This is a genomic window from Streptomyces sp. SD15 (genome assembly GCF_054462255.1).
In genome coordinates this window covers 1-105,143 of sequence record NZ_JBTLMO010000032.1, presented here as the reverse complement: position 1 = coordinate 105,143, position 105,143 = coordinate 1, and the positions used below count along the sequence as shown (strand labels likewise).

The 105,143-nt window shown below is 69.3% G+C and carries 72 protein-coding genes and 14 pseudogenes; 38 read left to right on the top strand and 48 right to left on the bottom strand.

Features of this window, described 5'->3' with window-relative positions:
* Positions 1–110: 110 nt before the first annotated feature.
* A complete protein-coding gene (locus ACX28W_RS28225) occupies positions 111–965 on the bottom strand; it encodes a GNAT family N-acetyltransferase (protein WP_459002438.1) in 855 nt (284 codons plus the stop codon).
* Positions 966–1,187: 222 nt separating this feature from the next.
* Between ACX28W_RS28225 and ACX28W_RS28220 the strand changes: the two genes are divergently transcribed.
* The gene (locus tag ACX28W_RS28220) at positions 1,188–1,727 is read left to right on the top strand and encodes a GNAT family N-acetyltransferase (protein WP_459002436.1); all 540 of its coding nucleotides are present in this window, start codon (positions 1,188–1,190) and stop codon (positions 1,725–1,727) included.
* Positions 1,728–1,815: 88 nt separating this feature from the next.
* Here ACX28W_RS28220 and ACX28W_RS28215 read toward each other — a convergent pair whose 3' ends face one another.
* On the bottom strand, positions 1,816–2,490 hold the full coding sequence (locus ACX28W_RS28215) for a chaplin (protein WP_459002434.1): 675 nt from the start codon (positions 2,488–2,490) through the stop codon (positions 1,816–1,818).
* A gap of 300 nt (positions 2,491–2,790) precedes the next feature.
* On the opposite strand from ACX28W_RS28215, the gene ACX28W_RS28210 reads away from it, so the two are divergent.
* Positions 2,791–4,356 carry an alpha/beta hydrolase gene (locus ACX28W_RS28210; RefSeq protein ID WP_459002432.1) on the top strand — a complete coding sequence of 522 codons (1,566 nt, stop codon included), beginning with the start codon at positions 2,791–2,793 and terminating at the stop codon, positions 4,354–4,356.
* A gap of 153 nt (positions 4,357–4,509) precedes the next feature.
* Entirely contained in the window at positions 4,510–5,016 is a 507-nt protein-coding gene (locus ACX28W_RS28205; protein ID WP_459002431.1) for a DUF4232 domain-containing protein, read from the top strand.
* Positions 5,017–5,022: 6 nt separating this feature from the next.
* Here the strand turns inward: ACX28W_RS28205 and ACX28W_RS28200 are convergent, their stop codons facing one another.
* Entirely contained in the window at positions 5,023–6,285 is a 1,263-nt protein-coding gene (locus ACX28W_RS28200) for an arginine deiminase (protein ID WP_459002429.1), read from the bottom strand.
* A 28-nt stretch (positions 6,286–6,313) separates the two neighbouring features.
* Positions 6,314–7,750, bottom strand: a complete 1,437-nt coding sequence (locus tag ACX28W_RS28195; protein WP_459002427.1) for a basic amino acid/polyamine antiporter — start codon at positions 7,748–7,750, stop codon at positions 6,314–6,316.
* A 103-nt stretch (positions 7,751–7,853) separates the two neighbouring features.
* Between ACX28W_RS28195 and ACX28W_RS28190 the strand changes: the two genes are divergently transcribed.
* From ACX28W_RS28190 to ACX28W_RS28175, 4 genes are all read left to right on the top strand, one after another.
* Positions 7,854–8,951: a baeRF3 domain-containing protein gene (locus tag ACX28W_RS28190; protein ID WP_459002425.1), complete on the top strand. Its 1,098-nt coding sequence runs from the start codon at positions 7,854–7,856 to the stop codon at positions 8,949–8,951.
* An 85-nt stretch (positions 8,952–9,036) separates the two neighbouring features.
* On the top strand, positions 9,037–10,062 hold the full coding sequence (locus ACX28W_RS28185; RefSeq protein ID WP_459002423.1) for a Gfo/Idh/MocA family protein: 1,026 nt from the start codon (positions 9,037–9,039) through the stop codon (positions 10,060–10,062).
* Positions 10,063–10,175: 113 nt separating this feature from the next.
* Positions 10,176–10,856: a TetR/AcrR family transcriptional regulator gene (locus ACX28W_RS28180; protein ID WP_459002422.1), complete on the top strand. Its 681-nt coding sequence runs from the start codon at positions 10,176–10,178 to the stop codon at positions 10,854–10,856.
* 299 nt (positions 10,857–11,155) lie between these two features.
* Positions 11,156–12,658 carry a PP2C family protein-serine/threonine phosphatase gene (locus ACX28W_RS28175; RefSeq protein WP_459002420.1) on the top strand — a complete coding sequence of 501 codons (1,503 nt, stop codon included), beginning with the start codon at positions 11,156–11,158 and terminating at the stop codon, positions 12,656–12,658.
* Positions 12,659–12,733: 75 nt separating this feature from the next.
* On the opposite strand, the gene ACX28W_RS28170 is transcribed toward ACX28W_RS28175, so the two are convergent.
* Positions 12,734–14,233 carry a DNA-binding protein NsdB gene (locus ACX28W_RS28170; RefSeq protein WP_459002418.1) on the bottom strand — a complete coding sequence of 500 codons (1,500 nt, stop codon included), beginning with the start codon at positions 14,231–14,233 and terminating at the stop codon, positions 12,734–12,736.
* A gap of 233 nt (positions 14,234–14,466) precedes the next feature.
* Here ACX28W_RS28170 and ACX28W_RS28165 point away from each other — a divergent pair, with 233 nt between their 5' ends.
* Both ACX28W_RS28165 and ACX28W_RS28160 read left to right on the top strand, forming a co-directional pair.
* Positions 14,467–15,609: an aminoglycoside phosphotransferase family protein gene (locus tag ACX28W_RS28165; protein ID WP_459002417.1), complete on the top strand. Its 1,143-nt coding sequence runs from the start codon at positions 14,467–14,469 to the stop codon at positions 15,607–15,609.
* A gap of 318 nt (positions 15,610–15,927) precedes the next feature.
* Entirely contained in the window at positions 15,928–17,907 is a 1,980-nt protein-coding gene (locus ACX28W_RS28160; RefSeq protein ID WP_459002415.1) for an N-acetylmuramoyl-L-alanine amidase, read from the top strand.
* Between the two features lie 84 nt (positions 17,908–17,991).
* On the opposite strand, the gene ACX28W_RS28155 is transcribed toward ACX28W_RS28160, so the two are convergent.
* Positions 17,992–18,207: a hypothetical protein gene (locus ACX28W_RS28155; protein WP_459002413.1), complete on the bottom strand. Its 216-nt coding sequence runs from the start codon at positions 18,205–18,207 to the stop codon at positions 17,992–17,994.
* A gap of 130 nt (positions 18,208–18,337) precedes the next feature.
* Here ACX28W_RS28155 and ACX28W_RS28150 point away from each other — a divergent pair, with 130 nt between their 5' ends.
* On the top strand, positions 18,338–19,357 hold the full coding sequence (locus tag ACX28W_RS28150) for an LLM class flavin-dependent oxidoreductase (RefSeq protein ID WP_459002411.1): 1,020 nt from the start codon (positions 18,338–18,340) through the stop codon (positions 19,355–19,357).
* Between the two features lie 13 nt (positions 19,358–19,370).
* Here ACX28W_RS28150 and ACX28W_RS28145 read toward each other — a convergent pair whose 3' ends face one another.
* The 8 genes from ACX28W_RS28145 to ACX28W_RS28110 all read right to left on the bottom strand — a co-directional run bounded on the left by ACX28W_RS28145 (position 19,371) and on the right by ACX28W_RS28110 (position 28,030).
* On the bottom strand, positions 19,371–19,868 hold the full coding sequence (locus ACX28W_RS28145) for a hypothetical protein (RefSeq protein ID WP_362075528.1): 498 nt from the start codon (positions 19,866–19,868) through the stop codon (positions 19,371–19,373).
* 59 nt (positions 19,869–19,927) lie between these two features.
* Positions 19,928–22,819 carry an ATP-binding protein gene (locus ACX28W_RS28140; protein ID WP_459002410.1) on the bottom strand — a complete coding sequence of 964 codons (2,892 nt, stop codon included), beginning with the start codon at positions 22,817–22,819 and terminating at the stop codon, positions 19,928–19,930.
* A 135-nt stretch (positions 22,820–22,954) separates the two neighbouring features.
* Complete coding sequence (locus ACX28W_RS28135) at positions 22,955–23,554, bottom strand: CGNR zinc finger domain-containing protein (RefSeq protein WP_459002408.1); 600 nt, start codon at positions 23,552–23,554, stop codon at positions 22,955–22,957.
* A 95-nt stretch (positions 23,555–23,649) separates the two neighbouring features.
* The gene (locus ACX28W_RS28130; RefSeq protein WP_351122882.1) at positions 23,650–23,892 is read right to left on the bottom strand and encodes a DUF397 domain-containing protein; all 243 of its coding nucleotides are present in this window, start codon (positions 23,890–23,892) and stop codon (positions 23,650–23,652) included.
* Positions 23,893–23,974: 82 nt separating this feature from the next.
* Entirely contained in the window at positions 23,975–25,141 is a 1,167-nt protein-coding gene (locus ACX28W_RS28125; RefSeq protein ID WP_459002406.1) for a thiolase domain-containing protein, read from the bottom strand.
* On the bottom strand, positions 25,138–26,187 hold the full coding sequence (locus ACX28W_RS28120) for a thiolase domain-containing protein (RefSeq protein WP_459002445.1): 1,050 nt from the start codon (positions 26,185–26,187) through the stop codon (positions 25,138–25,140). Before ACX28W_RS28120 ends, ACX28W_RS28125 begins: the two co-directional genes overlap by 4 nt.
* Before the next feature lie 78 nt (positions 26,188–26,265).
* Positions 26,266–27,207, bottom strand: a complete 942-nt coding sequence (locus ACX28W_RS28115; RefSeq protein ID WP_459002404.1) for a Zn-ribbon domain-containing OB-fold protein — start codon at positions 27,205–27,207, stop codon at positions 26,266–26,268.
* A 22-nt stretch (positions 27,208–27,229) separates the two neighbouring features.
* The gene (locus ACX28W_RS28110; RefSeq protein ID WP_459002403.1) at positions 27,230–28,030 is read right to left on the bottom strand and encodes a crotonase/enoyl-CoA hydratase family protein; all 801 of its coding nucleotides are present in this window, start codon (positions 28,028–28,030) and stop codon (positions 27,230–27,232) included.
* Between the two features lie 236 nt (positions 28,031–28,266).
* Here ACX28W_RS28110 and ACX28W_RS28105 point away from each other — a divergent pair, with 236 nt between their 5' ends.
* Entirely contained in the window at positions 28,267–29,889 is a 1,623-nt protein-coding gene (locus ACX28W_RS28105; RefSeq protein WP_459002401.1) for an acyl-CoA synthetase, read from the top strand.
* A 34-nt stretch (positions 29,890–29,923) separates the two neighbouring features.
* Here the strand turns inward: ACX28W_RS28105 and ACX28W_RS28100 are convergent, their stop codons facing one another.
* From ACX28W_RS28100 to ACX28W_RS28080, 5 genes are all read right to left on the bottom strand, one after another.
* Complete coding sequence (locus ACX28W_RS28100) at positions 29,924–32,818, bottom strand: TIR-like protein FxsC (RefSeq protein ID WP_459002399.1); 2,895 nt, start codon at positions 32,816–32,818, stop codon at positions 29,924–29,926.
* Entirely contained in the window at positions 32,811–33,758 is a 948-nt protein-coding gene (locus tag ACX28W_RS28095) for an AAA family ATPase (protein WP_459002398.1), read from the bottom strand. Before ACX28W_RS28095 ends, ACX28W_RS28100 begins: the two co-directional genes overlap by 8 nt.
* Positions 33,755–35,833, bottom strand: a complete 2,079-nt coding sequence (locus ACX28W_RS28090; RefSeq protein WP_459002396.1) for a vWA-MoxR associated conflict system protein — start codon at positions 35,831–35,833, stop codon at positions 33,755–33,757. Before ACX28W_RS28090 ends, ACX28W_RS28095 begins: the two co-directional genes overlap by 4 nt.
* Positions 35,830–36,783, bottom strand: a complete 954-nt coding sequence (locus ACX28W_RS28085) for an alpha/beta hydrolase (protein ID WP_459002394.1) — start codon at positions 36,781–36,783, stop codon at positions 35,830–35,832. The genes ACX28W_RS28090 and ACX28W_RS28085 overlap by 4 nt, the downstream gene beginning before the upstream one ends.
* Positions 36,784–36,889: 106 nt before the next feature.
* Entirely contained in the window at positions 36,890–38,389 is a 1,500-nt protein-coding gene (locus ACX28W_RS28080) for an acyl-CoA synthetase (protein WP_459002392.1), read from the bottom strand.
* 185 nt (positions 38,390–38,574) lie between these two features.
* Between ACX28W_RS28080 and ACX28W_RS28075 the strand changes: the two are divergent.
* From ACX28W_RS28075 to ACX28W_RS28065, 3 genes and pseudogenes are all read left to right on the top strand, one after another.
* Positions 38,575–40,089: pseudogene (locus tag ACX28W_RS28075) on the top strand (penicillin acylase family protein); the annotation flags it as partial.
* Positions 40,090–40,268: 179 nt separating this feature from the next.
* The gene (locus ACX28W_RS28070) at positions 40,269–40,709 is read left to right on the top strand and encodes a VOC family protein (protein WP_459002390.1); all 441 of its coding nucleotides are present in this window, start codon (positions 40,269–40,271) and stop codon (positions 40,707–40,709) included.
* A gap of 262 nt (positions 40,710–40,971) precedes the next feature.
* Positions 40,972–41,397: a hypothetical protein gene (locus ACX28W_RS28065; protein ID WP_459002388.1), complete on the top strand. Its 426-nt coding sequence runs from the start codon at positions 40,972–40,974 to the stop codon at positions 41,395–41,397.
* Positions 41,398–41,504: 107 nt separating this feature from the next.
* Here ACX28W_RS28065 and ACX28W_RS28060 read toward each other — a convergent pair whose 3' ends face one another.
* The 4 genes from ACX28W_RS28060 to ACX28W_RS28045 all read right to left on the bottom strand — a co-directional run bounded on the left by ACX28W_RS28060 (position 41,505) and on the right by ACX28W_RS28045 (position 46,153).
* The gene (locus ACX28W_RS28060) at positions 41,505–42,581 is read right to left on the bottom strand and encodes a transposase (protein WP_459002386.1); all 1,077 of its coding nucleotides are present in this window, start codon (positions 42,579–42,581) and stop codon (positions 41,505–41,507) included.
* Entirely contained in the window at positions 42,481–43,041 is a 561-nt protein-coding gene (locus ACX28W_RS28055; protein WP_459002384.1) for a transposase domain-containing protein, read from the bottom strand. The genes ACX28W_RS28060 and ACX28W_RS28055 overlap by 101 nt, the downstream gene beginning before the upstream one ends.
* A gap of 213 nt (positions 43,042–43,254) precedes the next feature.
* Complete coding sequence (locus tag ACX28W_RS28050; RefSeq protein ID WP_459002443.1) at positions 43,255–43,557, bottom strand: transposase family protein; 303 nt, start codon at positions 43,555–43,557, stop codon at positions 43,255–43,257.
* Between the two features lie 211 nt (positions 43,558–43,768).
* Positions 43,769–46,153 carry a GDSL-type esterase/lipase family protein gene (locus ACX28W_RS28045; protein ID WP_459002383.1) on the bottom strand — a complete coding sequence of 795 codons (2,385 nt, stop codon included), beginning with the start codon at positions 46,151–46,153 and terminating at the stop codon, positions 43,769–43,771.
* Positions 46,154–46,296: 143 nt separating this feature from the next.
* On the opposite strand from ACX28W_RS28045, the pseudogene ACX28W_RS28040 reads away from it, so the two are divergent.
* A pseudogene (locus tag ACX28W_RS28040) lies at positions 46,297–46,671 on the top strand (helix-turn-helix domain-containing protein); the annotation flags it as partial.
* A gap of 106 nt (positions 46,672–46,777) precedes the next feature.
* Positions 46,778–47,269 (top strand): annotated as a pseudogene (locus ACX28W_RS28035) (IS630 family transposase); the annotation flags it as partial.
* 293 nt (positions 47,270–47,562) lie between these two features.
* On the opposite strand, the gene ACX28W_RS28030 reads toward ACX28W_RS28035, so the two are convergent.
* Positions 47,563–48,081 (bottom strand): ricin-type beta-trefoil lectin domain protein, encoded by a 519-nt coding sequence (locus ACX28W_RS28030; RefSeq protein ID WP_459002381.1) that lies wholly within the window; start codon positions 48,079–48,081, stop codon positions 47,563–47,565.
* A 517-nt stretch (positions 48,082–48,598) separates the two neighbouring features.
* Between ACX28W_RS28030 and ACX28W_RS28025 the strand changes: the two are divergent.
* Positions 48,599–49,423 (top strand): annotated as a pseudogene (locus ACX28W_RS28025) (transposase family protein).
* Positions 49,424–49,593: 170 nt separating this feature from the next.
* Here ACX28W_RS28025 and ACX28W_RS28020 read toward each other — a convergent pair.
* Positions 49,594–50,472, bottom strand: coding sequence for an alpha/beta fold hydrolase (locus tag ACX28W_RS28020; RefSeq protein ID WP_459002380.1), 879 nt, complete (start codon positions 50,470–50,472; stop codon positions 49,594–49,596).
* A 114-nt stretch (positions 50,473–50,586) separates the two neighbouring features.
* On the opposite strand from ACX28W_RS28020, the pseudogene ACX28W_RS28015 reads away from it, so the two are divergent.
* Positions 50,587–51,108: pseudogene (locus ACX28W_RS28015) on the top strand (AfsR/SARP family transcriptional regulator); the annotation flags it as partial.
* 48 nt (positions 51,109–51,156) lie between these two features.
* Here ACX28W_RS28015 and ACX28W_RS28010 read toward each other — a convergent pair.
* Positions 51,157–51,925 (bottom strand): annotated as a pseudogene (locus ACX28W_RS28010) (transposase).
* Between the two features lie 43 nt (positions 51,926–51,968).
* Here ACX28W_RS28010 and ACX28W_RS28005 point away from each other — a divergent pair.
* A pseudogene (locus ACX28W_RS28005) lies at positions 51,969–53,441 on the top strand (BTAD domain-containing putative transcriptional regulator); the annotation flags it as partial.
* Between the two features lie 56 nt (positions 53,442–53,497).
* Complete coding sequence (locus tag ACX28W_RS28000) at positions 53,498–55,012, top strand: FAD-dependent oxidoreductase (protein ID WP_459002441.1); 1,515 nt, start codon at positions 53,498–53,500, stop codon at positions 55,010–55,012.
* A 96-nt stretch (positions 55,013–55,108) separates the two neighbouring features.
* Here the strand turns inward: ACX28W_RS28000 and ACX28W_RS27995 are convergent, their stop codons facing one another.
* Entirely contained in the window at positions 55,109–55,645 is a 537-nt protein-coding gene (locus tag ACX28W_RS27995; protein WP_459002378.1) for a MarR family winged helix-turn-helix transcriptional regulator, read from the bottom strand.
* A 146-nt stretch (positions 55,646–55,791) separates the two neighbouring features.
* Here ACX28W_RS27995 and ACX28W_RS27990 point away from each other — a divergent pair, with 146 nt between their 5' ends.
* From ACX28W_RS27990 to ACX28W_RS27970, 5 genes and pseudogenes are all read left to right on the top strand, one after another.
* Complete coding sequence (locus ACX28W_RS27990) at positions 55,792–56,721, top strand: NADP-dependent oxidoreductase (RefSeq protein WP_459002377.1); 930 nt, start codon at positions 55,792–55,794, stop codon at positions 56,719–56,721.
* A gap of 86 nt (positions 56,722–56,807) precedes the next feature.
* Positions 56,808–57,770, top strand: coding sequence for an alpha/beta hydrolase (locus ACX28W_RS27985; protein WP_459002375.1), 963 nt, complete (start codon positions 56,808–56,810; stop codon positions 57,768–57,770).
* Positions 57,771–58,001: 231 nt separating this feature from the next.
* Positions 58,002–58,148, top strand: a pseudogene (locus ACX28W_RS27980) (isochorismatase family protein); the annotation flags it as partial.
* A gap of 165 nt (positions 58,149–58,313) precedes the next feature.
* Positions 58,314–58,544, top strand: coding sequence for a hypothetical protein (locus ACX28W_RS27975; protein WP_459002373.1), 231 nt, complete (start codon positions 58,314–58,316; stop codon positions 58,542–58,544).
* A gap of 948 nt (positions 58,545–59,492) precedes the next feature.
* Positions 59,493–61,538, top strand: coding sequence for an ATP-binding protein (locus ACX28W_RS27970; protein ID WP_459002371.1), 2,046 nt, complete (start codon positions 59,493–59,495; stop codon positions 61,536–61,538).
* A 41-nt stretch (positions 61,539–61,579) separates the two neighbouring features.
* On the opposite strand, the gene ACX28W_RS27965 is transcribed toward ACX28W_RS27970, so the two are convergent.
* The 6 genes from ACX28W_RS27965 to ACX28W_RS27940 all read right to left on the bottom strand — a co-directional run bounded on the left by ACX28W_RS27965 (position 61,580) and on the right by ACX28W_RS27940 (position 69,025).
* Positions 61,580–62,158 (bottom strand): sigma-70 family RNA polymerase sigma factor, encoded by a 579-nt coding sequence (locus tag ACX28W_RS27965; RefSeq protein ID WP_459002369.1) that lies wholly within the window; start codon positions 62,156–62,158, stop codon positions 61,580–61,582.
* Between the two features lie 127 nt (positions 62,159–62,285).
* Entirely contained in the window at positions 62,286–63,440 is a 1,155-nt protein-coding gene (locus tag ACX28W_RS27960; RefSeq protein WP_459002367.1) for a hypothetical protein, read from the bottom strand.
* A 330-nt stretch (positions 63,441–63,770) separates the two neighbouring features.
* Positions 63,771–65,825, bottom strand: a complete 2,055-nt coding sequence (locus ACX28W_RS27955; protein ID WP_459002365.1) for an ATP-binding protein — start codon at positions 65,823–65,825, stop codon at positions 63,771–63,773.
* A gap of 406 nt (positions 65,826–66,231) precedes the next feature.
* Complete coding sequence (locus tag ACX28W_RS27950) at positions 66,232–67,776, bottom strand: FtsX-like permease family protein (RefSeq protein WP_459002364.1); 1,545 nt, start codon at positions 67,774–67,776, stop codon at positions 66,232–66,234.
* On the bottom strand, positions 67,773–68,492 hold the full coding sequence (locus ACX28W_RS27945; protein ID WP_459002362.1) for an ABC transporter ATP-binding protein: 720 nt from the start codon (positions 68,490–68,492) through the stop codon (positions 67,773–67,775). The genes ACX28W_RS27950 and ACX28W_RS27945 overlap by 4 nt, the downstream gene beginning before the upstream one ends.
* The gene (locus ACX28W_RS27940) at positions 68,489–69,025 is read right to left on the bottom strand and encodes a PadR family transcriptional regulator (protein ID WP_459002361.1); all 537 of its coding nucleotides are present in this window, start codon (positions 69,023–69,025) and stop codon (positions 68,489–68,491) included. Before ACX28W_RS27940 ends, ACX28W_RS27945 begins: the two co-directional genes overlap by 4 nt.
* 952 nt (positions 69,026–69,977) lie before the next feature.
* Between ACX28W_RS27940 and ACX28W_RS27935 the strand changes: the two genes are divergently transcribed.
* The 3 genes and pseudogenes from ACX28W_RS27935 to ACX28W_RS27925 all read left to right on the top strand — a co-directional run.
* Positions 69,978–70,730, top strand: coding sequence for an alpha/beta fold hydrolase (locus ACX28W_RS27935; RefSeq protein WP_459002359.1), 753 nt, complete (start codon positions 69,978–69,980; stop codon positions 70,728–70,730).
* A gap of 449 nt (positions 70,731–71,179) precedes the next feature.
* Positions 71,180–71,283, top strand: a pseudogene (locus ACX28W_RS27930) (HipA family kinase); the annotation flags it as partial.
* 157 nt (positions 71,284–71,440) lie between these two features.
* Positions 71,441–72,355, top strand: a pseudogene (locus ACX28W_RS27925) (penicillin acylase family protein); the annotation flags it as partial.
* A gap of 185 nt (positions 72,356–72,540) precedes the next feature.
* Here the strand turns inward: ACX28W_RS27925 and ACX28W_RS27920 are convergent.
* The 5 genes and pseudogenes from ACX28W_RS27920 to ACX28W_RS27900 all read right to left on the bottom strand — a co-directional run bounded on the left by ACX28W_RS27920 (position 72,541) and on the right by ACX28W_RS27900 (position 80,110).
* Positions 72,541–74,091 carry an acyl-CoA synthetase gene (locus ACX28W_RS27920; protein ID WP_459002358.1) on the bottom strand — a complete coding sequence of 517 codons (1,551 nt, stop codon included), beginning with the start codon at positions 74,089–74,091 and terminating at the stop codon, positions 72,541–72,543.
* A complete protein-coding gene (locus tag ACX28W_RS27915) occupies positions 74,088–75,200 on the bottom strand; it encodes an NAD(P)H-dependent flavin oxidoreductase (RefSeq protein ID WP_459002357.1) in 1,113 nt (370 codons plus the stop codon). The genes ACX28W_RS27920 and ACX28W_RS27915 overlap by 4 nt, the downstream gene beginning before the upstream one ends.
* 82 nt (positions 75,201–75,282) lie before the next feature.
* A complete protein-coding gene (locus ACX28W_RS27910; RefSeq protein WP_459002355.1) occupies positions 75,283–76,848 on the bottom strand; it encodes a phytoene desaturase family protein in 1,566 nt (521 codons plus the stop codon).
* 94 nt (positions 76,849–76,942) lie between these two features.
* Complete coding sequence (locus tag ACX28W_RS27905) at positions 76,943–79,249, bottom strand: serine/threonine-protein kinase (RefSeq protein WP_459002353.1); 2,307 nt, start codon at positions 79,247–79,249, stop codon at positions 76,943–76,945.
* 62 nt (positions 79,250–79,311) lie between these two features.
* Positions 79,312–80,110 (bottom strand): annotated as a pseudogene (locus tag ACX28W_RS27900) (oxygenase MpaB family protein).
* 149 nt (positions 80,111–80,259) lie between these two features.
* Here ACX28W_RS27900 and ACX28W_RS27895 point away from each other — a divergent pair.
* A pseudogene (locus ACX28W_RS27895) lies at positions 80,260–81,058 on the top strand (IS5 family transposase); the annotation flags it as partial.
* A 724-nt stretch (positions 81,059–81,782) separates the two neighbouring features.
* Here ACX28W_RS27895 and ACX28W_RS27890 read toward each other — a convergent pair.
* From ACX28W_RS27890 to ACX28W_RS27875, 4 genes are all read right to left on the bottom strand, one after another.
* Positions 81,783–85,295: a family 78 glycoside hydrolase catalytic domain gene (locus ACX28W_RS27890; RefSeq protein WP_459002351.1), complete on the bottom strand. Its 3,513-nt coding sequence runs from the start codon at positions 85,293–85,295 to the stop codon at positions 81,783–81,785.
* Positions 85,296–85,410: 115 nt separating this feature from the next.
* On the bottom strand, positions 85,411–86,049 hold the full coding sequence (locus tag ACX28W_RS27885) for an integrase core domain-containing protein (RefSeq protein WP_459002350.1): 639 nt from the start codon (positions 86,047–86,049) through the stop codon (positions 85,411–85,413).
* A 169-nt stretch (positions 86,050–86,218) separates the two neighbouring features.
* A complete protein-coding gene (locus ACX28W_RS27880; protein ID WP_459002348.1) occupies positions 86,219–86,890 on the bottom strand; it encodes a DUF6308 family protein in 672 nt (223 codons plus the stop codon).
* Positions 86,887–88,113: a VWA domain-containing protein gene (locus ACX28W_RS27875; protein WP_459002346.1), complete on the bottom strand. Its 1,227-nt coding sequence runs from the start codon at positions 88,111–88,113 to the stop codon at positions 86,887–86,889. Before ACX28W_RS27875 ends, ACX28W_RS27880 begins: the two co-directional genes overlap by 4 nt.
* Before the next feature lie 495 nt (positions 88,114–88,608).
* On the opposite strand from ACX28W_RS27875, the gene ACX28W_RS27870 reads away from it, so the two are divergent.
* From ACX28W_RS27870 to ACX28W_RS27845, 6 genes and pseudogenes are all read left to right on the top strand, one after another.
* Complete coding sequence (locus ACX28W_RS27870) at positions 88,609–90,129, top strand: TerD family protein (protein ID WP_459002344.1); 1,521 nt, start codon at positions 88,609–88,611, stop codon at positions 90,127–90,129.
* Between the two features lie 204 nt (positions 90,130–90,333).
* Entirely contained in the window at positions 90,334–92,250 is a 1,917-nt protein-coding gene (locus ACX28W_RS27865) for a transposase family protein (RefSeq protein ID WP_459002342.1), read from the top strand.
* Positions 92,247–93,497 (top strand): AAA family ATPase, encoded by a 1,251-nt coding sequence (locus ACX28W_RS27860; RefSeq protein ID WP_459002340.1) that lies wholly within the window; start codon positions 92,247–92,249, stop codon positions 93,495–93,497. The genes ACX28W_RS27865 and ACX28W_RS27860 overlap by 4 nt, the downstream gene beginning before the upstream one ends.
* Before the next feature lie 317 nt (positions 93,498–93,814).
* Positions 93,815–94,435: pseudogene (locus ACX28W_RS27855) on the top strand (TniQ family protein); the annotation flags it as partial.
* A gap of 484 nt (positions 94,436–94,919) precedes the next feature.
* Positions 94,920–96,251 (top strand): long-chain-fatty-acid--CoA ligase, encoded by a 1,332-nt coding sequence (locus ACX28W_RS27850; protein ID WP_459002338.1) that lies wholly within the window; start codon positions 94,920–94,922, stop codon positions 96,249–96,251.
* 128 nt (positions 96,252–96,379) lie between these two features.
* Positions 96,380–97,210: an enoyl-CoA hydratase/isomerase family protein gene (locus ACX28W_RS27845; protein ID WP_459002439.1), complete on the top strand. Its 831-nt coding sequence runs from the start codon at positions 96,380–96,382 to the stop codon at positions 97,208–97,210.
* An 82-nt stretch (positions 97,211–97,292) separates the two neighbouring features.
* Here the strand turns inward: ACX28W_RS27845 and ACX28W_RS27840 are convergent, their stop codons facing one another.
* The gene (locus tag ACX28W_RS27840; protein ID WP_459002336.1) at positions 97,293–97,430 is read right to left on the bottom strand and encodes a hypothetical protein; all 138 of its coding nucleotides are present in this window, start codon (positions 97,428–97,430) and stop codon (positions 97,293–97,295) included.
* A gap of 236 nt (positions 97,431–97,666) precedes the next feature.
* Between ACX28W_RS27840 and ACX28W_RS27835 the strand changes: the two genes are divergently transcribed.
* On the top strand, positions 97,667–98,353 hold the full coding sequence (locus tag ACX28W_RS27835) for an SDR family oxidoreductase (protein WP_266451060.1): 687 nt from the start codon (positions 97,667–97,669) through the stop codon (positions 98,351–98,353).
* 273 nt (positions 98,354–98,626) lie between these two features.
* Here ACX28W_RS27835 and ACX28W_RS27830 read toward each other — a convergent pair.
* The 5 genes and pseudogenes from ACX28W_RS27830 to ACX28W_RS27810 form a co-directional block, all read right to left on the bottom strand.
* Positions 98,627–98,803, bottom strand: a pseudogene (locus ACX28W_RS27830) (IS6 family transposase); the annotation flags it as partial.
* 23 nt (positions 98,804–98,826) lie between these two features.
* Entirely contained in the window at positions 98,827–100,035 is a 1,209-nt protein-coding gene (locus ACX28W_RS27825; protein ID WP_459002334.1) for an XdhC family protein, read from the bottom strand.
* Positions 100,036–100,133: 98 nt separating this feature from the next.
* Complete coding sequence (locus ACX28W_RS27820; protein WP_459002333.1) at positions 100,134–102,380, bottom strand: xanthine dehydrogenase family protein molybdopterin-binding subunit; 2,247 nt, start codon at positions 102,378–102,380, stop codon at positions 100,134–100,136.
* Positions 102,377–103,372 (bottom strand): FAD binding domain-containing protein, encoded by a 996-nt coding sequence (locus ACX28W_RS27815; protein ID WP_459002331.1) that lies wholly within the window; start codon positions 103,370–103,372, stop codon positions 102,377–102,379. The genes ACX28W_RS27820 and ACX28W_RS27815 overlap by 4 nt, the downstream gene beginning before the upstream one ends.
* Positions 103,369–103,893, bottom strand: a complete 525-nt coding sequence (locus ACX28W_RS27810) for a (2Fe-2S)-binding protein (RefSeq protein WP_266451056.1) — start codon at positions 103,891–103,893, stop codon at positions 103,369–103,371. Before ACX28W_RS27810 ends, ACX28W_RS27815 begins: the two co-directional genes overlap by 4 nt.
* A gap of 255 nt (positions 103,894–104,148) precedes the next feature.
* Here ACX28W_RS27810 and ACX28W_RS27805 point away from each other — a divergent pair, with 255 nt between their 5' ends.
* Both ACX28W_RS27805 and ACX28W_RS27800 read left to right on the top strand, forming a co-directional pair.
* On the top strand, positions 104,149–104,733 hold the full coding sequence (locus tag ACX28W_RS27805; protein ID WP_459002329.1) for a TetR/AcrR family transcriptional regulator: 585 nt from the start codon (positions 104,149–104,151) through the stop codon (positions 104,731–104,733).
* Positions 104,734–104,795: 62 nt separating this feature from the next.
* Positions 104,796–105,062 carry a PAS domain-containing protein gene (locus ACX28W_RS27800; protein ID WP_459002327.1) on the top strand — a complete coding sequence of 89 codons (267 nt, stop codon included), beginning with the start codon at positions 104,796–104,798 and terminating at the stop codon, positions 105,060–105,062.
* Positions 105,063–105,143: the final 81 nt, after the last annotated feature.

Below are 105,143 nucleotides of genomic sequence, written 5' to 3'. Positions count from 1 at the left end.
CCCATCGCGTCGACGCCCTCCTCCGCCTTGCAGCTCGACGCACCAGACCCCGCTCACCTGCGCCGACAAGGCACCGCTGCTTCCCTCCGACCTGATCCGCCGGACAGGCCCTAGCCGAGTTCGAGCGTGGTGACTCCGTAGACGCGCTCTCCGGCGAACGGCCTGACCGGTCCGGTGTACATGCGGGCCGTCTCGAAGGAGGGCGCGAGGCCGAACTCCTCGGCCAGGGCGATGCCCGCCGCGTTCGTCTCGGGGATGTCGACGGCGACCTCACTCCCGGGGGCACCCACGGCCAGCCCCACGAGGAGGGCGCGGGCGTCCTCGGCGGTGTCGGCGAACAGCGGTCCGATGCGCGGGCAGTCGAGGGCGGGCCGGATCACGGCGTAGCCGGTGAGCCGTCCGTCGGTGACGCGGACGAAGGCCCGATGGCCCGGCCCGGTGAGCCACCGCTCCAGGAAGCGGGGGCGGTCGGCCGGGTAGCAGGCGCTGTCGTACGCCGCGATGGACGCGAAGTCGGCCGCTTCGGCGGGCCGGACTCCCCCGGGCATCCGCGTCGCCGGTACGGTTCCGGTGAACCGGACGGTGCGGTGGGCGAGTTCGAAGCCGGAACGGCGGTAGTTGTCCTGTTGCGCGACCACTCCGTCAAGGCCGACGGTCCGGCCGCCGGCGTGGGCGAGGCCCGTCTTCCACGTGGTGAGGCCGTAGCCGCGGCCGCGCAGATCCGGTCGTACGAGATAGAAGCCCAGGAAGGCGTAGTCCGCACCGTAGTTGACGACCGAGACGGCCGAGACCGGCTCCGCGTCCATCCTGCCGATGAAGAAACCCTCGGGATCTTGGGCGAAGAAGCTCTGGGCGTCGGCCTGCCCCGGATTCCACCCCTCGGCCGCCGCCCATCCGCCGACCACCGACCAGTCGTCGAGCGAGGCCTGGGTGACGACGAGGGCCTCGGGACCTGGAGAGGTCATCTGAGTGCTCCATTCGCTGGGTGTGGGGGTGCGCGGTTCGCTCGCTGTGCGGGTGCACGGTGATCGGCCGCGCCCGCAGCATTTTTGCCGATCTCCGCCGGGATTTCAGCGGCCGTCACTCGACCGGGTGGTGGAGTCGGCAGGGCTGATCCGCGCTCGGCCGACCATCAACTGGCCCGTGTCACCGCACTGTTGTCCGTATCCGTCCTAGGCTTGCCCTCCATGAGCGTCGATCAAGTGACTCTGCGCCCGGTGGCCGAGGACGACCTGTCGGTCCTGGAGCTGTTTCTGACGGATCCCGAGGCCGCCGCGTCCTTCCAGTGGTTCGGCTGGTGGGACACCGGGCGCTGGCGGCGCCAGTGGGCACAGAACCGCATGCTCGGGGACGACGCGGGCCAGCTGATGGTGGTACGCGGTGACGAGCGGCTGGGTTTCGTGGCCTGGCGGAAGATCGCGTCCACCCGGACCACGTACTACTGGAACATGGGCATCACCCTGCTGCCGGAGGCACGCGGCAAGGGTGTGGGCACGGAAGCCCAGCGGCAATTGGTCCACTACCTGTTCGCGCACACACTCGTGATGCGGATCGAGGCGGACACCGAGGTGGAGAACATCGCCGAGCAACGCGCCCTGGAGAAGGCCGGGTTCACGCGCGAGGGCGTGCTCCGCCGTGTGGCGTTCCGAAATGGTCGGTGGCGCGACTGCGTGCGCTACAGCATTCTGCGCGACGATGTCTTCCCGACCGCCGACATGCATCGTTGACGCAGGCCGGTCAGTCTCACCGACGCGACGACGAGGCCCCACCGGTGACCGACCCGGTGGGGCCTTCCGTCTTCGGTGGACCGTCCGGTCAGCGGACCACGGCGGGCCGGAACCGCCGGTACAGGACGGCCCCGCCCAGGAGCAGCGCCGCGCTCGCGGCGATCGCGGGCACCGTCTGGTCCGTACCCGTGTGGGCGAGGGACGCGGCGGGCGCGGGCGACGGGGTGTGCTGGGGCGTCCTGGGAAGCGCGGCCGCGCCGGGCGGCGTGGGCGGCTTCGGGGTGGGCTCGGCCGGGTGGTCGGGGCGGTCGCCGGAGGTGTTCGTGGACTCGTTGCCGACGGCCGCGTTGCCGAGGCCGACCACGGTCACGGCGTTGCCGCTGACGTTCACCGGGACGTGGACCGGGAGTTGCAGGCCGTTGCCGGAGAGCACACCGGGAGAATCCTTTCCGCCGCTGTTCGCGACGGCACCGCCGTCCGTCCCGCTCCGGCCTCGGCCACCGCTGCGCGGGCTTTCGCCGTCGCTCTCGTTGGCACAGCTGTTGCCCACCGCGGGGTTGAGGAGCCCCACCACGTTCGCGGTGTTCCCGCACACGTTCACGGGAACGTGCACCGGGAGCTGGATGGTGTTGCCGGAGATCATCCCGGGCGAACCCGCCGTGCCGCCGTCCGCCGTGGAGTCGGCGTGCGCCGGCATCGTCACGGCCAGCGCGCCCGAGGCGGCGGCCGCGGCGATCAAACCATTTCGGGCAACCCGTTTCATAGGTTCCCTGCCTTCCAGACATGGTCGCGAGCACTCGCCCGCACCGGGTAAAACGCCGAGAGAGCCATTCGAGTTATGGCTTATCGGGCTTTCACCCCATCGAGCGTCACGCTTATCGAACTACCGGAAGGATCGATGTCGTACTACCGAGAGAGCCTTTGTGTGGCACCCAGAGTAAAGGGCACGCAGAGTAAGGCTCGACGGCCCGGACCACTCACCGAGAGGCGTGCCCCCGGACATCCGATTATCGTGATTGAGGGGGTATTCCCGGCCCGCCGCCGGGCGTCCCGGGAGGCATGCATGGTGTCCGTGCACCAACGCTTCGCGTTCGTCGGAGCCTCCGTCGCGACATTGGCCCTGCTCGCGGCGGGAGTGCCATCGATGGCGACCGCCGCCGCCGACCCGGACCTGTCCCGCTTCTACCGCCAGGAGATCAAGTGGGCCGCCTGCGAGGGCGAGGGAATGCCCAAGGATCTGCGGTGCGGGAAGGTGACCGTCCCGCTGGACTACGCGAACCCGGGTGGCGGGACGCTCGACATCGCGCTGGCCCGCTACCGCGCGACGGGCAGCTCGCAGGGTTCCGTCCTGCTGAACTTCGGCGGCCCCGGCGGCCCGGGTATCTCTACACTCGCCGCCGCCGGCGCCCACTTCATGGGTCTCACCAAGGGCTACGACGTGGTGACCTTCGACCCCCGTGGCGTCGGCCGGTCCTCACCCGTCAGCTGCGGCCAGGGCACCGACGAGGCGTCCGACACGACGGACCCCACCGTCGACGTCGGCGACCCCCAGGCTGTCCTCAAGGCGTTGGGGAAGGAGGCCGCCGAGTGCGCCAAGCACTCCGGCCCCGTCCTGCCCCACATAGGCACGGTCAACACCTCGCGGGACATGGACGTCATACGCCACGCCCTCGGCGACAAGAAGCTCAACTATCTCGGCTTCTCGTACGGGGCGCGCCTGGGCGCGGTGTACGCCTCCCAGTTCCCGAAGAAGACGGGCCGGATGGTGCTCGACGGCGTGGACACGCTCACCGAGCCGCTGTCCGAGCGGGCCCTGGTGGGCGCCGAGGGGCAGCAGGCCGCCCTGGAGAACTTCCTCAACTGGTGCACCGAGGACATGGCCTGCCCGTTCGGGCAGGATCCGCGCCGCGCCAGGCAGGAGGTCGTCCAGCTCGTCGATTCGGTGGAGCAGTACCCGGTGCCGATGGACACCGGTCAGAAGTTCACGGGCCTGGACCTCGTCGCCGCCATCAGCCAGGCGCTGTACACCGAGGAGCTGTGGCCCACCCTCGAACGGGCCCTCGCCTCACTCCTCCAGGACGGCGACGCCCGCGGGCTCCTTCAGCTGACGGGCACGGGCGCACTGCCCGACCTACGGCGGACGGAGACCGTGGGGGACGGTGGGCTCGTGGACCCGGCGGACATCCCGATCGACAACCTTCCCGCCGCGCTGATGGCGATCAACTGCGCCGACGACCCGGACCGGCCCACCGCCGCCCAGGTCACCAAGGAGATGGACGAGCTGAGCGCCGTCTACGAGAAGGCGTCGCCGATCTTCGGCCCGTACCGGCTCACCCAGGTGCTGATGTGCTACGGCCGCCCCAAGGGCACCGACTACATCCGTGACAAGGTGCGCGACCTCAGCGCCCCCAAGATGCTCCTCGTCGGCACCCGCGGCGACCCCGCGACCCCGTACCGCTGGACCGTGGAGACCGCCGAGCGGCTCGGCTCGTCGGCGGTCGTGCTCGACAACAAGGGCGAGGGACACACCGGGTACGCGACCTCCAAGTGCGTGCACCAGAAGGTCGACGACTTCCTGCTGTACGGCTCCCTGCCGGACAATGGCAGCTCCTGCGGCCCGGAGGACTGAGCGGATTCGCCCGGACGCACGTCACAGAACAGACGCGGGGCGGTAACACCGACAAGTCGGATACAACCCCATGTGCGCCTCGACCGTCACACTGGGTAGGCGCCGCCCTATGCACGTCGACCCGTTCGTGACCGAAACAGGGGGAACCCACCGATGCGCTTCCGATCCGTCCTCGCCCTCTCGACCGCCGCCACCGCGCTGCTCCTCGCCGTGCCCCAGAGCGGCTCGGCCGCGGCGCGGCCCGCCAAGTGCGCGGAGAGGTCCGTCATCGTGCGGGCTCAGCAGTCGCACGACCCCACGGTGGTGCACATCAGCGTCACCAACGAATCCACCCGGACGTGCACCGTCGACCGCATCCCCACCGTCACCTTCGGTGACCTCGACGGCGCGGCCCTGCCGGTGCCGACCGGTGACAGCGGGCCGTACCGGATGGGTGCGGGCAGGACGGCGTACGCGGCCGTGCGCACGATCGCCGATCCGGCCGACCCCGAGGCCCGTCGGGTGGGGTCGATCACCGTCTCCGCGGACCCGTCGCGCTTCGGTCGCTCGTTCACCGCGCGCGAGCTGGGTGCCGGTGACGCCGTTCTCGTGTGGGAGCCGGTCACGACGTGGTGGAAGCCCTCGCAGGCCGCCGCCGACAGGGCCCTCGGCGGCCGGTAGACAACGTCAGAACTCCACGGGGTCGCGCACGATCGGGCACGTCATGCAGTGCCCGCCACCCCGTCCCCGCCCGAGTTCGGCGCCGACGATGGTGATGACCTCGACGCCGGCCTTCCGCAGCAGCGTGTTGGTCTGGGTGTTGCGGTCGTAGGTGAACACGACGCCCGGTTCCAGGGCGACCGCGTTGTTGCCGCTGTCCCATTGCTGCCGCTCCGAGGCGTACACGTCGCCGCCGGTCTCAACGACGCGCAGCTCGGACAGCCCGAGGGCTTTGGCGACGACCTCGGTGAAGGGGCGCGCGCCCTCGTCGGTGAGTTCGATGCCGGGGGCCTTGTCGCTCGGCCGGAGGGAGAAGGTGTGGACCGCGTCCATGATGGTCGGGTACAGCGTGACCATGTCGCGGTCGGCGAAGGTGAACACCGTGTCGAGGTGCATCGCGGAACGCAGCTTCGGCATACCGGCGACGATGACGTGCTCGGCCGCGCCGCTCGCGAAGAGCGCGGCCGCGACCTGGGTGATGGCCTGCCGCGAGGTGCGCTCGCTCATGCCCATGAGTACGACGCCGGCTCCGACCGGCATGATGTCGCCGCCCTCGAACGTGGCTTGCCCCCAGTCGAGTTCGGGGTCGCCCCACCACACGGTCGAGCCCGTGAAGTCCGGGTGGAAGGTGTAGATCGCCTTCATCAGCAGCGTCTCGTCGTGCCGGGCGGGCCAGTACAGCGGGTTGAGGGTGACACCGCCGTACAGCCAGCAGGTCGTGTCACGGGTGTAGAGGGTGTTGGGCAGCGGCGGCATCAGATATTCGCGTACGCCGGTCGACTCACGGGCCAGCGCGAGGTAGTCGGGGCGGAAGTCGTCCGGGAGATCGGCGGTGGCCAGACCGCCGATCAGATACTGGGCGAGCCTGGTCGGTTCAAGTGACTCCAGGAAGGCCCGGGTGTCGTCGACAAGCCCGAGTCCGACCTCGTTCGGGGTGATCTTCCGGTCCAGGAGCCAGTCCCTGGCCACGGGCAGCGCCATGGTCCGGGCGAGCAGGTCGTGCAACTCCATGACGTCGACGCCGCGTTCGCGCAGCTTGTTCACGAAGTCGGCGTGGTCGCGCTGGGCGTTCTCCACCCACATCACGTCGTCGAAGAGCAGGTCGTCGGAGTTGGTGGGGGTGAGCCGGCGGTGCGCCAGGCCGGGCGCGCAGACCAGCACCTTGCGCAGCCTGCCGACCTCGGAGTGGACGCCGTACGCCGGGCGGTTCGTGGTGTCTTGACTGGTCACGGTGTGCCTTTCTCCAAAGCCGAACAGGTCAGAGGCTGATCCAACCCAGCGCCAGGGCGACGATCCCCACGGCCGCGCCGGCGACCGAAACGGCGAGCACGACGAGTTCACGGGGTGAGAACAGCCGTCTGCCCTGCTCCCGACGGGCCATCACGAACAGGACCGTGGCGGGCGCGTAGATGATGAAGGAGACGAGGAGGTACTTCAGTCCGGCCGCGTAGAGGAGGAACGCGGTGTAGACGGTGGCGAGCAGAGCGATGACGAGGTCTCTGCCACGGTCCACTCCGGCGATCTTCACGGCGAACGCCGCCGCCAGCAGGAACGGGATCAGGGTCAGCGCGCTGGTCAGGTCGAGCGCGAAGTTGAAGGCGTCGTCGGAGAACAGCGTGACGACCAGCACGACCTGGGTCAGCAGCGTGGTCATCAGCAGGGCGGCCACAGGCACATCGGCGGGGGTGGAGCGGCCCAGGAAGCGGGGCATGTCCTCGTCCTTGGCGGCGACGAAGAGCACCTCGGCGGCCATCAGGGTCCAGGCGAGATAGGCGCCGAGCACCGAGACGATCAGGCCGACGCTGACGAAGACCTGACCCCAGTTGCCGACCGCGTGCTCCAGGACTCCGGCCATCGAGGGCTGCCGCAGCTCGGCGATCTCGCCCATCGGCATGATCCCGTACGAGACGATGGTGACCGAGGCGAAGACGGCGAAGACGCTCAGAAAGCCGAGGACGGTCGCGCGGCCGACGTCCTCGCGGCGCTTGGCGTGCCGCGAGTACACGCTCGCGCCCTCCACCCCGAGGAACACGAAGACCGTGGCCAGCATGGTGCCCTTGACCTGCTGGAAGAGCGAACCGGCGTAGTCGGCGCCGCCGAAGTTCTCGGCGAAGACCTGGGGATCCAGGTAGAAGAGCGCCAGGACGACGAAGACGAGGATCGGCACGACCTTGGCCACGGTGACGATCCGGTTGATGGCCGCGGCCTCCTTCACCCCGCGGCGGATGACGAAGAAGAACGCCCACAGGCCGACCGAGGAGAGCACCAGCGCGAGCACGGTGTCGCCCTCGCCCAGCGCCGGTGCGACAGCTCCGACGGTCGACATGATGAGCACCCAGTACGTCACGTTGCCGACGCAGGCGCTGGCCCAGTAGCCGAACGCCGCGAAGAAGCCCAGGTACTCACCGAAGCCTGCCTTGGCGTACGCGTACACGCCCGCGTCGAGGTCGGGCCGGCGGATCGCCAGCCGCTGGAAGACGAAGGCGAGCATCAGCATGCCGGTGCCGGCCACGGCCCAGGCGATCAGCGCCCCTGCCACGCCCGTCTCCTGGGCGAAGCGGCTGGGCAGAGAGAAGACACCTGCCCCGACCATCGAACCGACGACCATCGTCGTGAGCGTCAGCAGGGTCAGTTTGGCGGCGGGTACCCGGGGGCCGGTGTCCGCTTGCGGCAGAGGCTTCTCGGACTGCGTCATGGGCGTCCTACGGCGGGGTCGGGAGCATGCCTGGCGATCCCAGCGACACTAGCAATCAATTGCCCCAAATGCCCGAAATGCAAATCAGTCCTATGGTGCAGTTATGGAGCACGCTCTCAGTCCCGCAACCCTTTCCGAGCTGCGTCGGCCGCGGCCCTATCCCGCAGTTTCCGTGCTGACGCCGACGCACCGCCGCGAGCCCGACAACGCCCAGGATCCGGTCCGGCTGCGCAATGTCGTGGCCGAGGCCAAGAAGCAGATCGAAACCGATCCTGCGGTCACCCGCGAGCGGCGCACCGACCTCGTCCGGCAGCTCGATCTGGCGCTGGCGGAGGTCGACCTGTCGCACGCCGAGGACGGCCTGGCGATCTTCGCCGCGCCCGGTGAGCACCAGGTGTGGTCGCTGGCCCGCGCCGTGCCCGAACGCGTGGTGCTGTCGGACACCTTCCTGACCCGTAATCTCGTCGCCGCGCAGGTCTCGGAGCGGCCCTTCTGGGTGCTCTCGGTGTCGGCCGACCGGGTGACGCTGTGGAACGGCGGCGCCGGCCATGTCGTCGAGGACCACTCGGGCGGCTTTCCGCTGACCCGAGGCGTCGAGAACTTCGACGCCGAGCGCCAGGAGCGCATCGGCGATCTGCCGAGCACCTTCCGCGACGAGGGCACCCGCCGCTTCCTGCGCGACGCCGACACCGCCATGAGCGCCGTCCTGCGCGAGAGCCCTCGGCCGCTGTACATCACCGGTGAGACCGCCGCGCTCTCCTGCCTGGACGAGATCGGCACGGTCGCCAAGGACGCGACGCACATCCCGCACGGCGGCCTCGCGAACGGCACTCCCGACGCCGTATGGCAGGCGGTACGTCCCGTCGTCACCACCGAGGAGACGAAGAACACCGACGCGGTCGCCCGCGAGCTCGAAACGGCCCGTGGACGCAAATCGTTCGCCGCCGGAGTCGACGAGGTGTGGCAGAACGCCTCCCAGGGCCGGATCCGGCTGCTGGCAGTGGAGGAGAACTACCGCGAGACGGTACGCGACGACGGCGGCGACCATCTCGTCCCGGCCGAGAGCGGTGACCTGGACGCCCGCGAGGACATCGTCGACGAGATCGTCGAACAGTGTCTGGAGACCGGTGCCGAGGTCCGCTTCGTCCCCGACGGAAGTCTCGGCGACGCGAAAGGCATCGCCGGGGTGCTGCGCTACTGATCTCGCCGCCCCTCCCCCGGCATTCTCCGCCCGACCCTCACCTGGGTAGCTTTCGGCCGAGAGCTTTCGGTCGAGAGGTGGGCGCATGAGTGAGCTGTTGGGTGTGGCGGTCCTGGGCGCGGGCCACATGGGGGCCGACCACATACGGCGGATCGATCGGGCGGTGAGCGGCGCTCGGGTCGCGGCGGTGGCCGATCCCGACATCGGCCGCGCCAAGGAGGCCGTGGCCGGGATCGACGGCGTCACGGTGCACACGGAGATGACGGCCGCGCTCGACGCACCCGGCGTGCGGGCCGTGCTGATCGCCTCCCCCGGGCCCGCGCACGAGGAGGCGCTGCTCGCGGCCTTCGAGCGCGGCCTGCCGGTCCTGTGCGAGAAGCCGATGGTTCCGGAATCCGCCGGGGCACTGCGGGTGGTGGAAGCCGAGGCGCGGCTCGGGCGGCGACTGGTGCAGGTCGGCTTCATGCGCCGTTACGACGCCGAGTACCAGCGGCTCAAGTCCCTGCTGGACAGCGGCCGGTTGGGCCGTCCGCTGATGCTCCACTGCACGCACCGCAATGTCTCCTCCCCGCCCGACTTCACCACGGCGATGCTGGTCAACAGCTCCGTCTCGCACGAGATCGACGCGGCGCGCTGGCTGCTGAACCAGGAGCTCACGGCGGTCACCGTGCTGCGCCCGCAATCGTCCTCGCACGCCCCGCAGGGCCTCGTCGATCCCCAATTCGTGCTGTTCGAGACCGCGGACGGCGCCCTGGTCGACGTCGAGGTCTTCGTCAACTCCGGCTTCGGCTACCAGGTGCGGTGCGAGGCGGTCTGTGAGTCGGGGAGCGCCCGGATCGGGGACGAGCACACGATGGTCGTGACGGCGGCGGGCAGTGCGTCCGAGGTGGTGGCGCAGGACTACCTCGTACGATTCGCCGACGCCTACGACCGCGAGGTGCAGGCATGGGTGGACGCCACCCGGGAGGGCCGGGTCACCGGGCCCAGCGCCTGGGACGGATACGCGGCGTCCGCCGTCGCCGAGGCGGGGGTCCGGGCGCAGCGGACGGACGGCCGGGTGGCCGTCGAACTCGCCCCGCGTCCGGAGTTGTACCGGGACATCAGCCGCTGACGCTCGACGCGTACGCGAACCCGCGGGGTGTCCGCCGCCGTCCCTTCACTAGGCATTCTCGCGTTCGTGATAGGCTCTAACTGAGCTTGCCCAGCGGACGAAGAGGCGATGACATGACCCCAAAGAGCCGAACGGGACCGGGCCCGCGCGATCGGTTCCGAGCGCAGGTACGGCAGGAGGTCAAGGCCGCCGCCCTCCGGCAGCTGGCCGAGGGCGGCCCGGAGGCCCTGTCCCTCAACGCCATCGCCAAGCAGCTGGGCATGACCGGCCCCGCGCTCTACCGCTACTTCGCCAACCGGGACAGCCTGCTGACCGAGCTGGTCATCGACGCCTACGGGGACCTCGCGGCCGCCCTCGCCCGCGCGGCCGGCGACACCAAGGGGCACGCGGCGGCACGCCTGGCCGCGGTCGTGCGGGCCTACCGCGACTGGGCACGGACCGAGCCGCACCGCTACCGACTGCTGTTCCGGGCACCGCTGGCGGGCTACGACGCACAGTCCACGAGCCTGGTCGACGCCTCCCAGCCGGCCATGAACGTCGTACTGACCGTGGCGAGCGCCCTCGCGGCGTCGGACACGGCGCTCCCGGAGGGCCCTCGACCCCAGTTCGGGGAGTGGATGAAGCGGCACGCCATCGAAGGCGTGTCGGCGGCGGTCGCGGCACGGACGACCATGCTGTGGGCCCATCTGCACGGTCTGGTAAGCCTGGAGATCGAGGGCAACTTCACCTCCATGGGCATCGATCCCACCCTCTTCTATGAAGAGGAGGTACGAGATTTTGTCCAGTCGTTCTGACACCGGGCGGGCGATCCACAGGCGCCCCGCACATACGCCCGTCGAACACACGAGTCAACGCGGGGTGCGGCTACCTCCACAGCCCGACAAGTCGCGTATGTTTTCTACGACTTGACCACTTCACCCATGTACCGAATCGATCCCGGTCGGCCCGGCCGAGTGGACTCAGGCATATGCCAGAAGCACCACCGGATCGTGTGTTGCCAAATCCCTTACAGGGCGTCGCAGGCTGTGCAACAGTCGTAACGGTCCTTCCGCCAGCCTGCCTTGGTCGTACCGTCCCCGCATCGGAGTGCGTCATGCCGTCCCATCTCTCTGCGGATCGCCCAGCCGCCCAGCCGCCCCCGCGCGGCACGGTCGACGCGCTCATTTCGCAGACGCGGCAGCTCCGCGGCGAGGTGGACGCCGTACGACGCGACGCGCCCCTCGACGGCACGGATCCCCAGGGGCGCTGGCAGCGCGCTCTGTGCGACCTGGCGATGCATCAACTCGACGACCTCGACGAGCACTTGGGCCAGCTGCGGGACGGACCGCCGGCGGTGCCCGGCAAACCAGCCGGCGTACCCGCCGCCCGAGCCGTGCCGGCCGCGCCCCGGCGCGCTTCACTGCTCAGCCGGGTCGGCAGTGCCGAGTGGAACCTGCTGACGGACGAGGCCAGTTGGTCCGGTGAGCTGTACCAGATCCTGGGCCGCGACCCCGCCGCTCCCCCACTCACCCTCGACGAACTGCCCTCGCTGGTACTCGACGAGGACCGGCCGACGCTGACGGCGATGGTCACGGACTGCCTCATCGACGCGAAGCCCATCGACGGAGAGTTCCGCATAGTGTGCCCCGACGGCGGTGTGCGGACCGTGCACATGATGGGCGAGCCGGTGCTCGACGCCGACGGCAGCACCGCCTCGATGTGGGCCGTGCTGCGCGACGTCAGCGAACTGCGGCGCAGCCAGCGGACGGTGAGTGAGAGCCATGACTCGCTGCAACACCACCGCCATCTCGCGCAGACCGAGCGCCGACTCGCGGTCGAGTTGCAGGAGGCCGTGCTCCCACCCTGGCGCGGTTCCCTGCGATTCCCGCAGCGGGGCCCCGACACCCTGGACATCGCCACCCACTATCTGCCCTCGTCGACCACCTCACTGATCGGCGGGGACTGGTACGACGCGATGGAACTGCCCAATGGGGAAACCCTGTTGAGCGTCGGCGACCTCACCGGACACGGCGTCACCGTGGCCTCGGGCATGGCGATGCTGCTCGGCGCCCTGCGCGGCATGGCCGTCGCGGGCACCCAGCCGGGCCAACTCATGTCTTGGCTGAACCAGTTGCTCGACGCTGCCGTACAACCGGCCCTGGGCAGCGCCGTCTGCTGCCGCTACCGGCCGGGGACCCGCACCCTCACCTGGGCGCAGGCAGGGCACCCCGCCCCGCTGCTGTTCCGCAACGGGACGGGGCGCATGCTGGCGGCGCCGGACGGCGTGCTGCTCGGAGCGACCTCGGGTGCCGCCTATGGGCAGGCCGAAGAAACCCTTGAAGACGGCGACCTGTTGCTCCTGCACACGGACGGACTGATCCCGCGGCGATGGGGGTCCCCCCGCTCATGGGGGTCCCCCCGCTCGAGCGAAGCCGAGAGTGGGGGAGAAGCCGAGAGTGGGGGAGAAGCGGCGGCCGTCCAGAGGCTGCTCGACCTGGCCCCGCGCTTTCGCGGAGCCCGCACGGCCCAGGACTGCGTACGGACGGTTGTTGAGGAATTCGGCGAGACCGAGCGCGAGGACGACGCCTGCGTGCTCATCGCCAGGGTCGACACCTGACCCCTGGAGTTGCTGTCACATGCCGCCCGCAGATGCTGTCACGGGTGGCCCCTGAAGATTGCTGTCACGGGCCGCTCACGCCCGCGCGCTGCTCCCACCCCTCGGCCTCAACGAGACCTTGGGAAGGGCGAGTTCGATCTCCTCACGCAATTCGTGGATCCTCGGATAGCTGGAGTAATGAGCGGTGAGCCGGTACATCTCGCGCAGCCGGTCCCAGGTGCGGTGGGAGGAGTTCGCTCCCATCGACACCAGGGCCAGTCGCGCATAGCGGTCCGCCTGCTCGGGGTCGTCCGCGATGAAGCACGCCGAGGCCAGGGACAGCCAGTCGAAGATCTGCGACCGCTGCCGCCCGTTCGCCCGCAGCTCCAGCGCCTCCTTGGCGTGGCGTTGCGCCGTGGTCGCCGCGGCCGGGTCGTGCTCCGCGAGCGTCCGGTAGGCCAGGGCCTGCATGCCGTGCATGTCCGCCTCGTCGAACATCTGCATCCAGCTCGGCGGTGGCACATCACCCTTGTCGGAGACGAAGAGATCCTCCGCCTCGCCCAGGGTGCGCCGCATGGCCTGGCCCTTGCCCATCGACGCCTGTGCCCAGGCCTCGATCGTGTAGAGCATGGCGCGGGTGCGCGGCAGGGTCTCGGAACCCGAGCCCGACTTGGCGAGCTTCATCAGGTCCAGGGCGTCGTCGGGCCGGCCCAGGTGCACCATCTGACGGGCGGCGCGGGAGAGCGCCTCCCCGGCGCGGGGCCGGTCACCGCCTTCTCGTGCCGCGTGGGCGGCGATGACGAAGTACTTCTGAGCCGTGGGCTCCAGGCCGATGTCGTGCGACATCCAGCCCGCCAGCACGGCGAGATTGGCGGCGACGCCCCACAGGCGCCGCTGCAGATGGTCGGGGTGTCGGTAGGAGAGCATTCCTCCCACTTCGTTGAGCTGGCCCACCACGGCCTTGCGTTGCAGCCCGCCGCCGCGGGCCGCGTCCCAGGCCCGGAACACCTCGACCGAGCGCTCCAGTTCCTCGATCTCCTGCGACCCGATGGGGGCGGCCTCATAGCGGTCGAACCCAGCGGGGTCGGCGTGCAGGGGATGGTCGAGATCAGGGGCGTCGGCCGCGAAGGCCGGATCGGTGTGCAGCCAATCGTGCATGGCACTGCTGAGTGCGGATCCCGCGGCGAGCGCGGCGCCCGCGCCCACCAAGCCGCGTCGGTTGAGCATGAGGTCCATTCCCGTGAATTCGGTGAGGACCGCAGCGGTTCGCTCGGGCGCCCACGGCACTCCGTCGGGATGCTCCACACTCCCGCCGCCCGGCCGTTTACCCACACGCCCGTGCCGCACCAGACCGAGGTCCTCGATGGTCACGACACGGCCGAGACGCTCGGTGAACAGCGCTGCCAGCACTCGCGGAACCGGATCGCGCGGGATCTCTCCCATGTCGATCCAACGCCGCACCCGAGAGGTGTCGGTCGCCAGCTGGGGGTGACCCATGGCCGCCGCCTGCTTGTTGACCAGCCTCGCGAGTTCGCCCTTGGACCAGCCGACCAGGCCGAACAGGTCCGACAGACGAGTGTTGGGTTGTCCGTTCACGTCAAGCCCCCAGGTTCTCGGCTGAGTTGACAGTAACCCTCTGTCAGTTGCTGAGCGACTATTCGCCAGGGTTCGCCAGGGTGCGCCAGATGGTGTGCCACGGAGCGTCGGGTGTCAGGTAGGAACGCGCCACCCCGACCCGGTTGCCACAGGAACACTCCCCAGGGTGCACCAGGGGGACCGGGCCGGGTAGCGCAGCAACTTGCAGGCACACGAAGGGATCTGTATCGCCCATGTACACAGCATCGTCCTCCGTGTCCGCTCCGCCCCGGTCGCTGCACCCCCGCCCGGCGGCGGGCAGCGGCCCCTACCTCGACCCCGCGCGGCCCGCGGCCCCCGTGCTCGGCGCCGGCAGGGCGCGGCGCGTTCCGGGGCTCGGCACTCAACCGCTCAGCGGGAGACTCGACTTGTCCGGCCCCCAGGGCGCGCAGCTGCGCACGGCGATCGCGTCGGTGCACCGGATCTGTCCGGAGTTCGCTCCGGTCCAGGTGCTGCGCCGCAGCGGGCGCTCCGTGCTCCTTGTCGGCACGACAGGGCGCAGCACGGCCGTCGCCAAGTGTTTACTGGACCAATCCCCGATCTGGGCCGAGCGGATCCGGCACGAAATAGCTGCATATCGCTCGTTCGTGCGGCATCGGCCGCCGGTCCGGGTGCCCCGACTGATCGCGGCGGACCCGGACAACTGCACCCTCGTGATCGAGCGGATGCCAGGACGGGTGGCCGCGCTCCAGCGGCATCCGACCGAGGCCCCGCCCCGCGCGGACATCCGGGCGGCACTGGGTGCGATCTGTCGGCTGAACGCGTGGCGGCCGCCGGCGGGGACGTTCGACGCCCCGCTGGACTACGCGGAGCGGATCTCCCGTTTCCATGAGCTGGGTCTGCTCACGGACCGGGACATGGGCGATCTGCAGAAGCTGGTGCACGGCATCGCGCACTCCGCGGGCCGTCAGGGCATGGGCCAGTTCTGTCACGGGGACGCGTTGCTGTCGAACATCCTGCTCTCACCGGCCGGTCCAGTGCTGGTGGACTGGGAGCACGCGGGCTGGTATCTGCCGGGGTACGACCTGGCGACCCTGTGGGCCGTCCTCGGTGACGCTCCCGTGGCGCGCCGTCAGATCAGTCAGCTCGCGCAGTCGGCGGGGCTTGCGGCGCGCGACGCTTTCCTGGTGAACCTGATGCTCGTACTGACCCGTGAGATCCGTTCGTACGAGACGGCCGTACAGCGTTCGATGCACGACGCGACCCCGGCTGCACCGGGACCGGCCCACCCGGGTGCCGCGCCGTCCGGCGAGGAACAGCGGTTGCTGCTGCGGCGGCTTCACGACGACTGCCAGATGGCCCGCAGGGCCGTTCGAGCGGCGGTCGGCACTCGCTGACGGGGGATGAAGGTCCGCGGTGCGCCCAGGACAGCGGCGCACCGCGGACCTTCGTCATGCCCGGCCGACCCGGTCCACGTCCACGTCCACGTCCATGCCCACCAGAAACGATCTTCACTCGATCGAGCCCACTGGTCCACTCCACTGACGCCTCGCAGGCCGCGCCACCGCCGCCACGAAAACCCTTCGCCCCTTCACTGACATGGGAAATCACCTGCAGCTGGGCATGATTGACGGATCATCGGAGAGCCGATACCACTGACCCACGTCCGGCTCTCCCGCACGCCCCACCGCGCTCGATCGTCCCAGGAGGCTGCATTGCGAGGATCCTTCACCGACCCCCGGGCCACCGCCGGGCACAGACGCGCACGCAGGGCCGCGGGCGCCGTCGCCTCGGCGGCACTGTTGCTGCCACTGCTCGGCGCGGCACCGTCGGGCAGCGGCACGCCGGCCTCCTCCGCACAGCTGCAGCGGGCCTTCGCCGGCGCGGCCGCCGAGTACCACGTCCCGCTGAGCGTCCTCCTCGGCGTCTCCTATCTGCAGTCCCGCTGGGACGCGCACGCCGGCGCGCCGAGCGTCAGCGGCGGATACGGCCCCATGCACCTCACCGACGCACGCACCGCGATCGCCGAGGCACCGCACCACAGCGAGGGCCTGGAGGATGCCCGCGGCGACAGCTCGCGTCCGGCCCTGCTCCCCGACACGAAGGTGCCGGAGAATTCCCAACTCCCGCCCCGGCTCAAGACGTTGCCGAAGGCGGCCGGGCTCACCGGCCTCCCGGCCGAGCGGCTGCGTACGGACGCGGCCGCGAACATCGCGGGCGGCGCCGCGCTCCTCGCCGCCGTGCAGCAGGACCTCGGCGAGCCGCTGAGCGATGACGCGGCCGACTGGTACGGGGCGGTGGCGCGGTTCTCGGGCGCGGACGACAGCGCGACCGCGGCGACGTACGCCGATGACGTCTACGAGGTGATCCGCGACGGCGCGGAGCGCACCACGGACGCCGGTCAGCAGGTCGCGCTCACCGCCCAGCCCGGGATCGGCCCGGACACGGCACAACTGGGGCGGGCGGGGCTGCGTACGGTCTCCGCCAAGGACACGGAGTGCCCGACCACCGTGGCCTGCGAGTGGATCCCCGCCCCGTACGAGGAGTTCGGCGACGGCGACTACGGAAACCACGACCTCGGCGACCGGCCCGTCGCACAGAGCATCAAGTACATCGTCATCCATGACACGGAGGGCAAATGGGACGGTGTTCTGAACCTGGTCCAGGACCCGACCTATGTGTCGTGGAACTACACCCTGCGCTCGACCGACGGTCACATCGCTCAGCATGTGAAGGCGAAGGACGTGGCCTGGCACGCGGGCAACTGGTACGTCAACGCCAAGTCGATCGGGCTTGAGCACGAGGGCTTCCTCGCCTCGCCGGACGCCTGGTACACGGAGGCGATGTACCGGGCTTCGGCGCGACTGGTGAAGTACCTGTCCAAGGAGTACGGCGTTCCGCTGGACCGGCAGCACATCCTCGGGCACGACACCGTGCCCGGCCCGACGACGTCGACGATCCCCGGCATGCACACGGACCCGGGCCCGTACTGGGACTGGCAGCACTACTTCACACTGCTGGACCAGCCCTTCAAGCCCACGGGAAAGGCGGCCGACGGGCTGGTCACCGTGCTGCCGAACTTCACGGACAACCGGCCTGCATTCACCGGCTGCGTCACCAACGGCGAGCCCTGTGCGGTCCACGGCTCCAGCGCGGTGCGCCTCCACAGCCTGCCGAACGCGAGCTCGCCCCTGATCAAGGACATCGGGCTACGGCCGGCGGGGAACGACTCGACGATCGATGTGAACGACATCGGTTCGCGCGTCTCCACCGGCCAGCAGTACGCGGTCGCCGGAAGTGACGGCGACTGGACGGCGATCTGGTACCTGGGCCAGAAGGCGTGGTTCAAGAACCCGAAGAAGCAGCCGACCGCGGTGAGCGCGTCCGGGCTGGTCGTCACGCCCAGGGCTGGTCTCACGCAGATCCCCGTGTACGGACGTGCCTACCCGGAGAAGGAGGCGTACCCGACGGGCGTACCGGTCCAGTCGGTCTCGCCCCTGCCGTACAAGCTGCTCGCAGGCCAGAAGTACGCGGCCGGTGACAAGGTGCCGGGCGAGTACTACTACGCGCCGACCTTCGACACGGCACCGCACAAGGTCGTGATCGGCACGGACATGTACTACGAGATCCAGTTCGGGCACCGGGTGGCGTTCGTGCGGGCGGCGGACGTGGCGGTGAAGCACTCGGGCACATAGGTCGCCGAAGCCGGGTCCGCGGAAAAGCGGACCCGGCCCCGCCAGGAACACCACGAACGTCTCGTCGGCGGACCGCATGTCCACCTACCAGCCGGGCTGGTCCAACGCGTGCGAGATGGCCTCGGCGACCTCCGCCGCGCGCTCCGCCGCCACGCCGAACTCGACAACCGTCCAGATGCCCGGCTGCCCCGCCCCGACGTTCGGCGGGCGGAACCGATGGATCTCCCGGGCCTCGATCCGCAGGTCCTCGAGATGGGTGCCGACCTTCAGACTCTCCACGATCAGCGAACCGCCGGTCATCGGGACTCCTTGTCACCGGTGGTGTGCGGCGGAATGCCGCGTCAGGGCTGCGGTGTTGATCGGGTGACGGTCGCCACACCTGTATAGCACTGGCATTCGACAGAGAACGCCTGAACGATGGAGGAGCCCTGTGCCACTGCCTTCGACACCCTTGCGGAAACTGGGCTTCCTGACCATCGGGCTGTTCGACGAGTCCGATCCCCGCCGGGGTCACGAGTCGACGCTCGAGATCATCGAACTGGGTGAGCGGCTGGGCTTCGACAGTGCGTGGGTGCGGCACCGGCATCTGCAGTACGGCATCTCCTCCCCCGTCGCCGTCCTGGCCGCGGCCTCGCAGCGCACCAGCCGCATCGAACTGGGTACGGCGGTCATCCCGGTGGGGTGGGAGAACCCGCTCCGGCTGGCCGAGGACCTGGCGACGGTCGACATCCTGTCCGGGGGCCGTCTCCATCCGGGGGTCAGTGTCGGCCCGCCGATGCACTACGACCAGGTCAAGCACGCGCTCTACCCCGACACCGCCGACATCGAGGACTTCGGCTACGCCCGGGTGGAGCGGCTGTTGGACTTCGTGCGCGGCAAACCGGCCACCGACTTCAGCGGCGTCGAGGGCTTCGAGGTGTTCGCCGACCGGGTCCAGCCGCACGCCGCCGGTCTGGGCCGCCGCATGTGGTACGGCGGCGGCAGTCTGCGGTCGGCGCGGTGGGCCGGCGAGCACGGAATGAACCTGCTGACCAGCAGCGTCGTCAAGGCCGAGGAGTCGGAGGACTTCGCCGAGGTCCAGCTCTCGCACATCCGGACCTTCCGCGCCCATCACCCCGACGGCGACCGCGCCCGCGTCTCCCAGGGACTCGTCGTCATCCCCACCGACAGCGCCTCGCCGAAGCAGCGCGAGAAGTACGAGGAGTACGCCCGCAAGCGCACGCCCCGTACCGCCGCTCCGCAAGGTCCGGCGCGCATGATGTTCGCGCCCGACCTCGTCGGCACCTCGGAGCAGATCGCCGAACGGCTCTACGCCCACGCCGCGTTCCGGGAGGTCGACGAGGTCGCGTTCGCGCTACCGTTCACCTTCGACCACGACGACTACGTGCAGATCCTCACCGACATCGCCACCAAGCTCGGACCGGCGCTCGGCCGGCGGCCCGCGGCCTGAACCCGGCGGGGACTCAGCCCTGCTGGAAGAGCTCCGGGGGCAGGGGCTTGAGCAGGGCGTACAGGTCGTCGGTGATGGGGCGGTCCCAGGCGGCGATGGTCACCAGCACCTTGTCGCTGCGGTCGAACTGCACGCACGAGATGCGGGTCTCGGAGAGCTTGAGGCGGCGCACGATCAGGAGGTTGTCACCCTGCATCACCGGCATGTCCTCGATCCCGGTGACCGTGACCTCCTCCTCGTTCTCCAGCGCGAGCAGCAGCTGGGCCACCTCGAAGGGGACCTCTCCCTCGGCGACCTCACGGGCCGGGGAGCCCTCCGGCAGATTGCCGATGATCATCGCGGGGCCGCGGCCGCCGAACAGGTCGTACCGCAGGAAGACACCCTGGCAGCTGCCGTCGGGAGCGGGCAGCAGACCCGCGCCGAGATTGCCCGGCCAGTCGCCCGGATCCATGGCCAGAACGTCGAAATCGGGACCGGCGGGCGTGGCGCTGCGGCGACGGAGGAAGGACATGCCGCAATGGTACGTGCCCGGCCGCGAACCGGGCCCTGGGGGCGCCCCCCTGCGAGGGGCTATGGAGACGCCTGTTCGCCCAGCGCCGCCGCCAGCCCCGTACGGTCCGTGCCCACCTTCCGGTAGACCGCTGACAGCAGGCGGACGACGGTCTGCTCGTCGGTGTGCAGTTCCGCGGCGACCTGGCCGGTGCCGCGGCCCCGGGCGGTGAGTGCGGCGGCCGTGCGTTCGCGGGCGGTGAGGGTGTCGGTCTCGGTGCTGTGCAGGCGGCGTGGGCGCAGGCCGGCGGCTGCCAGCTCGTCACGGGCCGCTTCGACGAGCCCGTCGGCCCCGCACTGCACGGCCGCGTCCAGCCCCCGGTAGAGCTGCTCGGCCGCCTCCTTGGCGCGGCCCGAGCGGCGCAGTTCGGTGCCCAGGGCGACCAGGGCGCAGGCCAGTTCGTAGGCGGCAGGGGAGCGCTCCAGGTGGCCGACGGACTCTTCGAGCAGCTTGACGCGGGTGGCGCCCGAGGAGACTTCGGCGGCGGCCCGTAGCGCCTGTCCGACGGCTGAGGGGGCACCGAACTGGCGGGCGCGGTTCACCGCTTCGAGTGCCGTGACGACCGCGCGTTCCGGTGCGTCGTAGCTCTCGGCGCGGGCGAGGTGCAGCTGCCAGGGGCACCAGGACGGGTTGCGGATGCCGCGCGGCTCGAGGCGGCGCCCGGCCGCCGCCAGCTCGGCGGCGGCGTCCTTGGTGAGGCCGCGGGCGAGCAGCAGTTCACCGTGCACGGTCTGGGCGTCGGGGAAGGTCACGGCGGCCGGGAACGGCGCCCCGAACGCGTAGTCCTCGGCGATCTGCGCGGCCTCGGTGATCCGGCCGCGGGCGAGCAGGATCTGGATGAGGGTACCGACGGCGTACCAGTGGACAGGGGTGCCGGGCCCGACCCGCTCGGCGAGCCTGAGGCCCGCGCGGACGAAGTCCTCGGCCTCGGCGAGCCGGCCGCGGCGGTAGCGGACGTACCCGAGGATGGTGTAGCCGAAGGAGAGGTGGGCGCCGTGCCAGCCCTGGGCCTCGAAGTCGGCGATTCCGGCGGCGAAAAGTTCCTCGGTACGCCCCGGGCGGTCGGCGTACATGAAGGTGAGGGCGACCAGGACGGGCACCTCGAAGCCGCGGTCGGCCTCGGCCCAGCCGAGGCCGCCGGCGAGGGCGCGTTCGGCGTGGTGGAGGGCGATGTGGGCGGGTTCCCCGCGCAGGGTCGCGTCCCAGGCGCGCAGGCCGATGACGTAGCGCTCGGTGAGGTCGCGGCCGGTGAGCCGGTCGGCGAGGCGGGTCAGGCGGCGGGACCGGGCGGGCGAGTCGGGCTCGTCGGCGCGGAAGGCGTCCCACATGAACTGTTCGGACTGCATGCGCAGCCGCACCCGGGCGTCGCCGGTCACGCGGATCTCGCGGGCGAGTGTCTCCGAGGCCTCGGCGAGCCGGTCGCTGTGGGCGAGGACCTGGGAGAGGCGGTAGACGATGTGGTGGCGCAGCTCGGGGGCGGCGATGGGTTCTTCGAGGGCGGCACGGAGGTGGTTGACGGTGGTCGCCGGTTCGGTGAGCAGGGAGGCGCAGCCCAGTTCGTAGAGGACCGCGGCCCGTTGTTCGAAGGGCGGCGGTTCGCGCAGGGCGCGGGCGAGGTAGCTGCGGGCGGCGTCGGGGGCGCCGGCCCGCTGGGTCTCACGGGCGGCGGCGCGCAGTTGCTGGACGACCCAGGTGTCGCTGTCGGGGTGGGTCTCCATGAGGTGGCGGGCGGCGGCGGAGGGGCCGAGCCCTTCGTCGATGACGCACCAGGCGGCCTGGCCGTGCAGGGCCACCCGGACTCCGCCGGGGATGGCGCGGTAGACGGCGGTGGCGATGAGCGGGTGGACGAATTCCAGGGTGTCGGCGCCGGTGAGGATACGGGCGCCGCGCAAGGCGTCCGCCGCGTCGGCGGCCTCCTCGGACCCGAGGCCCGCGACGGCGGCGGCCAGGGTCGGCTGGATCTCCGTGCCGAGCACGGCGCACGCCCAGGCGAAGCGGACGGTCGAGGTGCCGAGGCGTTCGAGGCGGGCGATCAGGCCACTGCCCTTGACGGCGGCGGCCAGGTCGCGCAGCAGGTGTGCTCCGGCTTCGGTCGGGATCAGTCCGCGGTCGCGCACCTTCGCGGTCAGCTCGACCGCCTCGAACGGGTTGCCCGCGGTGACCGCCCAGCACTCGCGACAGAACGCGTCGTCGGCCTGGGTGCCGAGATCCTCGCGCACGAGTCGGGCGACGGCGACGGCGCTGAGCGGTTCGAGGTCGAGGGGACGCTGCCCTGCGCGTCCGGGCAGTCCCCTGAACGACTCGGCGTGGTCGGGGAGTTCATCGGGCCGGTAGGCGACGACGAGCAGCAGCGGCAGTTCCTCGGCGCGCGGCGCGAACGCGGCGAGCCAGCTCAGCGACTCGGGGTCGGCCCAGTGCGCGTCGTCGAGGACGAGCACCATCGGGGCGCGCTGCACGGCGAGGTGGGTGAGCACCCAGTCGAGGCCGTCGCGCAGGCCCTGTTGGTCGGGCGGGGCGCCTTCCGGGGCCGCGCACAGGCCGAGTGCGGGGCCGACGATCGCGTACCAACTCCCCAGTGAGGCGCGGAGTTCGGCCTCAGGAACGCCGGCGAGCTGGGGCTGCAGGAGCTGGCGGGCGACATGGAAGGAGACGCGCTGCTCCTGCTCGCCGCCGCGCGCGGACAGTACGGCGCAGCCCTGGGCGGCGGCGCGACGTCGTACCTCGGCGAGAAGCGTCGTCTTGCCGATGCCGGCGCGTCCTGCGAAGGCGAGGAGCGCTCCGCGGGGCCGCCGGGGCGCTTCGGTGCCGTCCCTGCGCAGGCCGGTGAGCTCGCTCAACGCCTCTTCGACGGCGGCGAGTTCACTCTCCCGTTCGAAGAGTGTCCTTCTGCTCCGTGCGCCGCGCTGCCCCATGCTCCACCCCCTGGCCACGGTGGTGCGGCCCGCGCGGGGAGCGGGCGCGTACCGTGACCTCCAGGCACCTCAGCGTACGCCCGTGGCATCGACCGGGGAGCCGTTCCGGCCTGAACCTTCCACAGTGTCCGAGGCCTACGCGGACTTCTTGTGCCGCTCGTGATGGCGGGCGACCCTGGCCCGGTTTCCGCACGAGGGTGTGCACCACTCCTGCCGCGGGTGTTCCTTGATGAAGTAGCGCACACAGCGCGGCGCGTGGCAGGCGCGCAGCCGCTCCCGGTCGGCGCTCGCCAGGAAGGCGACTGCGGCGCGGGCGAGTGCCCCGGTGAGCTCGCGGCCGCCGCGCACCGGCTGCTGCCGTACGACGGGATCGGCGCCCTCGGCCCAGGCGAGGAAGGGGACGGTCGGGGCGAGGGCGGCGGCGGTGTTCAGCCGCTCCACGGCCTGCGGTACGGGCAGCAGCCGGGCGGCGTCGGCCGGGCTCGGCTCGTCGGGGCGAACGGCGCGGGCGAACAGGGCCCGGACGGCGGCGCGCAGGTCGCGGACGGCGGCGAGGGTCGCCGCGTCGGCGACGAAGCCGTCGGCTCCCGGCAGCAGGTCGCCGTGCCCCTGAACCCAGGCGGTGAGCCCGCCGGGTGCGGTGAGATCGTCGGCCACCCCGCCGTTTCCGTCGTGCCGGATGGTGAGTGCGAGGTCGAGGGCGAGCCGGGTGTCCGCGCTGATCGAGTCCTCCATGGTGTTAATGATAGAGGGACTCGCACCCATTAGCCTGCGGGGCCGGCCCCAGGTCGGGCGCCGGCCCCGGACTCACTTCCGTCACAGGCATCACCTCAGGTGAGGTCGAACTCTCCTTCGCGCGCCCCCGACACGAAGGCGCCCCACTCGGCGGGTGTGAAGATCAAGGAAGGGCTCTGGGGGCTGCCACTGTTGCGCATCGCGATGAAGCCCTCGACAAAAGCGATCTGGACGTCTCCGCGCCCTCGGCTGCTGGACTGCCATTCGGCGTTGCTGAGGTCCAGCTCCGGCTTGTCCCAGCCCGCGAGCGGGTGCTGCTCGATGGTGCTCTCGGCCACGTCCTGCTCCTCCCGGTTCGTCGTCCGCCGCCAGCCTAGCGATCGGTTCCGGCGGCGGACAGGCCACGTGAGGGGGACGGTTTCAGGAGGTGGGCGGCGCGGCCCCGACCAGCCACATCGAGAAGAACTGGGATCCGCCCCCATAGGCGTGTCCCAGCACCCTGCGGGCCCCGTCGACCTGGTGCTCTCCGGCCTGGCCGCGCACCTGAAGCGCAGCTTCCGCGAAACGGATCATGCCGGAGGCGCCGATCGGATTGGTGGAGAGGACCCCGCCGGACATGTTGACGGGCAGGTCACCGTCCAGCTCGGTCACGCCGGACTCGGTGAGCTTCCAGCCCTCGCCCTCGTCGGCGAAGCCGAGGTTCTCCAGCCACATGGGCTCGTACCAGGAGAAGGGCACGTACATTTCCACGGCGTCGATGTCTCGGCGCGGGTCCGCGATGCCCGCCTGGCGGTACACATCGGCCGCGCAGTCCTTGCCCGCCCGCGGCGACACACAGTCCTTGCCCGCGAAGAGGGTCGGCTCGCTGCGCATCGCGCCGCCGTGCAGCCAGGCGGGCGGTCGCGGCGAGCGGGCCGCGCCCGCGCGGTCGGTGAGGATCATGGCGCAGGCGCCGTCCGAGGACGGGCAGGTCTCCGAGTAGCGGATCGGGTCCCACAGCATGGGCGAGGCCTGGACCTTCGCCAGCGTGATGTCGTGCTCGTGGAGATGCGCGTACGGGTTCTTGAGGGCGTTGCGCCGGTCCTTGTACGCGACCAGCGAGCCGACCGTGTCGGGCGCGCCGGTGCGCCGCATGTACGCGCGAACGTGCGGCGCGAAGAAGCCGCCCGCCCCGGCGAGCAGCGGCTGCTGGAAGGGGATCGGCAGCGACAGGCCCCACATGGCGTTCGACTCGGACTGCTTCTCGTAGGCCAGGGTCAGAACGGTGCCGTGGACACGGCCCGCGACGAGGTTCGTGGCGACGAGCGCGGTCGATCCGCCGACGGAGCCCGCCGTGTGCACCCGCAGCATCGGCTTGCCGACGGCGCCGAGCGCGTCGGCGAGGTACAGCTCCGGCATCATGACGCCCTCGAAGAAGTCGGGCGCCTTGCCGATGACGACGGCGTCGATGTCGGCCCAGGTCAACTCGGCGTCCGCCAGGGCCCGCATCGCCGCCTCGCGCACGAGTCCCGCGATGGACACGTCCCGTCGGGCCGCCACGTGCTTGGTCTGGCCGATGCCTACGACGGCCACGGGCTCCTTGCTCATCGGGAATCCCCTTCGAGTACGGCGACCAGGTTCTGTTGGAGGCAGGGCCCCGACGTGGCGTGGGCGAGCGCCCGGTCGGACTCGCCTCTGTGGATGCGGGCGGCGGCCTCGCCGATGCGGATGAGTCCGGCGGCCATGACCGGGTTGGCGGCGAGCGCTCCCCCGGAGGGGTTGACGCGCACCCCGTCGTCGAGCCGCAGCGCCTTGCGCAGGACCACCTCCTGCGAGGTGAAAGGTGCGTGCAACTCGGCGGTGTCGACGGGCCGTTCGAAGGCTCCGGCCTTTTCGGCGGCGAGGCGGGTCGACGGCGAGTCGGTCAGGTCGCGTACGCCGAGGCCGTGTGCCTCGATGCGGTGGTCGAGCCCCCGTATCCACGCGGGCCGTTCGCACAGTTCCCGGGCCCGCTCCCCCGCCGCGAGGATCACGGCGGCGGCACCGTCGCCGATGGGCGGGCAGTCGCCGGTCCGCAGCGGGCGTACGACGTAGTCGCCCTGCGCCACCGAACCCCTCAGCTGGGCATGCGGGTTGGCGACGGCGGAGGCGCGACTGCGGGACGCCACGCCGGCGAGGGCGGGCTCGTCGGTCTCCCCCGCGTCGATGAGCGCCTGCGCCTGAAGTGCGGCGATCGCGACCGAGTCCGGCCACAGGGGCGCCACGTAGTACGGGTCGAGCTGCCGGGTCAGCACGTCCCGCACGGAGCCGGGCGACGACTTCCCGTACGCGTACACGAGCGCGGTGTCGGCGTCACCGGTCAGCAGCTTCGTCCACGCCTCGTACAGCGCCCACGCCCCGTCCATCTCGACGTGCGACTCGGAGATCGGCGGCCAGGCGCCCACCCCGTCGAGCGCCATGGTGAAGGAGAAGGCGCGGCCCGCGAGATAGTCCGTCGAGCCGGAGCAGGTGAATCCGATGTCGCCGGTCTTCAGGCCGGTCCGGTCCAGGACGTCATGCAGCACCGGCATGAGCATCTCCACTTCGGAGAGCTCGTCGGTGGTGCGCAGGTGGTCGGTCTGCGCGAAGGCGACGACGGCGACATCCCTGACCACGGCGCCGTCCCTGACCACGGCGCCGTCCCTGACGGCGGCGGCATCCCTGACGGCGGCGGCATCCCTGATGGGCAGCATCTACAACAGCTCCTTGTACGTCTCGTAGTCCGCGTCCGGCTCGCCGGTCGGCCGGTAGTGGTCCGGGTAGCGACCACCGTCCGTCCATACCGGCTCCACCCGCAGGCCCATCCGCACCTGGTCGTAGGGGATGCCGCCGATCCGGCCGTGCAGTGCGAGGTCGGCGCCGTCGAGGGCGATGTGCGCGTAGACGTACGGCACTTCGATGTCGAGGTTCTTCGCCTTGATGTTGACGATGCAGTACGTCGTCACCGTGCCGCGTGGCCCCACTTCCACCTGTTCGGATGTGGCGACACCGCAGGTGGGGCAGGCGCCCCTGGGCGGGACGTACACCTTGCGGCAGGACGGGCAGCGTTCGCCGACGGTCCGGCGGCCGGAGAGGGCGTTGATGTAGCCGGACTGGGCGCGGCCGGGCGAGTAGACGTAGTCGAGGCGGGCGGGGGCGACGATGCCGGTCACCATGTCCTCGAACCGGCCGTCGTGACCGGCGGTTTCGAGTGGGTCCCCCTCGTACGGTTCGAAGCAGGCGATGTCCGTGATCGCGCCGACGCGCTGCTCGGCCCAGCGGACGCGGACCCGCATGCCCGTGCGTACGGCGTCGGGTCCGGGGGCTTCGAGAGCGTGCAGCAGGGCGGTGTCGGCGCCGTCGAGCTTGACCAGGACCCAGGCGAAGGAGGTGTCGAGGGGCTGGCCGCGGCGAGGTTGATGGTTCCAGGCCCAGGTGGTGACGGTGCCGGTGGGGGCGACCTCGACGAGGTCGCGGATGTCCTCGGCGGTGACGGGATCGTACTCGACGGGTGGGACGAGGGTGCGGCCGTCCCTCGTCCGCACCCCGAGCACCACGCGTTCACGCAGGCCGGTGAGGAAGGCGCTCTGGACGGGGCCGAGCGAGCGGGTGAAGGGGAACTCGACGACGAGGGGGGCTTTGAGGACTTCGGGCACGGGGGCTCCTCGTGGGGACGGCTCAGGCGCGCCGGTAGACGGGCGGGCGCTTCTCGGCGAAGGCTCGGGAGCCCTCCTTGGCGTCGGCGGTGTCGAAGATCGGCCAGCCGCGCCCCAGTTCGGCGGCGAGACCGTCGGTCTCGGTCATCTCGGCGGTCTCGTACACGGACGCCTTGACCGCCTCGACGGCCAGCGGGCCGCAGGCGTTGATCCGCTCGGCGATCGCGAGGGCCTCGTCGAGTGCCGTCCCGTCGGGCACGACATGTCCGATCAGGCCGATTGCGGCGGCCTCCGATGCCGGGTACGGGCGTCCGGTGAGCAGCATTTCGAGCGCGTGCGTGCGCGGGATCTGGCGCTGGAGCCGGACCGTGGAGCCGCCGATCGGGAACAGCCCCCGCTTCACCTCGAAGAGCCCGAAGGTCGCCGACTCGCCGGCGACGCGGATGTCGGTGCCCTGGAGGATCTCGGTGCCACCGGCGACGCAGTGCCCCTCGACGGCGGCGATGACCGGCTTGCGGGGGCGGTGGTGGCGGAGCATCGCCTTCCAGTGCAGATCGGGGTCGGCGGTCAGCCGCTCCCGGTACTGCCGGCCCTCCATCCCCCGTCCGGCCAGTGCCTTGAGGTCCATCCCGGCGCAGAAGACACCTCCCGCGCCGGTGAGCACGATCGAGCGGATCGCGTCGTCCTCGTCGGCCTCGACCCAGCCGTCGTACAGGCCGACCAGCATCGGCAGTGAGAGCGCGTTCTTGGCCTCGGGCCTGTTGAGCGTGAGCACCAGTGTGGCGCCTGCGCGCTGCACGGTGAGGTGTTCGGTCCCACCCATCGCCGTCCTCCCGTCTTGGACCGTCTTGGACGACCCGGACCGTCTCGGACCGTCCGGGACCGTCTCGGACCGTCTCGGATGCGAGAACAGGTTGCAGGAGGCGAGGGGCCAGTACAAGGGTTTTCTGACAGACAGTCAGATTTCCTCCGCGCGGACCCTTCACAGTTGTGGCGGGCTTTGCTCTGATGACCGTCGGGCCGATGGGCCGCCACGCACGTTCGACGCCAGGAGGAGCGGTGGAGTACAACCTTGCCGACCTGTTCGAGTCGGTCGTCGACGTGGTCCCTGACCGCGAGGCGCTCGTCTACATCGACCACCCCGGCACGGGCGCGGAGCGCCGCCTGACGTACGCGCAGCTGGACTCGGCGGCGAACCGCATCGCCCATCACCTGGTCGACAGCGGCATCCGCCCCGGTGAACACCTCGGGCTACATCTCTACAACGGTGTCGAGTATCTGCAGACCGTGTTGGGCTGCCTCAAGGCGCGGATCGTGCCGGTCAACGTCAACTACCGCTATGTGGAAGAGGAGTTGGTCTACCTCTACCGGGACGCGGATCTGGTGGCCCTCGTCTTCGACGCGGAGTTCACGGACCGGGTGGCGGCGGCACTGCCCCGGGCCTCGGCCCTGCGGCATCTGATACGGGTGGGGACTCCTGGATCCGGCTCCGTGTCACCGCCCTCCGTGGTGGACTTCGCCGCTGCCGAGGCCGCCGGTTCCCCCGCGCGAGGCTTTCCGGCACGCTCGGCGGACGACCAGTTCATCATCTACACCGGCGGCACCACCGGGATGCCCAAGGGCGTGATGTGGCGGCAGGAGGACCTGTTCTTCTCCGGGTTGGGCGGCGGCGCTCCGACGGGCGAACCGGTCAAGAAGCCGGAGGAGCTCGCCGAGCGGGTGGCGGCCGGAGGCGAGGGCATCACCTTCTTCCCCACGCCCCCGCTGATGCACGGCACCTCGACGCTGACGGCGTTCATCGGGTTCAACTTCGGCCAACGGGTCGTGATCCACCGCAAGTTCGTGGCCGAGGAGGTGCTGCGGACGATCGCGAAGGAGAAGGTCACCAGCATGTCGCTGGTCGGCGACGCGATGCTGCGGCCGCTGATCGACGCGCTCAGCGGCCCCATGAAGGGCACGGACTGCTCCTCGATGTTCAGCGTGTCCTCGTCCGGCGCGATCATGTCGGAGACGGTGCGCGAGCAGTTCCAGGCGCTGGTCCCGGGCGTGATGCTGCTCAACAACTTCGGTTCGTCGGAGTCCGGCTTCAACGGCACGGCGACCACCGACTCGGGCCCGGACCGGGGTTTCAGGATCCGCGTCAACTCCCGTACACAGGTGGTGGATCCGGCCACGTACGAGCCGGTCGCCGTCGGCGAGCCGGGGCGGGTGGCACAGCGCGGCCATGTGCCCCTCGGCTACTACAACGACCCCGGGAAAACCGCCGAGACCTTCTTCCAGAAGGACGGCGAGCGGTGGGTACTGCTCGGCGACATGGCCACCGTCGACGAGGACGGCATCGTCACCGTCCTCGGCCGCGGCTCCCAGTGCATCAACACCGGCGGCGAGAAGGTCTATCCGGAGGAGGTCGAGCAGGCCCTCAAGTCCCATCCGGACGTGTACGACGCCCTGGTCGCCGGGGTGCCGGACGCGAAGTGGGGCCATCACGTGGCTGCGGTCGTCCAGCTTCGCGCGGGTGCGGACCGGCCGTCCCTCCAGGACATCCAGGCTCACTGCCGAAGCCACCTCGCCGGCTACAAGATCCCCCGTCGGCTCGTCATCACCGACACCATCCAGCGGTCGCCGAGTGGCAAGGCGGACTACCGGTGGGCACGGTCGGTGGCGGTGGAGGCCTCTCGCTGACCCACCGTGCGGATCAGCCCCGCGGCGCCCGCCGTCAGGTTCCTTCCCCGCGGTCGGATCCGCCTTCTGGGTACGTCGGGTGGGCGGGGTCCAAGAGGCGAGGGGTGGGAGTGGGCTCAGCAGGCGGCGGATACGCGTCGGCGTACCTGAAGTACTGCCGGGTCGCGTGGGCGACGACGGCCGGGAGTACGTCGATGAAGGCCTTCAGCCTGGGTACGCCGTTGACGGCCATCCGGAAGTCGGTGCGTCGGCCCCGTTCCAGAATCAGCGGCAGGGTCCGCTCCATCTCCTCCGCGACATGCCGGCCCGCCGCGTCCTGGCACTGACTGTCGGCGCCGCTCCACGGGACGATCGCACTGACCCAGGGTCGGGCATGCGCGTCGAACGCCTTGAGCCTGCGGCGCAGCTCCTGGTCGGTGAGGGCCCAGCGGTCGATCAGCAGGATCCGGGGGGCCACTTCCCCGCCCTTCCTCTCGCCCCCCTGTTCCTGCTCGAGCGAGTCGACCTCTTCCTCGTTGAACGAGGAGACGGTCACCCGGTAGTCCAGGGACCGGATCAGTTCCTCGGCCAAGGAGACCAGCGGGCGGGGCGACTCCGACGGGTAGGGGTTCCAGTCCCGGGCGTCGGCACCGTACGGCCGCGCGTCGCGGTGTTCGGGGATGCTGTGCCGGGTGGGGGCCACCACGGTCAGATGGATGCGCCTGGGGCCCTCGCCGCGTGGTGCGAAGGCGCTGGGCGTGGTCTCGTACGAGACGGGGCGACCGGGTGGCAGCGGTGATTCCTGGCCCACCCGCACGATACGCCGCGCCAGTCCCAGCACGGTCTCCTCGTACTCGTCCCGCCACCGGTTGAGTTTGATCAGCCCGTAGATTCCGTCGGCCTCGTACCGGTCACCCAGGTTCTCCGCCCCCATATGTATGTTCCTCACGGAGTGAGGGAGTTGGTCGTGGTCGACGGGCGTCCACAGGGCGGGGACGATCGCGGGTGCGGCATCGGAACCGGTCGCCCGCGCCTGCACCATGCGCTCGGCGAACGCGTACCACTCCCGCCCGCAGCTCTCGCTCGTGAAGTACCGCGGCGACAGGAGCGGCACGAACACCTGACAGGACGCGAGATTCTCGCTGAGCTGCTGGGGCCAGCCGAACCCCGGCCGCATCTCCCGGTCCATGAACCCCGCGGGAACACCCGCCGGAAGATCCGTGAGCGCCATGACGTGGTCGCACAGATCCCGGAAGAACACCCGCACCCAGTGATCGGGATCCCCACTGGCCAGATCCCATCCAGGGGTGTGCGCGTAACTCAGGAAGAAATAGGGGCGGCCGTCCGATGTCGGTTCCCGTTCCGGTGGAGACGGCGGGGCGGGCACCGGAACGGCAGCGGGCTTGCGCCGGTCCGCACCGTCGCGTACGGATTCCTCGGTCAGCAGGCCCATCATCTCCAGCGTCCTTCGCGACGCTTGCCCGAACGACCGTATTTCGGCGGGAAGTTCGACCGGACTGTTCGGGTCGTGCGCCACCGCGGGAAGCTGTCCGCCCCAGTTCGCCTGGGCCGACACGGAGCGGCTCAGCGCCCTGCCGATGCGCCACACCTCGTGTTCCGCGAGATCCTCTCGCAGGTGTAGCTGCACGGCCTCCGGCAGGCTCAGTTCGACCGTGCCGCCGGTATCCGTGGCGAGCGAGAAGAGTCCGCTGGTGAGCAGTTCGGCGACATCGGCCACCGTCGACTCGGGTACCAGCTCCTGACGGATGAGATGCAGCAGACGCATGCTCAGCCGGTCGAAGGCGGAGCACAGGACGGCCAACCGCGCGGCGGGAGGCGACGCCGTGTTCAGGAAACCCTTCGCGGTCACGGACTGGGAGCCCCGTTCGGCCCGCCCCTCGGGCCGCCCTCGCTGCGGGACCAGTACGGCGCCGCACCCATGGGGCGCCGCCCGCATCAAGGTGCTCGACCAGCGGTTCAGGGAATTCGGGGACATCGACAGTACGGGGATGGGCAGCCAGTCGTTCCCCTCACCGCTGTCGCTCTCGAGCGGGAGCAGCGGCGGTGGATCGAAGTCCAGCCGGGAGTTCGCCGAACCGGGCACGCCGTTCGAGACCCGGACCGTCGGCAGATCGAGCCCCGTTCTCCGCCACAGCTTCAACGGCAGCGGGTTGAGCAGCGCGACCGGCGTCGACAGCGCCCAGTCCCGCAGCTGCCGCCACACCGCGGCATCTCGCCAGGCGGGGGCCGCACAGTCGGACACGGCCACCACCAGCCGCCGGCCGTCGGGGGACCTGAGCTGTCCCGGGCTCATCAACCGGCCCTGCCCGTCACGGAGTTCCAGGCCCTCGTCCCCGAATCCGAGGCCGCGCACCTGAAGCGTCCGGAAGGCGCCGAGCCGGTCCAGAATGGCCGTCAAGTCGGCGATCGTCTCCCGCCACACCCGCATCGCCGGAGAGCGATCCACCACCAGGACGAGGTCGAACCACCGCTCGGGTGCGGGGGTGAACACCGGTAGGAGCTCGCCGCTGCGGGCGTAGTCGTCCACCGTCGCGTCCACGTCGAGGGCCGATCTGCGGCCCTGCCGCCAAGGCCGCTTCCACGGCCGCAGGGCCCGGGTCACTTCCAGAGCCAGCGGCAGGCCGGAGGCCCGGGCCGCCGCGACCGGGTCGCCCCGCACCCGGGAGCTCGCCCCGTCCAGGCGTTCATGCAGCGTGCGTCCCGCGCCGACGAGTGGTGGGGCGACACCCTCCGGCTCGGGCGCGGTCGCCGCCTCGGCGGGTTGGTGCGGCGACGGCGCGGCGAACACATCGTCCGCGTCCGCCTCCACGCGCGACGCGAGCCAGAGCACGTCGGCCAGCGCCGTGGCGTCGAACTCCGGCGCGGCCGCACTCAGCGCCGCCACCGCCCGCGCGAGTGAGTCCGGTCCCGCTCCGCCCTCCTCAGGCACGGGACAGCTCGCGCAGGACCAGGTCCAGGACTTCCTGCCGGTCCGCCCCGGCGAGGGTGCCACCCCCGGTCAACAGGTGGGCGGCGTTCAGCAGTTGATCGACCGCCAGGCTCTCGCCCGCCGCCAGGCGCTCGACGAACGTCTGGATCAGTGGGTCGATCGCCCTGGACCGCCGCGTCCCCCCGTCGATCTTCAGATGCGCCTCCACCACCTTGCGCAGTTCCTCGACCGACGGCTTCGGCATGGTGAAGCGGATGCAGCGGCGCAGGAAGGCCGCCGGGAAATCGCGTTCCCCATTGCTCGTCATCACGATGAAGGGGAAGCTCGTGCACCGCACGAACCCGTTCTCGACAGGGCTGTGCGCGGGAGCGCTCGCGTCCCCGCCCCATTCGCGCACCGCCACGACGTCCCGTGCGTAGCGGGCGAGTTCGGGGATCTCGAACTCGCCGCGCTCCAGTACGTCGAGCAGGTCGCTCGGCAGGTCCAGATCGCTCTTGTCGATCTCGTCGATCAGCAGGGCACGGGGATGCTCGACGGGCAGCAGCGCCGTCCCCAGCGGCCCCAGTTGCAGGAAGGGAGCGATGTCGTCGCCGCCGTCGGGACCGGCGAGCCGCTGCGCGTGGATACGGCCCAGGGCGTCGTAGCGGTACAGCGCCTCCTTGAGCGTGCTCCGTGAGGTGATGTGCCAGCGCAGTACGTCGCCGAGCTTCAGCTCCTGGGCGACCTGTTCGATCACCGTGGACTTGCCGGAGCCCGCCGCGCCGGTCACCAGCAGCGGCCGGCGCAGTACCAGTGCGGCGTTGACGGCCTTGACCAAGCCCGGCGGCGGCTGGAACTCCCGGTGCAGGGCCGGCCGGGGAAAGCTCCGCCACGGTGGTGGATCACCGAGGTCGACGTCGCGTGGCGTGCCGTCCCCCACGTAGAAGTTCTGCCAGGTCATGCGATGTTCTCCCCCTCGGTGGTGAACTGTTCGAACCAGTCGCAGAAGTCGAGCCAGTCGGTGTCGTGCCAGACCGTCCGCCACCCGGCCAGATGCTCGCGGCCGTCGGGCTCGGTCCCCTTCTTCCGACCCCAGCTGCGGCGGTAGGCCTCGCTGAATTCCGCGGGGAGCAGATGCCAGAACCGGTCGAGGCTGCCTCGGAACTTGTCCGGCACACAGCCGTCGACGCCGGGCCAGAGCACGATCGGGGCGTACGCCAGGAGCACCTCCATCACCTGCTCGAACCGCTGCGGCCGGTGCTCCAGCGCCACCGCTCGGGCGTACGCGCCGTTGCCGAGCCGTCTTCTCAGCTCCTGAGTCTGCTCGGTTTCCTGCACCCCGAGCCAGTCGACGGGCGCGCGGCTGGTGCCGCTCGTGTTCATTCCGGCCAGCTTCTCCCTGGCGCGTTCGTTGATCCACCACAGATGGTCCGGCGGGCACAGCCGCTCGCTCCAGCGCAGTACGACGTCGTACGCGACACCCAGCCGTTCCCCGAAGTCCGTCTCCTCGGGCCGCCAGCGCAGCAGCAGCGGGGCGGAGGCGGCGATCTCGACCCTGCGCAGGCGTACCCCGATCTCCCTGGCCCGCGAGGTCGCCCACTTCAGGACACCGGCCAGCCGCTGTTCGACGCCGGCCTGGTCCGGCGTGCAGTCGAACTCCTTGTGCGCGTACATCTCGCCGCGGTCCAGCAGCCACACCCCGAGCGTCTCGGGCCATTCGTCGGCGACGGCCGCGTGCAGGCTGACGACCAGGCGAAGCCGTGTCCCCGCACCGCGTCGCCGGATGGTCGCGAAGGCGTCGGCGAGTTCGACGTCGGCACCCACCGCGTGCGCCCATGCGGTCAACTCCGTTCGCTGCTCGGGAAGTTGGTCCTCCACGGCGAGCGCGGCGACAAAGGTCGCCAACGGAGCGGTGCGGGTTCCCTCGACGAGCGGAACACGCAGTCGCAGGTATTCCACCGCGTCCCGCAGCAGTTCACTCCCCTGGGTGTCCGGCAGCCGCGCCGCGGCGGGGCCCGCGGCCGACCACAGGGCGCGCCGCAGCCGCTCGGAGGTCAGGCGACTCCCCGGCCAGCCGGTGAGCAGATCGACGGTGCGCAGACCGTCCCGGGCACCGTCGACGACGCCCAGCGCCCAGGCCAGCTCGACGGCGCTGCCCGCCGGGGGCTCCCGCAGTTCGTCGCGCAGCCGCTCCAGTGTCTCGGCACCGGTGATGGGCTTCGCCAGCAGGGCGGAGCATCCCAGAGGGGCCAGCGCCTGTTCGAGTTCCTCGGTCGCCACCGGCCCCAGCGCCGATCCGGACCGCAGGAGGTGGCTCGCGTTGCGGGCGAGCCATGGGCGCTCGCCGGCCGGGGCGCCGTCGTACTCCACCAGGCGTGCGTCCTGCCCGGGCGCCGCGTCCCGTACGGCGTCGAGCACCACGTCGGCGCGCAGGTGTTCCCCCGCGCCGCCGATACCGCCCGCGAGGACCTGCGCGACGCCCCGGGAGAAGGCGAGCCGGTGCGCCGTCTGCGCGGCGCCGACCGACATGAGCATGGACAGACGGGCCGCTCCCTGGCGCACTCCGCCGTCCAGCGACTTGAGGTCCGGTATCGCGCCGCCGGCGTGGCAGGTGTCGACGAGGGCGAACACACCGGGAAGCCCCGGTGTCTCCAGGACCTGCGTCAGCAGTTCCCCGACGTTCACCGCGGAGGCGATCTCATCTGCGCGGGAGTCGCCCGCCATCAAGTAGAGCGTGGAGTTCTGGCCGGGGGTGATGCCGTGCCCGATGAGCGCCAGGACGAGCACGGCCTGCGCCCGTCCCGCCCGTTCGGCCGCGCGCCGGACCGCCGCTTCGATCCCCGCCTGGCCGACGGACCGGCCGCGCAGCAGTGAGGGTTCGCCGCCAGGGCTTGGCGCGCACGCTCCCCGCCACTGGTCCGTGAGCAGCCCGTGCAGGGATCCCGCCACCTCCTCCAGTCCGTCGAGCGGTCCCAGTACCGGGCACTGCGGCGCGACGACGAGCACATGGCGGCGGGGAGCCGGTCTCCTCGTCATGACCGCGCGGCCGTCTCGATCGCCTCGACGACCGGCCCGGCGACAGCGGGCTGGGCCAGGTACGTGGCGGCCGGGTGCACCCACACGCCGTCCGAGTCCACGCGCCGGGTGACGGGCAGTACGGAGCGGTCGTTGGCTCGTACGACCCGCTCCAGCCGCGGCCGTGCGGCGATGAGGTCGTCCCGGTCCCAGAAGTTGAGCCAGCGCTCGACCGGGCCGGGGACCTGGAGCGGCTGGGGGCGGATCCGGGGTCGTACGGCTGCGCTCATCCCGATCGGCGAACCGAGGGTGACCAGCAGCGGTACGCGTCCTCGATGCCCGTGCAGCGTCTCCAGCGAGACGACGGCGCCCAGGGAGTGCGCGACAACGAGGGTGGGGCCGGAGGCATCGAGGTTCTGCTCGACGCGGCGACGGATCCGGGCGTCGAGGGTGAGCCCCTCCTCATCCCGCTCTCCACGACGCAGATAGCGGGCCACCTGCCGTAGCTGACCGACCATCAGGCCCGCGCTGGCCCAGCCGCCGAACGTCCGCAGCCCGGGCAGCGACAGCAGGGTGTTGGCGGCGGTGAGGACCTGCCGGGCTACCGCTCCCGGGCCCTGCGCGCCGCCCTCGGGCACCAGTTGGGCCCGGGCGCGGCGCAGCGCTCGTGCCTCGTCGTCCGCGGCGGGCTCCGCGAGCCGCTCGTCGAGGGCCTCGAGGAGCAGCTCGCCGACGAGGTCCGCCTCGTCCTCCCCGTCGGATGCGGCACCTTGTGCCTGCGGCACCCCGAACAGGTCTCCGTAGTAGGCGAATCGCGCGTCCGCCGCCCATCCCCGCAGCAGATCGAGGACCCGGCGCGAATGCCCCGCGGCGCGGGCGCCGTCGGCCAACGCGCGTAGCCACGCGTCGAGTTCGGCGACCGGGTCCCGCGGGCCGCCGATGCCGTGCACGAACACCAGCCGAGGCTTCATGCTTCCCCCCGAAAGCCCCCGCCCGGGGCCTCCGGGCGATTCCTCCAGGTTAGCAACCACCCCGCGGAGATACCCCTTCTCCGTTCGGAACACCTACCCCGGGCAGTCAGACGGCACGGAACCGGTCCCGCAGCTCCCGCTTGAGGATCTTCCCGCTCGCGTTGCGTGGCAGCTCGTCCACGAAGAGCACCCGCTTGGGCGCCTTGAAGTGGGCGAGCTTCTCGCATGCATGCGCGAGGAGTTCGGCCTCCGTGACCTCACCGCGCGCGACCACGACCGCTGTGACCGCCTCGATCCACCGCTCGTCGGGAAGCCCGATCACGGCCACCTCGGCGACCCCTTCATGCGTGTACAGCGCGTCCTCCACCTGGCGTGATGCGACCAGTACGCCACCGGAGTTGATGACGTCCTTCACACGGTCGACGACGGTGAAGAACCCGTCGGCGTCGCACACGGCGAGGTCGCCGGAGTGGAACCATCCGTCGCGGAAGGCCTCCTCCGTCTCCTCCGGCTTGTCCCAGTAGCCCTCGCACAGCTGCGGTGAGCGGTAGACGATCTCGCCCCGCTCTCCGTCGGGCACGTCCGCACCGGACTCATCGACGACCTTGGCCTCGACGAAGAGCACCGGCCGCCCGCACGAGTCCATCCGCCCCTTGTGCTCGTAGGGCCCGAGGACCATGGACAGCGGGCCGATCTCGCTCTGCCCGAAGCAGTTGTAGAACGCCAGCTTCGGCAACCGTTCCCGCAGTCGTTCGAGCACCGGTACCGGCATGATCGACGCCCCGTAGTACGCCTTGCGCAGCCCGCTGAGGTCGCGGGTCGCGAAGTCGGGACGGTTCGACAGGCCGATCCACACGGTGGGCGGAGCGAACAGGCTGTCCGCGCGGCCCGCCTCGACCAGGTCGAAGATCTGCTCGGCATCGGGCGCGTCGAGGATGACGTTCACGGCGCCGACCGCAAGGTACGGCAGCAGGAAGACATGCATCTGCGCCGAGTGGTAGAGCGGCAGCGAGTGCACGGGCAGGTCGCCCGCCTGCAGGTCAAGAGCGGTGATCGCGCTCAGATACTCGTGCACCAGCGCGCGGTGCGTCATCATCGCGCCCTTGGGCAGCGCGGTGGTGCCCGACGTGTACAGCAACTGCGTCAGATCCTCGCCGCGCGGCTCGGGGCCGTCGTACGCGGGGGTCGTGGCGAGGCGTGCGAGCAGCGAGTCGTCGGTGTCGCGCAGTGCGAGCACCTGTGTTCCCTCGGGCAGGTTCCCGGTGAGGTCCACATCGGCCAGGACGAGTCCGCAGCCCGCCTGGTCGACGATGTACGCCAGGTCGTCACCGGTCAGGTTCTGGTTGACCGGCACGTGCACCAGCCCGGCGCGGGCGCACGCGAGGAAGCCGATCAGGTAGGCGTCCGAGTTGTGGCCGTAGGCGCCGACGCGGTCGCCGGGCGCCAGTCCCGAGGAGCGCAGCAGCTGGGCCGCGCGGGAGACGGCATCGTCGAGTGCGGCGTAGGTCCACGTCCGGTCGCGGTAGTGGACCGCGACGCGCTCCGGGGTCCGCCGGGCGCTGCGCCGCAGTACCCCGTCGACCGTGACGCTTCGTCCCGCCGTCATGACCTGCTCCTTCGTCCGCCTGCTCTGGCGTGATCCTCGTTGCGGCCCGCGAGCGAGGTCAAGCATCCCGCACCCTTGGCGCGAAAAGGATCAACCCCACCGTGGGACGTACTGACACCCGGTCAAACGTCTGTGGCTGTTGTTACGCTCAACCGCCCCTTCCCTCAATGACGTTGGGAGGCACGATGCGCACCCGCCTCAGACGGCTCGTCGCCATGGCCGTCGCTCTGCTCACCGCCTCGGCCGCACTGCCCGCGGCCGCCGCGGACGGCCAGGACCGCCGGCACCATCCGTCCCACGGCAACCTGTCCGCCGTGATCCGCTACACCGAGTACGGCATTCCGCACATCGTCGCGAAGGACTACGCGAACCTCGGCTTCGGCACCGGCTGGGCGCAGGCCGCCGACCAGGTGTGCACCCTCGCCGACGGCTTCGCGACCGTGCGCGGCGATCGCTCCCGCTTCTTCGGCCCCGACGCGGCGCCGGACGGTTCGCTCTCGTCGGCGACCAGGAACCTCTCCAGCGACCTGTACTTCCGTGGTGTGCGGGAGGCGGGCACGGTGGAGAAGCTGCTCGCCGAGCCCGCGCCGCGAGGTCCGAGCCGCGAGGTCAAGGACCTGATGCGTGGGTGGACCGCCGGCTACAACGCCTGGCTGGCCCAGAACCGGATCACCGACCCGGCATGCAAGGGCGCCGCCTGGGTACGGCCGGTGACCGAAGTGGACGTGGCCGCACGTAACTTCGCGCTGGCCGTGCTCGGCGGCCAGGGCCGCGGGGTCGACGGCATCGCGGCCGCACAGCCGCCGACGACGGCGTCCGCGAGCGTTCTCGACCCGAAGAGCACCGTCCGCGCCGCGCAGGACCTCTTCGACACCGCCGACATGGGATCCAACGCGGTCGCCTTCAGCGGTGCCACGACAGCGAACGGGCGCGGCCTGCTGCTCGGCAATCCGCACTATCCCTGGCAGGGCGGCCGGCGTTTCTGGCAGTCGCAGCAGACGATCCCCGGCGAGCTGAACGTCTCGGGGGGCTCGCTGCTCGGCTCGGCGACGATATCCATCGGGCACAACGCCCGGGTGGCGTGGAGCCACACCGTCGCGACGGGTATCACCCTCAATCTCCATCAGCTGACGCTGGATCCGGCCGACGCGACGACGTATCTCGTGGACGGCAAGCCGGAACGGATGGTGAAGCGAACCGTCACGGTCGAGGTGAAGGGCGGTACGCCGGTGACGCGCACCCAGTGGTGGACCCGGTACGGCCCGGTCGTCACCTCGCTCGGCGCGCAACTGCCGCTTCCCTGGTCATCGACCACGGCGTACGCGCTCAATGACCCCAACTCCCTGAATCTGCGCGCCTCCGACACCGGGCTCGGCTTCAGCAAGGCCCGCAGTACGGCCGACGTCCTGACGACCCTGAAGCGCACGCAGGGGCTGCCCTGGGTGAACACGATCGCCGCCGACTCGGGCGGGCACTCGCTGTTCACTCAGTCCCAGGTCCTTCCGCGCATCACCGACGAGTTGGCGCAGCGCTGCTCGACGGCGCTCGGCAAGGTCACCTATCCGTCGTCCGGTGTCGCGATCCTCGACGGCTCGCGCGGCGACTGCGCGCTGGGCAGCGACCCCGACGCCGTACAGCCGGGGATCTTCGGGCCCGCGAAGATGCCGGTCCTCGAGGACGCGCCGTACGCGGAGAACTCCAAGACCATGATCAAGGCGTGATTACTGACTTCGGCTGGTTAGGGTGACGCTGGCGCGTCGAGGCCCAGGCAGCAATCCTCCCTGGTGCCTGAACCGGGGCATGTCCGGTCTAGGCCGTGTATCGAAAGTGATTGCGACCTTCTTGTTGCCGGAAGCGGTTCAGCGGCATGATCTTGACCATGTCTGAGCTGCCCTCTCGTCTCTCTGTAGTGACCCTCGGCACCCGTGACCTGCCAAGGTTGCGCCGGTTCTACTGCGGTCTGGGATGGGAGGAGGTCCCCTCCAGCGATGATGACTGGGCGGGTTTTCTGCTTGGTGGTGTCCTGCTGGCGCTGTACCCGGTGGAAGAGTTGGCTGCCGAGGCGGCGACCGTCGTCCCGTCTCCCGCTGTGTGGTCGGGTATCACGCTCGCCTGCAATGTGGACAGCCGTGAGCAGGTGGATGCTGCCTTCGCGGACGCGGTGGCGGCGGGCGCCATCGCGGTTGCCGATCCGGTGGACCGTCCTTGGGGTGGCCGGTCGGCGTATATCGCCGACCCGGAAGGCAATCGCTGGGAGATCGCCTGGGCGTCCAGCGTGAGGTTCGATGCCCGTGGCGCGTTGACAGGTTTCGGCAGCTGAGGATCCGTGCTCGTCACTGTCACTCGTTGATGGCCGCGGCAAGCCACGGCCCATGAGTAGAGACCTGGATACGGAGTGCTCCGGCAAGAGCATGCCTCCGGCGGGGGTGCTCAGGCTCCGAGTTGGCGGGGCGCTGTTCGCGGGTGTCGACCGGATGGTGGCGTGCGCGGGAGGGGAGCTGGGGTGAGTGGTGGGTAATGCCAGGTCCGAGGCACGCTTCCCCCCCTTTGGTGATCAGTTGGCTGCCTGTTTTACTGCGCACATGAATACGTGGCTCGCCGGCTTCACCGGTGTGATGATCGGGATGATTCTCCTCGGGCGGCGAGCGCGGCGGACAGCGGCTCGGGCCGAAGCGGGGGAAGCAGTCTTCTTCCAGGTCAGGGCCAACCTGCCGGACAAGGGGCGTCGATACAGTCTTGGCCGGGTACAGGCCGGAGGCGAGTTCGGGTGGAAGCCTCGCCGGTCATGGACGCGGCTGCGTGAACTCCCGACAGATCTGCGCTACATCCGCGCGCGCGACATGACCTTCCTCGAAAGTTTGAGACTTCCACCCGATATGCGGGTGATCGAGTGTGAATCGTCTCTGGGGCCTGTGCGACTGTGTGCCCGTATTGAGTACACCGAGCACATTGTGGAGATGATCCGGCGTACAAGTAGCCTCGAACTTGTCGAGCGCCTCGGTTCCTGACATCAGAAACTGACACCAGCAGGCGCGGACAGCGGCGGTCGACGCCCGGCCTCGGCGGACAGAGCGCGGGTCTTGACCCAAGGCCGGGTAGTTAGCGTTTCCGCAGGTCACGCAAGTGGGGCTGGTGACCATGGTGTTGCGGCGTAGAGGCCAGGGTCGAGTTTGTGGATGAGGCCGCTGGCGGCCCATCGATTCAGTTGTCTGTACATGGTCTCCAGGGTGATGTCGCCGAAGTGGGCGGCGATGTCACGGGGTTGCCAGAGACGTGTGGGGTCTTCCTGGAGCAGGGCCAGGATGCGGTGTCGGCGCCGCGCCGCAGGGCTGGCGTGCCGGTCGTCCCGGGAGGCCGTGGGTAGCGCGGGTGACTGATCCACGGGTTCGAGGACGGTGACGTCAAGGCGGGTAACGGTGCGGCTGGTGTCGGGGCGGCCGTCTTCGCGTCGCTCGCTGTAGCGGGACATCGGTGACTTGACCTTGCGGGTGCTGACCCGTTGCCTCCGGGGAGGGAGCAGGCCGGTAAGGATACGGCGGCCGATCGTCCCGAGGAGCGTGTCCCGGCCAGTGTCCGCGGTGACGATGCCGGTTGCCTGGATCACCTGGTCGCGGGCGGCGTGGAGCGCGATGCTGAAACAGCAGCGGTCCGGGTCGGTGCCGGGGAGGGACTCGGCGGCGTCGACCATCACGGTGCGTAGGGCCTGGTAGAGCGTGAGCAGGGACCACATCTCCTGCTCGATGCCTGCCGGGTCGCCCGAGCGCAGGTTGCGCCCGTTCATGATCGTGTGACGGAGCGCGTAGTACGCCGATTCATGTTCCCACCGCTGGTGATAGAGACCCACCAGCGCAGTGGCCGGGTAACGGCGGGCGTCGGTCAAGGTCGTGACCAGTCGGTAGGCCCCGGTGAAGGACGTGCCGTCCGCACAGGTCACAGCGATCTGCGCGTCGATGACTCGTACTTTCACGGCGCCGATCACCGAGAGATAGGAGCCGTCGACGAGGAGAGTGAGGACCGGCGTGCGCCGGTTGCTGCGGAGCCGGCCCAACACCTGGGCGCCGGTGTCGGTGACCGCCGCGAGGAAGGCGTTGCTACCGAATCCTTTGTCCCACAGCACCAGCATGTCCGGCCGCAGCAGGTGCAGCAGCCGGCCAGCGTAGCTTGTCTCGCCCTCGGCGGTGGGGCCGAACACCGCACCGACCAGGGGCCCGGGTGCCGGTCTCGATCAGAGTCATCAACTCCAGCGTCGGGTAGCCATGATGCGAAGTCCTGCCCAGCCAGGCCCGGTTCCGCCCGGAATCGGGGACTCTCAGCGAACTACAGCCGTCGAACGACACCATCCGGCAGGGGCCGAACCGCGCTCCTGGCGTCGTCGGCCGGGCCAGTAACCCGGCCAGCACCTCGAATAGCGCCTGCACCGGCGCGCTGCCGATCCGTCGGCGCAGGTCACGCAACGCCTTCGCCGACGGACAGGCCACCGGCATCCCGGACAGACCCGTGGTCAGCTTGTCCCAGACGAGGCGATAGCCGACCTCGGGGAACAGACACATCGCCAGCAGGAAGTAGACCCCGACACGCGACGGCAGATCACGCAGCCGCTGCTGCACAGTCCTCGTCTCCGCAAGGACCGTGTCCACAAGCTCGAACGGCACGACGGCAGTCAACTCGCCCAGATGCCCTGGAGCGAACCGGCCCGCAGCCACGGTGACCGTTCGGGTGATAGTCGTCAGCGCAGACGGCAGGACACAATGACGAGGCAACGGAGCTCCTTCGGGACAAGCTGTCTTGGTCGACTGCCTGTACCAACGAGCTCTGTTGCTCTGCGTCCAGAACCCTGCAACTTCCTTGCATGACCTGCAGAAACGCTAACTACCCGGCCTTGGGTCAAGGCCCGGTGGAGCGTCGGCCACCCATTCACCCACCGCGAGCAGCGACTTCGCACCGGCCAGGACCGCACATGCGGTCAGCGCGAGCACCGCCACGAGTGGGTGCCGGACCCCGCGCGGGTCACGCGGGTCCGGCACCGCTGCCAGACGCTCCAGCAGGCCGGGCACCTCGCGGACCAGGGCTTGGGGATGCGGTCTGAGCTGGTCAAACGTGGGCGAGATCAGAGATGATGCGTCGGCAGGCACGGGCTTCCCAAGATCACAGAGCGTAGAGAACTCCATGATCACGGATATCCGTGCCTGCTTCGTACCGGATCTCGTCCAACCCGACGAGACATCAGCAACCGGACGTCAGCCGACTACGCCGAAGCCCTGCCGACAAGACTACTCGTCAGCCAGGACCTGGCCTGGCGCACAGTTGCTGATCCTGATTCCCACGTAGCTATGGAGCAGGGTCAGTTGCGCCATCACGGGTCACGTGATGCTTCTTGTATCAGAGGTTTCCGTCTTTGTTGAGCCAGCAGCGGATGGCTCCGCCGTCATAGATGACGACGTAGTCGGCTTTTCCGTCGCCGCTGATGTCGCGGAAAGTGGATTTATCGGCCGGGTATCCGGTGGGCCCGACGAAGTTCTCTTTCTTCGTGAAGCGGCCGGGTGCTGTGGGATTGGCCCGGTCCCAGTTGTTGATGTAGGCGTCGACCGATCCGTCGCTGCTGACCATGAGGTAGTCGGCCTTGCGGTCGTTGTTGACGTCTGCCAGGCGCAGGGCGTTTTTGGAGCCGCCGGAGACGCCGGGAGCCCAGTTGAGGTGTTCTTCCCAGCCAGTGGTGAGGTTGACGTAGGCGTGGATGGCACCGGCGCTACCGACGCGCAGGTAGTCGTCGCGGCCGTCACCGTCGATGTCGGCGAAGCGTACAGAGTCGTCTGAGACTCCCGTGGGCAGGCCGAACTTGTAGGCGGTGGCCTGCCAGTTCATGCCGTCCGGGATGGGTCCCAGATTCCTTACCCAGCCGATACCGCCGTCCTCGGTATGGATCATGTCGTCGCGGCCGTCACCGTCGATATCGGCGAACTTGTCGCTGAGCGAGCCCGAGTTGCGATACGGCAGTTCGACCCAGTCCGGCTGGCCCGGGACGTCACTGGACTTGTTGAGCGCGGCCCGTACCGTGCCCAGGGTGTCGGAGATCTTCAGGTAGTCGGCCCGGCGATCCCCGTCGAGCTCCACCAGATCGGTCCGGCCCGTCGGCGATTCCATCCCCGACGCGATCGTCCCCAGCGCCAACCAACCCGCGCCAGCGGCACTCGGAACAGCGGGGGCGGGTTCCTCTACACCGGCGCAGCCCTCGCCCGTGCCGCTGACCGGATCCCTGATCCAGCCAGCTTCCGCAGCGGCAGCCATTTCCATGTACCAGGCGTTGGCCATCTTTCTGTAGCCCCCGTCGCCAGGGTGAGCCGGCTCAGCAAGGTCTGCCGGGGTGACTTCGCTCATATCGACCAACGCGACATGCTTTCCCAGGGCTACTCGCTCCTTGACCACTCTCGGAAGCTGATCGTTGTACTGATCGATCAGGGGTTGCAAATACGCCTTGGAACCTGTGGCCGGGGTGAGGGTGGCGACCAGAACAGTTGCTTCGGGTGCATCGGACAGCACCTGATCGACAAGATGTCCGAGCCTGTTCGGAGCGTTGGCGAGGTCGTCGTCTTTGTTGATGTCATTGGTGCCCGCAAGCAACAGAACTACATTGGGCCGTTCTGCACGAACTGAGCATTTGGCTTCCGCGGCTATCTGGCTGATTTTGAATCCCGGGTGACCCTCATGATCGGGATCGGACATCACATTATCCCGCTCTGGCCCCACAAAGTTCAGAGTCTTGGCGACTGTGTGCAGGTCCTCCCAGAGAGGCGCCCGGTATCCGGTGCCGTTGCTGCTGCCCACGCCGGAGGTAATGGAGTCTCCCAGCGGCATCACGCGCAGGTTGGACCCCTCCGCCTCCGTATCAGCTTCTACCCTACCAGTGGAGCAAATATCAGAATAGGGCTCATGCCTCCAATAACCACCCCCCGGCCAGCGGTACTCGTAGATTGAGATTTCATAGGGTTTAGGGTCTCCCAACCGGTGAAAGTGGGCGACCATATAGTTATAATGCGCCAAATACCATTCCCAGTCCCTTTTTTCTGGGAAGTGATCAAGGGGCTCGATTGAGTATTTAAACGCAACCATTTCCGGGTTTGCGGGATCAATATCGGGCTCAAATTTAAAGCCCCCAACATAGACGCCGTTATGGGCATGGGAAATTGCGCTCGGCTCTTTCATCCAACCCCCATCCCAATGCGTACCCTCTTGAGCTATGCAAGCCATCGCGGCCGTATTCCTAATGTGCACAATACGTGCGCACCAGTCACCCCACCACCAGTCATTCCAGATCAATTTTTCTTGCCTGAAGTTCGATGCATCGATTTCCCAAATGCATCTCATCTTTCCACTCGCTTTCAAATTGGGAAGTTCCTTTTCTTCCCAAGTATTCCCCTCCCGCACACAGGAACCTTTGATGACCCACGCCTGATAGCTGGTCTTCTTGGCGTATTCACGTGACGCAAATCGCCATATTTCTTTCGCTGGATCGGGTGCGTCGAAACTCGGCATATTGATGCCGGCTTCTCGTAGACGCATTTCAAGAGTCTTGCCGCCCCGCTCGCTTGCTATTCTCTCGGCCAGGCCTTTTACGCTGTCATCCTCACTCGCGCAGCCGCCCGTACGCCCGGTCCAGAAGTAGTTGCTGCCAGGGGTGCTCTCCAGTGCTGCACTTACCTCCGCCTCGGTCGGGATGTCTGCGGCGCTGGCCGGTGCAACTGCAGTCAAAAGAGCTGCAACGGTCATGAGCGCGACGGGCAGAGCACACCGTCTGAGAATCTTCCTCTGTGGGGCGCTGCGGAGAAAACGCCACCTAGTTGCTTGATTCACGTTGATTCCGGTCCTTGACGGGGCTATTGATCAGAAACGGCTTGGGTTCTGGGTCGTTGGTGGGGTGTGAGCGATCTGGTGGGGGACGCGCGGCATCTGTCGCCGTCGGCGCAGGAGGCCCGGCGGCTGCGGGCGGTGGCCGCACTGGTGGCGGGGCGGGACACCATGAGGACGTGGCGGCGGTCTTCGGGGTGTCGCTGAAGGCGGTCGACGCGTGGTGGGCGAAGTGGCAGGCCGGCGGCCGGGACGCGCTGGTCATGCAGCCGCGGGGCAGGCCGGTCGGGGTGCACCAGGTGCTCGGGGAGGCCGAGCAGGGCGCTGTGCGGCAGGCGGTCCTCGATCACCGGCCCTGTGACGTGGGGCTTTCCGGGCAGTTGTGGACACGGCGGCTGGTGGGTGAGCTGATCGCGAAGCTGTACCGGGTGCGGCTGACCGAGCCGGGGGTGGGCAAGTACCTGAAGCGGTGGGGGTTGTCCTTCCAGCGCCCGGACAAAGGGCCGTCGAGCAGGACCCGGATGCCGTCCGGCGTCCGACCAGGTCACCGGCCGCACCTGGGGCGAGAAGGGCAAAACCCCCGTGGTGCGGCGGACCGGGAACCGGTTCTCAGTGAACGCGATGTCGGCGATCAGCACCAAGGGCCGGATGTACTTCATGGTCTTCTTCACCGCCGAGGTGATGTGCCGCTTCCTGGAACGGCTCGCCGGCCACTTCGACCACAAGGTCCACCTCGTGGTCGACGGGAACTCCGCCCACCGTTCCAAGAAGGTCCACGATTGGCTCGCCACCCACCCCGACGCCGTCGAGCTGCACTTCCTGCCGCCGTACTTGCCCGAGCTGAACCCCGACGAGTTGGTCAACGCCGACCTCAAACACAGCCTGCCCAAACAGCACCGCGCCCGCGACCAGGCCGAACTCGCCGCGGAGACCCGCCGCTTCTTCCACAGACGCCAGCGCCAGTCTCACATCGTCCGCGGCTACTTCGGCGGCCCGCACGTCCGCTACGTCCTGAACGAGAACCCCATGAGTTTCTGATCAATAGCCGGGGGCCGGTCCCGTAGGGCATGGGCAGAGCGGAACACTGGGTTGTCTCAGGCAGAGGGCAGGTGGGCGGCGGCCGGACACGGCTCTCGCGTCTGGGCTCCACGGCCCGGGGTGTTTCCGGGCCGTGGAGCCCAGACCACCGTCCACCCGCCCAGCGCCGCCGTCCCGCCGCACTCGGGGCCCTGGTGGTGAACCTTGCCCTTCACGTCAGTGGTCACCGACCGGACCGACATGTCCGGTCGGCTGTCCGACCGGCCAAGGAGAGGCGGGGTCCAGCCGCTCCTTCAGCAGGCGTGCGGTTGGGGGACGATGTTCCAGACCTGCTTGCCGACGTCCGAGGTCAATCGTGGCTGATGGCCGACGAATCCTGAATCGAACCGGGTCAGGAAGGTCGTCGAGGCCAGGTTCATCAGCCTTCCCTCTAAGCAGTAGTACCTCCACACCTGACCTCCGTCGTTCCGGTCGCAGGCCGACATGTAGACTTTCCCGCCCAAGACGTTCCGTTCGGAATCCAGGCACTTGCCGGTGGACCAGTTCTTGAGCAGGAAGAACGCGTCGGAGTAGTCGACCATCCGCCAGTTCCCGCGGAGGTTGTCCGTGTCGCACCTTTCTGTGTCGAGCTGGTTGTTTGCAATAACGGTGAGGCAGTCCCCTCGGGCGGACTGGACGCGAACCCGGTCCTCGTCCCAAGTACCCGTTGCGTGGGCCGTTGAGGCGAGAGCGACCTGGGAGAACGCCGCCAGGGTGGCGCCCAGCCCGACGAGCGTGGCGCGAGTGGTTGCGTTCCTTCGGGGCATGTTCATGGAAACTCCAGATGTCTTGCGTGGGGTGAAGCGCGCACGAAGTGGTGTTCGCGAGGATGGTGCGGCGGCCAATCCGCCCGCCCTCCTGTAGCTGTAGGAGCATGCTGCTGACCGCGAACATAGGATCGGCAACTGCTCATTTTCCAGACCGTTTTCTTGTTCAGTCCGGTCGCGAGCTGCTCAAGTGCGCCGTGATTGTTCCGATTGGTCACACGGATCGCGAGAGGCCTTGAGGGCTACGGTGCGAGCAAGCGGGGCACGCCCAGACCTCTCGCGGCCGCGCTGGGCGCCGGCGCACCGCCCGGGGCGGCGCGCTATGCAGATTCGGGCGCTGCGCCGCGCTCCCACTTCGTAGAACATGCAGTCCGTGCCGTTCTCGGAGCCGAAGGACGGGGGCTGCGACGCGCCCCCGGTCGGAAGCAATGAGCCCTTTCCAATCTGGCTGTGGCGTGGGGGTGTTGGTGGGCATGGACTGTACGGAACGACGAAGCTCCTGGTAGACGGGCTCTCGACCAAGATCACCGGTGTCCGCCAGGAGCTTCGCGTACTTGTCTGCCCGTCGTCGATCGATCTGTCCGGCCGGACGCTGCGGCACCTGGCCGGGCAGCTGGCCGTTCACCGACGGGAGACCGGCACGCGACGGCGGCACCTGCCCGTCGGCCATCAGGTCCTGCCCGCCTGGCCCACCTACGATGCGGCGACACGTATGCCCAGCTTGCCGCAGGGTTCGAGGTCGGCATCGCGACCGTCCACCGCTACATACGCGAGGCCGTCGAAGTGCTTGCCGCCCGCTCGCAGACCCTGGCCCAGGCCATGACAACCGTCCGGACGACGGCGTACGTGATCCTGGACGGCACCCTCCTGCCCATCGACCGGATCGCCGCCGACACCCCGTATTACTCGGGGAAACACAAGCGTCACGGCATGAACGTCCAGGTCGTCACGGATCCGTTCGGCCGACTGCTGTGGGCTTTTGCGGCCCTGCCCGGCTCCACCCACGACCTGACCGCCGCGCGTGAACACGGCATCATCGACGCGCTCGCGGGCGGCAGGGCTGAAGTGCTGGGCGGACAAGGCGTACCAAGAGGCCGGCCGCCATGTCCGCGTACCTTTCCAGGGCCGTCGGCTCAAGCGCTGGAAGCGACGGCACAACAGCACCCACGTCAAATTCCGGTGCCTCGGCGAACAGGCCATCGCCGTCCTGAAGGGCCGACGCCTGCTCCGCAAGCTCCGCTGCAGCACCAACCGGATCACCGGCATCGTGAAAGCCGTCGTCGTCCTTCACCACGCCTCAGCCCGAGGTTGGAAAAGGCTCCCTACGTTGTTCTGCGGGATGCGGTGAGCCCTTCGTACGGTTGACCCGCCCAGGGGTGCCGGGTGTGGTTCAAAAGGCTCTGCCGCTTGTGGCTTTCACTGATTGGCCGCACGGTGCCCCACGACGACTCGACCGCCCGTCGGCCGAAAGAGGACCTGGGCCGAAGGCCGATGGGGGTGCTCGGCGAACCCGGTCGTTCAGCGGCTGAGGAGAGTCCGGAGCGCCTCGGCGATCTCAGAAGGCTTCTCCTCGGCCATGAAGTGACCAGAGGTGACCGTCCTGTGCTCCAGGTCGCACGCCCAGGAGCCCCACAGGGCAGCCGCGTCGAAGCCGAGGAACGCGCCCCAGTCCTGCTGGAGCACAGTGACCGGCATCGTCAGCCGGCTGCCGGCCGCACGGTCCGCCTTGTCGTGCTCGATGTCGATACCGGCGGAGGCGCGGTAGTCGGCGACGATCGAGGGCACCGCGCCCCGACAGGCATCCAGGTATGAGGTGCGGACGTCAGCGGGAATCGCCTGCGGGTCGTTGGTCCAGATGTCGAGGAAGTGGCCGAAGAAGGCGTCCGGGCTCGCCGCGATCATCTGCTCGGGCAGCCCGGGCGGCTGAGCCATCAGGTAGAGGTGGAAGCCGACCGCCGCGCTGACGCCGTGCAGCACCTCCCACATGTCCAGGGTAGGCAGCACGTCCAGGCCGGCGAGGTGAGTGATCTTGTTCGGGTGGTCGAGTCCGGCGCGGAAGGCCACCAGGGCTCCTCGGTCATGGCCGGCCAACGCGAATCGGTCATGACCGAGGGCGCCGACCAGGGCAACGACGTCGGCTGCCATGGTGCGCTTGGCGTAGACGGTGCCGTCGGTCTCGACGGGCTTGTCACTGTGGCCGTAGCCCCGCAGATCGGGGCAGATCACGGTGTGGTCCTGCGCGAGATCGGCCGCCACGTGCCGCCACATCAGATGGGTCTGCGGGAAACCGTGCAGCAGCACGATCGGGGTCCCCGAGCCGACGACGGCCGCGTTCAGGCACACACCGTCGGCGACCTCGATCCGCTGGTAGTCGAACGTGCTGGTGGGAGGGGCCATGAGTCGGCTTCTTTCCGTGGACGGGCTGGTGTCTCCACCCTGGAGGCCGCGGATGAGCATCGAATGAGCGACCTATAACTTGGCGTCAGAGGGCGAGCGGGAAGGCAATCAGGTGTGAACGTCACATTCGGGATACTCGGGCCGGTGACGTCCTGGGACGACGAGCGGGGCCCGATCGCCTTGAAGGGCCCGCGGCACCGCGCCGTACTGGCCCGGCTGATCGTCGCCCGGGGCCGGGTCGTCCCCGTCACCCGCCTGGTGGCGGATCTGTGGGAGGTACCTCCCACGGACGCGGTCGGTGCTGTCCGTACGTTCGTCTCCGCGCTGCGGCGAGCCCTGGAACCACAGCGCCAGCCCCGCACTCCGGCTCGCCTCCTGGTCACCGAGGGTCCTGGCTATGCGCTGCGCGTCGAGCCCGGCTCCGTCGACGCCTGGTGTTTCGAGCAGGCGGTCGCCGCCGCCCGCACACTGCCGCCGCAGCAGGCGCTCGACCGGCTCGCGGAGGCTCTGGACTACTGGCGGGGCCCCGTCCTCGCGGATTTCCCCGAAGAGGCATGGGCCCGCACGGAGCGTTCCCGCCTCGGCGAGCTGAGACTGCATGCCCTGGAGCGCCAGGCGGAGGTCCGCCTAAGCGTTGTCCCGTAAATGATCTACGGCGTGTTCGCTGACCTGCCTGTTTCTTCGTCACCCGGCAAGGGTGAGGTTGTGCAGGCGTGCGATGCCGAGCATGGCGTGGTGGACGCCGTCGCCTTTGAGACGGCAGTCGCGGAGGATTTTCCAGGTCTTCATCCGGGCGAAGACGTGCTCGACGCGGGCGCGGACCTTGCGGTGGGAGGTGTTGTGTTCCTCTTTCCAGGCCGCGAGTTCACTCTGGCCGGGTTCGCGGCGGTGCGGGATGACCAGGCCGGTGCCGCGGTAGCCGCCGTCCGCGATGACCGTGGTCTTGCCGACGGCGGCCTTCGCACCGGACAGCTCCCACGCCTTGCAGTCGTTGCGGTTGCCGGGCAACGGTCGGCCGACTGTGACGACCAGCCGGGTGTCTGCGTCGATGACGACCTGGTGGTTGGTCGAATACCGGTAGTTCTTCGACTGCTCGGCAATGCTGTGGTCGCGGGTGGGGACCAGGGTGCCGTCGACGATCAGCACGGTGTCCTTGCGGAACCGTTTGCGTTGCTGGAGGACGAGCGACGGCCCGAGATGGTCGATGATGCGGTCCGCTGCGGACTTGGACACCCCGAACAGCGGCGCGAGTTGGCGCAGGGTGAGGTTCGTCCGCCAGTAGGCGGCAACCAGCAGCACGCGGTCCTCCAGCGGCAGACTCCACGGCCGGCCCTTGCGCACCGGATCTGCACCCACGCCGGAGCGCGGTGATCAGCTTGCCGAACTGACGTGGGCTCAGCCCGCTGAACGGGGCTATCCAGGAGGGCTCCGACGCCGTGATCACACCAGTCACGGCAAGATCATCTCACCCGTGACCAGCAGTTACGGGACAGCCCTTAGCCCTCGGTCGTGCCGCGGACGCGATTCCGGATCTGGATGCGCACGTGGCCGAGCACCCCTGGCGCGAAGACGCGTGGCGACTCCTGGCACTCGCGCTGTACCGCACGGGCCGCCAGGGCGACGCGCTCGCGGTGCTGCGCCGGGCACGAAGCTTGTTGGTCGAGCAACTGGGGGTGGATCCCGGCCCGGGACTGCGCCGCCTGGAGGCGGACATCCTCGCCCAGGAGCACCACCTCGACCCGGCTCCCGGGCCGGCCTCCTCGGCGGACACCGTATGGGCGGAGGCATCGGCCGCCTACGATCGCACGCTGGCATCCGGCGCCCGGGCACGGCTGGAGTCGACCGTCGGCCTGCTGCGCGATCTCGCCGTGACGGGTGGCGGCGGCCTGGAAGTCGCCCGTCGGCACCGCTCGGCCGTCATCGCGGCGGCCGAAGAGCTGGGGGACTCGGACCTGACCGCACGCGTGATCGGCGCCTACGACGTTCCGGCCATCTGGACACGGGTCGACGACCCCCGGCATGCGGCGGGAGTCGTGGCCGCGGCGGAGCGCACCTTGAAGACCCTTCGACCGGGCGGACACGATGTGGCACGCGCCCGACTGCTGGCCACGATCGCCCTGGAGTCACGCGCGAGCGCTTCGGCGCGTGGGCTGCAGGCGGCCCGGCAGGCCGAGCAGATCGCCCGTCACCTGAACGAGCCCGCTCTCCTGGCGTTCGCACTCAACGGCGTATTCATGCAGACCTTCTACCGGGCGGGCCTGTCTCCGCGCCGCGACAGGATCGGCGCGGAACTGATCACGTTGTCCGCGAGGCACGGGCTGGTCACGTACGAGGTGCTCGGGCACCTCATACGCCTCCAGGCGCGCAGCGCCCTGGCCGACTTCCCGGGAGCGGATCGGCACGCGACCGCTGTGGACCGCCTGGCCGAGCGGAACGAGCTGCCACTGGCGGGAGTGTTCACCCAGTGGTACCAGGCGCTGCGACGCGCCGCGACCGGCCCAAAACCAGAAGCGGAAGCCGCCTATCGGGATGCCGCCGCCCGGCTCGACGGCGTCGGCATGCCCGGCCTGGAACACGGGCTTCTGCCACTGGCCCTGCTGTGCTTGCGGATGCGGCACGGACAGTACACGCAGGAAGCGCAGTACGCCCAGATCGACGCACAGGCCGACTGGGGACCACACGAGCCATGGGTGGCTCCCCTGATCCTGGTCGCCCAAGGGCTCGGGGACGAGGCCACTGCGGTTCTGCGGAGGCTCCCGGATCCTCCCCAGGGCCTGCTGTTCGAGGCTCTGTGGTCCCTGGTGGCGCGAGCTGCGCTAGCCGTGTCGGACCGGGCCACGATGGAGCGCGCTCACACCGCGCTCTCGCCGGCCGGGGCAGAGCTCGCCGGAGCCGGCAGCGGTCTGCTCACCAGCGGCCCCGTCGCGGCGTACCTCCGAGAGCTCGCCACCACGCTCCAGAAGCCATGAAGAGCGACGTGAGTACGTGCGTAGTGCCCGCCAAACCAACTGAGCAGTAAAGCGGGCTGGTAGGTGAGCACTCCTCCGGCGGATCGTGGGCGTCTTCCCCGACGCAAGGAGTTCCAATGGCCAACGTGGTAATCATCGGCTCAGGCCCGGTCGGCCTCACCGCCTCGATGCTTCTCGCCGCAGACGGACACGTCGTCACCGTGCTTGACCGCGACCCCACTGCCGCGCGAACGGTCGAGGCAACGGTCGACGGCGACTGGCGTCGGCCCGGCGTCAAGCAGTTCGGGCACACGCACATCCTCATGCCGGCCGGCCTCCTCCTCCTGGAAAAGGAGCTGCCGGCCGCCGTCGACCGCATACGCGAGGCGGGCGGCAACACTTACAACATGATCTCCGGTGCCTGGAGCGTGCCGGGCGCAGGCCCGCGGCAGGCGGGGGACGAACGCTTCGAGACCGTCACTGCCCGGCGCCCGGTCCTTGAGGCCGCGCTCCTCGCCACCGCCACCGATACGCCTGGAGTGCGCATCCTCGGCGGGACCAGGGTGGTGTCCCTGCTCGTCGGAGAGTCCCGGACGTCCGGCCGCCCGCACATCGTCGGCGTCATGACCGAATCCGGAGTGCGCATCGAGGCGGACCTCGTCGTCGATGCCTCCGGGCGGCGGACGGAGGTGCCCGGCCTGCTCGCGCAGGTGGGTATCGAGCCCGAAGTCGTCCGCGAGGAAGCGGGATTCCGCTACTACACGCGCTACTTCCGCGCAGATGAGCGGGGGGTGCCGGCCCCCCGGCCCTGGCCCCTCTCCCATCACGACAGTATTTCCGTCGTCACCGCGCCGGGAGACGGCGACACCTGGTCGACGACGCTGGTCACCTCGGACCGTGACCAAGAGCTCCGTCCGCTGAGTCGCGTGGATGTGTGGAACCGTGTGCTCGCGCTCTACCCCCAGGCCGCCCCTTGGAACCACGGCATCCCGTTGACCGATGTCCATGTCATGGGCGGGACCCACAACACCCGGCGTGGCCTGGTCGTCGACGGGCAGCCGATCACCACGGGCATCGTGGCGATCGGGGACGCGCGGATGACGACCAACCCGCAGTTCGGTATGGGCATGACGACGGGGCTGCGCCACGCTGTGCTGCTGCGTGACGTGCTGCGGCTGCTCGGCACGTCCGATGCCGTCGAGCTCGCCCTGCGCGTCGGCCGAGAGATCGACGACGAGTGCGGGGCCATGTGGGAGGAAGACGCCCATTGGAGCCGGCACCGCATCGCGGAGATCGATGCCGAGATGCGGGGCGAGCGCTACGAGACGGACGATCCGGGCTGGGCATTGCGCACAGCCGTGGACTCCGTCCTTCTGAAGGACCCTGAGATCCTGCGCGCGATGGGTGACGTCGGCTCCATGCTGACATCCGCGGACGAGGCCTTTGTGAAGAGCGGCCTCGTGGAGCGGGTCGTCACACTCTCGGCAAAGGCCCCCCGCTACAGCGCGCCAGGGCCGACCCGAGAGGAGATCCTCGCCACGGTGCGCGACGATCAGCGAGGCGGCTCCGTCTCGTCGGTCCTCCTCGGCTGAGACCCACCTGGCAGGCCGGGCAGGAGCCTGTTCAGTGGGGCACGGTGCGGATGCTGGGCACCTTCTGTCGTCGACCGAAGTGCCGCCGGGGGTGGGCTACTCGGACGGGACCGCGCCCCGGGGGTGTCTCGGAGCGGTGCGTCGGCCGCGGGCGGTGCTGTCCGGTTGTTGCCGCATGTGGTCGCGGACCCGGGTCATGATGCCGCCGAGCGCATCGACGTCGTCGTCGGTGAGGGAGGCGAAGAGCAGGCGCCGGGTGACGTCGATGTGGCCGGGCAGGACACGGCCGACCTGGGCGAGTCCCTCCTCGGTGAGGGTGACCATCGTGGCGCGCTGGTCCTGGGGGGAGGGCTTGCGGGTGATCAGACCGGCTTTCTCCAGGAGTCCGGCCTGGTGGGTGAGCCCGGAGCGGCTGTAGACGACGCCGTCCGCGAGATCGGTCATGGTCAGCGGTTTGCCGGCGTCGGCGAGGCGCGCGAGCAGCTGGAACTGGACGTAGCTGAGGCCGCCTTCCGTTTGCAGCTGCTGCGCGACGGCACGCTGGAGCAGGCTCACGGCCTCCATGAGCGCGAAGTACGTCCCGAGTTGCTCGGGCCGGAGCGTGCCGGCGTCCGGGGTGCTGTCGGGAGTCATCGGTCCATCATAAGCGCTTCGACATCGAAGCGTATTCCTCGCCTGCATGGCGCAGGTCACACGACCCCGAGGCATTGCTTCGATCTCGAAGCATGTTTAGAGTGGAGACAATCGCTTCGATATCGAAGCAATTTCAGGAGGCAGTCATGAAGGCAGTGCGCTACGAGCGCTACGGCAGCAGCAAGGTACTGCGGGTCGAGGAGGCCGACCGTCCGGCGCCGGGCGCGGGGCAGGTGCTGGTGAAGGTGGTCGGCACCACGTTCAACCCGGTCGACGCGGCGATCCGGGCGGGATACCTGCAGGAGGTCTTCCCGCTGGACCTTCCGCACGTGCCGGGGATCGACGTGGCCGGGACGGTCGCCGGGCTCGGTGACGGCGTCGAGGGGTTCGGCGTGGGCGACGCGGTGGTCGGCTTCCTGCCGATGAACGCGCCCGGCGCGGCCGCCGAGTACGTGGTCGCCCCTGCGGCGGTGCTGGCTTCGGCGCCGAAGGCGGTCGACCTGGCCGACGCGGCGGCGCTGCCGTCGGTCGGACTGACCGCGTGGGAGGCGCTGTTCGAGTACGCCGGGCTCGCCGCAGGCCAGTCCTTGCTGGTGAACGGGGCGAGCGGAGCCGTCGGCGGGTACGTGGTCCAGCTCGCCGCGCGGGCCGGGGCCGTGGTGACCGCGACCGCGAGCCCGTCCCACGCCGACCGGGTGCGCGGCTACGGCGCCGCCCGGATCGTCGACCACACCGCCACCACCCTCGCCGAGGCCGGGGTGGGGACGTTCGATGCGGTGCTCAATCTGGTGACGACCTCACCGGCCGAGACCGCAGAGTTGGTGGGCCTGGTGTCCGATGGTGGCGTGCTGGTGTCCACGACCGCCGACGCCGACCCGGACCTCTCGCGCGCGGTACGCACGGCGCGGGTGTTCGCCCGCAGCGATGCGGACCTGCTCGCCGAGCTGGTCGCCCTCGTCGACTCAGGCGACCTGCACATCCACATCGCCGACCGACGCCCACTGGCCGACCTGCCCGCGGTCCACGCCGCGGCCGTCGACGGCCGGCTGCCCGGCAAGACCGTCATCACCGTCTGACCGCGGCCGCCCGGTCACGGGCCGGGACGGCTCACCGACCCACCTTCCACACCACGTACTTCCAATCGTTCCAAGGAGATTCCGCCTTGTCCTTCACCTTCGACCCGCAGGTCGCCGAAGCGCTCGCCCCGATGGCCGCCGCGATGGCCGCCACCACACCCCCACCGGTCGGCGACGTCGCCGCGCGCCGCGCCCTGCTGGAAGGGCTCATCGGCCACACCGACACCGCCCAGCCCACTCCCGACGACGTCACCTCCACCGGCTACCGCCTGACCACCTCCGACGGCGCCCAGATCGACCTGCGCTGGTACACACGCACGGACAAGGACCCCGTCGCCGAGCCAAGCCCGGCCGCGGTCTACCTCCACGGCGGCGGCATGATCCTGGGCCACATCGGCCTGTTCGACGGATCGATCTCCCGCTACGTCTCCGCCAGCGGCACCCCGATCCTCGCCGTCGATTACCGGCTCGCCCCCGAACACCCGCACCCCGCCCCCGTCGAGGACGCTTACGCCGCCCTGGTCTGGCTGCACGACCACGCCACCGAACTGGGCGTCGACCCCGCCCGCATCGCGGTGTTCGGCGACAGCGCCGGCGGTGGCATCGCCGCCGCGGTTTCCATCCTCGCCCGCGACCGCCAGGGCCCGGCGATCGCCACGCAGATCCTGGTCATGCCGATGCTCGACGATCGCAACCTGACCCCCGACCCGCAGCTCGCGCCGTTCGTGCTGTGGTCCTGGGATGACAACCGCACCGGCTGGGAAGCGCTCCTCGGCGACCGGGCAGGCGGGGCGGATGTCGCCGCGCATGCCGCCCCCGCCCGGATCGCCGACCCCGCCGGCCTCCCGCCCGCCTACATCGAGGTCGGCCAGCTCGACATCTTCCGGGACGAAGACCTCACCTACGCCCTGCGCCTGAGCCAGGCCGGTGTCCCCGTCGAGTTCCACCTCCACCCCGGCGTGCCGCACGAGTTCGAAAGCATCGCTTTCGACTCCGCCGCCGCCCGCCGCGTCATCGCCGACCGCGTCCGCGCACTCGCCTCCCTGTGACGACACCGGCCCACCCGCTTCCTTCGGTCGCGCGGAGCAGCGAAGGAGCACACCGATGAGTACGGCCTCGTTCACTCTGGCCGGCACCGCCAAGGCACTGGCGTACCGCTGTTCCTGACGTCCTCGCGAAAGACCGGCCCAAGGCCCCTTGCTGCCGGGAATCGCCGACATCGCCCCGGCCGAGTACGCGGCCCCCTCCGCTGACAGGGCGCGGTCGAAGCGCTCGCCGACCCCGCCCTTGCGGCCGCGGTCGAAGCCACCACCGGCCGCCGCGGCCTGATCATCGCCGGCGTCACCACCGACGTGTGCACCGTCTACCCGGTGGTTACCGCCCTGCACTGCGGATACCGCGTCCAGGTCGTCGCCGACGCCGGAGCCTCCATCACCGACTGGTCCGCCCGGCAGGCCAGGCCGTCCTGCCCATCATGTCCGACCTCATCCGGTCTTACCATGCCCGCCCAGATCCAAGCCCGCACGCATCACCGTCGCAGGCCGCCGCCCAATCGGTGTAGCGGCCTGCGGCCCGACCCCCAGGACACCGCCATGACCATCCCCTACCTCGCCCAACGGGACCAGCAGCAGACCCTCGAATGGATCGACGGCGGACTGTTCACGATCCTCCTCGACAGCCAGGCCACCGAAGGACAGCTGACGGTCGGACGATTCGACGTCCCCAAGGACGAAGCCCGCCCGGATGGCTTCGAGATAACCAAAGACAAGCTTGCCGAAGCCGCCGCACTGGGTGGCAACATCATCGTCGGCCCGCCCCGCTGAACCCCCTGTCGTCAAACCGCCCGAACCCGCCCGGCCCCACCGGCGGCGTGATCGCAGGCAAGAAGGACGCGGATCTCCGCCAGGCGGTCAATCGCGTACACCACACCCGGGTTCGACCGTCCCGGTCGGCGCTGCCGGTCATCCGCCGAAAGAAACCGTGCGCGCTACGGGATCGGCCCCAGCTCCCGATTCTGCCCATCAGCCGCACCGGGGTGCCGACCCGCAGCACCTGCCGGCGGATGAACTCCACTCGCCGCGCCAGATCGTCCAGCCTGGCCCCATCCACTCACTCATCCCACAGGCTGTCGACGCCGTTCACCCCACGTCCGGCGCAGCCGAGAACCCTCACCGCACCGCATCAGGCACGTCTTCGGCGTACTCCACTACCTCCACCACCGGCGAGAGGGACTGGTGACCCTCAAGATCGTTCCTTATGTTCAAGCCGGCAGTGCCGGCTTCCTCAGCCGTCCTGGGACTCCCCTGCCGGGTCTGCCGTGCGCATTCCGCAGGCCGGGAGAAGGACGGTGAGGGCGACAATGCCTCCTGCTCTGCCCGGGCCGCGGCTGGAACGCCTCTTGCCTGTCCCGGTGCAGGAGCGAGGGGTAAAGAACGGGTTCACTGTGCAACTCCCCTGGTGGCGCCCGGCGTCCGGGTGCAGGACGCCGCAGACGTCCGCGCAGAGCCGGCCCGGCATGTCTCTTGATATCCACGTCCGCGCTGTTGCCCCGGTTCAGCAATCGCCGCGAGGCCGAGCCGATCGCCGAACCGGGCCGGGCCGGGCTGCCCGCAGCTACCCGCCGACCGCACCTCGGTCGCGGGAGTGACGCCGCTTCACAGCAGCGTCCGGGGCCGGGAACAGGCGGTCTACTGACCGGTAACCTGTGAACCCCGGGCGGCCTGTCGGACCCTGTCATACGGTTGAGCTGCGGGTCCATCGAGGGGGAATCTGTGCATCAGCGTGCTGCGCTAGGGGATGTGCTGAAGGCGGCGCGCGATCGCGCGTTCGTCGGCCGGAACGCAGAGCTGGCGTTGTTCCGGTCCGCGTTGGCGGGCGACACCGGAGCCTGCCCCGTTCACTTCCTGCACGGGCCGGGCGGAATCGGCAAGTCGACCCTCGTACGCCAGCTGGCTCGTGAGGGACTCCGGGCAGGGCGCCACGTGATCGAGGTGGACGGCCGGACGGTCGCTCCCACGCCTCAGGGATTCGCTGCGGCTGTCGGGGAGATCCCTGCGGAGCCCGGAGTGGTGCTACTGGTGGACACGTTCGAACGCTGCCAGGGTCTGGAGGGCTGGTTGCGCAACGAATTCCTCTTTGGCCTCCCCTTGGGCAGCGTCGTGGTGATCGCCGGGCGCCGCGGGCCGGACGCCCGCTGGACCTCGGATCCCGGGTGGTCGCAGCTGCTGCGCGTGACGTCCCTGCGGAACCTGCCCCCCGACGACGCTGCCCGGTTGCTGCACGCGCGCGGCCTGCCGACGGGGGCTCATCAGGCAGTGCTGTCCTTCACCGGCGGCAACCCCCTGGCCCTCTCGCTGGCGGCGGCCGTGGCCATCAGGGAAGAGGGAGACGTCAAGTCCGGCTGGAAGCCCAGTCAGGACGTCATCGCCACCTTGCTGTCCAAGCTGCTCGGTGACATTCCCACCCCGGCGCACCGCAGGGCCCTGGAGATCTGTGCGCATTCCTACGTCACCTCGGAATCACTGCTGCGGGCCCTCGTAGGCGAACAGGCGCCCGAGTTGTTCGCCTGGCTGCGCCAGCAGCCCTTCATCGAAGCGACGGACGCGGGCCTCTTCCCGCACGACGTGGTCCGTGAGGCGCTCGAGGCGGATCTGCGCTGGCGGGACCCAGACGGCTTCGCCAACATGCACAGAGCCGTGCACCAATACCTCATCGAGCGGGTCCGCGCGGTTCCCGAAGCGCAGTTGCTCCAGGCCACCAGCCCCCTCATCTACCTCTACCGCAAGGAAGCCTCGGCCAACTTCCACAAGTGGCGCGACGGGGACCATGTCAAGGACGAGCCGTACGCGGAGGAGGACCGCGAGCGTGTGCTGGAGCTGGCCGAAACCGCCGAAGGCGAGGCGTCTGCGGACATCTGCCGGTTCTGGCTCGACCAGCAGCCCGAGGCATTCCGCGTCTACCGCTCGACGCAGACGGGTGAGATCGTCGCGTTCTTCGCGTGGCTGCGCCTGCGAGAGCCGCTGGGCACCGACATCGACCCCATCGTCGACGCGGCCTGGGCACATGCCCGATCCGCCGCACCCCTCAGGCTCGGCGAGCACATGGCTCTGGCCCGCTTCCACGTCCACCCACCGGTGTACCAGCGCACCTCGCCGCCGATGGATCTGATGCACTGGCGCGGGCTGGGGGAGATCTTCCGGGCCGACCGGCAGGCCTGGACGTTCGTCGTCAAGCGCGACGACGGGCACTGGGACGCATACATGCACCACTTCGCGATGCCGTCCGTCGGCCGTCGGCCCCGCGTCGGACCGCACCCGTACGTCTTGTTCGGCCACGACTGGCGGGCTCAGCCTGTAGGGCCATGGCTGGAGGAGAGGTCGAACACGATCCTGGCCCACAAGCTGAGACGCGGCGCATCGTCCCCATCCGGGGAGCACGCAGAACTTGTGGTGCTGTCCAGGCCGGAGTTCGACACCGCGGTGCGCGACGCCCTCCGTGCGATCCGGCGCCCGGACGTGCTCGCCCGCAACCCTCTCAATCGCAGTCGAGTGGTGACCCAGAGCGCCACGACTCTGCCCACGCTGCTCACCAACGGCATCGACGCCCTGCGGGAAGGGCGCTCGGGCGACAAGCACCACCGCGCCCTGACCACGACGTACGTCGCGGGCACCCCGACCCAAGAGGCTGCCGCCGAGCGACTCGGACTGCCGTTCAGTACCTACCGCAGGCACCTCACAAGCGGAATCGAGCGTCTCATCGATCTGCTGTGGCGTAGCGAACTCAACGGAACCACGGTCAACGGAGGAAACCCCACGTGACTCCCCCGGCAGGACCGGCGACACCGCCGGACAGAACGGCGTCAGGAGTGGGTGATGCCGTTTGCGCGGAGGGTGTCGCGCAGTGCGCGCACGGCGTAGTGGCTGCGCGATTTGACGGTTCCCGGGGGCACGCCGAGGACTCGGGCGGCTTGGGCGACGCTGTAGCCGCGGTAGTAGACGAGAGCGATGACGTTGCGATGGGGAGGTGCGAGCCGGTCGAGCGCGTCGAGAACGACCTGGGTGGTGAGGATCGCATCGATGGCGTCGTCGAGGGGGAGGCTGAGGTCATCGGCGGGTTGGGTTTCGGGGGGTCTGACGGCACGGGCGCGGTGGTGGTCGACGGCGAGGTTGCGTACGACGGTGAACAGCCACGGACGGATGGAGACGGGGTCGGTCGTGGCGGTGGTGCTGGTGAAGTTCTTCCAGGCGCGGACGGTAACTTCCTGGAGAAGGTCTTCGGCCTTGTGCCAGTCGCCGTTGAGGAGGCGGGCCGCGTAACGCAGAAGGGGGGTGGCGTGGTGGTGGTAGACGGCGCGTACGAAGTCCTCGCAGCGGTCGGACCGCGGGAAGACGGCAATGGCGCCGGGTATCGGTGTGCCGGTTTCCGAAGTCCGCCTCATGTACTGACATCCTTCACTTGATCAACGGAACGGCTGCGTGGCATATCTCGTTCCTGCGTGGACCGGGGTACGCCGGGACTCGGACCGGCGCCCGAGTGCTGCGGCTCGCCGGTGTCGTCGTCCGCACCTATGTGGTGCTGCGGCGGGCGAGGGCCTCGACGAGTTGTGCGCGGGTCGGGCCCGTCCGGGTGGAGGACGCGGCGTCGGCCGAAATCGCTGAGAACCGGACCTGCAGGTCGCGGGCCAGCAGGACCGGGGTGACCGGCGTGACGTCCTGCCGGCCGAGAACCTCGTCCAGGTCCGCAGTGGGAGGAGAGAGGTTCCCCGAAGCACCTTCGTTTCGCGCCCGGAGTCGTTCCTCCCAGTCGGTGATCCGATGGTGGAGGGGTGACAGCAGGTCCTCCGTGAGGCGGTCGAAGCGCACCACGGTGTCCTCGACACCGCCTTGGCGCAAGGCGTCCCTCAGCAGGACGGTGTGCAGCAGTCCCATGGACGGCCCCAGACCGAGCAGGGGATTGGTCGCCGCCCACGCGTTGCCGACGCTCACCGTTCCGGTTGCCACCGGTCGCCCGCCAAGGACGAACCGCCGGTAGCTGCTCTCCACGCGCGGTGTGACCCATACACCGGGCGATGGGTTCCCCGTGAGGGGAGGCAGCAGCGGCTCGTAGAGTCTTGCCGCCCGGCTCCACGCGGACGGTCCGGCGAGCGGGTAGAGCTGGAGGTCTTCGTCGCTGATGCCCAGGGTCATCGAGCAGGCCCCCCGGCCCGCCGATACCAACGCCACGGTGACGCCGTCGAAGTGGTGCAGGGACCATCTTGCGCGGCCGGGGCACGCCTCGAGTGAGTCGAAGCGCCGTGTGTACAGGCGCATACCGCTGTCCTGGCGCTCTTCCAGCGGCCGGGGGGCGCCGATCTCGCTCAGCTGTCTGACCATGTTCGAGCCTCGGCCCGCCGCGTCGACGATCAGATCGGCGAGCACGGCCTCACCTCCGTTCGTCAGGACGCCCTGGACGTGCGGCCTGCCGGGCAGACGCTCCTTGCCTGTCAGGAGAGAGGCGACACCGACTCCGTGGTCGACCCTGATGCCGTCGGTCCTGGACATCTCGTCCTTCAGAATGCGGGCGATGAGCGTGCGGTGCACGACAGGATCCCGCCCATGGCCAACGGCGTTCAGCGAGGCCAGAGTTCGCGCCACAGCGGGTAGCTCGCCGGACATCATGCGCATGGCCTCGGCGAGCAGGACCAGAGGGCGCTCCCCTGCCGCCCACAGCCGATCGGACACCCCGTCGCCATGCCCCCGGGAATCCGGCCCCAGCGTCGGAGGGAGGGCTGGACGTGGGTCGAGAACCGTCACCCGATGTCCTTCTGCCGCGAGCAGCAGGGCGACCACTGCGCCCACAGGACCCACACCGCACACCACAACATGCATCCCACAGCCCTTCTCCGTACTCAAGGGCATGAGCATGTCGGCATCCGCTGCTCACTTCACAGACCGGTTTTCTGCTCACCTTGCCTCTCGGCACGGACGACAGGACCGGCGAGCGGGATCACCGGCCTCCCGTCACCGCAGCGCAGCACAGCGGGTACCGCAGTGGCCTCCACCGTGGCCGGGTCAGGCGGACTGGCCCGCCTCGCCGGTGCTCGCCAGGCCGGTGCCCTGGAGCTCGTGATGCCACAGCAGGTCGCTCATCCTGTCGATGCCCGATGCGAGGTGTCGCCGATAGGTGCTGAACGGCAGTCCGAGGCGCTCCGCGGCCGCCTCCTGCGTGGGGGCTCCTCTGAAATACGTGGCGGTCACCGCACGATGACGCTTCTCGCCACTGCGCTCGTCCAACAGGGCCTCGGCGGAGGCGGCAAGAACCTCGGACAGGCTGCGTCGGCCATCGACGACCAGTCGACTGCGGTTGAGCGGATTGCCGGCGAGCACCGTCGGTTTGCGCAACGTGCGCAGTGCTTCCCGGACCGCCGCGTCGAACTCAGGCCGTGACAACACGACCAGCCCGCCGCGCGCGGGCGACGGCGAAGGGGGCATGGGCGCGCCCGACAGCATCGCGGCGCTCTTCTCCTGCAGCCAGGCGTCGGCCGGTTGCGCGCGCCAGTCGTGGCCGAACAGTGCGTAGCGGTGGTCGCCGACCGCGGGCCGTTCGTCGGCGGGCAGCAGGTTGAGGTCCCGTAGGTAGTCGTTCCAGGACCCGGTGTCCCGCATCACGGCGTACGACCAGGTGAGCCGGTCTGCGCGGATGTACTCCGATGTGGCGCGCCACTGCATGAAAGTCATCGGCGCGGAAGGGAGCTGGTACTCATCGGGATACACCGAGAAACGGGCCAGTGCCAGGTGCTCGCCCGGTCTGAGCGGCCCGTTCGTCCGCGCGTGCCGCCAGGCCGCGGCGACCACCGGATCGACGTCCAGGCCTTCCGGCTCCTCGATGCGCAACCAAGCGGAGAACGCGAGGACCTCACCGGTCTGGGTCGACCGGTACACGCGGAACGCCTCGGGCCGACGGTCCAGCCAGACGGCGGCCACTGCCGCGGATTCCTCGCCCTCGGCCCTGCTCGCCAGCTCCAGGACGCGGTCGCGATGGTCTGGACGGTACGGCTGGTCCTGGAACAGGCCCGCCTCGCGCCAGTCGTTGAACTCCGACATATGACCGTCACTGCGGTAGAGGTAGGTCAGTGCACCGGTAGTCTGGAGCACCCGGGACTCGGGTACGGAGCGGACCTGGGAGAGGAAGTACCGGCGCATCTGTCCGTGCATCGCGGCGAACCCGTCCGGGTCGCGCCACCGCAGGTCCGCCTCCAGTGACTCCCGGACGGCGTCGTGCGGGAAGAGCCCGGCGGCCGAGGTCTCGACGTACGGCTGGACGCGCAGCCAGGAGAACAGCTCCGGTGCGTCGTCGCCCATGAGCGCGCGGAGCAGGGACTCGGACGTGACGTAGGCGTGGGCACAGATCTCGAGCGCCTGGCGGTGCAGAGGGCTCGGCGTGTCCCCGATGAGGAGGGGCAGGAGCAGGGCGACAGCGTCCTGATCGGGGCGCCAACCGGACGTGGACGCCTCGTCCTTGACCACGAGGGCGGCCGCCAGCGCGAGCGCGAGCGGGTTGCCGCCGGTGAACGACAGCAGCGTCGTGTGGACGCGGGGCGGCACGCCGCGCGTGGTGAGGAACGCGGCGGCGTCCGAGGGTGCGAGGTTACGCAGGGAAGAGACCTGCAGCAGTCCGCTCCACCCCGGATCGGCCGTCCAGCGGGGGTCGAGGGCATTCCGCCCAGCCACCACCACGATCGCGCCGCCGGGCAGTTGCGGCAGGAAGCGTTCCCACAGCCAGCCCTCGAGCCCCTGGCACTTCTCGAAGGTGTCCACGAGCAGCACCACTCCCGGCGTTCTCACCTGCGGCCCGGCCGCCGCGGCGAAGCCCTCCGGCGTCGGATCGACGGTCCGGCCGTCCACCTCGACGACCGTCCGGCCCGCCCGGTGGGCCTCCCTGGCGAAACGGCGCAGCAGCATCGACTTGCCGATACCGCCCGGCCCGTGCAGGTAGTGGATCGGGCACGCGCGGGCGTCGCGCGCCAACGCGGCCTTGAACAGCGCGAGTTCTGCCTGCCGCCCGACGAAGGCGCGATCCCGGCCGACGGTCAGGCTGTCGTCGATGACGCCTTCGTTCCCGCTCATCGATTCAATGGCCCTCTCCCAAAGTGTGCATCCTGACCAGGGCACGAAGTGCCCCTCATCGCGCCGGTCCTGGCTCTGGGACGACTCGGCCAACAGTACGGGCGCCGGGTCACTCCCCGCTCTTGTGGCGCTGCTTCCCGAGGAAGGCGCGGAGGACGCTGTTGACGTCGTCGGCGTGGGTCCGGAGGAGGCCGTGGGAGGCTCCGGCGACGCCGGCCGCGGTCAGGCAGCCGAAGCCCCTTGCGAGGAGATCCGGAGGTGGGCTGGTGGGGCACGTCTGCGTTCCTTTGCCGGAGGGACGGGGACCGGGGTGCGCGTAGCACCGGTGGCATCGCTTGCTACGCGGAAAGCCGGGTCTTGGTTCAAACCTCCGGAACGAAAGGCGGACCGGCGTGTTTCCCGGAGCTCAGGCCGTGCGCAGTTCGCCGGCGCGTGTGCTCATGCGCAGGAAGAGCAGGGAGACGAGGGTGACGACCGTGGTTGCCGTAATCGCTGTTCCGGCGAGCATCAGCACTTGATCCCACGGCGTGTTCACGATGACGGGGACTTTCTCCGCACTGACCAGGACGCTGTGTGCCTGGGAGTAGGCCTGGTCCTCGCAGGCGCCGATGCCGTCTCCCGGCAGTGGTGAGCAGCGCCAGGTCTGCATGTCCACGGTGTCGCTCGCGTCGGGGACGGCGAAGCGGGGCAGCAGAACGCCTGCCAGTACTGCGAGGCCCACGGCCGGGGCGACGGGAGCGAGTGTCTGCCAGCCGATCGCGCGGGCCAGAATGCGTCGGGGCGTTCCGGTGGCGATCAGGGAGGCGAGTGCGCGCCGTTGGGCGAGGACCGTGTCGGCGAGCGCCACGAGCAGTCCGGCGGCAGCGATCACCAGGGCCACCAGGGCGGCGTATCCGACGAGTTCGTAGGCCCGTTCGTACAGGCCGGTGCCCGCCGGTTCGTACGGCTCGCCGACCAGTGCGGCGAAGCGGCGGGTGTTCTCCTGCTGCGCGGAGACGGAGGCCACCGTCAGGGCGGCGAGGCCGGCCGCGGCCGAGCCGATGACCAGCGCGACGAGCATGGCGGAGAAGGTACGGCTGCCCGACCAGGGATCGGCCGTCATGCGGCGGCCTGCGAGAAGTCCGGCGGGCTTGCGGGCGTACCGTTGAAGGATGCGGCCGATGGTGTACGTGATCCAGCCCGTGCCCGTGACGACGCCGATGCCGACGGCGAGGACGCCGATGACGACCAGCCCCCCGGTGATGAGCAACGGTGCGTCGTCGGCCCGCGGGTTGCGGGTGAAGTACGAGTGCACGGGCTCGACCAGTGCGCAGACGCCGAGCCCGGTCGCGATGAGCACTCCGGGCGTGACACGGGGCTTGCGGCGCCGGGTCCTGCGGACGACGCCCAAGGGGGTGCGGGCAGCCCTGCGCAGGGTGAGTACGGTCAGTGCGGCGACGGCCAGCGGGACCCCCAGGGCGATGCCGGCCATGGCGGCGGCATGGGGCAGCACATCCGTGGGCAGGGGGCGGCGGCCCTGCGCGTCGGGGGCGTCGAGCAGGGCGCGGCCGAGGAGGAACACCGCGAATCCCGCCGCCGCTCCGGGGAGGGACGCGAGTCCCGTCTCCACGGCCACGATGCTGATGATCTGACGTGGTGTCGCACCGGCCATCCGGATCGCGGCCAGCCGGTGCTCGCGCGCGGGCGCGCCGAGCCGGCTGCACTGCGCGACCAGGGCGAGGGCCGGTACGGTCAGCAGCACCATCGCGAGGGCGACCCCCGGACGCAGCCCGCTCTCGTTGAGCAGTTCGTTGGTGTAGCGCACCGCCAGGGCGGGAGGCACGGCGATCACCGCGGCGGCGCAGAGCAGCGTCACCGTACCGAGGGCCGAACTGAGGGCGGTCAAGGCGATGCGCACGTGATCCGAGCGGCTGCCCGCCACCGACAGGCGCAGTGTGGTCAGCAGGTTCACCGGCCGTTCTCCGCCCCGGCTCCGGAGTGTCCCCAGGGCGCGCCGAGCAAGGCGTCGTCGTCGCTTTCCAGCATGCCGTCGCGCAGGCGGATCTCGCGATCCGCGTAGGCGGCGACCGTGGCATCGTGGGTGACCAGCATGACGCTGGTGCCCTGGGTGCGGGCCGCGCGGACCATGTGGCCCATGACCATCTCCCCGGCGAGGGTGTCCAGCGCACCGGTGGGTTCGTCGGCGAAGAGCACCTTCGGCCCCGTCACCAGGGCGCGGGCGAGCGCCACCCGCTGCTGCTGGCCGCCGGACATCTCCCCGGGTAACTGCTGGGCCAGCTCGGCGACACCGAGACGGTCGAGCCAGTTTGCTGCCTGAACCGTCGCCTGCCGCCGACCGGTTCCGCCCAGCATCAGGGGCAGTGCGACGTTCTCCACCGCGGGAAGTTCCACCACGAGCTGGCCGAACTGGAACAGCACCCCGAAGTCGGTGCGCCGCAGCAGCGAGCGCCTGGCTTCGCCCATGTTGTCGATGCGGGCGCCGCGATAGAGGACCTCCCCGCCGTCCGGGCGCAGGATCCCGGCCATGAGGTGCAGCAGTGTCGACTTGCCGCACCCGCTGGGGCCGGTGACGGCAACGATCTCGCCTTGCCGCAGTGCGAGTGACACGCCGCGCAGAGCCGGGCTCGAACCGTACGACTTCGTCACGGCACGTGTTTCGATCATCATCGGTGCACCTCCAGGCGCAGGTCGGCGACGCGGTCCGTTGCGGTCTGCATCCACCGCAAGTCGGCGTCGAGGTGGGCGATCGCCAGGTCGGCGGCGAGTACATCGGCAACGGCCGAGCCCGGGGTGGTTTTCAGCGCTGTCAGTTCACGCATGCGCGCCAGGTGGGCGGCTCTTTGCCCCGACAGGTGTCTGCGGGCACCGGCCTCGTCGGCGACGAGCAGGGCGACCACCGTCTTGGCGAGGAGGACGCTCGACAGGTGTGGAGCGGGAGGTTCGGGCGTACCCAGCCAGTCGAGCAGCAACCGGCGACCGTCGTCGGTGACTTCGTACGCCGTGCGGTCCGGACCGCCGGCCCGGTCGTGGCCCGCCGCACGTGCCAGACCGTCGCGGACGAGTCGATTGAGCGTCGCGTACACCTGCCCGAAGGCCAGCGGCCGTGCGCTGGGCAGGCGAGTGTCGTGCGCTCGCTTCAGCTCGTACCCGTGCAGGGGGTGCGGCGCGAGCAGTCCGAGAAGGATGTGTGAGTTGGACACGTCCCTCACTATTCATCAAGCGAATAGATGAGTCAAACACAGCCAACTCCGTGCTGAGACACGGGAGAAGGCGTAATGACGAATTGACTGTGGGCCAGGAGGAGCGCACCAGCGGCCAGTACGGAAGCGCCGCTCGCGAGAGTGTTGACGGCACGTCAGGCAGGCCGGGCGCGCCCAGCACCCCGTATCCCTCCGCGACACGGTCCAGATCGCCACGACCTCCTGCCGACCGGAGGCGCTACGGCTCCGCAGCGGCGCCCACCCGGTACTCGGTGTCCCGAGTACCGCCTGTGGAACATGGACGGCCGAGGTCCGTTCATCGGCGCCGTCACCCCGAGGAGTCCGCGCCGTGTCCGGCCGCGCCACGCGGGTCGCCTGCGCGCCGGCACCGGATCGACGGTTCTCCGGGCAGAACTCGCAGCGGCGGCACCACGGCCTTGATCACCGAGGACTGCATCAACCACCCGGTGCAGCTGGCGCATCCGGGAATCGGCAGTTGCGTGGATATCGACGCGGCGCAGGCCGAGGCGACGCGCCACTCACTACTGGCCGCACTCGCCGGTCAACGCCGACGACCGGGGCTGTGCCATGGGCGCTCCCTCTCATTGCCGACGGCCTGCACGGTTGCAGGCCTCAGCGTTCCTACGGCACGGAGCAGCCGTCGGTTCAGTACCCCGTTCCTCAGCCAAGCCCACACCAGGTACACGGCCCAGGGCCCGGGCCAGTACCTCCGCACGCCGAGCCGATCCGGTTCAGCGCTGCCGCCGCATGGGGTATTCGTGCCGGTATGCGTGATGGCGGCAGGGCGCCGGAGCGAACCCGTGAACCGGCCCGCGTCGGGGTGTCGTCCACCGTGTGAGGTCTAGTGAACCTGTTCCTCGATACCGCCGTAGTCACGGATGGGCCACTCCCGCACGGCCATCCGCCGCCTCCCGAACAAGAAGGAATTTTCATGACGGCAGTCTTCGTTCACGGCGTACCCGAGACCGGTGATCTGTGGAACCGGCTGCGGGCCCGCCTGGGCACCGCTTCGGTCGCCCTGCGGCTTCCCGGATTCGGTGCGCCCCTCCCCGACGGATTCGGCTCGTCCATGGACGAGTACGTGGAGTGGATAGAGAGGGAACTGCACGAGCTCAATGGCCCGATCGACCTCGTGGGACACGACTGGGGAGGCCTCCTGGTGGCACGGATCGCCGCCAGGTCCCGTGTCACTCTGCGCAGTTGGTCCGTAGATGTTGCCAGCATCCTTCACCCTGCCTACGTATGGCATGACATCGCACAGCTCTGGCAGACACCGGTATCGGGGGAGGCGTGGGCGACCACCACTCTGGAGGACACCGACCCCGCGAGTCCTCTCAGCGCCTCCGGACAACTGCGAGCCGCAGGCGCTCCCGAGGACGACACCCAGGCAATGGGCGAGAGCTTTGACGCGACTATGGCCTCGTCCATCCTCGCACTGTACCGATCCGCGACCCCCAATCCGTACGCACACTGGGGGACGGAGCTGATGTCACCGACCAGCGCTCCGGGCCTGGTTCTCCACCCGACGCTCGACCCGTTCGACGGTCCTGCCTCACAGGTGGTGGCCGCCACTCTTCGCGCGCGCTTCGAGCCCCTCGAAGGCCTGGGCCACTGGTGGATGCTCCAGGACCCTGCTGGCGCGGCCGGCGCCCTGGAGAAGTTCTGGGCAGATCTGGGCGCGTGACCGCCGGGGCGCCAACAGCCTCGGCCTTGGCGCGGCACACATGGCCGGCCGTCGGCTCCCACTGCCCCCACCCGTCCCGCTCGTCGTCGTCATCGTCAGCGGCATCACGGGGAGCGGCGACAGCCGGACCATGACCCTTTGGCCGAAACTCCCCGGATTCCCCCAGGGCTGATTGCGGACCGTGCTGCGACCGCACTCGATCCGATATAGGCCTTGGAATTGAAAGGGTAGGCGCGAGGAGACCTTGGAATGGAGCTACAGAAGTAGCTCTGACTTGCCATTCGTATCCCCGCGAGCAGGTGATCCGCCATCCCGGTATCCTCGCCCGGGCGATCTCGGTACCTGGAGTCACTCACTCCCCGGTGTTGACTGGTCGGGACTCGGAAAGGTGAGTTACTCCCTGGGAGCGCCTTGGATGTGCAGGGTTGCCGGCCGTGTAGCCTTGGAAGATATTGACAGAAGTCACGGCGACTCGCTATGTCACGCCCTTGCGTGAGGGGGCTCGCTTCCAGGTGTTGTCGAGGCCGATGACCTCGGCATATATGTCATGAAGTTGCCCATTAGGTCCTGCTGACCTGCGGTGATGTGGTCGTGTCCGTCTCTGAACTGCGCAGATGACTCTTTCAGCGCCGTTCAGGATCGTGTGGTGTTACGCAGTCGATTCTCCCCACGCGCTCCCCAGCACTCCTCGAACTCCCCAGATTCTCCCCAGGGATGACCCCCGCGCCGAGAACTCCAACGACAGCGCCTGGCTGGCCAACGCGGACCGGCCGTTGACCGGGTACGAGCGGGTCTTCGGCACGATCGCAACGCCGCGCTCCCTGCGCACGCGCGGCGCGGTCGAGGACGTGGCGGCGATGGCGGACAAGGGCCGTCTGACCGTACGGGATCTTCAGGCGCAGCAGTTCGCGAACCGCGTGCCCGCGGGTGATCTCGTCGCGGACGACGCGGCGCGTGGGTGTGCCGCGCTGCCCGGTGGCACGGCAACGAGCAGTGATGGCACGGTCGTCGATGTGTCCGAGGCGTGCGGCGTGCTGGGGGCATGGGACCACTCCATGAACACCGGCAGCCGGGGCGCTCTGCTGTTCGACCGGTTCTGGCGGAAGGTGACGGCCGCGGTCCCGGCCGCGCAGCTCTGGAAGGTCCCGTTCTCGGCGGCGGACCCGGTCCACACCCCGAACACGCTCAACACCGAAGCGCCGGGCTTCTCGAGGGCGCTCGCCGACGCCGTGATCGAGTTGCGCACGTCGGGCATCGCGCTCGACGGGCGGCTCGGCGCGAACCAGTTCGTCGTACGGGGCGGTCAGCGCATCCCCGTGCCCGGCGGAACGGAGTCGCTCGGCGTGTGGAACAAGGTCGAGCCGGTGTGGAACCCGGCGGCCGGCGGATACACCGAGGTCACCACCGGGTCGTCGTACATCCAGGCCGTCGGCTGGGACGGCGGCCGCTGCCCGGTCGCCCGCACCCTGCTGACGTACTCCCAGTCGTCGAACCCGAACGCGCCGCACCACAGCGACCAGACGCGGCTGTTCTCGGGCGAGAAGTGGGTCACGTCCCGCTTCTGCGAGAAGGACATCCTGTCGTCTCCGGGGCTGAGGGTGATCCGCGTGAGCGCACACCGCTGACGGCAGGAATGTGGTCCCGCCCCCCTCGGGGGCGCTGTTGACGACTCCGCCGCCGGGGGACCCTCCTCGGAAACCGTGAACACTCTCGCGGAAAGTGTTCACGGTTTCCGGCACCCATGGGGGGCCTTGGGGCTGTCCGGCGAACAACTCTCGGGGCGTATGACAGGTCGCCGCCCTGACCCGCGTCATACCACTCGGGTGCGGCCCTCCCAGTACGGATCCCGCAGCCGCCGCTTGTACAGCTTTCCGTTCGGGTCGCGCGGCATCGTCTCGATGAAGTCGACGCTCTTGGGGCGCTTGTACCCGGCGAGCTGCCGCGCGCAGTGGTCCAGGATGTCCGCGGCGAGGGTCGCTCCCGGTTCGTGTCCGGGCGCGGGCTCGACGACGGCCTTGACCTCCTCGCCCCAGTCGTCGTGCGGGATGCCGAAGGCAGCCGCGTCGGCGACGGCGGGGTGAGTGAGCAGCGCGGCCTCGATCTCGGCCGGGTAGATGTTGACCCCGCCCGAGATGATCATGTCGATCTTGCGGTCGCGGAGGAAGAGATAGCCGTCCTCGTCCAGACAGCCCAGGTCGCCGACGGTGAAGTAGTCGCCGATGCGGTTCTTCCTCGTCTTGGTCTCGTCCTTGTGGTACGCGAATCCGCCGGTGCTCATCTTCATGTAGACGGTGCCGAGTTCACCGGGCGGCAGCCGGTTGCCGTCGTCGTCGAAGACGGCGAGTTCGCTGATGGGCCATGCCTTGCCGACCGTGCCGGGTTTCTTCAGCCAGTCCTCGGTGGTCGCGAAGGCTCCGCCACCCTCGCTGGCCGCGTAGTACTCCTCGACGCTGTCGCCCCACCACTCGATCATGGCCCGTTTCACATGGTCCGGGCAGGGGGCGGCGCCATGGATGGCGTGCCGCATCGACGACACGTCGTAGCGCGCCTTCACCTCGTCCGGCAGCGCGAGCAGGCGGTGGAACTGGGTCGGCACCATGTGGGTGTGCGTGCACGCGTGGGCGTCGATGACGCGGAGCATCTCCTCGGGCGTCCACTTGTCCATCAGCACCAGGCGGTGGCCGATGTGCAGGGAAGCGCCCGCGAATTGGAGGACGGCGGTGTGGTAGAGCGGTGAGCAGACGAGGTGCACATGGTCGTCGAACGGCTTGATGCCGAAGATGCCGAGGAAGCCGCCGAGGTACGCCTCCTCGGGGAGCTTGCCGGGCAGCGGACGCCGGATGCCGCGCGGGCGTCCTGTGGTGCCCGAGGTGTAGTTCATGACCCAGCCGAGGGTGCGGTCGGCGGGCGCCGACTCGGGCTGCCCGTCGAGGAGTTCGGCGTACGGTCGAAAGCCCGCCATCTCGCCGACCGCGTACCGCTGTGCCGCGGGGAGCTTCGCCTCGTCGGCGGCAGGGCGCGCCGCGTCGGCGAACCGTTCGTGGGCGATGAGCACCTTGGCACCCGAGTCCGCGACGATCCAGGCGATCTCGGGGCCGACAAGGTGGTGGTTGACGGGCACGAGGTAGAAGCCGGCCTGCGCGGCGGCGAGGTACGCGACGAAGAACTCGACGCCGTTGGGCAGCACGACCGCGAAGGCGTCGCCGCGCTCGAGCCCCGCGGCGCGCAGCCCGTGGACCAGTCGGTTGGCCGAGGCGTGCAGGCGTCCCGCGGTCCACTCGTCCCCGTCCGGGGTGATGAGGACCGTCCGCTCGGGGTCGGCGGTGGCCTGGGCCCAGAAGCCGTTCGGCGATGTGCTCATGACCGGGCGCTCCTTCCCGCGATCCGGTTGATGCGGTCGACGGCGCTCTCGAAGCCCCGGGTCAGTTCGTCGAAGACGGCCTGGACGCTGCGTTCGCTGTTCATCCGGCCGACGATCTGCCCGACGGGTGTCCCGAGCAGCGGCTCCACCTCGTACTTCTGGATACGGGAGACCGCCTCGGCCACCAGCAGCCCTTGGAGCGGCATGGGGAGCGTGCCGGGGCCGTTCGGGTCGTCCCAGGCGTCGGTCCACTCGGTACGCAGTTGACGCGCCGGCTTGCCGGTCAGGGCGCGCGAGCGGACGGTGTCACCGGACCCGGCGGCGAGCAGCTTCCGCGTCACGGCGGGCGAGTGCATGTCGGCCTCGGTGACGGTCAGCCATATGGAGCCGAGCCACACGCCTTGGGCGCCGAGGCTGAGCGCGGCGGCCACCTGCTGACCGCTGCCGATGCCGCCCGCCGCCAGTACGGGCAGCGGGTCGACGGCGTCCACGACCTCGGGAGTGAGCACCATTGATGCGATCTCCCCGGTGTGGCCGCCCGCCTCGTAGCCCTGCGCGACGACGATGTCGATGCCCGCCTCCGCGTGCTTGCGCGCGTGCCGGGCGCTGCCCGCGAGGGCCGCGACCAGCACCCCCTGCTCATGTGCGCGCTGGACGACGTCGACGGGCGGTGAGCCCAGCGCGTTGGCGAGCAGCTTGATCGGATAGTCGAAGGCGACGTCGAGCTGGGTGCGGGCGACCTGCTCCATCCACCCGGTGATGCGCCACCCGGACGCCTCCCCCTCGGCGAGTTCCGGCACACCGTACTTGGCGAGGGTGTCCTTGACGTACTGCCGGTGCCCCTCGGGAATCATGGCCTCGACGTCCGCCTCACTCACGCCCTCGACCTTCTTGGCGGGCATCACGACGTCCAGGCCGTAGGGCTTGCCGTCGACGTGCGCCTCGATCCAGTCGAGGTCGCGCTTGAGGTCGTCGGGAGAGGTGTAGCGGACCGCGCCGAGCACGCCGAACCCGCCCGCCCGGCTGATGGCCGCGGCGACGGCGGGAAACGGCGTGAAGCCGAAAATGGCGTGCTCGACTCCCAGTTCCTTGCTCAGCTCCGTCTGCATGGCCGCAGAATGCCGCAGTCCTCGGGACGAGGGAAGGCTTTTTCTGATGCTCCGTCAGATAACTTGCAGCTTCGGACGGCCCTCAGCGTCCCCTCGCGCCGTCCTCCAGCACGGCCATGGCCGCGTTGTGCCCGGGCACCCCGCTCACCCCGCCGCCGCGCACCGCGCCCGCCCCGCACAGCAGGATGTTCGCGTGCCGGGTCTCGACGCCCCAGCGGCCCGTGCCCTCCTGCGCGTACGGGAAGGCGAGGTCGCGGTGGAAGATGTTGCCGCCGGGCAGGCGCAGGTCGCGTTCCAGGTCGAGCGGGGTTTTCGCCTCGATGCACGGGCGGCCGTCCGCGTCGATGGCCAGGCAGTCGGCGAGCGGTTCGACGAGGTGCGCGTCGAGCTGCGCCACGGTCGACCTCAGCAGCTCGTCGCGGACGGCGTCGTGGTCGCGTGCGAAGAGCCGGGCGGGTGTGTGCAGGCCGAAGAGGGTGAGGGTCTGGTAGCCCTGCTCGACCAGGTCCCGGCCGAGGATGCTGGGGTCGGTGAGCGAGTGGCAGTAGATCTCGGAGGGCGGCGCGGTGGGCAGTTCACCGGCCGAGGCCTGCGCGTGGGCCGTCGCCAACTGTTCGTAGCCCTCGGCGACGTGGAAGGTCCCGGAGAACGCCTCGCGCGGGTTGACGGAGCTGTCGCGCAGCTTCGGCAACCGCTTGAGCAGCATGTTCACCTTGAGCTGGGCGCCCTCGGCGGGGGCGGGCGGCTCGTCGCCGGTGAGGGTCGCCAGCTCCTGCGGCGAGGCGTTCACGAGGACGTGCCGGGCCTCGACCACGCCCTCCGCGTCCGCGGTCCGGTAGGTGACCTCGGCGGACCGTCCGTCGGTTTCGATGTGTACCGCCTCATGGCCGGTGGCGATCACCGCGCCCGCGCCCCGCGCCGCCGCGGCGATCGCGTCCGTGAGGGCTCCCATGCCGCCGACCGGGACGTCCCAGGCGCCGGTGCCGCCGCCGATCACGTGGTAGAGGAAGCAGCGGTTCTGCCGCAGGGACGGGTCGTGGGCGTCCGCGAAGGTGCCGATGAGGGCGTCGGTGAGGACGACACCTCGTACGAGATCGTCGGCGAAGTACTTCTCGACGGCGACGCCGACCGGCTCCTCGAAGAGCGCCCGCCAGGCTTGCTCGTCGTCGACACGGCCACGCAGCTCCTCGCGCGTGGGGAGCGGCTCGGTGAGCGTCGGGAAGACCCGCTGCGCGACCCGGCCGGTCATGCCGTAGAAGGTCCGCCAGGCCTCGTACTCGCGGTCCGATCCGGTCAGCTGCCCGAACGCCTGCCGGGTGCGTCGCTCGCCGCCCCCGACGAGCAGTCCGGTGGGCCGTCCGTCGCGCTCCACGGGCGTGTACGAGGACACCGTGCGTCCGCGGACCCGGAAGTCGAGGCTCAGATCCCGCACGATCTTCCGGGGCAGCAGGCTGACCAGGTACGAGTAGCGCGACAGCCGCGCGTCGACCCCGGCGAACGGCCGGGTGGACACGGCGGCGCCGCCGGTGTTCCCCAGGCGCTCGAGCACCAGCACGGACCGTCCGGCCCGGGCCAGGTAGGCGGCGGCGACGAGGCCGTTGTGGCCCCCGCCGACGATCACGGCGTCGTATCCCTCGTGTGCAGGCATGGTTCTTGGTAACACGCGATGATCTAGGACGGCCAGAGGTGCGCGGCAGGCGGCGGGCACCCGGATGGGGCGGGGGCTCCCCTTCCGGTGGCCCTCAGCGCCGTTCGGCCCGCTGCTGCTGCAGCGCCGCCACCCTCCGGTAGAGCTCGACCGCCTCCTGGCCGCGCCCCAGCTGCTCCAGGCAGTGGGCTTCGTCATTTCGGCTGGCCAGGGCGTCGGGATGGTCGGCCCCGAGGACGCGCTCGCGGGCGGCGGCGACGCTCCGGTACTCGGTGAGGGCGTCGGCCCAGCGGCCCAGCCAGCCGAGGCCGACCGCGACCTCGCGGCGGCTGACGAGGGTGTCCGGGTGATCGGCGCCGAGGACGCGCTCGCGGATCGCGCCCACGTCGCGGGACTCGGCGAGCGCCTCCTCCCAGCGCCCCATCCGGCCGAGGTTGACGCCAAGTCCGTGCCGGGCGCGCAGGGTCTCGGGATGGGCGGGGCCGTACACCCGGGTGCGGTCGTCGATCAGGTCCCGGTACAGCTCCAGGGCCTGCGCGCTGCGGCCGAGCCGGCCGAGGCTGATGCCGACCTCGTAGCGGGCGGAGAGCGTGTCCGGGTGGTCGGGGCCGAGCGCCTGCGCACGCGCCTCGGCCACCTCCCGATAGGTGTGCAGCGCCTCGGGCCAGCGCCCCAACTGCCCGAGTGCGTACGCGACTTCGTACCGCGTGACGAGTGTGTCGGGGTGGGTCGCGCCGAGCACCCGGGCACGGGCGGCGGCGACCTCGTCGGCCATCCGGTACGAGTCCTCCAGGCGTCCCAGCCTGCTCAGATTGAAGGCGAGGTTGTGGCGGCAGCGCAGGGTGTCCGGATGGTCGGGCCCCATGGCGCGCTCCCGGGCGGCGAGCACGGACGTGTACGCCTGGTGCGCCTCGAAGTGGCGGCCCAACTGGCCCAGCACATACGCCACTTCCTGACGGGCGGCCAGGGTGTCGGGGTGGTCGGGGCCGAGCACCCGCTCCCTGGTCCGGGCGACATGGGCGTACTCGCGCAGGGCGTCGGCGGGGCGCCCGGTGCGGCTGAGCGTGAAGCCGACCTCGTAACGGCTGGCGAGCGTGTCGGGGTGATCCGGGCCGAGGGCGTGTTCGCGTTCGGCGGCGACCGCGCGGTGCACCTCGCCCGCCTCGGCCCACCGGCCCAGCCGCCCCAGGCTCAGTCCGGCGTTGTGCCGACCCGTAAGCGTGGTGATCAACTCCGGTGCGGGGGCGGAGCGTTCGAAACGCTCCGGCGCCTCGGGGCCCGCGACGGACGGGCGGGCGATCCAGTCACCGGTCAGGCCCGCCGCGGCGTCCGGCGGAGTGACGCGCAATCCCGTGCCGGTCGCCTTGTGGCCGGTGGTCATGCCCCGGGTCCAGGAGGGCAGCCGGGGCTCACGCGACGGCGGCAGGGGCTCACGCGGGGGCGGTCCGGGCTCGCGCGACGGCGGCGCCTGCGTCGACGACGCCAAGGCCCGTCGCTCCTGGTCCGGTTGGCCCACGACGGGGGCGACGACGGTGGGCACGTAGACCGCAGCCGTACGGACCGCACCGATCCGGTGGCCCAGTTCACGCGCGTCCTGCGGGCGCTGCTCCGGCTCCTTGGCCAGCAGGTCCAGGATGATCCGCTCGAAGTACTCGGGAAGTTCGGCGCGGTGGTGGCGCGGTGGCTCGGGCGGCGTGTCACGGTGCCCGATGAGGATCGCCCACGCGTCGTCGAGGTCGAACGGCGGTACCCCGGTGGCAATTTCATAGAGCACACATCCGAACGAGTACAGGTCGCTGCGCTGATCGACCTGGGCGCCGCCGATCTGCTCCGGCGACATGTAGTGCGGGGTACCCATCGCGATGCCGGTGCCGGTCAGCCGGGAGGTGAAACCGATGTCGTGGCCGAGGCGCGCTATGCCGAAGTCGCAGATCTTCACCGTGCCGTCGCCGAGCCGCATGATGTTCGCGGGCTTCAAGTCCCGGTGCACAATGCCCTGTTGATGGGTGTAGGCAAGGGCGGCGGACACCTGGTCGGCGATCTCGACGACATCGGCGACCGGTAACGGATGCTGCTTGTTGTCCTCCAGGAGCTGGCTCAGGTTGCGCCCCTCCAGCAGCTCCATCACCAGATACAGCACGCCGTCGGACTCGCCGAAGTCGTGCACCACGGTCACGCCGCGGTGCTGGAGCGCGGCGGCCACCCGGGCCTCGCGCCGAAACCGCTCCCTCAGGACACGGGTGAAGGACTGATCATGATGGGGACCGAGCGGCTTGAGACACTTCACGGCCACCTGCCGCCCCAGCGACTCGTCACGGGCGCGCCACACCTCACCCATACCGCCCCGCCCGATCAGATCGAGCAGCCGGTACCGGCTCTGGATCAGCCTCGTCTCCGCCATCTCGTGCGATCGCCCCCGTCGCTGCTCGCCGCGCCCTCCCCTGGCCCGTCCAGTATGGCGAGTTATCTGCCGACTTTGTATGGCGCCGGGCGGGAGCCGGGGCCGAGCCGTGACATGGCCCGCAGAATATGTTTGGGAGGGAGTTGCCAGCGAAGACGTGCGGGAACACAGCGCAGCAAGGTGCCCGTGGCACGCAGGCGCCGGGTCACCGCGGGGGGGCGGCGGAGCCGGTCTGCCGTACAACTCGTGGGCGTACGGCGGCAGAGCGGCGTACGCCAGATGCGCCACGCGCCGCCACAGCAGGGCGCGCGCCGGCACGAGCAACGGATGGGTCGGCGGGCGCAGCAGGAAGTCGTCCACGTCCCGCGCCTCGGTTCCCGCGGCCAGCTCCGGCAGCACCTTCTCGAAATACGCGGCGAGTTGGCCCTGGTCGGCAGGTACGACGTCCTGGTCGAGCCCCACCAGCCGTGCGCTGACGCGGTGTTCACCGATATAGCGATCGGCCTGCGCGTCCGTGAGAGGGAACCCCGAGCGCCGCAGCACGTGCAGATAGGAGTCGATCTCCGCGCAGTGCACCCACAGCAGCAGCTCCGGCTCGTCGACCCCGTACCGCTCCCCCGTGTCCGGGTCCGTCGCCGTGAGCATGCTGTGAATCTTTCGTACGCGCGCCCCGGCTTTCTCAGCGGCCTCACTGGTTCCGTACGTCGTCGTCCCCACGAAGGTCGCGGTCCGCATCAGGCGGCCCCAGGCGTCGCGCCGGAAGTCAGAATTCTGCATGACTCCGCGCACCGCGCGCGGGTGCAGGGCCTGGAGGTAGAGCGCACGGATCCCGGCGACCCACATCATGGGGTCGCCGTGCATCTGCCAGGTCACCGAGGAGGGCCCGAAGAGCCCCGGGTCACCTGCCTGAAAGGCCTTCACACCAGCAGTGTGACGAAGATTTTTAGTTGGCACTAGGTTCTGTCCGGCGGATCATGCGACTGTCTGATTGCCTCGTCGTTGTTGAGGGCATGGGGCGGGGCGATCTGACGAATGCGGAGTGGGTGCGGCTGGAGCCCTATCTGCCGGTTGCCGGACAGCGCGGCGGGCGGTGGATCGACCATCGGAAGGTGGTCAACGGGATCTTCTTCAGGGTTCGAACTGGCATACCGCGGCGGGATCTTCCGGAGCGTTTCGGCAGTTGGAAGACCGTGTACGAGCGTCATCGGCGGTGGTCGGCGCACGGCACGTGGGACCGGATCCTTTGTGCCGTCCAGGCGGACGCAGATCTGGCCGGCCGCCTGGACTGGAGCATGGTGAGTGTCGACTCGACGTCCCGTCGTGCCCATCAGCATGCGGCAGGAGCACGCAAAGAGGCACCCCGCGTCCCGAAAAAGGATCACGCCCCGGCGTCACCGCCCTGACGAGGGACTCGGACGGTCCCGGGGCGGTCTGACCTGCAAAATGCACCTCGCTGGTGAAGGCGGATGCCGCCCGCTGGCATTCCTCATCACCCCGGGCCAGTGGGGCGACGCACCGCAGATGATCGATGTCCTCCGGCGGATCCGAGTACCCCGGCCAGCAGGTGGTCGGCCGCGGACCCGGCCGGAGCACCTGGGCGGCGACAGGGCATACAGCTCCCGCCGTAACCGCCGCTACCTGCGAAGACGCCAGATCAAGCACACGATCCGCGAACCGAAAAACCAGCGGGCCAACCGCCGGCGCCGTGGCAGCAACGGCGGCCGGCCCACCGACTTCGACCGCGAGCTCTACAAACGCCGCAACGAAGTCGAGCGCACCATCAACCGGCTCAAGAACCACCGTGCCGTCGGTGAGGTCGAATCGGGGCGCCCTGCCGATGTCTCCATCGGTGGGTTTCCCCGAGCCGCCTCCCGAACCCGGCGTGCCCGTCTCCGGGCGCAGGGTTCTCCACAAGTCCCGTTCTGGGCTTCTGCGCTACGACAAACGCGCCTACGTCTTTCACGGCACCGTCACCACAGCCGCTATCCGGCTGTGGCTCCGGGCGTGATCCCTTCAGGAGGGGTTCAGCGCTGCCGGAGAAACGCGGCCTCGCCGCGCGGCTGGCAGCTGAACAGCGTGCGAGGACCGTGGCCACCGCGCCGAACGTGAGTGGGCACCTGTTCATATCAATCGCATTCGGGCGCCGGCAGGGATCGGCGGCATTCAGCAAAGGGCTGACTGCTCCCGGGAGCCCCGGATCATGTCCACACCGGTCGCCCCGCCGGCTAGTCCCTCCGTATGACCTGGCCCGGAGCGCTCAGGGCCCGCTTCCGGGCCAAGCCTGGGACCACGTTCCGCCTGACCAGAGGAGCGACAAACTATCGGAGGTCTGGCACGTTCGGCGATACGAGGCAGACATCGCCCACCGCATGCCAGGTCTCCTCCTCCACGCCGCCGCCCCTCGGTCACCTCCGCCTGTTCGACCACCCGAGGCTAGTCAGACCAGGACCTGTGCCAGGCCTTCCAGCGACTCCTGTGCGGCTGAGAGGCAGCCGCCGTCCCAGCTGCGTTCATGGACAAACTGCACCGTCAGTCACAGGCCCCTCTCGACGCGGGCGATGAGCGCTTGCAGCGCCGCTTCCTGGGAAGCTGTCAGCGTTCCCTTATCAACCTGCCGAGCGGTCCAGTCACTGATGTCACCCAGACGTGCCCGGGCCCGATCCACGTGTTCGTCGATGCTCTGCGCGCCACCCGCAACGTAGGCGGTCCAAGCGGCCTTGACGGAGGTCTGGACCTGTCGGGCCTTCTCGCTTGCCGTCGGCGCGCCCGGAGCGTCCAGGCTTGCCACCAGCTCACGCAGCTCTCCGGCTGCCTCCTTGGACTCGCCGAGGCCGCCGAGGACGGTGTCGACGCCGAAGCTGTAGGACCCCGACCCGACCTCGAACACGGCTGTCCCGTCCTCCATGCGGAGGAACCGGACACCCTTGGCGGCGTCGGCCGGCCGGCCGCCCTCGGTGACCGCCCAGCGGTTCTTCGTCGGCACGTGGACCTCCGCGACGGTGTTGACCGGCACCGTCACCTTCAGGTCGAAAGCACCGTTGTGGGTGCTCCACTTCGACGACAGACAGCCGTAGACGGTCTTGAGGCTTCCGGAGCCCTTCGTCAGGTCTCCGCCGGGCACCGGCGCGATCCGGGAGCGCTTGTAGCCGGGGTCGATCGCTGAGAGGCCGCCGATGTTCTGGAACATCCAGTCACCCACGGCGCCGTAGGCGTAGTGGTTGAAGGAGTTCATGTCGACCGGGCCGAAGCTGCCGTCGGGCATGATCGAATTCCAGCGCTCCCACATGGTGGTGGCTCCGTTGACGACCTCGTAGCCCCAGGACGGGTAGTCCTTGTGCAGCAGCATCTTGTAGGCCAGGTCGTCCCGGCCGATCCTGCTCAACGCGGGCAGCAGCAGCGGTGTGCCGATGAAGCCGGTCCTGAGGTGGTAGTCGGTGAGCGCCAGTTTGGCCATGAACTTCTCGCCGGCCTTCTCGACCAGTGCCGGATCCGAGATCAGGTCCATGCCGAGGGCCAGCGCGTATCCGGTCTGCGAGTTGCCCTTGACGGTGCCGTCAGCCGCGACGTACGCCTTGGTGAAGGCGTCGCGGATGTCAGCGGAGAGCTTGCTGTAGTCGGACGCCGCCGCTTCATCGCCCAGGGCCGTGGCCGTCTCCGCCATCATGCGGGCGTTCTCGGCGTAGTAGGCCGTGCCCAGGATGCCCTGCTCGGTCGGGTCGTCCAAGTGCAGCCAGTCGTTGGTGAAGAACGCGGTGCGGCCGGGCTCGAGAAGGTCCGGTCCGGCGCTGTTGCGCACGAACTGGAAGAACTTCTGCATGGCGGGGTAGTTCTCCCGCAGGATGCGGGTGTCGTCGTAGGAGCGCCACACGTGGTAGGGCACGGTGATCATCACGTCGGACCATCCGACACCGCTGTCGCCGAACTGGCCCTGAGGGGTCGGCACGACCGCCGGCAGGTCACCGTTGGCGTACTGCGAGTTGCGCACGTCCGCCATCCAGTGGGACAGGAACGCGCGGGTGTCGACAAGGTAGTTGGCCGTCGGCGCGAACAAGCTGATGTCTCCCGTCCACCCCAGGCGTTCGTCGCGAGCCGGGGTGTCGGTGGGGATGGAGAGGAAGTTGCCCCGCTGGCTCCATGAGATGTTGCTCACCAGTTGGTTGAGCATGGTGTCCGAGGTCTTCAACGTGCCGGTGGTGGGGAGGTCGGATCCCCACACGACGCCCTTGACGTCGGAAAGCGCGGGAGACTCGTTCACCCCGGTGATCTCGATGTAGCGGAAGCCGTGCTGGGTGAAGGTGGGCTCGTAGGTCACCGTTCCGGATTCGCCGAAGACGTAGCGGTCGGTGACCCGAGCACTGCGGAAGTTGTCGGTGTAGAGGGTGCCGTTCTTGTTGAGCACCTCCGCGTAGCGGATCTTGACCGTCTGGCCGGCGGAGCCGGTCAGAGTCAGCCGCGACACGCCGACCATGTTCTGACCGAGGTCGTAGACGTAGGTCCCGGCGGTGGGCTCGGTCATCTTCTGGGCCTTGAGCACTTCGGTCTGGCGCACAGGCTCGTCGCTCTGCGGGACCAGGAGCGCGGTCCGGGACTCCAGGCTCGCGGCGGGCTCCCACTTCGCGTCGTCGAATCCCGGCCGGCTCCAGCCCGACGGCTCCATACGGGCGTCATAGGTCTCGCCGTCCTGCAGGTCGGCCTTGACGTAGGGGCCGTCCGCCGCCTGCCACGAACCGTCCGTGGCGATCCACTGGTCCGACCCGTCGGTGTAGGTGATGTGCATCTTCGCCACGAGAGCGGGGGTGTCACCGTACTGGCGGCTCCAGCCGAGCCCGACCTTACCGGCCCACCAACCGTCCGCCAGGGACGCGCCGATCGCGTTGTCGCCGTCGTCGAGCAGCTTCGTCACGTCATAGGTCTGGGACTGGAGGCGCTTGTGGTAGTTCGTCCAGCCCGGGGCAAGCACCTGGTCGCCGACCGGCCTGCCGTTGATCTCCAGCTCGTAGAGGCCGAGTGCCGATGCGTAGACCCGCGCCGAGGCGACCTCCTTGCCGGCCTTGGTCGCGAAGTCCTTGCGCAGCAGCGGCAGTGGCCGGGCCGCGGGTTCGTAGAGGGCGTCCGTGGTGCCCGACACCACGAGGGCGGAGTCGACGATCTCACCGCCGATGAACGGGTTCCGTCCGGACACGAAGTCGGTGTTGAGCAGCGTGCCGCCGTCGGCGCTGGTCACGACGGCGTCGTAGACCGTTCCCCGTTCGCCGCAACACGCGTGTGTGCGGAAACCGATGTAGCCCTTCGTGAACGTGGTGTCCGTGAAGGTGTCGACCAGCTTGCCGTCGAGGGTCGTCTTGATGGTGGTGCCCACCGCGTCGTAGCGGACGGTGTGTCGGCCGGCGAGGAGACCTGCGTTGGTGAAGCCGTAGGGCGCGAGATCCACCTGCTGAACCACGGTGTAGTTGCCCTTGATCTGCTTGTGCAGCCTCAACATCGGGTTCGGGCCCGTCACGTTGAACTGCCACATGTACCCGTTGCTCACATCGGGGGCACGCAAGAACATGCCGAAGGCAGCGCTGTCGAGCTTGAACTCGACCGTGGCGGTGTAGTCGGTCCACCTGTCCAGCTCACTCGCAGCCACAGGACGAGTGATCCACTGGGCACCGTCCCAGTCGCCGGGGCCCAGCAGGCCCGACTCGAAGTACGCATGCGCACTCCACGGACTGGCGACTCCCTTGTCGTCCCAGGCACGAACGCGCCAGTAGTAACGGGTGGCCGCCTCGAGGTCAGAACCGCCGTACTGCACGCCGACCTGGCGGTCGGACGCCACCTTCCCGGACGACCACACGTCAGCAGACCCTTGCGTGCGGCCGACCTGGATCTCGTAGGCCTTCTGTGATGTCGCCCGCCTGGTCGACGCCAACTGCCAGCCGAAGACCGGGTCCTCACCGCCGATGCCCAGCGGGTTCACCCGGCCGTTGGTGGACAGTGCCTTCACGGCGAACGGCACGTCCGGCACCGACGCCGCGTTGGAAACTGAGGCCGGTAGGGCCGCCATACTGCCGAGTACGACAAGCGCTACGAAACCCCTTAGGAATACGAACAGGACTGAGCGCTTATCGCTCATAGCAACTCCGCATTGAATCGATTCAAACACTCAGCTTGCCGCGACGTTACTGATGTGACGTGAAACACGTCAAGAGGCAGTAAGCAGATGGCATTCGCGATTCTTCGGGAGTTCGTCCGTCATCCGGCGGTGCCAGCCGGGGGCCGAGTCGACAGGTTGGCGGGCTTGTGGAGTCGGAGGGTTGAACAGGCGTACTCTGCGACTGGCCCCACGAGCGGCCCGAGACCCAGTTCCACTGGGCTTGTTCCGCGTTGACGGACACCATCGGTGTGGTGGTCAGGCTGCGAGTGCGGTCTCGTATTCGGCGGGACTGCGGTAGCCGAGGCTGCTGTACAGTCGGTGCAAGTTGTACCAGCCCTCGATGAAGTCGAGAGATCGCGGTGCGGGCGGCAGCCCGGCTGGGCCAGTGGCTCGTGTCGAGCAACTCCCGTTTGATGGTGGCGAAGAACGACTCGGCGAGCGCGTTGTCCCAGCACTGCCCGGTGCGCCCGACTGACAGCCGGACGCCGAACTCCGTTGCCAAGGTGGCGAATTGCGCCGAAAGCAGCAGGTCAGAGTCGGTAAGCGCACACGGAGCAACTCGGCGCCGATCAGACCGAGTGCCATCGCCAGTGCCAACTATCCCTGTTTTGTGCCAACTAAAATCCTCGTCACAAGCAGTGTGACCAGGATCGATAGTTGGCACCAGGAGACGTTCGTGACCTGCGCTGATGCCAACTAGCTTCAGCAACGGGAGGCCCGGAATCAGAGAGATAGTTGGCACTTTGGTACAGCGCAGGTCACGGGCGTTTCACCGGGGGCACAGGGCCATGTGGCCCCGGGCAGAAGGCTCCCTCCGGTGCGACCGACAGACTTCAGGTCCCGATGCAGCTTCTCTGTTGATGATCCGTACGGTGATGCATCCAGAGCACCACGTCGCAGACCCGCAACGCGCTGACGGTCGCGGGGAGGTCGGCGGACTGCCGTAGGGCCATCAGTTCGCGGTGCAACGCATGATTGTCGGCACGCAGCGCGCCATGCAGGTCAAGCCAGAATGACTTCGGCCGACCAAGAACGCAGCGAACGACCTGATCGTAGACGGGCAGCAGCCGCGGCCGCTTCCGGGCAAGGAGCTTGCCTGCCGTCACCCACCCGATTCCGGGCTGGTCGCAGAGAACGCGCCAGGCAGTGTGGGCCGGCGACCCTTCGGCCAAGTCGGCAGCCTCGGCCTCAACCATGTCGATGTCGAAGCGAACGCTGCTCAGCAGCTCGGACAACCGGACTCCAAGGTCGCCTTCAAGGAGTTCGACGGCGACCTTCGCGGGAATCCTGACCGACAGGGTCTGCACAGCAATCAGGTCGTCGGCGGTCACTACGTTCGCGACCGCCTGACGGTCCCCTCCGCCGGCCAGATGCTCGAAACGACTACCCGTGAACGGCACTGCTTCATCGAGCAGGCCGGTGCCGAAGTAGCATCGGAGATCGGATACGGCCTGATCAGAGGTGATGAGGCTGTTCAGGCGGTGAGCGAGCGGCGGTTGACTCAATGCCGCAACCAGGTGGCGAAGGCGTCGACAAGGCCGGCGTAGAACCGCTCGTCGGGCACCGATCCCGGGTTCTTGCTCGCGTCGTAGAAGGCGACGTTGGTGAAGGTGGCTGAGGCGGAGGCGTTGAGGTTCTTGTAGAACGCGAGCTTGCCACGACCGAATCCGACGAAAAGCCAGAAGACACCAAGTGATGCGGTGTTCTGCAGCAAGGAGCGGACCTCGGCCTTGTCCCATGGTTCGTCACCGACCTGGGTCACGATGAAAGCGGGATCGGCGGCACCGGACTCCTGGTAGTGCCCCACTGCACGACGCATGGCGTCGGCGACATTCCCCCACCCCCAGTCGACCTGGGTATGCAACTGCCCGATACGGCCGCGGTAGTTGTCCAGCCGGATCTCCTCCAGGAAGGGTTCCCGTCCGCTGGAGAAGACCACGGGCACAGTGCCGTCGTCATCGAGGGTGGCCGACAGGGCCAAGACGCGCTCGGCGAAGGCTTGCACAGCGAACGACTCATACAGCTCCTCCATGTGCCAGTCGTGATCCAGGATCAGGTACACCGCCGCCCGCCGGTTCGCGATGTCCCGGTCCACAAGGGCCTTGCTGGCATGGCGTGCCGGAGCCAGCAGTCCGGGGGCCATCCGTTCGACCTTCGACAGGTCCACCGCAGGCCCCGCAGAACCCGCATTCCGCCGTCCTTGGGCGGGGAGTGGCGCAGGGGGTGCGGCAGGCTCGGATTCCACATCGACGCCATAGTCGGTCGCGAGACCAGCCAGACCAGAGGCATAGCCCTGTCCCACTGCGCGGATCTTCCATCCGCCGTCCCGTCGGTAGAGCTCCGCCAGAACCACGACCGTCTCTCCGGACGTGAAGTCCGGCGCCGTGAACGACCTGACCGGCGAGCCTGTCTGGGTGATCGACAGAAGCGGCGCACGGGTGAAGACCGCGCCCGGCTGCAGCGGATCAGCGCTCACCACGACAACCAGTCTGTCCACGTCAGCCGGCACGCGCACAAGATCGGCCGTGACCGCCAAGCCAGCGATTGACACGCCGTACTGGGCTGGGTGGTTGTAGAAGACCAGGTCGTCGTCGCTCCGAACCCTGCCGTCCGTTCCGAGCAACAACGCCGAAACGTCCGCAGCCAAGCCGCAAACCGACACCGCCAGCACCACCGGCGCCGTCAACAGCCCGGCGTTCTCCCCTTTACGCAATGCCGTCGTCTGCATCCTCGCCCCCCTTGATCGCCGAAAGGGAAACGGTAGACCCCTGATGCCCGACCGTCCCCGGCTTTGGACAGAATTCGCCCCTGACGAACTTCCCCTAGGGGGATGAGCCGCGCACCTGCACCCGAAGCATCTGTTAGTGACACACTGTGCCCCCGGGGAAAGGGGTGGGCCATGGGGTTCGGATTCCGTGTCGGTGTGCCTGGGATGAGTGTGCGTGTCTCCACACGCGGCGTGCGGACTTCCGTCGGCCCACGTGCGGCGAGGCTCAGCGTGGGCAGCGGCGGCACAAGGGTGTCGACGGGACTCGGCCCTTTCTACGCATCGAGTTCCCTCAGCGGCAGTCGCCGACGGACCACCACACGGCGTACCACGCAGACCCGGTCAGTCGCTCCTTCGGCCGCCCAGCTGGAGCGGGCGCGCCGCCAGGCGGAAAGAGCGCAACAGGAGGCGGAGCGCGACGCCGCCATCGCTCAACTGCAAGAGCTGAGACGGCAGATGACCAGCGTCCACCTGCAGTCCTTCGCCGCTGCTCAACCGCCCCTGATCCCAGCCACCCCACAACTCGGTCTGCCATGGGCACTCGCCGAGGCTCAAGCCTTTCACCTGCACGGAGTGGGCCGACTGGCACGGGCCGAGCGCGCTGCCGCCAAACAGCGCGCCCAGCAGGACGCTCCGGAGTACCTGGCCGTGGAGACGGCACGTCTGCACGCCGCCCGTGAACAGATGGTCGCCGAGGCCGGACAGTGGTGGCAGGCGCTGCTTGCCAACGACGAGGCCACCGTCTGCGAGGCAGTTAACACCGCCTTCTCCGACAACCCGGCCGCCGGCTGCGCAGTCGGCGTGGACGGCTCAGTCCTGTCGGTCGTCATGCGACAGCAGGACCTCGACACGATGCCCACCCAAACCGCCGGCCTCACACCCAGCGGGCGCCCCACCCTGAAGAACCTCACCAAACGTGACCGGATCCTGTGGTGGCTGACGGCTATGGGCTCCAACATCGTCGCCACGCTCAAGGAGGGCTTCGCGACAGCGCCCGGTGTCGAAGCCATCGACCTGGCCGTCATCACTCGCCTGCCCGACACCCAGCGGCTCGGCTTTGTCGCTTACGGCCGCTGGACACGGCGCGCGGTCGAGTCGGCGCCTTGGCAGGAGCCTGAGGATGCCCTGCGCTTCCTGGACATCGGCCAGGACCTCGCCTGCTCCGTCACCACCACCGCCTCCGGCAACTTCTCGAGCACGCTCAAGCCGCTGGACACCACCCGCGTACCCGGCCTCCAGGACCTACTGGACGGCGCCCAGGACGCCCCCGAGTCCGGCGAGCCCTCCCTCGCCGACCTGGACATCACCCTCGGTGCCAACACCCCCTCCGGTTCCCCGGCCAGGGCCGACGGCCCGTATCGGATCCGATCATTCACCGAGTGGAAGCAACAGACTCCCTCTCCGTCACGCCCCACACCCGTTGCTCCTCCAACCGTGTCCGCAGTCCTCGTCCCGGGCCAGACCCTCGTCCTGCCCGAAGAAGCCCGACAGGGACTTCGCGTCTCTTTCAGCTTCGCTGGCGCCGACGCGGACCTCACTCTGTTCCTGGTCGGGAACGACGGCAGGGTCTCCGGTGACGAGGACTTCGTCTTCTACAACCAACCGTTCGCTGCCGATGGCGGCGCCCGCCTCCTTGGCAAACAGCAGGAGGGCCCCCACATGGTCGAACGCGCCACCATCCATCTGTCCGCCCTGCCCGACCGCGTGCAGCGGATCGCCATCGCCATCAACATGGACGTCGAAACCGGCCTGACCTGCAGATCCCTCACCCACGCAACCCTGGACCTCGACTGTGCAGGCGGCACTGCCTGGACGTTCAAGCCCCCCGCAGACCCCTCCATCCGCGCCATGGTCATCGCCGAGGTCTACCAGCACCGTGCCGACGGCCACCCGGTGTGGAAACTTCGAGCCCTCGGCCAAGGCTGGGCAGATGGGCTCGACGGCCTCGCTCGCGCCTATGGGGTCAACGTCGAATAACTGCGCGGCGGGTGGGCATGGCGGCCCACTCGACCAGGGCATGAGGCAATTGTCGAAACCGACCGACTGTCACACTGTTGCGGTCCAACCGCCGCGCCAACGCCCTCGCCGGAGCGCTGACTGCGGTCGACGAAGAAAGCGGGGGAGTTACGGAAAGCTGCGGCTGAAGCCCCTGCGCAGGCGAAGGCGAACGGGCTGCACCAGGTGAGCCTGCGCACGCTGGTCCGCTGGGACACCGCGCGGGCGAAGTACGGTCCAGTCGGCGTCGCGGACGATCGGTGGCTGCGGGAGGCGACCGGGCACACGATCTCCCCCGAAGTGCGCGAAGCGTTGTTCGCGGTGTACGCCGAGTCGTCGGATCGGCGCTCAAAGCTGACCATGCGGGACAAAGAGCGTCTCATCCACCAGTACGTGCGCGAGGTTTTCGACTCTGCGGGTGCTGAACCGGCTGACGGTGAAGCCACTGACGCTGATCCTGCTGATGCTCCGCAGGTGGAGATCCCGGGTTACGACACCCTGCGGGCCATCTGGAAGGAGTGGTTCGGCTCCAGCGGGGCGCGGCAGCGCTACGCACGCTCGGCGGCAAAGGCGAAGCAGTACGCGACCGGCCGGCACATCGTGGTGCACCGGCCCGGCCAGGTGGTGGCGCTGGACAGCACCGTGTTGCCGGTGAAGGTGCTGGACAACGTGTTTGGCGACCCGGTGTCCGTATATCTGACGCTGGCCGTGGACGTCTACACACGCTCGATCGTCGCGTTCCGGCTCAGCCTCGTGTCCGACAGCTCGATCGATGTGGCGATGGTGCTGCGGGACATGATGATGCCGCTGCCGATGCGCCCGGACTGGGGCAAGGACGTGGAGTGGGCCTACCCCGGTGTCCCCCACACGGTGGTCGCGGAGTTCGCCGGGTACGAGGTCGCCGGACTGCCGTTCTTCCCTCCCGAGACGGTCACCACCGATCACGGCTCCGTCTATCGCAACCACCACCTGGTCGAGGTGCAGCGGGTCATAAAGGCGAACATCAAACCCAGCCGTGTCCTGCGGCCGACTGACAAGCACTCTGTGGAGCGGACGTTCGGCGCCATCAGGTCGCTGCTGTTCGCCCTGCTGCTCGGCTACCAGGGCACGGACGTCGCCGACCGGGGCGTGGACCCGGAGGCCGATGCCTGTCTGACCGTGACGGAGATGGAACACCTGATCGCCACCTGGGTTGTCGAGACCTGGCAGAACCGCCGGTTCGGCTCGTACGCCCCGAGCTGGGACCCGCGCGGCGACCACAGCCCCAACAGCCTGTTCGCGGCGGCGATGTCCCAGGGCGGCTTCGCCCTGCGGATTCCGCCCGCCGAGCTGTACTACCAGCTCCTGCCGCGGCACAAGGTCATGATCCACGGCAAGCGCGGCGTGAAAATCAAGAACCTCTGGTACGACGGCGCGACCCTGGATCCCTACCGCGGGGAGCTCTCGCGCCGCGGGGGCCGGAACAAGAACAAGTACGTCATCCACCGCGACCCACGCGATCCGTGTTTCGTGTTCTTCCAGGACCCGCGGACCCACGACTGGCACACGCTGCGCTGGACGGGCCTGCCCGAGGAGGGCGAGGTGCCCGCCTTCAGCGACGCCCGCGTCCGTGAAGCCATGCGGGAACTGCGCAAGCGGGGTCTTGCCCCGAAAGCGGACACCGAGCTCCTCCCGGTGCTTTTGGAGTTGATCGGCGGCAACATCCCGGTCGAGAAATGGCCGACCCAACTCTCCAAGAGGCAGCGTACCGAGCACGCACGCGAAGTCGCCCAGGCGTCCGCGGCGGCCACCGACCGGCCCGCGAACTCGGTCAAGAAGGAGCCGCCGACACAGCCCGCCTCCGTTCCCGCAGCACGGGCAGGTTCTCCCGCTGGCAAGGTCGTACCTCTGCGCCCGAAGGACCGCGCCCAGCAAGTACACGATGCGGTGAACAGCGAACGCCGGCGCCGCCGTGAAGCCGCGGTCCCCGACCAGTTGCCCACACCCCCCGATCTTTCCGAACGGCTGCGCGCTTCAAGCTTGTTGGCGCTGCCGGATGACGACTTCGACGATGACGAAACCACCATCACGGCCAGCGAGGCCGAGGAAGAGGCCAGCCAGTGACCTCGAAGCAGAACCCGCTGTCGTTCCTCCCCGGCCCGGCGGTGGACCGCACCACCTTCGAAGGCTGGAACCGATGGTGCGAGACCCGCAAAGCCTTCGTCCCGGCGCCGATGTTCACGGCCCAGGAGTACGAGCGCCTCTCGAAGCGCCAGAAGCGCATCCACGACCTGCATCGCCTCGCGACACACAGTTCCCTGCCTATCCAGGCCACCCCCATGAGTGAACGCGTCGCCCGTGCGGTGCTCGCCCGCGTCGAGGACGGCGCCTTCAGCCACAAGGCCGGTACCCGCGGCGGCATCATGGTCAACGGCGACGGCGCCCAGGGCAAGACCGAGACCATCTGCGAGGCCCTGGCCTGCTTCCAGGAGGAGTGGCTGGCCCTCAACAATTACGCGAACCCCGACGCCATGCCCGGTACCCGCGACCTGGTCGCCCCCGTCGCCTATGTACGCTGCCCGGTCAAGGCCACTCCCATCTCCACCTGCCAGCGGATCCTGGACTTCTACGGCGAGGACTACAAGGGCATGCGCCTGGAAGACCTCGTACGCACCGTCAAGACCGCAGTCGTCGAGCACGCCACGAAGGCGCTCGTCATCGACGACATCACCCGCCTCAAGCTCCACCGCGAAGCCGACCAGGACGTTCTCGACCTGATCCGCGAAATGATGAGCATGCCGGTCACCCTCATCCTCGTCGGCGTCGGCATCCCCACTTCGGGCCTGCTGCGTGAAGGCCGCCGCGATCCCAAGACACAGGAGTGGATCTACGAGCCGGTCAAGGATGTCGGCCGCAGTCCAAACGACCACGCAGCCAGCCAGCACGAGCGCCGCTTCCAGGTCGTCGACCTCGGCCCGTTCAGGTACGCCACACCTGCGGAGATGGAGGCCTGGATGGTCCATCTCCGGCGTCTCGAAGGCGAGTTGCGGTTGCTGACCAACACCGCTGGCATGCTCACCCAAGGTGACATGCCCGAGTACTTGTTCAACCGCACCAAGGGCGTGGTCGGCATTTTAGAGAAGCTTGTGCAGCACGGCTGCCGCCGTGCCATGGAGGACAAGAGCGAATACCTGACCAAGGACCTGCTCAACCAGTTCACCGTCACCCCCGACGACATGCCCGACCTCGACGCCGATTCCGGCGAACAGCCCAACATCCCGCGCCACGACCCCACGCCGAAGAAGAAGCCCACCGGCCGCATCACTGTGTTCGACGACGACGGTCCGGCTGCCGTCGGCTCTGCGGGGTGACCCGCGTGCAGCACCGTGTACTGGCCCGGAACGAGAATCGCTGCCAGAGGAGTCCTTGCCCGGGCTCCTGCTCCGCCTGGCCTACCGACTGCGCCGATCTACTGCTCGAATTGCCCGCGGAGCCCGCCGCCGAGTTGGCCCACGTGATACGTCTTTCCGTCTCCCAGGTTCAGGAGTCTGCGCCGTTACCTGAGATTCCTTGCGGCTTTGCGAATGATGCGATGAGACTCGCTCGGCCAGTACCTTCGCAACCCAGCAGTGACCCATCGCCACTCCACTTCACACTCTCCCTACCGACTGGCTGAAGAGGCAGGGCCGTGCGCGAACAGGAATCGAGACAGGCCCTCCTCGGTAACTCTGAATCGTCGGCTCACGGCCCCCTACTGCCATGCTCGACCGAATCTGGAACGAAGGAACCGACTTGCGAATTGAAGTGCCGACCTGGGCCATCACAGTTGCCTCGCGACACCAAGATCCAGCCCATTGACGACACGTCCACTGGCACGGAGCCTCGCCCCTATACCGGAAGAGTCCCTGCCAGGCTTGATACTGCGCTTGGCCTACCGACTGGATCGCTCGCCGGCCAGGATCGCTGCGCTGTGCGGGCTGAGCCGTCACCAACACCGACTGCCCGCCGAGTCTTGATCACCTTGCCTGCGGAGTCCAGCGCGGCTCTCGAGGCAGCCGCGTCTCTGCGCAGGGGCGAAGCCGACACGCTCACTCTGTCAGCCATGGCCGCCTCCTATCCAGCGCTGGCCACCATACGTCTGGGCGGCAGCCGCAACATGGCCTCTGCCCGACGCACCTGGGCCTTCAACCTGTCCAGCCGCTACTGCCCCAACTGCCTGGCTGGGGACGGAAGGACCATCCAGAACGTGTATGGCGGTCCCTGGAGACTGCGGTGGCATATCCCGGTCTCCTTCGCGTGCACCGCCCACAGCCGCCTCCTGGAACAGGGATGTCCTCAGTGTGGAGGTCATCCGAACCGGACCTCGAACACCGAGCGGCAAGGCCTCATCACACAGCGCACAATCGGTGGACTGCACCCGGCTCAGTGCCGCCATCTCCTCGCATCCGGCCCGGTCAGTGCCAGCGTCCGGACACCGCTGTGTGCAGCGCGACTCGACCAGACGGCTTGTGTAGCTGAGCAACCGGACAGCGACCTTGTCATGATGCTTGCCCTGCAACAACGCATCGACGGTCATCTGATGCTTGCCAAGCACTCGCACGCGACCAGCGACAACTACTCACCCCCAGAGCAGCACTTCTTTTCCGACCTGATCGCCGTCGCTCAACTCGTTCGGCTCAGCTGGCCTGATAGTGCAACCTTCGCCCCCTCCAGGGCCGTCGCAGATCTGATTGCCCGCCACGTTGCCACCTGGACCGCACTCCGCGAAAGCCACAACCCGGGCAGGCGCGTCCGTGACGCATGGGCCGCTCCCGAAAGCCCAGCCGAATGCGGAGCACTGCTGCTGGCCGCTGACACACAAGGCGTATTTCTGCTTCGAGGGCGGCGCCGAATTGCCGATGGGCGAACGCGGACGGGCCGCCTTCGAGGCCACACCCGACTGCGAAGCCTTCGTCCTGCTCACCGAGGATCCCGGGGTGACGAGCGGATCGACGGCCGGAGAGACGCTGGCCCAGTTCACCCAGGGCCACTCGGACGAGTGGGCCACGCAGCCGGCGGCGGAGACGGACACGGCGGTGGTGCTGTACACCAGCGGTACCACCGGGCAGCCCAAGGGCGCCGAGCTGACCGACAGCAACCTGGTACACAACGCCCTGCTGTGCGTCCGGCTTTTCGACACCCGGCCGCACGACGTGCAGCTGGTGACCCTGCCGCTGTTCCACAGCTTCGGCCAGAGCGTCCTGATGAACGCCGGCTTTGCCGTGGGCTCGACGCTTGTTCTGCTGCCCCGGTTCACTCCGGCGGACACCCTGGCCCTGATGGAACGGGAGAACATCACCGTCTTCGCAGGCGTGCCCACCATGTACTGGGCTCTGCTCAACCACCCGGATGCGGACCGGCACGACCTCGTGAAGATCGCCGACACTCTGCGGATCGCGGTGTCCGGCGGGTCAGCGCTGCCCGTCGAAGTACTGACCGCGTTCGAGGAGCGTTTCGGCGTCCCGGTCCTGGAGGGCTTCGGCATGTCGGAGACCAGCCCGGTGGCCACCTTCAACCACCTGGACCGGCCTCGCAAGCCCGGCTCGATCGGTCTCCCGGTCTGGGGTGTCCAGGTGCGCGTGGTGCGCAAGGACGGCACCGAGGCCCCGGTCGACGCACCCGGCGAGCTGTGGGTACGCGGACACAACGTCATGAAGGGCTACCTCGGCCGTCCGGAAGCGACCGCCGAGGTACTGGACGCCCAGGGCTGGTTGCGCACCGGCGACATCGGCACCAGGGACGCCGACGGCTACCTCTACATCGTCGACCGCAAGAAGGACATGATCATCCGCGGCGGCTTCAACGTCTACCCGCGAGAGCTGGAAGAGGTGCTGCTCACCCACCCCGCGGTCAGTCTCTCCGCTGTGGTCGGCGTGCCGCATCCCCGTCACGGAGAGGAAGTCAAGGCGTTCGTCATCCTCAAGCCCGGCTCCGAGCTGACGGAGGACGAACTCATCGCCTGGTGCCGCCAGACCATGGCAGCACACAAATATCCGCGCATCATCGAATTCGCGGACACCCTGCCCATGACCGCCACGGGCAAGATCCTCAAGCGCGAGCTGACCCGCGAGGGCGCCCGGCAGTGACACCGGGCGACACGCAACGCGTGCGCCCGCAACGCCTTCAGCACCTCACCCCAGCCTCGGCTGCCGAACGAACACGGCTGCCGCCGCCACCCGTACCCCAACCACTACCAAGAGAACGGCAACATCCCATGGGCCAGCCCAGCACTGTCCGCCTCGAGCGGACGACCCCGCAGATCGCCAAGATCACGTTCGCGAACCCGCCTGTGAACCTGGTGGTTCCCGAGACCCTCGTCCGGTTGCACGAGATCGTCACGGGGTTCGAGAAGGACCCCGACCTCCAGGTCGTCGTCTTCACCAGTGAGGTCCCCGACTTCTTCCTCAACCACTTCGACGCCTCCCAGGCCGCCGGAATCCCCGCACCCGAACACGAGGGCGGCAACCCGGTCTGGACCGACATAGTCCTGAGCCTGAGCGAGGCCCCGTACGTCAGCATCGCCTCCATCCGTGGCCGCACCCGCGGCGGCGGCAACGAACTGACCCTGGCCTGCGACCTGCGCTACGCCAGCCGTGAGAAGGCGTTCTTCTCCCAGCCCGAGGTAGGCATCGGCCTTGTCCCCGGCGGGGGCGGAGCCGAGCGACTGCCCCGTTTGATCGGCCGCGACCGGGCGCTCGAGGCCATCCTCGGCAGTGCCGACTACGACGCCGACCTGGCCGAGCGCTGGGGATGGGTCACCCGCACCCTGCCCGACGCCGAACTCGACGCCTTCGTCGACGCGACGGCCGCCCGCCTCGCCTCCTTCGACCGGCAGGCACTGGCGACCGCGAAGTCCCAGGTCAACCGAGCGACACTGCCGCCGGAAGCCGATCTCGTCGCCTCCTTCGCCGCGTTCGGGAACACCCTGACACAGCCCGGGTTCCTCTCGCGCGCGGCCGGAATCGGCGCAGTAGCCGCCGACAAGGGGCTCGACGTCGAGTACCGGCTCGGCGAGTACATCGGCCTGGTCAACCAGACGCTCTGATCCATGTCTCGTCGGCAGCGACGTCTCGTGCTGTGGCGATCGGCCACGCCGACAGAGGGACGTCGCTGCCGGGGGGCGGCGGTCAGTGCGCTTTTGGTCCGGTGACCGCGGTCGCACGGTCCGGCGTGGCGGCGGCCGCGACGAGTGCGCCGAGCACCGTGCAGAGCCGGGTGATGCCGTCCTGGTCCTCCGCGGCAAGCCAGTCGGCGAAGTCGCTCACCCCGTCGGTATGTCGCGGTGCTCGACGGGAGAGGCAGGTGTCGATCAATGCCTGCTGGGCGGCGTCGCATTGACCGGCTCACTGCTCGAGTTCCCCTGGGCCTGCGTCTGTGACACACGCCCCATCAACCCTCCCCAGTTTGATGCCAGTTGGAATCCAACCTATGCTCGACTTTGGATTATGATCGTAATTTAAAGTCGGATCCGATCGCACGACCCCCACAACCGGGAGCAGACATGGAACTCAAGGACGCCGTCGCAGTGGTAACCGGCGCCAACCGCGGGCTCGGACGCCACCTGGCCGCCCAACTCCTGGAGCGCGGCGCGAAGGTGTACGCGGCGGCGCGCCGCCCGGAGACTGTCGACCTGGAGGGCGTGACCCCGCTCCGTCTGGACGTGACGGACGAGGAGTCGATCCGGGCCGCAGCCCGTATCGCATCCGACGCGACACTGCTGGTGAACAATGCCGGCATCTCCACGGGCACACCTCTGATCGCCGGCGGCCAGGACGCGGTGCGACTGGAGATGGAGACGAACTTCTTCGGCCCGCTCGCCGTGACTCGGGCCTTCGCCCCGGTCATCGGGGACAACGGCGGTGGCGCGATACTGAACGTCCTGTCCGTGCTCTCCTGGCTGCACGTCGCCGACCACGGGTCGTATTCGGCGGCCAAGTCAGCCGCATGGGCGCTGACCAATGCGACCCGGGAGGAGCTGGCGCCTCGCGGCATCACCGTATCGGCGCTGCACGTCGGCTACATGGACACCGACATGGCCGCCGTCATCACCGGCGAGCAGAAGGCCGACCCCGCCGACGTCGCGGCCCAGGCCCTGGCGGGCATCGAGAAGGGTCTGCCCGAAATCCTCGCCGATGAGACCACACGGCACGTCAAGCAGGGCCTGGCCGCAGCACCTGCCTCGGCATGAGCCCGTATCCGGGAAGGTAGCGGGACGAACGGAGCTCCCATCCGGTTTCGGACCAGAACGGAGACGGTGATCGGGGCTTTCGTGGCGGAGTGGTGTGGCGCCAAGGCCTCCCTACGTGGCCGTTTCACATGCCGACGAGAGCCGGCCACCGCTCCGTACCGCTCCTCGGTTTCCCCCCGCCCTTCCCTCCACTTCCGCAAGCCGGCCGGGCCCGCGACACCTGCTCGCGTGCCCGGCGTCACGGCGTAAAGGAGAGAAGTCGGCGGAAGACCACCTGCCCACGGCCCTCTCCCGCCGCCTCTGCACGAGGATGCCGAGGACCTTCCCGTCCGGGTCGACGGCCCGCCACAGATACTGCCGCAGCGAATCGGCGTACCGCTGCCCGAACTTCACACACCAGCGGCGGCCGGTCTCGTAGGAGACGATCACGCCGTGCTCAAGCATCAGCTCAACCCGGAGATCGTCCCACCCGCTCAGCCAACGTGACAGCGCCTGTCCCGGTCGTCCTGACGGATGGCTGGCGGTCGCGTCACGCGGCCACTCGCCGATCGTCCCGGTCGGCGCCCGTCAGTGTCGTGGTGGATCGGTGTGTGTGAGTCGCTCAAGGGCAGGCCTGTTCCGCCGTGGCGGGCGGCGACGATCTCAGCCGCGATGGACAGGGCGGTCTCCTCGGGTGTGCGGGCGCCGAGGTCGAGGCCGATCGGTGAGTGCAGGCGCGTCAGTTCGGCTTCGGTGAGGCCCGTTTCGCGGAGTCTGCGGTCGCGTTCCTCGTGGGTGCGGCGTGAGCCCATCGCGCCGATGTAGGCGGCCGGCAGCCGCAGTGCCGTCTCCAGGAGGGGTACGTCGAACTTGGCGTCGTGGGTGAGGACGCACACCACCGTGCGGTCGTCGGTCCGGGCGCGGTGCAGGTAGCGGTGCGGCCAGTCGACCACGATGTCGTCGGCCTCGGGAAAGCGTGACCGGGTGGCGAAGACGGGCCGGGCATCGCACACCGTGACGTGGTAACCGAGGAACTTGCCCACGCGCACCAGCGCCGCGGCGAAGTCGATGGCACCGAAGACAAGCATGCGCGGCGGCGGCACGATCGACTCGACGAGCAGGGTCAGGTCCGGTTCGCAGTGGGATCCGTCCTGCGCGATGTCGAAGGTGCCGGTGCGGCCGGCGTTCAGCAGCGAGCGGGTTTCGTCGACGACGGCGCTGTCCAGGTCGGGATGTCCGCCGACTTCACCTTCGTAGGATCCGTCGTGACGGACCGCCAGCGCCCGCCCGAGGAGCCAAGCCGGGCCACGGACCACGCGGGCGAGTGCCACCGCCTCGCCCCGGGCGGCAGCCGTCAGCGCCGTCTGGAATGTCTTCCTGTCCGGTCCGCCGGCGGGTATAGGGGTGACCAGGATGTCGAGGACGCCGCCGCAGGTCAGGCCCACGGCGAAGGCGTCCTCGTCGCTGTACCCGAACCGCTCGCGCACCGCCACGCCGTCGGCGAGCGCCTGGGCGCACAGGTCGTAGACCGCGCCTTCGACACAGCCGCCGGAGACCGAGCCGATGGCCGTGCCGTCGGCGTCGACGGCGAGCGCGGCGCCCGGCCCGCGCGGTGCGCTGCCGCTGACGGCCACGACCGTGGCCACGGCGAAGTCCCGGCCTTCCTCGAGCCACCGGCTCAGCTCGTCCGCGATGTCCAGCATGGGAGTTTCTTTCTTGTCGTCGTACGCAGATCAGGCCGTCGTCGTGCGTGTGGCACCCGAAAGGCCCCGCACGACGACGACCCGTGACCGCCGTCGTCTCAGAGCAGCTTGTCCAGCGTGATCGGCAGGTCCCGGATCCGCTTGCCGGTCGCGTGATAGACGGCGTTCGCGATCGCGGCCGCCACGCCGGTCATGCCGACCTCGCCCAGCCCGATGATGCCCAGGGGCATCGTCTTGTCCGGTTCGTCGAGCCAGTCGACGTCGATCGGGGGGATGTCGGCGTGCACCGGCACGTAGTAGGAGTCGAGCCCGGCGCTCATGGTGCGCCCGTTGCGGGGATCGACCAGGCTCTGCTCCGACATCGCCATGCCGATGCCCATGACCACAGCCCCGCGCAGCTGGCTGGCCGCGGTCTTGGGGTTGATGATCCGGCCGACGTCGAACATGCCGAGCCAGCGCGAGATCCGCAGTTCGCCGGTGTCGGCGTTCACCCGCACCTCACAGAACTGCGCGCCGCGGGCGGCCTTGGACCAGCGCTGGTCCTTCAGGAAGTTGGACAGGAAGCGGCCCTGACTGCCCAGCGCACCCAACCGTGTGTCCGACCCAACCGAGGCCTCGATGAACGGGCGCCCCGCCGCGCGCAGGGCGGACGCTGGTTCCTGACCGGTCGTGCCCGTACGCCGGGCCAGGGCACTCACCTTCCGGGTCAGCTCGGCGCAAGCGGCGAGGAGGCTGGTGGCCACCGTCGCCGTCTGGTTCGAGTTGCCGGCCATCGGTCCGGACGGCAGGGTCGAATCGCCGTACTCGACCCGGACCTTCTCGTACGCGATGCCGAGCGCGTCCGCGGCGATCTGTGCCTGTACGGTCGCGGCGCCCATGCCCATCTCGTGGAAACCACACTGCACGAGCGCGCTGCCGTCGTCGCTCAGCCGTACCTTGACGTCGGCGACCAAGCGCAGGGTCGGGTGATAGGCCGTGGCCGTGCCCATGCCGACGAGCCACTCGCCGTCCCGCATGGAGCGGGGTTCGGGGTTGCGGTCCGCCCAGCCGAAGCGTTCGGCGCCCCTCTCGAAGGCTTCACGCTGCATCCGCTGGGAGAACTTCTTGCCATCCGTCGGATCCGTTGCGGGCTCGTTGCGCAGCCGCAGGTCGATCGGGTCCATGGACAGCTCGTAGGCGAGTTCGTCCAGCGCCGATTCCAGTACGAAGCTGCCGATCGCCTCGCCAGGGGCGCGCAGCCAGGTGTTGGGCACCAGATCCATCGGGACGAGGTTCTGCCGGGTCAGCATGTTCTCGGCACCGTAGAGGTGCCGGGCCGGCGAGGTGGTCGCCTCGAGCAGGCCCCCGACCGAGCCCGTGCGGGTGATGCTGTCCTGGATCAGCGAGGTGAGCCGGCCGTCATGGGTCGCACCGAGTGCGATCCGGTTGGTCGAGGCGGTGCGCCCACCGGTGGCGCGGCTGACGGCCGTGCGACTCAGCGCCAGGCGCACGGGCCGTTCGACAGCCTTGGCCGCCATCGCCGCGATGACCGTGCCGGGCCAGACGGCGAACTTCCCGCCGAAGCCGCCTCCCAGGAACTCGGCACGGACACGGACGTGGGACGCCGGCACACCGAACCGCCAGGCCAGGTAGCGGCCGGTCTGGTTGATGGCCTGGGTGGTGTCGTGCACGGTGAGGTGGTCACCGTCCCAGACGGCGATCGTCGCGTGCGGTTCGATCGCGTTGTGCTGCAGGCCGGGCGTGGTGTAGCGCAGGTCGACCGACACCTCCGCAGCGGCCAGCGCCGCCTCCGCGTCGCCCTTCTTCTTCAGGCCGGCGAAGGAGGCGAGGTCGCCCTTCGCCGGGGTGGCGTTCTTCTGCTCGGCGGCGAAGTCCACCCGCGCGGGCAGCCGGTCGTAGGTCACTTCGACGAGCGACGCGGCATCGTTCGCCGCGGCCGAGGTCTCCGCGACCACGACGGCGATCGGCTGGCCGTCCCAGAAGACCTGATCGGTGTTGAGGTAGTCGACGTCGGTTCCCGAGACGTCGGGTCCCAGGTCACGCACGATGTTGGGTTTGCGAGGTGATTTGATCCTCGGCGCGTTGAGGTGGGTGACGACCGCCACGACGCCGGGCACCGCGGCCGCCGCGGCCGTGTCGATGCCGGTGATCGTGCCACGGGCGACGGTGGCATGGACCAGTGTCGCGTACGTGAGGTTCGGGTAGTGGTGCTCGGCGGAGAACCGCACCGCCCCGGTCACCTTCGCGTGGCCGTCCCGGCGATCCACCGGCCGGCCGACCGCGCCGCCGACGGGTACGGAGGTGTCCGCGCCGGGCTCGTAGCCTGTCCTGGTGCGTGTGGTCACGATGCGCTCCGCTCGGCGTTGAGTTTCCGCAGCACGGCCACGACCGTCCGCTGGGCCAGGTCAATCTTGAAGGCGTTGTCGGGCAGGGGCAGGGCGGGGGCGAGTTCGGCGGCGGCGGCGTGGGCGAAGCTCTCGTCGGTGGCTTCGGCGCCGAGCAGGTGCTGTTCCGCGATGTGTGCCCGCCACGGCTTGGTCGCGACGCCGCCGAGTGCGAGGCGGACGTCGGTGACCACGCCGTCCTCGACGGCCAGCGCGGCGGCGACGGAGACGAGGGCGAAGGCGTAGGACGCGCGGTCGCGGACCTTGCGGTACCGCGAGTGGGTCGCGACCGGCACCGCAGGCAGTTCGACGGCCGTGATCAGCTCGTCGGCGGCCAGCACCGTCTCGATGTGCGGCGTGTCGCCGGGCAGCCGGTGGAACTCGCCGACCGGGATACGCCGCACGCCGCGTACGCTCTCCACCTCGACGACCGCGTCGAGCATCACCAGCGCCACCGCCATGTCCGAGGGATGCGTCGCGACGCAGTGCTCGCTCGCCCCCAGCACCGCACTGCCGCGGGAGAACCCGCCGATCGCGTCACAACCGCTGCCGGGCACACGCTTGTTGCACGCCGAGGCCTCGTCGTAGAAGTACATGCAACGGGTGCGCTGCAGCAGGTTGCCTCCTACCGTCGCCATGTTCCGCAGCTGGGCGGACGCCCCCAGCAGGATGGCCTGCGCCAGCACCGGATAGCGGGTGCGGATGAGGGGGTCCGCCGCGAGCCGGCTGTTGGTCACCAGGGCGCCGACGCGGAGGCTGCCGTCGGCAAGTTCCTCGATCCCGGTCAGCGGCAGGCGGGTGATGTCCACGACCGTCGCCGGCTCTTCGATGCCCTCCCGCATGAGGTCGACAAGGTTCGTCCCGCCCGCGAGGAACTTCACGCCTTCGCTGCCGGTGATCGCGTGCAGCGCCGTGGCCGTGTCCGGTGCACTGAGGTAGGAGAACGACTTCACTTCGCGACCTCCTTGATCGCCGAGACGATGCCGTTGTAGGCGCCGCAGCGGCACAGGTTGCCGCTCATCCGCTCCCGGATCTCCGCCTCGTCCAGCTCCCCGCCCGTGTCGGCGAGGTGCTCGGTCGCCGCGCTGGGCGCACCCTCCTTGTGCTCGGCGAGCATGCCGATCGCCGAACAGATCTGGCCCGGCGTGCAGTAGCCGCACTGGAATCCGTCCGTGCGGACGAACGCCTCCTGGAGCGGGTGGTCGACCCCTTCGATGGTCGTGATCTCGCGGCCCTGGTACTGCACCGCCAGTGCGAGGCAGGCGTTGATCCGCCGGCCGTCGGCCAGCACCGTGCAGGCGCCGCAGGCGCCCTGGTCACAGCCCTTCTTGGTGCCCGTCAGGCCCAGGTACTCGCGCAGCGCGTCCAGCAGGCTCACCTGTGGTGAGACGTCCAGCCGTTGGGCGGATCCATTGATCCGCAGCTCGATCTCCACCGTGTCATTCCTCCGGTTCGCCCGTGGGCTCGTTCTCATGAGGGGCCACCAGGCACATAGGCCGGGACAAGAGGGACTCCGCTCCGCGGACTGCGAAGCCGCCGACCGGGGAACCGAATCACGAGAGTACGTCCATAATGTAAAACAAGAACGTAGCACTTTGACGAGCTACCGCATCTCGGAAGTCTCGATTTTACATTCCCATGCAACAGCACTGATGCAAATCATCGTAAATCCGCAGGCCAGGCGTATGGTCTTCGGTGCATCACGAATCAACAACGGGAGTGAAGAAGCATGGGTCGACCCCTGCGGGCCGATGCCGCGCGCAGTGTGCGCGCGATTCTGGAGGCGGCCGAGCACGTGCTCGCCGAAGACCCCGGCGCCTCCATGGAGCAGATCGCCGAGCAGGCGGGCGTGGCCAGAACAACCGTGCACCGGCGGTTCGCCAACCGCCAGGCCCTCATCGAAGCACTCGCCGCCTCGGCGAAGCAGCAGCTCATGGAGTCCATAGAGGACGCCCACCTACACACCGCCCCACCGCTCGTGGCACTGCACCGCGCCACGGCGAACGCACTGCGGATCAAGAGCGTCTGGCGGTTCACCCTCGGTCACCCTCTCGCCGACACACCCCTCACCGCAGTGATCTGGTCCGAGATCAACGCCGGCACCCTGGAGTTCCTCGCCCGGGCCCAGCGCGAAGGGCTCCTCGCCTCGGAAGCGGACCTCATGTGGGCCCGGCGGGTGTACTACGCCCTCGTCGACGAGGCTCTGCACGGAGGCGGCGCGGATCTCGACCCGGACCAGGTCCGGCAGAACGCCGACGCACTGGCCACGCTCGTCGTCGACACGTTCCTGCGCGGCATGGGACCCCACGACTGAACAGCCGGGCCTGCGGCCCCGTCCCGTCTTGCCCTCCGCCGCCAGCCGTACCATCGTGGACAGTGGCCGGGCACAAGGGCAGAAGGGCCAGGTGCGCACTGCCTCGCACCGACGGGCCGCCCGGCCGACGCGCACAGCAGCCGGACAAGGCCCACGCCGTCGAGTCCGTGACCGTTACGGTGACGGACGGCGACGCACGTGTGGCCTACTGGAGCCGCGAGGCTCAGGAGTTCCTGGGATACACCTCTGCGGAGGTCATCGGCCGGCCCTTGGACGATCTGCTCTCCGCCGACTTCGCTGCCAGCCTCCGCTTCCAGGCAGCTCAGTGAAGTCTGAGGGGCCCTGCGCTTCTCGGACAGCGGTGTTGAGGGTTCTGCCTATGCCGCTGTCTGCAACTCCTCGTACTCGGC

Coding starts and splice junctions, on each gene's coding strand:
- ACX28W_RS28210 (WP_459002432.1), top strand. CDS start 2,791: ATGGTGTCCGTGCACCAACGCTTCGCGTTCGTCGGAGCCTCCGTCGCG.
- ACX28W_RS28190 (WP_459002425.1), top strand. CDS start 7,854: ATGGAGCACGCTCTCAGTCCCGCAACCCTTTCCGAGCTGCGTCGGCCG.
- ACX28W_RS28140 (WP_459002410.1), bottom strand. CDS start 22,819: ATGGGGCAGCGCGGCGCACGGAGCAGAAGGACACTCTTCGAACGGGAG.
- ACX28W_RS28205 (WP_459002431.1), top strand. CDS start 4,510: ATGCGCTTCCGATCCGTCCTCGCCCTCTCGACCGCCGCCACCGCGCTG.
- ACX28W_RS27935 (WP_459002359.1), top strand. CDS start 69,978: ATGACGGCAGTCTTCGTTCACGGCGTACCCGAGACCGGTGATCTGTGG.
- ACX28W_RS27875 (WP_459002346.1), bottom strand. CDS start 88,113: ATGCAGACGACGGCATTGCGTAAAGGGGAGAACGCCGGGCTGTTGACG.
- ACX28W_RS28220 (WP_459002436.1), top strand. CDS start 1,188: ATGAGCGTCGATCAAGTGACTCTGCGCCCGGTGGCCGAGGACGACCTG.
- ACX28W_RS28145 (WP_362075528.1), bottom strand. CDS start 19,868: ATGTCCTTCCTCCGTCGCCGCAGCGCCACGCCCGCCGGTCCCGATTTC.
- ACX28W_RS27890 (WP_459002351.1), bottom strand. CDS start 85,295: ATGGCGGCCCTACCGGCCTCAGTTTCCAACGCGGCGTCGGTGCCGGAC.
- ACX28W_RS27810 (WP_266451056.1), bottom strand. CDS start 103,893: ATGAGAACGAGCCCACGGGCGAACCGGAGGAATGACACGGTGGAGATC.
- ACX28W_RS27955 (WP_459002365.1), bottom strand. CDS start 65,825: ATGAGCGGGAACGAAGGCGTCATCGACGACAGCCTGACCGTCGGCCGG.
- ACX28W_RS28165 (WP_459002417.1), top strand. CDS start 14,467: ATGTACACAGCATCGTCCTCCGTGTCCGCTCCGCCCCGGTCGCTGCAC.
- ACX28W_RS27990 (WP_459002377.1), top strand. CDS start 55,792: ATGAAGGCAGTGCGCTACGAGCGCTACGGCAGCAGCAAGGTACTGCGG.
- ACX28W_RS28085 (WP_459002394.1), bottom strand. CDS start 36,783: ATGAAGCCTCGGCTGGTGTTCGTGCACGGCATCGGCGGCCCGCGGGAC.
- ACX28W_RS27965 (WP_459002369.1), bottom strand. CDS start 62,158: ATGAGGCGGACTTCGGAAACCGGCACACCGATACCCGGCGCCATTGCC.
- ACX28W_RS28215 (WP_459002434.1), bottom strand. CDS start 2,490: ATGAAACGGGTTGCCCGAAATGGTTTGATCGCCGCGGCCGCCGCCTCG.
- ACX28W_RS27975 (WP_459002373.1), top strand. CDS start 58,314: ATGACCATCCCCTACCTCGCCCAACGGGACCAGCAGCAGACCCTCGAA.
- ACX28W_RS27835 (WP_266451060.1), top strand. CDS start 97,667: ATGGAACTCAAGGACGCCGTCGCAGTGGTAACCGGCGCCAACCGCGGG.
- ACX28W_RS28180 (WP_459002422.1), top strand. CDS start 10,176: ATGACCCCAAAGAGCCGAACGGGACCGGGCCCGCGCGATCGGTTCCGA.
- ACX28W_RS27915 (WP_459002357.1), bottom strand. CDS start 75,200: ATGCAGACGGAGCTGAGCAAGGAACTGGGAGTCGAGCACGCCATTTTC.
- ACX28W_RS27870 (WP_459002344.1), top strand. CDS start 88,609: ATGACCAGCGTCCACCTGCAGTCCTTCGCCGCTGCTCAACCGCCCCTG.
- ACX28W_RS28065 (WP_459002388.1), top strand. CDS start 40,972: ATGAATACGTGGCTCGCCGGCTTCACCGGTGTGATGATCGGGATGATT.
- ACX28W_RS27995 (WP_459002378.1), bottom strand. CDS start 55,645: ATGACTCCCGACAGCACCCCGGACGCCGGCACGCTCCGGCCCGAGCAA.
- ACX28W_RS27805 (WP_459002329.1), top strand. CDS start 104,149: ATGGGTCGACCCCTGCGGGCCGATGCCGCGCGCAGTGTGCGCGCGATT.
- ACX28W_RS28030 (WP_459002381.1), bottom strand. CDS start 48,081: ATGAACATGCCCCGAAGGAACGCAACCACTCGCGCCACGCTCGTCGGG.
- ACX28W_RS28225 (WP_459002438.1), bottom strand. CDS start 965: ATGACCTCTCCAGGTCCCGAGGCCCTCGTCGTCACCCAGGCCTCGCTC.
- ACX28W_RS27945 (WP_459002362.1), bottom strand. CDS start 68,492: ATGATGATCGAAACACGTGCCGTGACGAAGTCGTACGGTTCGAGCCCG.
- ACX28W_RS28175 (WP_459002420.1), top strand. CDS start 11,156: ATGCCGTCCCATCTCTCTGCGGATCGCCCAGCCGCCCAGCCGCCCCCG.
- ACX28W_RS28045 (WP_459002383.1), bottom strand. CDS start 46,153: ATGACCGTTGCAGCTCTTTTGACTGCAGTTGCACCGGCCAGCGCCGCA.
- ACX28W_RS28095 (WP_459002398.1), bottom strand. CDS start 33,758: ATGACCTGGCAGAACTTCTACGTGGGGGACGGCACGCCACGCGACGTC.
- ACX28W_RS27825 (WP_459002334.1), bottom strand. CDS start 100,035: ATGCTGGACATCGCGGACGAGCTGAGCCGGTGGCTCGAGGAAGGCCGG.
- ACX28W_RS28135 (WP_459002408.1), bottom strand. CDS start 23,554: ATGGAGGACTCGATCAGCGCGGACACCCGGCTCGCCCTCGACCTCGCA.
- ACX28W_RS27905 (WP_459002353.1), bottom strand. CDS start 79,249: ATGGCGGAGACGAGGCTGATCCAGAGCCGGTACCGGCTGCTCGATCTG.
- ACX28W_RS28110 (WP_459002403.1), bottom strand. CDS start 28,030: ATGGGTGGGACCGAACACCTCACCGTGCAGCGCGCAGGCGCCACACTG.
- ACX28W_RS28070 (WP_459002390.1), top strand. CDS start 40,269: ATGTCTGAGCTGCCCTCTCGTCTCTCTGTAGTGACCCTCGGCACCCGT.
- ACX28W_RS28155 (WP_459002413.1), bottom strand. CDS start 18,207: ATGACCGGCGGTTCGCTGATCGTGGAGAGTCTGAAGGTCGGCACCCAT.
- ACX28W_RS27920 (WP_459002358.1), bottom strand. CDS start 74,091: ATGAGCACATCGCCGAACGGCTTCTGGGCCCAGGCCACCGCCGACCCC.
- ACX28W_RS28185 (WP_459002423.1), top strand. CDS start 9,037: ATGAGTGAGCTGTTGGGTGTGGCGGTCCTGGGCGCGGGCCACATGGGG.
- ACX28W_RS28080 (WP_459002392.1), bottom strand. CDS start 38,389: ATGACGGCGGGACGAAGCGTCACGGTCGACGGGGTACTGCGGCGCAGC.
- ACX28W_RS28195 (WP_459002427.1), bottom strand. CDS start 7,750: ATGACGCAGTCCGAGAAGCCTCTGCCGCAAGCGGACACCGGCCCCCGG.
- ACX28W_RS28050 (WP_459002443.1), bottom strand. CDS start 43,557: ATGGAGTTCTCTACGCTCTGTGATCTTGGGAAGCCCGTGCCTGCCGAC.
- ACX28W_RS27910 (WP_459002355.1), bottom strand. CDS start 76,848: ATGCCTGCACACGAGGGATACGACGCCGTGATCGTCGGCGGGGGCCAC.
- ACX28W_RS27845 (WP_459002439.1), top strand. CDS start 96,380: ATGGGCCAGCCCAGCACTGTCCGCCTCGAGCGGACGACCCCGCAGATC.
- ACX28W_RS28090 (WP_459002396.1), bottom strand. CDS start 35,833: ATGACGAGGAGACCGGCTCCCCGCCGCCATGTGCTCGTCGTCGCGCCG.
- ACX28W_RS28020 (WP_459002380.1), bottom strand. CDS start 50,472: ATGGCCCCTCCCACCAGCACGTTCGACTACCAGCGGATCGAGGTCGCC.
- ACX28W_RS28125 (WP_459002406.1), bottom strand. CDS start 25,141: ATGAGCAAGGAGCCCGTGGCCGTCGTAGGCATCGGCCAGACCAAGCAC.